Raw genomic sequence first — 93,130 nt, forward strand, 5'->3', positions numbered from 1 at the left:
CCCCCCCCCCCCCCCCCCCCCCCCCCCCCCCCCCCCCCCCCCCCCCCCCCCCCCCCCCCCCCGCCCCCCCCCCCCCCCCCCCCCCCCCCCCCCCCCCCCCCCCGTTCCGGCCCCCGTGCCAGGGTCCCGCCGCGAGCCCGCGAGCGGTGGGGGCACGGGGTCCTCAGTCCTTGAGCAGGCCCTCGCGGAGCTTGGCCAGCGTCTGGGACAGCAGCCGGGAGACGTGCATCTGCGAGATGCCGATGTCCGCGGCGATCTGCGACTGGGTCATGTTCCCGAAGAAGCGCAGGATCAGGATCCGGCGTTCGCGGGCCGGGATGGTGGCCAGCAGCGGCTGCAGCGACTCCCGGTACTCCACGCCCTCCAGCGCGGCGTCCTCCTCGCCCAGCGTCGCCGCCAGGGTGGGGGAGTCCTCCTCGCCGGAGAGCCGCTCGTCCAGCGAGCTGCTGCGGTAGGCGTTGGCCACCGCCAGGCCCTCGAGCACCTCGGCCCGCGGGATGCCCAGGTGCTCGGCCAGCTCCGACGGCGTCGGGGCGTGCCCGTTCTTCTGGGACAGCTCGCTGACCGCCGCGTTCAGCGACAGGTGGAGCTCCTGCAGCCGCCGCGGCACCCGCACCGACCAGCCCTGGTCGCGGAAGTGGCGCTTGATCTCGCCGGTGATGGTGGGCACCGCGAAGGAGAGGAACTCCACGCCCCGGCTGGGGTCGAAGCGGTCGATCGCGGCGATCAGCCCGAGGGTGCCCACCTGCAGCAGGTCGTCGAACGGCTCGCCGCGGTTGCTGAACCGGCGGGCGAAGTGCCGGACGAGGGGCAGGTGCTCCTCGACCAGGATCTCCCGCAGCCGCTCCCGGCGGGGGTCGTCCTTCTCCAGGCCGGCCAGCTCGGCGAACAGCGGTGCCGTTCGCTCGGCCCGCTTGCGGTTGTCCGAGATCGGCACCGGGTCCGCGGCGAGGTCGGCGGCGGCCGGGTCGGCCGCCGTGGGGTCGACCGCAGCGGCCTCGGGCGCGGGGGCGGCTGCGGCGAGGCCGGCCGGGGCGGTGGCGTCGGTGGTCATGTCGCTGCCGCTCGCCCCGGCGACGTCGGCCGGGGTGCGGGGGCGGGCCGGGGCACCGGCGTCGAGGACGTCATCGGTGGCCGGCTGGTCCGTGGCAGCCGACCGGGTCACCGTGCGACCGAGACGTCGTGGTCGGTGGGGCCGCCGTCCGCCAGGACCTCGTCGTCGAGGGGGTCGCCGAGCGCGTCGGCGAGCCCGGCCGCGACGCTGTACCGGCGGAGCCGCTTGACCATCGCGATGCACGCGACCGGGTCGGTCGAACCGTTCCCGGCCGGGACCGTGGCCTGGTCGTTCGGCCCGGCCTCGACCGTGTCGACCAGCGTGTGCAGGACCGCCCAGCCGAAGCCGTCCCGCGGCACGTCGACCCCGTCCGCCGTCGGCACCCAGGCGTCGATGCGCAGGTGCTCGCGGGTGGCCTCGAAGACCACCGTCAGCGGGGAGCCGCCCAGGGCGATCGCGGCGAGGGTGGCGCACGCCTCGTCGACGGCCAGCCGCAGGTCCTCCACGGCGTCCAGGTCGAAGTCCATCCGCATCGCCAGGTCCCCGGTCATCGCGCGGACCGCAGGCAGCTGCGTCGGGGAGGTCGGAACCCGCAGTTCCAACCGTTCGGCCCGCCGCTCACCCGTGGGGGCGGCGCCCGTCGTGTCGACCATGCGTCGTCTGCTCCTTCGTCGTCCCCACGCTCCCGGCCGGGGGCGTGGCGGTCCATCCGGTGCACCCGGGTGCGGCACCGTTGCCGGCACGCGAGCGACGAGCGGTCGCCCCGCGGGTGCGTGTGCGGGCAGGACCCGCTGACCCGACGGTAGTCGGACCACCTGGCGGCGGTGCCCAACGGGGCCCTCCGCCAAACACCGTCGTCACCGCGGTGAGTGGTCCGGCGACGGGCTGTGTTTGGAACGGCGGCGAGCCGACCATCTCCCAGCCGTGAGACTCCGCCGCAGCGACGTGCACGCCCCGGGCTGGACCCGGCGCCGCGCCGGCCGGGGCTTCTCCTACCGGGACGAGAGCGGTGCCCTGATCAAGGACGACGCACGGCTGGACCGGGTGCGCGGCCTGGCGATCCCCCCGGCGTGGAAGGACGTCTGGATCTGCCCCTGGCCCAACGGCCACATCCAGGCGGTGGGCACCGACGCAGCCGGACGCCGGCAGTACCGCTACCACGACGAGTGGCGGGCCCGGCGGGACGCCGCCAAGCACGAGCGGGTGCTGGAGATCTCCCACCAGCTGCCCGACGTCCGCGACGAGGTGGTCGCCGCGTTGCGCAAGCGTGGGCTGACCCGGGACCGGGTGCTCGCCACCGCGGTGCGGTTGCTGGACCTGGGTGCGTTCCGGGTGGGCAGCGAGCAGTACGCGGAGGACAACGGCACCTACGGCCTGGCCACGCTGCGCCGGGAGCACGTCCGGGTGCGGGGTGAGCGGACCTTCTTCTCCTACACCGCCAAGGGCGGGATCGAGCGCGAGATCGAGCTGACCGACCAGCCCACCGCGACGGTGGTCCGGCAGCTGCTGGAGCGCCCGCCCGAGACCGGTGAGGAACTGCTCGGCTACTGGCTGGCCGACGGCAGCTGGCACGACGTGACCAGCGACGAGGTGAACGCCTACCTCAAGGAGATCAGCGGCGCGGAGATCACCGCCAAGGACTTCCGCACCTGGACGGCAACGGTGATGATGGCCGCCGCGCTCGCCGAGCAGCCGGCACCGGCCAGCCGGACGGCGCGGAAGAAGGCGGTGCGGGAGGCCTACGTGCGCGTCTCGGAGCAGTTGGGCAACACCCCGACGGTCGCGAAGGCCAGCTACGTGGACCCGCGGGTGGTCGACCGCTACGAGCACGGCGAGACGATCGCCGAGGCGTTGGCGGAGGCGGCGGAGGCCCCGGACGACCGGACGGCGCAGCGGACGCTGGAGACCGCGGTCTGCAGCCTGCTGACCGCCTGACGCCGGGCCGGCCACCTCCGCTCCCACAATCAGCTCAGCTGATCCCGGGCGACGCCGACCCGGAACGCAGCGACGGCGCCCCGCCGGAGCGGGGCGCCGTCGCGTGCGAAGCGGTGCGGAAGGCCTCGGATCAGGCCTTCTCGGCGATGGTGAACAGGTCGATCAGCCCGGTCACCTCGAGCGGCCGGGTGACCGCGCGGGTGTTGGCCACCAGGCGCAGGCCGACGTCGCGCGAGCGGGCCGACTTCTGCGTCTCCACGAGCACGGCCAGGCCGGCCGAGCCGAGGAACTGGACGCCGCAGAGGTCGATGACCAGCGCGGTGGGCTGCTGCTCCAGCTGGGTGTCGAGCGAGGCCCGCAGCACCGGGGCGGTGAAGGTGTCCACCTCGCCGATGACCGTCACGGTGACGGTGCCGTCGTCGTCGGTGGACGTCGACAGCGTGATCACGTCGTCGAAGGGGGCTTCGTTCGTGTCAGCCGCGGCCGACGTGCCTTCGGCGGGTGAGTCGGATGAGGTCACGGACTGCAGCTCCTCTCAGGGGCGGTGCGCGCTGGGCGCGCGGACGCCTGGACAGCGTACTGGCGTACGCGTCCGGCCTCTCACACCCCGTGCACCGGGTCTTCCGGACACCTGGTCCGGAGGGCCCGGGCAGGCGGCGGCTGGCTGCTCAACCGCGGCGCCCAACCTAGTCGCGCCATGATCGGCGCACCAATCCAAACGGTTGCGCGCACCCGAAAGGGGGCCCGGTGTGCCCAGCACCGCGGCCCCCGGCGCCCTCGATCAGGTGTTCTCGACGACGTGGACGGCGCTCTCCTCCGGACCCTCGCCGCCGACCGGGGCGTCGGCGAAGGCCTCGACGTCGTCGCCGGTGCGGTTGGTCCCGGAGTCGCTGAGCCGGTCGGTGTCCTCGTCCTGGTCCAGCTGGGCGGAGGCACGGTCGGGGTCCTCGGCGGGGCGCACGTCGGAGGCGTCCTCGGGGATCTCGCGGTCCAGCCGGCCGGACAGCGACTCGCCCTCGGACTGCTCGTAGGCGGTGGTGCCGAAGGCGACGGTCTGGTGGTCGTCGCGGCCGCCGGGCTCGGGGGCGAACTCCGGGTCCTCGGCGCGCGCCATCGTGGGGCTGTCGTCCTGGGAGACCTCCGGCACCCCGTTGTCCTCGGGGAAGACGTCGCGCGCGGTCTGCCCCTCGGGGCCGACGTCGCCGCGGGGGCCGTCCTCGGTGCTGGTGAGGCCGCGCTCGTCGTCGGGGAACTCGGCGTCGTTGAGGGCGGAGTCGCGGGCGGCGCGGTCCGGGTCGGTCATGGTGTGCCTCCGTTCTGCGCGCCTCAGGGGCGGGCGCGCTCGTCCGTCCGGCTGGACGGGGGGACCGGTCGGGTGACCGGCGTCGTGGGCAGCCCCTACCCGCGCTCCCCGACGGCATGCGTGACCCGGCTCCCGCCCGCGCCGGGCATGCCCGCGGCCGGCGGCGGGTAGCGGGGCGGGCATGGCGATCACCGACGACGTCCAGCGCGCGAGCGCACCGCTCCGGCGCTGGGCGCGCACCCAGAAGCAGGAGTACGCCCACGGGGAGGCGCGACCGCTCGGCGCGGACCTGGGTGCCATGGGCGTCTACGTGGGCCTGGTGGGCACGGCGGCCGCCGCGATCCGCGCCTCGGGGCGGGAACTGCCCTCCCGGATCCCGCTCGGTGACGCCGCCCTGCTGACCATCGGCACGTTCCGGCTGGCCCGGCGGATCGCCAAGGACCCGGTGACCGCACCCGTCCGCGCCCCCTTCGTCAGCTACCAGGGCACCTCGGGCGAGGCGGAGGTCGCCGAGGAGGTGCGCGAGCACGGCGGGGTCAAGCACGCCGTCGGCGAGCTGCTCACCTGCCCGTTCTGCATGGCGCAGTGGGTCGGCACCGGCTTCGTGCTCGGGTACGTGGCCGCGCCCCGGGCCACCCGGCTGGCCGCCCTGACGATGACGATGGTCGCCGGCTCCGACGTGCTCCAGTTCGTCTACGACGCGATCCAGAACGGTGCGCTGCGGCCCGGCGGGGACCCGCCCCCGGAGGACGTGACCGGTCAAGCCGTCTGACCCGACCGGTCACCCAGCGTGCTCGGCCGCGGCACGCGGTGCCAGGGCCGGCGGGTCACCCTCCCGGGTGGTCGACTGCGCTGGGTGACCGTCTCGCGCTGCCGCGGGGGCGCCGACCTGCCTATCCTTCGATCTTGTCGAGATGCCGGCGTCGCCGGCCCGGGGCGGGAGGTCAGTCGTGCGGTCGATCTGGCGGGGCGCCATCTCCTTCGGGCTGGTCAGCATCGGGGTCAAGCTCTACTCGGCCACCGAGGACCACGACATCCGCTTCCACCAGGTGCACAAGGCCGACGGCGGCCGGGTCAAGTACCGCCGGGTCTGCGCGGTGGACGGCGAGGAGGTCGAGTACGGCGACATCGCCAAGGGCTACGAGCTGCCCGACGGCCAGCTGGTCGTGCTGACCGACGCCGACTTCGACGAGCTGCCCCTGGTGACCACCCGGGAGATCGAGGTGCTCCAGTTCGTCGACCAGGAGCAGATCGACCCGATCCACTTCGAGAAGACCTACTACCTGGAGCCCGACGGCGTCGCGACCCGGCCGTACGTGCTGCTGCGCACCGCGCTGGAGAACGCCGGCCAGGTGGCGATCACCAAGATCGCGATCCGCCAGCGGGAGTCGCTGGCCGCGCTGCGGGTGCGGGAGGGCGTGCTGGTGCTGCACACCATGCGCTGGCCCGACGAGATCCGGCGGCCGGACTTCGGCTTCCTCGACGAGGACGTCGCCGTGCGCCCGCAGGAGCTGGCGATGGCCGAGTCGCTCATCTCCACGATGGCGGGCGACTTCGACCCCACGCAGTTCACCGACGACTACCGCGAGGCGATGCAGGCCCTGCTGGAGGCCAAGCAGTCCGGCGGTCAGGTGCAGCCCGCCCCCGACGTCGCCGACGACGGCGGCGGGGCCGTGGTCGACCTGATGAGCGCGCTGCGGCGCAGCGTCGAGCGGGCGGGTGGCGCCGCACCCGCCGGGCAGGACGACGCCGACCAGGCACCGCCTGCGAAGAAGACGACCGCGCGCAAGGCCCCGGCCAAGAAGGCCACCTCCGCCGACCAGGCCCCGAAGAAGGCAGCCGCCAAGAAGGCCGCCCCGGCGAAGAAGGCGGCGCAGTCCGCGGACGCCGACGAGAAGCCGGCCAAGCGCACGCCCCGGGCGCGCAAGACCGCCTGACCCGAGCTCCGTGTCCGCCTCCGACCCGCTGGCGCCCTACCGCGCCAGGCGCGATCCGGCTCGCACCACCGAGCCGGTCCCGCCGGCCGGTCAGCCGCTGCCCCGGGGTGACGACGACGTCTTCGTCGTCCACGAGCACCACACGCCCCGCGGTCGTACCGGTGAGCGGGTGCACTGGGACCTGCGGCTGGAGCGCGGTGGGGTGCTGAAGAGCTGGGCGGTGCCCAAGGGCCCGCCGACCGAACCGGGGGTCAACCGGCTCGCCGTCCCCACCGAGGACCACCCGCTGGAGTACGCCTCGTTCTCCGGCGTGATCCCGGCCGGGGAGTACGGCGGCGGGGTGTCGACCATCTGGGACGCCGGCCGGTACGCGACCGAGAAGTGGACCGACGACAACGTCACCGTCGCCTTCGACGGCGGACGGCTGACCGGTCGCCACGTGCTGTTCCGGCTGCCCGACGGCAGCTGGAACCTGCGCAGGCTCGACCCCGACCCGGTGCCGGCGGCGCCGGTCGCCGCCGGCGTGCCCGAGGACCTCCCGCCGATGCTCGCCGCGCTCGGGGAGCTGCCCCCCGCGTCGGACGACCGGTGGGGCTACGAGTTCAAGTGGGACGGTGTCCGGGTGCTGGCGCACGTGCGCGGCGGCGTGCTGCGGCTGCGGGCGCGCAGCGGCAACGACGTGACCGCGACCTACCCCGAGCTCGCCCCGCTGCCGACGGCGCTGTCCGGGCACGACGCCGTCCTCGACGGTGAGGTCGTCGCGCTGGACCCCCGCGGCCGCCCGGACTTCGGCCGGCTGCAGGGGCGCATGCACCGCACCGGACCCGAGGTGGCCCGGCTGGCCACCGCGGCACCGGTGAGCTACCTGGTGTTCGACCTGCTCGCCTGGGACGGGGAGAGCCTGCTCGACCGGCCGTGGACCGAACGCCGCGAACGGCTGGACGCCCTGGGCCTGGGCAACGACCGGTGGGTGACCACGCCGTGGTTCCGCGGGAACGGCCCGGCCATCCAGGCGGCCAGCCGGGACAACGGGCTCGAGGGCGTCGTCGCCAAGCGGCTGGGCTCCCCGTACCGGCCCGGCGGGCGCGGACCGGACTGGCGCAAGGTGAAGAACCTGCGCACCCAGGCGGTCGTCGTCGGCGGCTGGCGGCCGGGGGAGGGGCGGCGGGCCGGGGGGATCGGGTCGCTGCTGGTGGGGGTGCACGACCACGCCGGCCGGCTGGTGTTCGCCGGGCACGTGGGCACCGGGTTCACCGCGAGGGCGCTGGCCGACCTGGCGCCGCTGCTCACCCCGCGCACCACCTCACCGTTCGCCGGCACGCTGCCGCGCGAGGTCACCCGGGACGCCCACTGGGTCGAGCCGGAGCTGGTGGGGGAGGTCCGGTTCGGGGAGTGGACCCGTGAGGGCCGGCTGCGGCACCCCGCCTGGCGCGGCCTGCGCGAGGACGTCCGGCCGCAGGACGTGGTGGTGGAGCCGTCGTGAGGCAACGGGTGCAGATCGAGGGCCGCCAGCTGGAGGTCAGCAACCTGGACAAGGTGCTGTTCCCGGAGGTCGGCTTCACCAAGGCGCAGGTCATCGACTACTACGTGCGGATCGCGCCGGTGCTGCTGCCGCACGTGGCCCGCCGCCCGGTCACCTTCACCCGCTGGCCCGCCGGGGTCGACGGCCAGGCCTTCTTCGAGAAGAACAGCGCGCGGCACGCCCCGGAGTGGGTGGCGTCGGTGACGGTGCCCTCGCCCGGCTCGTCGCGCGGCCGGGAGACGCTGGACATGGTGCTGCTCTCCGCCGTCCCCGACCTGGCCTGGTCGGCCAACCTGGCGGCGCTGGAGGTGCACGTGCCGCAGTGGCGGGTCGACGACGGCGGCGTCGCGCAGCTGCCCGACCTGCTGGTGCTCGACCTGGACCCTGGGCCGGGCACCGGCGTCACCGAGTGCGCGCAGGTGGCGCACCGGCTGCGGGAGGTGCTGGTCGCCGACGGGCTGGACCCGGTGGTGAAGACGTCGGGCTCCAAGGGGTTGCAGGTGTACGCACCGGTCACCGCAGAGGACCGGGAGCACCCCAGTCGCTACGCCAAGCGGCTGGCCCAGCAGCTCACCCGCGAGACACCGGAGCAGGTGGTGTGGCGGATGGAGAAGGCGTTGCGGCCGGGCAAGGTGCTGGTCGACTGGAGCCAGAACAACACCGCCAAGACCACGGTCGCGCCGTACTCGCTGCGCGCACGCCCCCGGGCGACGGTCTCCACGCCGCTGGCGTGGGAGGAGGTGGACGCCGTCCGGGACGGCGCCGACCCGGGCACCCTGGTGTTCCGCACCGCCGACGTGCTGGCCCGGGTCGAGGAGCTCGGCGACCTCTTCGACGTCGCCGACCGCCGACGCGCCGCGCTGCCGCCGGTCTGACCCTCGTCCTCGGGGATGAGGCGGGATCACCCCGCGGGCCGATGTGCCGCCGGGCAGGGTCCGCCAGGCTGGCGGCCGTGACCACCACCCTGCCGTCGCCCGCGCCTTCTTCCCCGTCGCCGCCCGCGCCGTCGCGGGGACAGTCGGCCCGCTGGTGGCTGCCTGTCCTCGTGCTGGTGGTCGGCGCCGGCGGCGGGGTGCTCACCGAGTGGGCGCAGGGGGAGCTGGCCGATCCGTGGGCGGCCTGGGCGAACTCGGTGGCCGCCTGGTGCCTGCCCGCCTTCGCCGTCGGTGCGCTGGCCCGCCGGTGGCGTGGCGCGGTGACCGCGGCCGTCGCCACCGAGCTGCTGCTGGTCGGCGGCTACTACGCGGCGCAGGCGGTGCAGCTGCTGCCGGTCCGGCCGGGCACCGTCGTCGTCTGGCTGGTGGCCGGGGTGGTGGCCGGGCTGGTCTTCGGGACGGCGGGCTGGTGGTGGCGCGCCGGCGGGCCGCGCCGAGCGGTGCTCGGGCTGGCGCTGCTGGCCGGGGTGCTGGTGCAGGAGGGCGCGTACCGGCAGGTGCACTTCCCGTGGCAGGGGGCCGCGGGATGGGTCATGGTCGCCGCGGGGCTGGCCGTCGCGCTGCTGGCCCGCACCTGGCGCCAGCGCCTGGCGGTGCTGGGTGTGCTGGCGGTCGTGGTCCCGGCCGGCTGGGTGGGCACCGAACTGGTGAACGCGGTGCTCGGCGCCGGGTGACCCGCCGGGCACGGAGACACGCCGCCCCGGGTCGCCACCACCGCACACCCGGCGGACGATCCGACTGTGTGTTCGTGTCGCTCTTCCGGGGGTGACACGCCGAGTTCACCCGGTCTTGTCTTGACTGACTCAAGAAAACAGGGTTGAGTCGACGGCGATGGAGACGGCCTGGGAAGACGAGCTGCGCGGAGCAGGGCTGCGGGTCACCCGCCCCCGGCTCACCGTGCTCGACGTCCTCGCCGACCACCCGCACGTCGACGCCGACACGATCGTCACCGCCGCTCGCGCCGCGCACCCCTCGATCTCGCCGCAGGCGGTCTACGGGGTGCTCAAGGCGCTGGTCGGGGGAGGCCTCGCCCGCCGCATCGAGCCCGCCGGCAGTGCGGCGCGCTACGAGCTGCGGGTCGGGGACAACCACCACCACCTGGTCTGCCGGGAGTGCGGTGCGGTCGCCGACGTCGACTGCGTGGTGGGACAGGCGCCGTGCCTGACCCCGTCGCAGACGGCGGGGTTCGCCGTCGACGAGGCCGAGGTCGTCTTCTGGGGCATCTGCGCCGGCTGTCAGGCCGCGCGCAGGGAGCACGCATCAGCAACAGGCACAGAGAACCGAAGGGGAGTGGGAGCATGACCGACGTCGCATCGCAGGGCAGCAAGGCCGGCGACGACCGTCCGATCCTGACCAACCGTCAGGGCCACCCGGTCTACGACAACCAGAACCAGCGGACGGTGGGCGCACGTGGCCCGGCCACCCTGGAGAACTACCAGTTCCTCGAGAAGATCAGCCACTTCGACCGGGAGCGCATCCCGGAGCGCGTGGTGCACGCCCGTGGCGTGACCGCCTACGGCTACTTCGAGGCCGACGGCACCGTCGGTGACGAGCCGATCGCGAAGTACACCCGGGCGAAGCTCTTCTCCGAGAAGGGCAAGAAGACCGACCTGGCGATCCGCTTCTCCACCGTCGCCGGTGGGCGGGACTCCTCGGAGATGGCCCGCGACCCCCGCGGCTTCGCGGTGAAGTTCTACACCGAGGACGGCAACTGGGACCTCGTCGGCAACAACCTGGGTGTCTTCTTCATCCGGGACGCCATCAAGTTCCCCGACTTCATCCACTCCCAGAAGCCGGACCCGGTCACCTTCGAGGCCAGCGTCGCCGAGCGGGCGTTCGACTTCTTCAGCCAGACCCCCGAGGCCATGCACATGGTCTCCCTGGTCTTCAGCCCCCGCGGCCTGCCGGCCACCTACCGGCACATGCAGGGCTTCGGCGTGAACACCTACAAGTGGGTGAACGCCGAGGGTGAGACCAAGCTGGTCAAGTACCACTGGCTGCCCAAGCAGGGCGTGAAGTCCTACACCGCCGCCGACGGCGCGGCCGTGCAGGCCCAGACCCTGGGCGCGCACACCAAGGACCTGTACGACTCCATCGCGGCCGGCGACTTCCCCTCGTGGGAGCTGCACGTGCAGCTGATGGACGACCACGACCACCCGGAGCTGGACTTCGACCCGCTCGACGACACCAAGGTGTGGCCGGAGGAGGTCTTCCCGCTCCGCAAGGTCGGGACGATGACCCTCAACCGGATGCCCGAGGACTTCTTCTCCGAGAACGAGCAGATCTCCTTCGGCACCGGCGTGCTGGTCGACGGGCTGGACTTCTCCGACGACAAGATGCTGGTCGGCCGGACGTTCTCCTACTCCGACACCCAGCGCTACCGGGTCGGGCCGAACTACCTGCAGCTGCCGGTGAACCGCCCCAAGGTCGGCGTGCACACCAACCAGCAGGGCGGCCCGATGTCCTACGGCCGCGACGTCGTGGGCGACAACCCGCACGTCAACTACGAGCCGTCGATCACCGGTGGCCTGCGCGAGGCGCAGTACCCGACCCACGACGAGCAGGGCCCGGAGATCACCGGCCGGCTCACCCGCAAGCGGATCCCGCGCACCAACGACTACAAGCAGGCCGGCGAGCGCTACCTGCTGTCGGAGCAGTGGGAGAAGGACGACCTGGTGAACAACCTCGTCGGCGCCCTGCAGCAGTGCCGCCGCGAGATCCAGGAGCGGATGGTCTGGCACTTCTTCATGTGCGAGGACGAGTGGGGCCAGCGGGTCGGCGACGCGCTCGGCATCACCGCCGACGACGTCCGGGGCCTGCCGCCGCTGCAGACCCAGACGCTGTCGGAGGAGGAGAAGCAGCGCGCTGCCAACCTCGGCAAGAACGGCCCGCGCGACGTCACCGGCCTGGTCATGACGCACTGCGTGCCCAACGAGCACGTCGTCGTCGCCAAGTGACGACCGCGGGCTGAGGCCCGCTGCATCACCGCACCACCACTGCGGGCCGCGACCGGACTCCCGGGCGCGGCCCGCAGTGCTCTCCGCGTCAGGTCTGGGCGGCCGGCTCCTTGGTCCCTCGTGCCCGGGCCGGCGGCGCGTCAGCCCGGCAGGGACTGCCCGCAGCGGGCGCAGCGGACGGCGGCCGGGTCCTCGGCCAGCCGTCCGCAGTCGGGGCACACCCGGTCCAGCCAGCAGACCGGGTCACCACCCTCCGGCTCGGCCGGGCGCGGTCGGGTGGGACGTGCGTCCTCGGTCACGCTCGCTCCTCGGGTCGGTGCGACCAGACTGGACCCGTGGACGACGCCGCGCAGCAGCTGAGGGCCGCCGCCGACCGGCTGGACCAGCTGGCCGCCCGGACGACGCCGGGGGAGTGGCGGGTGCAGGGACTGCTCGCCTCCCGGCCCGAGGTGGTCGCGCACCTGCCGGGCGGCGGCACGGAGCACGTCGCCGACGCCCGTGCCCGGACGGCGGGGTGGATCGCCACCGTCACCCCGGCGCTGGCCGGCCCGCTGGCCGCCTGGCTGCGCGCCGCCGACCCCGCCGACCCGCAGGCGGTGGCGGTCGCCAGGGTGCTGCTGGGGTGAGCCCGGTCAGTCGCGGGGGCGCTTGCGGTCCTGTTCGGCGAGGAAGCGCTCCAGCTCGGCGCCGAGCTCGTCGCCGCTGGGCACCTGGCCCGCGGTGCCCAGCAGGCCGGTGTCCTCGCGCGCTGCGGTGAAGGAGTCGAACTGTTCCTCCAGGGCGGCCACCACCGAGGTGTTCTCCGCCGACCGGCCGATCTGCTCGTCGACCTCGGTGCGGTTGGACTCGGCCGCCTCGCGCAGCGTCTCCGTGGGCACGTGCAGCCCGGTGAGCTGCTCCAGGTGCTCCAGCAGCGTGAGGGAGGCCGCCGGGTAGGTGGCCTGGGCGAGGTAGTGCGGGACGTGCGCGGCCACGCCGAGCGCGTCGACGCCGGCCTCGCCCAGGCGCAGCTCCAGCAGTGCGCCGACGCTGCCGGGGATGCGCATCTCGCCCCAGTACACCGGGTAGGACTCGATGAGCTGGCGCCGGGTGGCGTGCGCGGTCACGGTGACCGGCCGGGTGTGCGGCACCGGCATCGGGATCGCGTGCAGCGCGACGACGGTGGTCACCCCCAGCTGCTCGACCAGCCCGGCGACCGCGGCGACGAACCGCTCCCAGGCGAAGTCCGGTTCGGTGCCGTGCAGCAGCAGGAACGGGCGGCCGCCGTCGTCCTCCACCGCGTACAGGTTGATCTCCGGGGAGGTGATCGACTCGTAGCGGTCGCCGGAGAAGGTCATCCGCGGCCGGTGACCGCGGTAGTCGACCAGGCTGTCGACGTCGAAACGGGCGATCAGCTCGTGCGGGAGCGTGGCCAGCAGGTGCGAGCCGGCGAGGGCGGCGGCGTGTGCGGCGTCGAACTCCCCGGCCAGGTCGTGCACCAGCACCAGGCCGGGCCGCTCCTCCGGTGAACCGACCTGCTCCTCACGGGCGAGGAACGGGTCTGCCTCGGGGAGCACCTCGACGAGGTCCTCCGGTCGCTGCGGCACGGTGCGGCCTCCTGGGAACGATCCGACGGGTCGACTGGGAAAGCCTCGGGAGGGACGGCGGCATTCCCGCCGTCCCTCCTCCGGGTCACCGGACCGGGTTCGGGTCCTCCGCGTTCTCGCTGACCAGCTCGGCCCCCGACGTGTCCCCGGTCAGCACCCGGCGGGTGCCGTCGGGCTCCACCTCCGGGTGCAGGTCGTCGAGGACGTCGCGCCCGTACCGGTAGGCCACCGCGATCAGCGCGGCCACCGGCACGGCGAGGAACGCGCCGATGATGCCGGCCAGGCTGGCACCGGCGGTGACCGCGAGGATGACCACGGCCGCGTGCAGGTTGAGCCCCCGGCCCTGCAGGATCGGCTGGAGCACGTTGCCCTCCAGCTGCTGCACCAGGACGACGATCCCCAGCACGATCAGCGCGGTGGTGAACCCGTTGCTGACCAGGGCGATCAGCACCGCGAACGCGCCGGCCGTGAAGGCGCCGATGATCGGGATGAAGGCGCCGAAGAAGGTGAGCACCGCCAGCGGCAGCACCAGCGGCACGCCCAGGACGAGCAGCCCGAGGCCGATGAAGAACGCGTCGACGAAGCCGACCAGCGCCTGCTGGCGGATGAACTCCGAGAGGGTCTTCCAGGTCTTGAACGACAGCGCGGCCACGTGCGGTGCGGCCCGGGGGCCGGTCTGCGCGGCCAGCCACGGGACCCAGCGGGGCCCGTCCTTGAGGAAGAAGAAGGTCAGCACCAGCGCCAGCACCAGGTTGATGATGATGCTCCCGATGGTGGTGGCGGTCGTGTAGGCGTAGCCGGCGATGTTCTGGGCGTTGGACTGCACCTGGTTGATCAGGCTGTCGATGGCGTCGTCGATCTGGCCGTCGGCCAGGTTGAACGGGGGCCCGGCCAGCCACTCCTGCACCTCCTGCAGGCCGGCGCTGAACTGGTCGGCGAGGTCCTCGACCTGGCCGACCACCTGGGGGGCGATCCAGGCGATGATGCCGCCGAAGGCGGCCAGGAACAGCACCAGCGTGACCAGGGCGGCCAGCGCCGCAGGCCAGGAGTGCTTGCGCAGGAAGCGGGCGAAGGGCCAGAGCACGGTGGTGAACAGCAGCCCCAGGACGACCGGCAGCAGCACCACCCAGAGCTTGCCGAGGACGTAGCCGATGATGATCAGGGCCAGCACCACGAGCACCAGCTCGCCGGAGCCGATCGCGAGCACCCGGGCGGCGGCCTGGAAGCGGCGGGCGCGTTCCGGGCCGGGGACCGGTGACCGCGTGGGCACCATGGTGTCGTCGTGGGTGGGCACGCCCGGGCTGGAACCGGCGTCGGGAGTCGTGGCCCCGGACTCGTGCGGGGAGATCCCCTGGTCGGACGGCGCCTCGGGGCGGGACTCGGGGCTCTGGTCGGGCATGCGCTGATCCCAGCACACCCGGGTGACCGGCACTCGTCGGCGCGGTGCGATCTCCGTCGCCCGCCGGGCGGACCGTCGGTGGCGCGTCGTAGGTTCCGGGCATGCCGAAGACCGCCACCGCCGACCGGGTCGACCGCGACGGGCTCCTCGCCTTCCTCCGTCCCCGGCACCACGCCCTGCTGATGACCCGCCGGGCCGACGGGAACCCGCAGCTCTCACCCGTGACGTGCGGGGTCGACCCGGAGGGGCGGGTGGTCGTCTCGACGTACCCCCAGCGCGCCAAGGTGGCCAACGCCCGCCGTGACCCGCGGGTGTCGCTCTGCGTCCTCTCCGAGGACTTCGACGGGCCGTGGGTCCAGGTGGACGGCCGGGCCGAGGTGCTCGACCTGCCCGAGGCGCTCGAGCCCCTGGTCGAGTACTTCCGCTCGATCAGCGGCGAGCACCCCGACTGGGACGAGTACCGGGCCGCCATGCAGCGGCAGGGCAAGGTGCTGCTCCGGGTCACCGTCGAGCGGTGGGGGCCGGTGGCCACCGGCGGCTTCCCACCGGAGCTGGACACGCCCGCCAAGCCCTGAGCCTTGCTCTTTGTGAAGCAAGGTGCTGAACTTGCCTGGTGCCGTTCGTGATGACCGTCGACCAGCGGGCCAGTCGTCGCACCCCTGACCGGGTGCCCGCTGCGCTGCGGGCGCTGGCCGGCGTGCCCGTGGTGCTGCGCTTCGAGCGGACTGCGGGCGATGAGTTCCAGGGCCTGCTCGACGACCCGGCCGCGGTGGTCGAGGTGGTCCGGCGCCTGGTGCGGGAGGGCGACTGGAGCATCGGCATCGGCGCCGGGCCGGTGCAGCGGCCGCTGCCGGCCAGCACGCGCGCGGGGACGGGGCCGGCCTTCGTCGCCGCACGGGCCGCGGTCGAGGCGGCCAAGCGACGTCCGGTCCGCATCGCGGTGCGCGGGCCGGTGCCGGAGACGGCGGCCGACGCGCAGGCGGTGCTCGCCGCGCTCGCGGCGCTGCTGGAGCGGCGCAGCGACCAGGCCGAGGAGGCGGTCCGGCTGGTCGAGGGCGGGCGCACCCAGGCCGAGGCTGCCGCGGCCCTGGGGGTCAGCCGTCAGGCGGTCGGGCAGCGCCTGGCCGCCGGGCTGTGGGAGGTCGAACGGGACCTGCGGCCCACCGCGGCCCGGCTGCTGGCGCGGGCGGCGGCGTGAGCGTCGCCGGCCTGCTGGTCCTGGCTGCCGTCGCGGCCGTCGGCGCGGGCCTCACGCTCCGCGGGGAGCGGGTGCGCACCCCCGTCGGCGCGCTCGGCCTGGTCGTGCTGCTCGCCGGAGCGGCGGTGCTCGCCTGGCTCGCCGGGCGGACCGGCGCCGTCGTCGAGGCGGCCGCGGTCGTGCTCGCCGTCGCGGCGGCCGCGCTGGGCGGTGGCCCGGTGGCGATGGCCGTGCTGCGCGCCGCCGACCCGCAGCGCGCCGAGCCCACGGCGGTCCCCCCGTCGGCGGTGTCCGGCGCCGAGGTCGTCGCCGGCAAGCCCGCTCCCCGCAGCGTCGCCGATCCGGAGGTGCTGCGCGGTGGCGCCTGGATCGGCGTGCTGGAGCGCACGGTGATCGCCGGCACGGTGCTGGCCGGCTGGCAGGAGGGGCTGGCCGTGCTGGTCGCGGTGAAGGGCCTGGGTCGGTTCCACGAGGTGAAGGCCCCGGTGGCCGCGGAGCGGTTCATCATCGGCACCCTGGCCAGCGGCCTGTGGGCCCTTGCCTGCGTCGGCGTCGCCGTCCTGCTCCGCGGCTGACGGAACGGCCCCCGACCCCTCGGCCCCGTCCAGAGGCTCGCCCCGAGCGTGCGAGGGGCGAGGAGGACGGGGTCCTTCTAGTCGCTGAAGACCTCGATCTGGGCGCCCATCTCCACCAGCCGCTCGTAGAGCTGCTCGTAGCCGCGGGCGATGATATCGACGTTGCGCAGCACCGACTGCCCCTTCGCCGCGAGCATCGCCAGCAGGATGCAGACCGCCGGGCGGAGCGCCGGCGGGCAGACGATCTCCGCTCCCGACCACCGGGTCGGCCCGGAGACCAGCACGCGGTGCGGGTCGAGCAGCCGGACGTCGGCGCCGAGCCGGGTCAGGTCCGACAGGTGGATGGCCCGGTTGTCGTAGACCCAGTCGTGGATCACCGTCTCGCCGGTCGCGGTCGCCGCGATGACCGCGAAGAACGGCAGGTTGTCGATGTTCAGCCCGGGGAACGGCATCGGGTGCACCTTGTCGATCGGTGCGCGCAGCTGCGAGGGGTGGATGGTGATGTCGACCAGCCGGGTGCGCCCGTTGTCGGCCGGGTACTCCGGGGAGAGCTCGTAGCGCAGCCCCATCTCGGTGAGGGTGGCCAGCTCGATCTCCAGGAACTCGATCGGCGCCCGCCGCACGGTGAGCTCCGAGCTGGTGACGATGCCGGCGGTGAGCAGGCTCATCGCCTCGACCGGGTCCTCGGAGATGGTGTAGTCGACGTCGGCGTCGAGCACCGGCCGACCGGTGACCACCAGCGTCGTCGTCCCGAAGCCGGCGATCCGCACGCCGAGCTTCTCCAGGTACAGGCACAGGTCCTGGACCATGTAGTTCGGGCTGGCGTTGCGGATCGTCGTCGTCCCGTCGTGCCGGGCGGCGGCCAGCAACGCGTTCTCGGTCACCGTGTCGCCGCGCTCGGTCAGCACGATCGTGCGGTCCCGGCCCTGCGTCGGGCGGACCGTCGCGTGGTACTCGCCGGCCCGCGCCTCCACCTCCAGGCCGAAGGGCCGCAGCGCGATCATGTGCGGCTGGACGGTCCGGGTGCCCAGGTTGCAGCCGCCGGCGTAGGGCAGCTCGAAGACGTCGGCCCGGTGCAGCAGGGGACCCAGGAACATGATGATGCTGCGGGTCCGCCGGGCGGCGTCGGCGTCGATCGCGGCCAGGTCCAGCTGCTCGGGGACGACGAGGGTGAGGTCCCGGCCGGCCTCGTCCCAGGTGGCCGAGACGCCGATCGAGGTCAGCACGTCCAGGATGCGGTCGACCTCGACGATCCGGGAGACGTTGCGCAACGTCGTCCGGCCGCGGTTGAGCAGGGAGGCGCACAGCAGGGCGACGGCGGCGTTCTTCGACGACTTCACCGTGACGCTGCCCGACAGCGGCGTGCCGCCGTGCACCCGCAGGTGGGTGGGGCCGGGGCGGCCGACGGTGATCAGCTCGCTCTCCAACGCCGCCGACAGCCGGCCGAGCAGCTCCAGCGTGAGGTTCTGGTTGCCCTGCTCGATCCGCGCGATCGCGCTCTGGCTGGTGTTCAGCCGTTCGGCGAGCTGCGCCTGGGTGAGCCCGTGGTGCCGGCGCGCGTCGCGGACCAGGGCGCCGATCTGGCGGAGCGACTGACCGGTGGCTTCCTCGGTGAGCGTCATCGCCGAGCAGGTTATCTCACACATGAGATCGGCATGGCGGGCGTGGCGGCGCCGCCGGCGAGGGGCCCGCGCCTCGCCCGGGTGCCGGTGCCGGGGGCAACGGACATGATGGACCCGCCGAACCCGGCACCGTCTGCGAGGAGATCAACGTGTCCGAGAACCCGGCGTCGACCGGCGGCGTCGCCCACCCCGAGCTGCTGGCCGTCTACGTCAACGACCACATCGCCGCGGCCGCCGGCGGCATCGAGCTGGTCTCGCGGATGATCGGCGTGCACCGGGGGACGGAACTCGAGCAGCCCCTCCGGCAGCTGCTCGACGAGCTCCGCGAGGAGAAGACCGCGATCACCGGGGTCGCCCGGGCGCTGGGCTTCCCGGTGCGGCAGTACAAGCAGTGGGCCACCTGGGTCGCCGAGAAGGCCAGCCGGGCGAAGCTGAACGGTCACCTGCTCAGCCGGTCCCCGTCCAGCGAGCTGGTCGAGTTCGAGTTCCTCGCCTCCGCCGTGCGGGGCAAGCGCAGCGGCTTCGAGACGCTGCGGATCGCCGCCACCGTCGACAGTCGGATCGACGCCGACCTGCTCGACGGGCTGATCCGGCAGGCCAACCGCCAGCACGACTGGGTCACCGAGGTGCGCCGGGACGTGGCGGCCAAGGTGTTCGGCGGTGACCCGAGCGCGCCGGACTCCGCGGCCGACAACGGCAACGGCGACGGCGGGGGCGGCGACAACGGCGGCGGGGGCGACCAGAGCTGAGCTCCCGCTGCGCCCGGCGGGGGGCGACGGTAGAACCGCAGTCATGTGCCACGACCACGACAGCCGTCCACCCGCCCCGCCGCGCAGCGGGGACGTCGCCGAACGCGGCTCGCTGACCCTCACCGCCGCCGACGGCACCGACTTCACCGCCGCCTTCGCCGCCCCCGCGGGGCCGGCGACGGCGGGCGTCGTGATCCTCCCCGACATCCGTGGCCTGCACCCCTACTACGTGGCCCTGGCCGAGCGCTTCGCCGAGGCGGGTCTCCCCGCCGTCGCGATCGACTACTTCGGCCGCACGGCCGGGGTGGCCGGCACCGGCAGCCGCGAGGAGGACTTCGACTGGCAGAGCCACATCCCGCAGACCACCGCCGAGGGCGTCGACGCCGACACCGCGGCTGCGGTCGAGTACCTGCGCAGCCGCACCGACCCGACGCTGCCGGTGGTCACGGTGGGCTTCTGCTTCGGCGGCAGCCACGCCTGGCGGCAGTCCGCCGGCGACCTGGACATCGCCGGCTCGGCCGGGTTCTACGGCCGGCCGTCCATGGTCGGGGACGCCGCGCAGCGCGCTGCGAAGCCGGTCGTGATGATCATCGCCGGGGCCGACTCGGCAACGCCGGTGGAGGACCAGCTGGAGCTGGCCGCCACGATGCGCGCCGCTGGGGCCGAGGTCGACGACGTCGTCTACGAGGGCGCTCCGCACTCCTTCTTCGACCGGGCCTTCGGGGAGTGGGCCGGTGCCTGCGACGACGCCTGGCGGCACGTGCTCGCGCTCACCGACCGGGTCGCCGGGCGCTGACCACCTGCCCGCTCGTCCCGCCGCGGGCGCATACCCTGGGCGGGATGAGCGAGCAGCAGCCGATCGAGCAGGGCGTCCTGGACCTGGCCCAGCGGGTCTTCGGCCTGGCCCGGGCCGGGCACACCGAGGAGCTGGCCGCCTACGTGGACGCCGGGGTCCCGGTGAACCTGACCAACGAGAAGGGCGACACCCTGCTCGTCCTGGCCGCCTACCACGGTCACCCGGAGACGGTCGCCGCGCTGCTGGAGCGCGGCGCCGAGCCCGACCGGGCCAACGACCGCGGTCAGACGGCGCTGGCGGCCGCGGTGTTCAAGCAGTCCGCCGACACCGTGCGCGCGCTGCTCGCCGCTGGCGCCGACCCGGACGCCGGTGGCCCGAGTGCCCGCGCCACGGCCCAGTTCTTCGAGCTGCCGGAGATGACCGCCCTGCTGGAGCGTCCCGCCGGCTGACCGCCGGTCAGCCGCCCGGCCGCTCGGCGCGCGTCAGCAGCAGGGCAGCCCCCGCTGCCAGCAGCGCGACCAGTGCCGCGACGGTGGTGGGCACCGGCGCGGGCACCGGCAGCAGGCCGGCCGCGGCGACCACGAGCGCCCCGCCGGCGGTGGCTCCCGCCGCCCAGCCTGCCCAGCGCAGCAGCAGCCGGGCGGGCACCCGCGCCGTCCGCGGGGTGACCGCGGCCAGCGCGGACGCGGCGTGCACGAGGGACAGCGCGAAGGCCAGCGCGGTCAGCCGGCTCCAGGCCCCCGGGTCCCCGGTGGCCAGCCAGGACAGGGCGGCGACGGCGATGAGCACGCCGGAGGCCGCCGATCCGGGCGCCACCAGGGCCGCGCCCAGCGCAACCAGGCCCGCGAGGGTCAGGCCGACGCCGAGAACGGTCAGCTCCGGGGCCGGGAGCAGCAACGCGGCGATCCCGGCCAGCGCCAGGGCGACCCGGGGGCTCACCGTCGCACCCCGCGGCCACCGGACCGCGCGGCGGCGCGGGTGAGCTCGACCAGCACGGCGTCCAGCGTGCCGCGGCCGGTCCACGACACCACCGGGACGCCCAGTGACTGCAGCTGCCGGACCCGGGTGTCCCGCTCGAGCAGCCACAAGCGGGTGACCGGCCCGGTCCAGGGGCCGTCGTCGGCCGGCCCCGGCAGGGCGTCGGCCGGCAGGGTGTCGACCACCACGACCGGGTGCCCGGCCCGGCTCAGCGCCGCCGCGGTCTCCCCGACGTGGCGGCCGACCAGCGGGCTGACCACCAGCACCAGGGCCCGGGGGTCGAGGCCGGCCGGCACCGGCATCCGCGGCTCGACGCCACCGGTCCGCGGCGCCGAGGTGTCCAGCAGCGCCGACTGCAGCCGGTCGAGCTGGCCGCGGCCGGCGCGGGCGGGCAGCACCCGGCCGCTGGCGGCGTAGGTCACCAGCCCGACCCGGTCACCCAGCTGCAGGTAGAAGGCGGCCAGGGCGGCGGTGGCCCGGACGGTGACGTCGACGCCGCTGGCCCGGCCGCCGATGCCCTCGCTGGTGCCGGCGTCGAAGCGGGCATCGGCCAGCAGCACGACGTCGGCGTCCCGTTCGGTGGTGGTGGCGGTGACCTGCAGCTCGCCGGCGCGCAGCGAGGTGCGCCAGTTGATCCGGCGGATCCGGTCACCCGGCACGAACGGGCGCACCCCGGCCAGCTCGGTGCCCTCGCCGCGGTGTGGAGAACGGTGCAGGCCGATCCCGCCCCGTGCCCGGGGAACCAGCGCGGCGCCGGTGTAGGGCGCGGACAGTGGCAGCACCCGCACCCGCCGGGCGGGCAGCTCGGCCGGGCCGGCCCGCAGCAACCCGCCGCACGCCGAGAGGGTGACCAGCACCGGACCCACGGCGGCGTGGCCCCAGCGCTGGGCCAGCAGGTCGACGGTGACCGACAGGCCCCCGGCGGCGTCCGGGCGCTCGACCCGGTCGACCGTGCCGCCGCCGGCCGGCTGCACCCAGCCCGGGGTGGCGACGGCGACGGCGCCGGTCTGCGCGCCCGGCCCGCCCGCCACCCGGACGGTCAGCGCCAGCGGCGCGCCCTCGGGCACCGCTGCGTCGGTGAGGTCGACCTGCGCCCGGGCCTCACCGGAGGGACGGCGGGTCAGCGCCAGCGCGGCCAGCGCGAGGGGGGCGGCGAGCACCAGCAGGTCGACCCGGCGGACCAGGACGGCGAGCAGGGCCAGCGCCGCCGGGAGCACGGTGACCCGGGCCAGCGCCGCGGTGGGCTGCCAGTGCACCGCTCAGCCGACGCTGCCGGCGAGCCGGCTGGCCGGCACGGGCACCTCGCCGAGCACGGCCCGGGCGACGTCGTCGGCGCCGATCCGGTTCATCCAGGTCTCCGGCCGCAGGGTGAGCCGGTGGCCCAGTGCGGCGACGCCGACGGCCTTCACGTCCTCGGGGACGACGTGGTCACGGCCGCGCAGCACGGCCAGCGCGCGGGCGGTGAGCACCAGCGCCAGCGCGCCGCGGGGCGAGGCGCCGACCTGCACCTCGGGGCGCGCGCGGGTGGCGGCGGCCAGCGTGACGCAGTACCGGCTCACCGACTCCTCGACCTCGACCCGTTCGACGGCCCGGCGCATCGCCAGCAGCGTGCCGGCGTCGGTCACCGGCGCCAGCTCGAGCTCCTCGCGCCGGCGGGCCAGCCGCCGGGACAGCACCTGCCACTCCTCCTCGGGGGTCGGGTAGCCGAAGGAGACCCGGAGCAGGAACCGGTCCAGCTGGGCCTCCGGGAGCGGGTAGGTGCCCTCGTACTCGACCGGGTTCGCCGTCGCGAGCACGCAGAACGGGTCGGGCAGCTCGAAGGTCCGCCCCTCGACGGTCACCTGCCGTTCCTGCATCGCCTCCAGCAAGGCGCTCTGCGTCTTCGGTGGCGTGCGGTTCACCTCGTCGGCGAGCACCAGCCCGGCGAACAGCGGGCCCGGGCGGAACTCGAAGTCGCCGCGCTGCTGGGCGTAGACGAAGGACCCGGTGACGTCGGCCGGGACCAGATCGGGGGTGAACTGCACCCGCTGGAACTCCAGCCCCAGTGCCTGGGCGAAGGAGCGGGCGGCCAGCGTCTTGCCCAGCCCCGGCAGGTCCTCCAGCAGCACGTGCCCGCCGGCCAGCACCGCGGCGAGCACCAGCTCCAAGCGGTCGCGCTTGCCCACCACCGCCTCGCCGACCCGGTCCAGCACGGCGGCCGCGAGCTCGGCGGTGCGGGCGGCGTCGAGCTCGGGGACGGGCCGGTCGGGGGTCGGTGCGCTCACAGGGCCTCCAGGTCGCGGGTCCAGTCGGAGATGGCCTGCGGGGTCGACCGCAGGGAGTGCGGGGGCGCCACGAGCAGGGCGAGCAGCGCCGGCCCGAGCAGCGGGGTGGCGGCGGCCCGGCCCTCCGGGGTGCGCCAGTCCAGGCCGTGCCGCAGCCAGAGCCGGTCGGTGGCCAGCGCGACGAGCCGCGGCCGGAGCCGGGTCTCGAACCGGCGCGGGTCACGGCTGTCCTGCTCCACGGCGAAGCGCAGCGAGGCGAGGTCGCCGAACGAGGCCGCGGTGGCCGCCTCCGGCGGGTCGACGGCGAGCTCGGGCGCCGGGTCGGCGGTGCTCAGCCGGGAGCCGGCCAGCAGCAGGAGCCCACCGGCGACCCCGGCGGCCAGCGCCACCGGGAGCGACAGGGCCCAGCCCGACAGCCGCCCGACCAGGACGGCGAGCAGCCCGATCGCCGCGCCGCCGGACCCGGCGAGCGCCGCGGCTCCCCGCGGGCTCACCGCCGGTCCCCGGCGGTGCCCGCTCCGGTGGCCAGCGCGGCGCGCAGCTCCTCCAGGCCGGCGCGGGCGGCGGCGCGCTCGGCCGGCCCGATCGGGTGCGAGCTGAACCGGGCGGTGCGGTACAGCTCGGCCAGCCGGTCGACCGAGGGCGCGGGCAGGCCGTGCACCGCGGCCAGCCGGGCGCCGTACTCGGCGGAGGTCTCCGCCGGGTGCGCCGGGGTACGGGCGTCGGCAGCTGCCCGGCCGAGCAGCAGCCACGCCGCCACCACGGCGTCGCGGGCGTCGGGCTGCTCGACCGCCGCGAGGGCGCGGTCGACCGCGGCAGGCAGCGCGCCGGGCTCCCCGCCGCCGGTGGTGGCCGCCGCGGCGGGGGGCCGGCGACCGGGCAGCCGGGGCCGCCAGCGGGTGCCCATCGCGATCAGCAGGCCCAGGCCGGCGAGCGCCAGGAGCAGCACCAGCCAGACGGTCACCTCGCCGATGACGTTGCGGCCCGGCTCGAGCGGCAGGGTGGTGGGTCCGGCCGCGTCCTCGCTCGGGGTGGGCAGCGCGCGCGACGGCGCTGCCGGGCCGATGGACGCGGCGGTGGCGGACGGCGGCAGCGGGGTCGCGTAGGAGCCGGCCCGTGCGGCGAGGGTAGCCAGGGCCAGCACCGCCAGCAGGGCGCCGACCGCGATCGCGGTGCGCAGGACGGGGCGCCCCGGACCGGCGGGCGGGGGAGAGACCACGCTGCACTCGACCATCCCGGCCGGCGCGGGGCAAGCGCGTCGGAGCCGGTGTCGGGCGCGCGGTGCAGTCACGGCATCGAGGAGTGCCCGAGCTCAGAGTGCAGTGGCTGCAACGACGTGTCGGCGGACGCTCAGCCGGCCGGCACGGTGCGCCGCCGGGTGAGCGCCGGGGCGAGGACGGCCAGCAGCAGGCAGGCGCCGCAGCCGATCACGGCGATCCCGGCGTAGCCACCAGTGGTGGGGAAGGCGCTGCCCGCCGGGGTGGCCACCTCCAGCACGGTCGCGCTCAGCGCACTGCCGACCGCGAAGCCGATGTACCGGAACACCTGGTTCAGGCCCATCGCGCTGCCGGTCTCCCCGGCGGGGACGGCGGTGACGATCAGCCCGGGCAGCGCCGCGAACGTGGTCCCGACGCCCAGGCCGGCCACGGCCATGGCCGCGAAGAGCTGCCACAGGTCGGTGCGGGCGAAGCCGACGAGCAGCTCCCCGACGGCGAGCACCAGCGCGCCGATCGGCAGCATCCAGCGGGCACCGACCAGCCGCTCCAGGGGCTTGGCCACCCGGCCGGCGGCGAAGCTGGCGAGGGAGAAGGGGAGCAGCACCAGCCCGGCGACGACGATCGAGGAACCGAAGCCGTAGCCGGTGGACTCCGGGGTCTGCGCCAGTCGCGGCACCGAGGACAGCAGCAGGTAGTTGGCCAGCCCGATCAGCAGCGCGCCGACGTGGGCCGTCGCCGCGGTGGCCCCGCGGGCCAGCCGCAGGTCCACCAGCGGGGCGTCGGTCCGCAGCTGCCACACCACCCAGCCGGCGAGGGTGGCCAGGCACAGCCCGGTGAGCCCGAGGACGGCGGGGGAGGCCCAGCCCCAGTCCTCGCCCTCACCGAGCGCCAGCAGCCCACTGGCCAGCCCGGTGCCCAGGAGCACGGCCCCCAGGACGTCGAGCCGGCGGGCGGCGGTCGCGGGCGGGTGCGGGTAGACGGCGGCGGCCGCGGCGAGGGCGAGCGCGCTGGCCGCGGCGCCGAACCAGAACGCGGCGTGCACCCCGCCCAGCTCGGCGATCAGCCCGGTGAGCGGGTACCCGAGGCCGACGCCGGCGGCCACCGTCACCGACAGCGCGGCCGCCGTCGAGCGGGCCCGTTCCCCCTGCAGCGCCGTGCGCGCGGTGGCGATCGCCAGCGGGGTGATGCCCAGCCCGAGCCCCTGTAGTCCCCGTCCGGCGATCAGCCAGCCCAGCCCCAGCGGCAGCGCGGCGAGCACGCTGCCCAGCAGCACCACGGTCAGCACGACCAGCACCACGGTGCGGCGGTGCCGTCCGTCGCCCAGCCGGCCGATCACCGGGGTGGCGACCGCGCCGACCACCAGGGTCACCGTCAGCGCCCACTGCGCGGTGGTCACCGAGACGTCGTTGGCCTCGGCGATCGCGGGGATCAGCGGCGCACCGAGGCTGCTGATCACCGCGACCAGCATCGCCAGGTAGATCAGCACCGGGACCAGGGCGGGCGGCGGTGGCGGGGTGCTCGCCGATGCGGCAGTGCTGGCCGGGGCACCTGGTTGCGTCACGGAACCGCACGTTAACCGCGGGAGGCCGGGGTGGGCCGGGGGGCTTCCGGCCAGCGGACGTACCGGTCAGTAGCGTGGGCGGCGACGAGGAGGTGGGCGCATGGCCGGCTGGGTGCAGGACGCGGTGTGGTGGCACGTCTACCCGCTGGGCTTCGTGGGGGCGGAGCGGGAACGGCGCGACGACGTCGTCCGGCACCGGCTGCCGCAGCTGGTCGACTGGCTGGACTACGCCGTCGAGCTGGGCGTCAACGGCCTGGCGCTCGGGCCGGTGTTCGCCAGCGGCACGCACGGCTACGACACCGAGGACCACCGGCGGATCGACCCGCGGCTGGGTGACGACGCCGACTTCGACGCGCTGGTCGCCGCCTGCTCCGACCGCGGGATCCGGGTGCTGTTGGACGGGGTGTTCAACCACGTCGGCCGCGGGCACCCGGCGTTCCGCGCGGTGCTGGAGCAGGGGCCGGACGCGCCGACCGCCGGGATGTTCCGGCTGCGCTGGCCGGACGGCCCGGGCGCCGAGCCGGAGTACGACACCTTCGAGGGCCACGGCCAGCTGGTCGCCCTGGACCACGCTGCCCCGGCCGTGGCCGACCTGGTCACCGACGCGATGACGCACTGGCTGGACCGCGGCGCCGACGGCTGGCGGCTGGACGCCGCCTACGCCGTGCCACCGTCGTTCTGGGCCGGGGTGCTGCCCCGCGTCCGGGAGCGCCACCCGGGAGCCTGGTTCGTCGGCGAGGTCATCCACGGCGACTACGCCGGGATCGTGCGGGAGTCCGGCCTGGACTCGGTGACCCAGTACGAGCTGTGGAAGGCGATCTGGAGCTCGCTCAACGACGGCAACCTGCACGAGCTGGCGCACGCGCTGGGCCGGCACGACGAGTTCCTGCGGTCGTTCGTGCCGCTGACCTTCGTCGGCAACCACGACGTCACCCGGATCGCCAGCCGGCTCACCGACCCCCGGCACCTGGCCCACGCGCTGGTGGTGCTGTTCACGGTCGGCGGGACCCCGTCGGTCTACGCCGGCGACGAGCAGGCGTTCACCGGGGTCAAGGAGGACCGCGCCGGCGGGGACGACGCGGTCCGCCCGGCCTTCCCGGCCGGCCCCGACGAGCTGGCCCCCTTCGGGGAGCCGACGTTCCACCTGCACCAGGAGCTGATCGGGCTGCGCCGCCGGCACCGCTGGCTGCACGCCGCGCGGACCGAGGTGCTGCACCGGGACAACACCCAGCTGAGCTACGTCAGCAGCGGCGACGGCGAACGGCTGGTGGTGGTCCTCAACCTGGCCGACACCCCCGCCCTGGTGCCCGCACCGGGCGCCGGCGCGCTGCTGGCCGGCGCCGGGCAGGTCCAGCGGGACGGCGTCCGGCTCGAGCCGCACGGCTGGGCGGTGGTCGCCGGCTGCTGAAGGGCCCCGCTGCCCCCCCGCCACTCGCACGCTGGCGGCGGGCCGCTGCAGCGGGGCCGTTGCAGCCCGCCCGGGATGCGACGTCCCCGTGGGGCATCTCACCGTGCCCGGTGGGAACGCCCGGGGGCCGGTGTGGTGTCGTTCTCGGACGTGACCACTGCTCCCGCCCCGGCCGCCCGCACCCCGAGGCGGGCCTACCTGGTGTGGGGCGTGGGGCTGCTGGCCTACGCCGTGGCGATCTTCCACCGCGGGTCGCTCGGCGTGGCCGGCGTGCAGGCGCAGGAGCGGTTCGACGCCGGCGCCTCGGCGATCTCGCTGTTCCTGGTGCTGCAGCTGGCCGTCTACGCCGGCCTCCAGGTGCCGGTGGGCGTGGCGCTGGACCGGTTCGGTTCCCGGGTCATGATCGTCGCCGGCGCGCTGACCATGTCCGCCGGGCAGGCGGTGCTGGCGCTGGCCACCGACGTGCCGACCGCCGTCGCCGCCCGGGTGCTGGTCGGCGCCGGGGACGCGATGACCTTCATCAGCGTGCTGCGGGTCGTGCAGCTGTGGTTCACCGGCCGCACCGTGCCCGTGGTCACCCAGCTCACCGGCATCCTCGGGCAGATCGGCCAGATCGTCGCCGCCTACCCGCTGGTCGCGCTGCTGCGCGACACCTCCTGGCCGGCCACGTTCCTCGGCGCCTCGGCGGTCGGTGTGCTCGCCGCGGTGCTGGTGCTGGTCGCGCTCTCCGACGCCCCGCCCGGCACGCCGGTGGCCAGCCCGGCCGGGCTCGGTCAGGTGCGGGCCAACCTGGTGGCCACCTGGCGGGAGCCGGGCACCCGGATCGGGTTGTACACCCACCTGGTCACCCAGTTCTCCGGCACGGTGTTCGCCCTGCTGTGGGGCTTCCCGTTCCTCACCGTCGGGGAGGGGCTGAGCCCGGGGACGGCGGCCACCCTGCTCACCCTGCTGGTGCTGATCGGCATGGGCTTCGGCCCGTTCCTGGGCCGGCTGGTGGGCCGCTGGCCGATGCGCCGCTCGGTGCTGGTGTTCGGCATCCTCGGCGCCACGGTGACCACCTGGACCGTCGTCCTGCTCTGGCCGGGGCAGGCGCCGTTGTGGCTCCTCGTCGTGCTGGTGCTCGTGCTGGGCACCAACGGCCCCGGCTCGATGATCGGCTTCGACTACGCCCGGACGGAGAACCCGGTCGAGCGGGCCGGCAGCGCCAGCGGCGTGGTCAACGTCGGCGGCTTCGTCGCCTCGCTGCTGACGATCCTGGCCATCGGGGCGGTGCTGGATCTGCTCACCCCCGCTGGTACCACCGACTACAGCCGGGACGCCTTCCGGGCGGCGTTCAGCGTGCAGTACGTGTTCTGGGCGGTCGGCCTGGTCGGCGTGCTGCGCCACCGGAAGGCGCTGCGCGCCCGGCTGGCCCGGGACGGTGTGGTGATCGCCCCGCTGCACATCGCGGTCGGCGCCCGGCTGCGGGGCCGGTCGGCGTACCCGCCGCCCGCGGAGGACTGAGCGCTCCGGCCGAACGCCGACCCTGGGTCAGATCGAGCGGGTCTCCCCGGCCCGGTCGGCGAACGCGCCGTAGAGGTCGCCGTCGAGGGCTGCCTGCACCCGCCGGCGCATGTCCCGCACCGCCTCGGCGTCGTCCCCGGCGGCCTGCTCCGGCAGCTGGGCCGCGGTGTTGTCCGCGGCCCGGGCGATCTCGGCCCGCTGGTGGTCGTCCCGGCAGGAGACGCCGACGTCGCGGAGCATCCGCAGGACCGAGGTGAGCACGGTCGGCTCGTCGCCGCCGTAGCGGCTCACCTGGCCGCAGCACAGCTCCAGGTAGTAGCGCAGATCCCGGTCGGGGACGATCGCCCGGCCGGTGCCGTCCTCGTCCCGGTGCAACGTCGGCCCCAGGTGGGAGCCGACGATCCGGGACAGCAGGTCGCCCATGTGCCCCACGGCGATCGCGGCGGTGACCGGGTCGTTGATGCCGGGCGAGACGGCCTTCACCGCGATGTCCTCCAGCTGGCGGAAACCGAAGCCGGCGTCCTGGTCGAGGGTGCGCTCGTAGCCCAGGTCCACCGCGCCGGTGACCTCCTCGGTGAACTCCTCGGGCAGCTCGCCGCCGCGCCGGGCCCAGACGGTCGCCAGCGGCGTACCGCGCACCAGGTGGTCCCCCGGGCGGGTCTCGATCCGCACCACCGCGTCGTGCTCCCGGGCGCACCGGACCAGCCGCTCGACGTCGACGCTGCGCACGTACCCGCTCTCCGGGGACGGCAGCAGCCGGCCGGCGGACTGGTCCAGGTCCAGCTGGTCGGGGTCGTCGATCGGCTCGTCGTAGTCGGGGTAGAAGGACGCGATGGCGGTCGTGGTCTCGGCGTGGACCATGAGCATGAGGGTGTCGACCCGCAGGACCCGGGTCATGTGGGAGATGAAGGTCAGCCCGGCGGCGAACGCGGCGACGCCCAGCAGCAGGGAGACCACCGCGCTGACCACCGGCACCGGTGACGCGCCGTTCAGCTGGCGGATCGCGACGATGTTGTAGACGAAGGCCGCCGTGAGCACGGCCAGCACGCCCTTCCAGACCCGGTCCCGGGTGATCTGCCGAAGCAGCCGCGGGGAGAACTGCTGGGAGGCGAGCTGCAGCGCCACCACGGTGAGGCTGAAGGTCAGGGTGGTGATGGTGACCACCGCGGTGGTGACCACCTGGAACAGGGTGGACGCCGCGGCCTGGTCGCCGGGCCACAGGTGGGTGAGCCAGCCGCTGGTGGGGCGGATCGTGGTCAGCCCGAGCGACGCCCCGGCGGCCACGACGCCCGCGACCAGCGGCCAGAGCCACAGCGGGGCCCGCGAGTCCTCCGCGCTGCCCTGCCGGCGACCGCCGCTCACGACCGGACCCCGGTGCGCCGGGCGAGCGCGATCGCGTAGTCGAAGCGCCGGCCCGCGCGCTCGACCGGGAGCACCAGGTGCTCGACGTCGGTGGCGCCGGGGAGCCCCGCCAGCTGCGCGGCCAGCTCCGGCACCGGGTCGCTGGCCCAGATGGCCAGCACGCCACCGGGACGCAGCGCAGCGAGGGCACGGGACAGCCCCGGGCGCTCGTACAGACCGGCGTTGGTCTGGTGGACGAGGAAGTCCGGGCCGTTGTCGACGTCGAGCACCACCGCGTCGTACGTGGCCGGGGAGCCCGCCAGGTGCGCGGCGACGTCGGCGGTGTGCAGTCGCAGCCGGGGGTCCGCGGGCAGCGCGGGGAGCAGCCCGTCCCGGGCCCAGCCGACCAGCGCGGGCTGCAGCTCGGCCACCTCGACCAGCGCCACCCGGGGGTCGGCCAGCGCGGTGGCCGCGGTCCAGCCCAGCCCGAGGCCGCCGACCAGCACCCGCAGCTCCTCGCCGGGGCAGCGGGCCAGCGTCTCGGTGGCCAGGGCGCGCTCGGTGGAGGTGTCGACGTCGTCCATGGCGAAGACGCCGTCCACGATCAGCTCCAGGTGCGCGCCGCCGTCGTGGGTGGTGCGCCGGCGCAGCGCCACCTCGCCGTGCGGGCCGCCGGCCCGGCCGAGCAGCTGCAGTTTCTCGTCGATCACGGGGAGGAGTGTGCGGCAGGGCGCAACCGCAGCTGCTGACCGGGGCGGAGCTGAGCGCACCGGTCGACGTCGTCGTCGGGGACGTAGCCGATCACCGGGTAGCCGCCGGTCACGGGGGCATCGGCGAGGAAGAGCACCGGGGTGCCCGACGGCGGCACCTGGAGCGCCCCGCGGAGCATCCCCTCGCTGGGGAGCTCCCCGGCCCGCAGCCGGTCCAGGGGCGCGCCGTCCAGCCGGAGCCCGATGCGGTTGCTCTCGCTGGTCACCACCCAGGACTGCCCGGTGAGCGAGGCCCAGCCGGCGTCGCCGAACCAGTCCTGCCGCGGTCCGGGCAGCACGGCCACCGTCACCTCGCCGTCCGGCGGGTCGGGCACCGGGGCGAGGTCGACACCGGGGGGTGGCACGGGGGTGCGGCCGATGCGGAGCACGTCGCCGGCGGCCACCGGAGCGGGGCCGAGGCCGGACAGCAGGTCGGTCGACCGCGAGCCGAGCACCGGGGCGACGTCGATCCCGCCCCGGACGGCGAGGTACGTGCGCAGGCCGCTGACGGGCGGGCCCAGCCGCAGCTCGCTGCCGGCGCGCAGCAGGGTGGGCGCGTCGTGCGGCGCCCCGGGACAGCGGGCACCGGTGGTCACCACCAGCAGATCGGCGTCGGCGCGCACGGCCAGCCCGCCGGCGGTCACCTCGAGGGCGGCCGCGCCGGCCGGGTTGCCCACCAGCCGGGTGGCCAGCCGGTAGGCGCCCCGGTCGCAGGCGCCGGACCGGCCGACGCCGAGCGCGCCCTGCCCGGTCCGCCCCTCGTCCTGCACGGTGGTCAGCGGACCGGGCGACAGCACGGTGAGGCTCACCGGCCCACCTCGACGAAGCGCACCCGGGTGCCCGGCCGCAGCAGGGCGGGCGGGTCGCGGTCCGGGTCGAAGACCGCGACGTCGGTCCGGCCGATCAGCTGCCAGCCCCCGGGTGACTCGCGCGGGTAGACGCCGCTGAACTCCCCGGCCAGCGCGACCGAGCCGGGCGGCACCCGGGTGCGCGGGGTGGCCCGGCGGGGCACGTCCCAGCTCACGCCCGGCTGGACGAGGTAGCCGAAGCCGGGGGCGAAGCCGCAGAACGCGACGGTCCACTCGGCGCCGGTGTGCCGCTCGACCAGCCCGTCCGGCGTGACGCCGAGCAGCTCGGCGGCCTCGGCGAGGTCGGCGCCGTCGTAGCGCACCGGCAGCTCCACCACCTCCCCGGCGGTCTGCGCGTCGGGCCGCGGCGTCGTCGTCCGGACCGCCTCGGCGACCGCGGCCAGGCTGGTGACGGCCGGGTCGGTGACCAGCAGCACCGTGCGCGCCGCGGGCACGACGTCGACCACGCCGGGCGGGGGATCGGCGCGGAGCGCCGCGTAGAGGGCCAGGACGTCGTCCAGGGTGTCGACCTCGGCGAGCAGCCCGGTGCTGCCGCTGGGGAGCAGGCGCATCAGACCGCGAACGGCGCCAGCTGGACGCCGGCGCCGGTGAGCGCGGCCCGGACCCGGCCGGCGATCTCCACCGCGCCCGGGGTGTCGCCGTGCACGCAGATCGACCCGGGCCGCAGGACGAGCTCGCCGCCCTCGACGTCCCGGATCGGCTCGCCGGCGGCCATCGCCACGCACCGGTCGGCGATCTCGGCGGGGTCGTGCAGCACGGCGCCGGGCAGCCGGCGGGGGACCAGCGTGCCCTCGGGGGTGTACGCCCGGTCGGCGAACGCCTCGTGCACGACGGTCAGCCCGGCGTCGGCCGCCAGCCGCAGCCAGGCCGAGCCGGGCAGCCCGAGCACCGGCAACGTCCGGTCGTGCGCGACGACGGCGGCGACCACCGCGGCCGCCTGCTCCTCGTGGTGCACGATCGCGTTGTACAGCGCCCCGTGCGGCTTGACGTAGCGCACTCGGTCGCCGGCGATCCGCGCGAAGGCCTCCAGCGCGCCGATCTGGTAGACGACGTCGGCGGTCAGCGCCGGGGGCTCGACGTCGATGAACCGCCGGCCGAAGCCGGCCAGGTCCCGGTAGCCGACCTGGGCGCCGATGGCCACCCCGCGGTCGACGGCCGACGCGCACACCCGCTGCATGATCAGCGGGTCGCTCGCGTGGAACCCGCAGGCCACGTTGGCGCTGGTGACGATCCCCAGCAGGGCATCGTCGTCACCGAGGGTCCACTGGCCGAAGCCCTCACCGAGATCGGAGTTCAGGTCCATGCCGGTCATCCTCCTCAGGAGAACAGGTCGATGACCGGCTGCACCGACCGGACGGCGAGGTACAGGGTCAGCAGCCAGGCGAGCCAGCCGATGGCCAGCAGCCAGCGCGGGTAGCGGTAGCCGTGCAGCAGGTCGGTGCGCCGGGTGGCCACCCACAGCAGGACCGCGATGCCGACCGGCAGCAGGAGGCCGTTGAAGGCCCCGGCGAAGACCAGCAGCGTGGTCGGGGCGGCGCCGATCAGCAGGTAGGCCAGCGATGTGACGACGATGAAGCCGACGACCAGCAGCGTCCGGGTGCGGTCGCTGGTGCGGGTCCGGGAGGTGACGAAGGAGACCGAGGTGTACGAGGCGCCGATGACGCTGGTGATCGCCGCGGCCCAGAGGACGACGCCGAAGACCCGCATGCCGACCTCGCCGGCCGCCTGCCCGAACGCCGACGCCGCCTGGTTCGCCGGGTCCAGCGCCGCGCCACCGGTGACCACGCCGAGGATGGCGAGGAAGAGCACCACCCGCATGACCGCGGTGATCAGGATCCCGGTGATCGAGCCGCGGGTGATCTGCCGGACGTGGCCGGGGCCGCTGATCCCCGAGTCGAGCAGCCGGTGCGCGCCGGCGTAGACGATGTAGCCGCCGATGGTGCCGCCGACCAGGGTGGTGATGGCCAGGACGTCGATCTCCTCGGGCAGGACGACGTTGCGCAGCGCCGCGCCCACCGGGGGGCCGGAGGTGACCGCAACATAGGTGGTGAGCGCGATCATCACCAGCCCGAGGACGACGACGATCCGGTCGACCGCCACCCCGGCCCGCCTGCTGAGGAAGACGCCGATGGCGATCAGCGCCGACAGCGCGCCGCCGATCTTCGGGTCGAGCCCCAGCATGGCGTCGGTGCCCAGACCCGCGCCGCTGACGTTGCCGATGTTGAACACCAGCCCGCCGATCAGCAGGAAGGCGGCCATCACCCAGCCCAGGCCCGGGGCGACCAGGTTGCCCAGCTCCTGGGCGCGCCGGCCGGAGACGCCGATGACCCGCCAGACGTTCAGCTGCAGGGCGATGTCGACCAGGATCGAGACGACGATCGCGAAGGCGAACGCGGCGCCCAGCTGCACGGTGAAGGTGGTCGTCTGGGTGATGAAGCCGGGCCCGATCGCCGAGGTGGCCATCAGGAACATCGCGCCCAGCAGGGTCGAGCGGGTGCTGGCCGCCAGCCGTCCGGTGGGCTGCTCTGCGTTCACCGCTCTCCTCCCGGTGGTGGGCGGGCCAGCGTCACCCCGCCGGGCGGGGGCGAACCGGCCGGCTCAGCGTTCCCCGGCGGCGGCGCGGAAGCAAGCAGCGATCTGGTCCTCCCGGGCTGCCTGCTCCGCGCTGCTCAGCTGGTCGGGGGGCGAGTCGCCCCAGCCCTCCAGGTGGCCGTCGGGGGACAGCTGGACGTCGACACCCAGCTGCTCCAGGCACGGTGGCAGATCGGTGCCGTCGATCGGGCCGGTCGGGAAGTCGACGAACGCCGGCTCCTCGCCCGTGGTCATCGGGAAGACGGGCAGCACGCGGCCGGACAGCCGCACCTCGCCGGCGCCCCAGGTGATCGGCGTGCGCACCTCACCGAGGGGCACGCCGTCGACCATCGGCAGCGGATCGAAGTCGCGGACCAGCTCGCCGCCCGGCGCCCGGTCCAGGCTGGGGGAGTACTCGGCCCCGACGCCGGGCTCGGTGAGCACCACCAGGGGACCGGTGTCCGTGGAGGCGTCCATCAGCGCCAGCGGCTCCCAACCCTCGACCGGCATGGCGATGGCGGCTGCGGTCAGCTCCTGCGGCGAGGCCCCCCGGGGGCCGGTGAACCACGTCCACGCCCACTGCCGGCCGACCAGGCCCAGGACGACGGCCCATCGGTGTCCACCGGGCACGTCGGCGGCGTAGACCACCCGCTGGGTGCCGGGGACCGCCGGTGGGTCGCCGCCGATGACCACTCCCGCCGGGTCGGCCGTGAGGGACCAGTCGAGCTCGGCGACAGCCGCGAGGAAGGCCTCGTCGTCGGCGAGCGAGCCGCGGGCCGGTGCCTCGTACAGCTCCGGCGGTGGCGGCGGAGGGGCGGTGCTGCGGGTGGGCCGGGCGGCCGCGGGCTCGGTCGTCGTCGTGCCGGCCGTCGAGGCGCCGGCGGCCAGCAGCAGGACGACGGCCAGCCCGCCGGCGACCCAGGCGGCGGACCGGCGGCGCCGGGACCGGGCCAGCGCGAGGGCCCGCGACACGGTGCTCTCGCCGTCCGGCGGCTCGGCCAGGGCGGCGAGCTCCGCCAGCCGGGCGGCCACGGCCTGCTCGACCGGGGCGGTCACGCCGGCCGCCGGTAGATCGCGTCCGGGTCGTCGTCGGAGCTGGGCGGGAGCACCGGGGCCGGGGACGGTGGCGGGACGGGCACCGGGCGGGGCTGCGGCGGACCGGACGCGGTGGGCCGGCGGTAGACGGCGTCCGGGTCCCCGTCCCGGTGCGCGTGCTGGTCGACGGGCTGCGCGTCCTCCCGGGGGTGCTCGCCGGGGTGCTCCGCGGGGTGCTCAGCGGATGTGTGCCGGGCCGCGGGCTCCGGTTCGACGGCGAGCAGCGGCCCGAGGGCAGCCACCGCCTCGGTGAGCGCGTCGGCGACGTCGGCGGGGGAGCAGCCGAGGACCTCGGCGACGGCGGAGTCGTCCAGCCGCTCCAGCAGGCGGAGCGCCACCACCGCGCGGGGCCGCGGCGCCAGGTCGGCGAGCGCCCGCAGCCACACCCGGTCGGCCTCGCTGAGGTCGTCGTCCGCGCCGACCGGGACGATCACCGCGTCGCCCGGACCGGTGTGCGCCGGCGCCTGGGCGACCAGCGCCCGCCGGGCCTCCGTCAGCGCCTCGGCGGAGGTGGCGACGTGCCGCCACCGGCGCCGGGTGGCGGCCAGCGCGTGGACGAGCAGGTCCTCGGCCGCTCGTCGGTCACCGGTGAGCAGCAGGGCGGTGCCGAGGAGCCGGGGCTCGGCGTCGGTGGCGAAGGCCGTGAAGTCCACGTCCCGCTGGCCTCTGCGCACCGTTCCTCCTCGTCGTTGGCGGCACGCTATCGGTGCGTTCCGGTTCCGTGGGCGAAGGGCACACTGACTCCCTGATGTCCGCTCCCGATCCGGCCCCGCCCGCGACGCTGGTCGCGAGGTTGCGCGCGGCCGGCTGCGTGTTCGCCGAGGACGAGGCGGAGCTGCTGGTCGAGGCGGCGCGCGGGAGCCGGCACCTGGAGGAGCTCGTCTCCCGCCGGGTGGCCGGCGAGCCGCTGGAGCAGGTGCTGGGCTGGGCGGGCTTCTGCGGGCTGCGGGTGGCCGTGGCGCCGGGGGTCTTCGTGCCCCGGCGGCGGACCGAGTTCCTGGCGGCCGAGGCGGTGGCCCGGGCCGGGCCGGGCAGCGTCGTCGTCGACCTGTGCTGCGGCACGGGGGCGGTCGGGCTGGCGGTGGCGGTCGCCGTCGGTGGGGTCCGGTTGCTCGCCGCCGACCTCGACCCCGCGGCGGTCGCGTGCGCCCGCCGGAACCTGGCGCCGCTGGGCGCGTGGGTGGGGGAGGGCGACCTGTTCGACGCCCTGCCGTGGTCACTGCGCGGGCAGGTCGACGTGCTGGTGGTCAACGCCCCCTACGTGCCGACCGACGCGGTCGCGCTGATGCCCCGGGAGGCGCGGGACCACGAGGCGCGGCTCGCCCTGGACGGCGGGCCGGACGGGGGCGCGGTGCACCGGCGGGTCGCGGCCGGCGCCGCCGGCTGGCTGGCGCTCGGCGGGTCGCTGCTCATCGAGACCAGCGAGGAGCAGGCGGCGGCCACCGAGGCCGCGGTGGCCGCTGGTGGTCTGTGGACCGCCGTGCGGCACGACGAGGACCTGGACGCGACCGTCGTCGTCGGCACCCGGCCCTGAACGCCCGGCGGCCCCCACCCGGTGGGTGGGGGCCGCCGTGTGCGCCGGCTGGTCCTCAGATGGGCTGGACGCCGAAGGCGGTGGCGAGCTTCTCGATCTTGCGGGCCCGGCCGAGGCGGGGCAGGTCGCTGCCGTCGCGGATGACCTGGCCGCGGGCGTCGAAGTCGGCCAGGAAGTCCCGCGCCCAGGCGACGTCGGACGGCGTCGGGCTGATGACCTCGTTGATCACCGGCAGCTGGTCCATCTGCAGGCAGAGCTTGCCGGTGAGGCCCAGCGAGACGGTGGTCGCAGACTGCTCGCGCAGGATCGGGTGGCTGGTGCTCACCGTGGGGCCGTCGATGGGGCCGGGCAGGCCGCCCACCCGGCTGGCCACGACCAGGCGGGAGCGCGGGTAGGCCATCGCCAGGTCGTCGGCGCTGGTGCCGGTGTCGCGGCGGTAGTCGCCGCTGCCGAAGGCCAGGCGGAAGGCGCCGCGGGCGCGGGCGATGTTCACCGCCTCCTCGATGCCCAGCGCGGACTCCACCAGCGCGAGCACCGGGGTCTTGCCGCCGAGCCGGTCGTAGGTCTCGGTGACGTGCTCGGCGGCCTCGGTCTTGGCCAGCATGACGCCGTTCAGGCCGGGCAGGCCGGCGAGCTCGGCGACGTCGTCGGCCCAGAAGGGGGTCGAGTGGTCGTTGATCCGCACCCACGCGCGCTTCTCGCCGGTGGACAGCCACGCCACGACGTCCGCACGGGCCTCCGGCTTGCGGGCCGGGTCGACCGCGTCCTCGATGTCGAGCACGATCTGGTCGGCGCGGGAGTCGTGTGCCTCGTCGAACAGCTCCTTGCGGGCGCCGTTCACGAGCAGCCACGACCGGGCGATCTCTGGGTCGACGTTCCTGCCTCTGTGCACGCCGCCATTCTGCGGGGCAGGTCGGCCGACGGCCCGCCGGGGGTCCTGTCGTGTCGCGGCCGGCCGCTGCCCGGCGGGGTCAGGCGGCGCGGGCGGCGAGCCGGTCGAGCAGGCCGACGTGCCAGTCGACGTCGACCCGCCGGCCGATCGTGCCGCGGGGGCGGACCAGGTCGAACCGGACCAGCCCCGGGTTGCCGCTGGGCAGCCGGCCGTCGGCCCACAGCAGGGCCAGGTGCGACCGCGGCGCGGCGGCCTCGGCCGGGTCGTCGAGGGCCAGCTGGGTCTGCAGCGCGGGGCGCTGGCGGTAGAAGGCGCGCAGCCCCTGGGTGTCGGCGGCCGGCAGCTCGCCGTCGTCGGAGTGCCACACCCGCAGCACGTCGGTCGGGGTGTGCAGGATCAGGCCGCTCATCGGCAGGCCGAGGTTGTCGGTGCCCAGGTCGAGCAGGTCCAGCTGGCCGCTCAGCGGGCCGTCCTCCAGGTGCACCCCGAAGGGCCGCAGCCGCTCCATCGCCTCCCGGCGGACCAGCTGGTGGTCCAGGTGCCGGTCGGCCGAGGGCTGCCACCCGTGCTCGGCGTGGATGCGGCGGCTGACCGCGATGCCGGCGGAGAGCGCCTCCTGCACGGCGACGAGCAGCGGGCGCAGCCGGGTGACGACCGCCTGCGGCCGGCTCTCCTCGAGCATCGTGCTGTCGGTGCGGGTGCCGGCGGGGGAGTGCTCCACGACCCCGAGTCTGCCGTCGAGGGGTGACAGGACCGAGGATCAGCGCCGTGACCCACCCCGCCGCGTCGTCCTCCCGTCCGGTCACCGTCGTCACCGGAGGGGGACGCGGCATCGGCGCCGCCGTCGTCGCCCAGCTGGTGCGCGGCGGTCACGACGTCGCCGTGGGATACCGGGCCGATCCGGCCAGTGCTGAGGAGGTGGTCGCCGCCGCCCGGTCGGCCGGTGCGCGGGCGGTTGCCGTGCGGGCCGAGGTCAGCGACCCGGGCGACGTCGACGCGCTCTTCGCCGCCGCCGCCGAACTCGGCCCGGTGACCGGGCTGGTCGCCAACGCCGGGGTGACCGCGCACCTCGGCGACCTGGCCGACACCCCGGTGGACGTCATCCGTCAGGTGCTCGACGTCAACCTCCTCGGCGTCGTGCTGTGCGCCCGGCGGGCGGCCCAGGTGATGTCCCGGCGGCGGGGCGGTCCGGGTGGCGCCGTCGTCGCCGTCTCGTCCAGTGCCGCCACCCTCGGCTCGCCGCACGAGTACGTGCACTACGCGGCGGCGAAGGCCGGGGTCGACGCGTTGGTCGTCGGCCTGGCCAAGGAGCTGGCGGACGACGGCGTACGGGTCAACGCGGTCGCGCCCGGGTTGGTGGACACCGGCATCCACGCCGGCGCGGGCGATCCCGGTCGTCCGGCCCGGGTGGTCGGCCGGGTGCCGATGCGACGGGCGGGTCGGCCCGACGAGATCGCGCCGGCGGTCGCGTGGCTGCTGTCCCCGGAGGCGTCCTACTGCACCGGTGCGGTGCTGCGGGTGGCTGGCGGGCTGTAGACCGGGACCCGGCGCTGCCAGTGATCGACGTGTGCTGCTGCCGGCCGGACCGGCCGGGGTCGAACGCTGAGGGCCCAGAACGCGCCGGGTGGTGGGCCACGTGAGCACCGACTTCGTGAGTTCGGGGCCAGCGGGATGAACTGTCAGTGGTCGAACGTATGTTCGGATCATGTCGCGGAGGTCGGGGTCGAGCGTGATCGAGGGGCTGGTCGTGGACTGGGTCATCGATCACCGCGTCGAGCCCACCCGGTTGCCCGCTCCCTGGCTGCGGGACGACGAGCTCGCCGCTGAGCTGCAGCGGGTGCAGCAGCGCCGCGCGCGGGACGCCGCCTACGAGGCCGAGCTGATCCTGGCCTTGGCCGCCGACCGGCCCACGACGGACGACCCATCGCCGGACCATCCCGGTGCCCGCCGGGTGGGCTGGACCGCGCAGCCGGCCGAGGGTGCGGTGAGTGAGTTCTTCACCGCCGAGCTGGCCACGGTGCTCAACGTCGGCCGCGGGACGGCGGCGATCCGGTTGACCCGGGCGCTGGTGTGGCGGGACGAGCTGCCGGCCACCTTCGCCGCTCTCAGAGCCGGGGAGATCGACGATCGGCGGGCGTCGGAGTTGGCCGACAAGCTGCAGCACACCAGCGCCGACGTCGCCGGCCGCGTCGAGGATGCCCTGCTCGGTGAGGCGTGCGACCTGTCGGTGACGAGGCTGGGCAAGCGGGCCACCGAGCTGATGCTGCGTGTGGACGCGGCGGCGGCCGAGGAACGCCGGGCGGAGGCGGAGAAGGCCGCCGACGTGCGCGTGTACCCCTCACCGTCGGACGGTCGGTCGGTGCTGGCCGCGGACCTGCCCGCCGACGAGGCCGCCGAGTGCTCCGACCTGATCGACCAGCTCGCGCGGATGCTCGAGGCCGACGGTGATGAGCGGCCGATCGGGCAGCTGCGGACCCAGGTGCTGTCGGCGTTGATCCGCCGCCCCGCCGACAACGGCCTGCCCGCCGTCGCAGCGCGCCTGACGGTCACCGCCGCACTGGATGCCCTGGAGGGTGCGAGCAGCGCGCCGGGTGAGGTGAACGGGCTGCCGATCACCGCCACCCACCTCCGCGATCTCCTCGCCCGGGTCGGGGCTCTCGGCCTCACCGCCCCTGACGGCGGCAGCCTCACGTTCGCCATCACCGGCCCCGACGGGCAGCTGCTGGCCACCGCCACCCCCGCCGAGCTGGCCCGGCTTGTGAAGCGCGGGTGCCCACAGCACCCCGGCAACGGCAACGGTCGCGGCGGCGATCGATGTAGCTGCGCGGTGCTCGGCCCGCCACCACCGACGGACAGGTACGAGCCCACCGACCGGCAACGCGCGTTCGTCACCACCCGCGACCGGCGCTGCCGGTTCCCCACCTGCGGCCAACGCATCGGCGCCAACGACCTCGATCACGTCGTCCCGCACGCCTGCGGCGGCGAGACCGACTGCGCCAACCTCTGCTGCCTGTGCCGCAGCCACCACCGGCTCAAGACCTTCGCCCCCGGCTGGCACTTCGCCATGACCCCCGACGGGGTCCTCACCGTGACCACCGCCAGCGGCGTCACCCGCACCACCCGACCACCCGGCCTGCGACCACCCGAACTCGAACCGGCCGGACCCGCAGCAACCGGACCCCGACCACCGGTCGGACCCGAGCCGCCAGTCACCGAACCGGCCGACGACCCGCCGCCCTTCTGAGGCGTGGAGCGTGCTGGTCGGAGAGCGGCCGCCTCGTCCAGTCGGTGTGACTGGCGTGGCGGGAGTGGCCGGCGAACGGTCCGCGGACCACTCGAGTCCCGGGTCGGTCCGCGCGTGCCGATAAACCCAGCGTGATCCGTCAGGACGTCGCGCAGGGCTCGCCGCGGAGCCCACAGTGGTTCGACCCCGAGCACCAGGCCGACATCCTCGCGGCCTTCGACAGCCACCTGGCCTCGGGGCTGCACGAGCGCACTCCCTTCTGCCCACGCCCTGAGCGTGTGCTGGAGCTGGGTCAGCTCGCTGCCGCCAGCGCACTTCCCGCCCGTGCCGCGCTGCTCCGCTGGGGCGCCCTGCCCGCCGCGGTGCGCAGCCACCTGCTCACCAACTGGTACGGCGTCCGAGAACACCGTCGCGCCGCCTGAGCCCGAGTCGCCCGGACCCCCACCTCCCGAACCCACGCCCTCCCGCCGACACCCCGGTGGTGGCGGGAGCCGGAACTCATCCCGCGGTGCGCTCACCGGCCGCCGGCGGATTGGGCAGCGCGCAGGCGGCCGTGCCGCCCGGCAGTCGCATCCGGTTCGCCGCCACCAGCTGGTAGACGCCCGCGGCGACCCAGCGGACCGGCGGCAGCACGAGCAGGAACCCGAGCAGCGGCAGCGGCCACCGCGCGACCAGCAGCGCGTGCGCCACCGCCTGCGCGCCCCCGTCCACCCGGCCGGACCGCCGCACCCACAGCACCTCGCGTGCGGCCCGCTCGGCCGTGGTGCCCAGCGCAGTGAGGTCTGCGCTCTGCCAGGACACCACCCGCGCGTCGGCGGGCAGCACCCGCGGCGCCCAGCCGGCCACGCGCTGGCAGAAGCCGCAGTCGCCGTCGAACAGCAGCACGGGTCGGGCCACGCTCACCTCCACGGGTGGGTCCGGGTCACGGGCGCGGGACGTTCCGCAGGTTGCTGCGGGCCAGGTCGATCATCCTGCCCACCCCGCCGCCGAGCACCATCTTCGACGCGGTCGCCGCGAACCCACGGATCTGCTCGCCGGTGATCGCCGGCGGGATGGACAGCGCGTTCGGGTCGGTCACGAACTCCATCAGCACCGGCCCGGGGTCGGCCAGCCCCGCGGCGAGGGTGTCCCGCACCTCGCGGGGGTCCTCCACCCGCATCGACCGGATGCCGACCGCGGCGGCGATCGCCGCGAAGTCCGTGGGCTCGTGGTCGGTCTCGAAGTCCGGGATGCCGTCGACCATCATCTCCAGCTTCACCATGCCGAGCGACGCGTTGTTGAACAGCACGATCTTGATCGGCAGCCGGTGCAGCCGCGCGGTGATCAGCTCGCCGAGCAGCATCGCCAGCCCGCCGTCCCCGCTCATCGACACGACCTGCCGGCCCGGCGCGGCGAACTGCGCGCCGATCGCGTGCGGCAGCGCGTTGGCCATCGAGCCGTGCCGGAACGACCCGAGCACCCGCCGCCGGCCGTTCGGCGTCAGGTAGCGCGCCGCCCACACGTTGCACATCCCGGTGTCGACGGTGAAGACGGCGTCGTCGGCCGCGAGCTCGTCCAGCTGCGCGGCCACGTACTCCGGGTGGATCGGGCGCATCTTCTCCACCCGGTGCGTGTAGGCGTCGACCACCTTCTCCAGCGACTCCGCGTGGTCGCGCAGCATGCCGTCCAGGAAGCGCTGGTCGGTCTTCCGCTCCAGCAGCGGCAGCAGCGCCCGGATCGTCTCCCCGACGTCGCCGTGCACGGCCACCTCGACCGGGCTGCGGCGGCCCAGGTGCGCGGCGTCGGCGTCGACCTGCACCGTGCGCGCCTGCGGCAGGAAGTTCACGTAGGGGAAGTCGGTGCCCAGCAGCACGAGCAGGTCTGCCTCGTGCGTGGCCTTGTGCGCCGCCCCGTACCCGAGCAGGCCGTTCATGCCGACGTCGTAGGGGTTGTCGTACTGGATGAACTCCTTGCCGCCCAGCGCGTGCCCGACCGGCGCCAGCACGTGCCCGGCCAGCTGCATCACCTCGTCGTGCGCGTCCCGGCAGCCCGCGCCGCAGAACAGCGTGACCGTGCCCGCTGCGTTGATCGCGTCGGCGAGCGCCTGCACCTGCTCGGCCGGCGGCCGCACGGGCGAGGGGCGCGAGACCATCGCCGACTCCACGGACGGGCCGCCGGACTCCTCGGCGGCCAGGTCGCCGGGCAGCACCACGACCGACACGCCCTGCTTCCCGACGGCGGTCTGGATGGCCACTCGCAGCGCCTGTGGCATCTGCTTGGGCGTGACCACCTCGCACCAGTACGAGCAGTCCTGGAACGTCCGCTCGGGGTGCGTCTCCTGGAAGAACGCCATCCCGATCTCCTGGGACTGGACGTGCGAGGCGATCGCCAGCACCGGTGCACCGCTGCGGTGCGCGTCGTACAGCCCCTGCAGCAGGTGCGTGTTGCCCGGCCCGCACGAGCCGGCGCAGACCGCCAGCCTCCCGGTCACCTGGGCCTCGGCGGCGGCGGCGAACGCCCCGCCCTCCTCGTTGCTGACGTGCACCCACTCGATGCCGTCGGTGTGCCGGACGGCGTCGACGACGGGGTTGAGGCTGTCGCCCACGACCCCGTAGATCCGTTCCACCCCCGCGGCGCGGAGCATCTGCACGAGCTGGACGGCGACGGTCGGGTGGGCCATGTGGAGCTCCTCCGGACGGTGGGTCGGGCGGCCGCCGCTCTCCTACCCGTGGTCGGCGACCTGAACATGGTGCGCCTCAGGTCTCCTCGGGCGGCGCGAAGCGGGCGAGCGCGTCGATCGCCGGGCAGGTGTAGTACGCCCCGGTCAGCGGGGTGAGGAAGCCGGTCAGGCCGTCGCGGACACCGTCGGCCGCCCCGGCCATCCGGCGCAGCATCTCGTGCAGCCGCCACCGGTCGCGGGCGAACCCGACGAACGCCGTCCCGTGGTCGGTGACCCCGCCGTAGGCGACGTTACGCCGGAAGACCGGCCGCTCCTCGCCGTCGACCTCCACGGTGGTCCGGGCCACGTGGGCGCTGGGCAGCATGACGTCCTCGGGCAGCTCGACGCTGTCGGCCTTCGTGCGGCCCATCGACATCTCCTGGCCGTGGGTGCCCAGCGACTCCCAGGCCGCGGTGTCGTGCCGCCAGAGCTGGTAGAGCACGACGCTCGACCCGGCACCCGGTTCGCCCGCCGGCACTGCGGCGACCTCTGCGGCGTGCAGCAGAGAGGGGTTCTCGGTGCCGTCGATGAAGCCGGTCAGGTCCCGGTCGTGCCGGTAGAGCCAGCCGGTCACCTCGCCGGCCACCCGGGCGGTCCCGGCCAGGGCGGCCAGCACGGCGCGGGCGTTGTCGAAGACCGCGGTCCGGTCGCCGCCGGCGACCCACACCCACGCGTCGTGCTGCGTCGCCGGCATCCGGTAGCGCCCGGCGCCGACGATCGGCTCGTCGAACCCCGCGGCGTCGGCCGGGGCGTCGGCTGGGGCGACGGCGGCCCACAGCTCCGGGCGGAAGCCGGCCACGACGTTCACCCCGCCGGTCGAGGAGAGCGGACCGGTCAGCCCGGCCACCCCGCGGACCAGGTCCTCCGCGGAGCGGCCGGGCTCGAGATCGAGCTCCAGGTAGCAGTGCTCGGGTGTGCCGAGCGCGAAGATGCCGGGCTGCGGGGTCACGGCGTCACTGTGCCCGACGCCCGCAGCCGGCGGGCATCAGTCGTTCGACGGCGGCTCGTCCTTGCCGGCCTCCTCGAGCTCGTCGGCCTCCTCCTTCGTCTTGTGCACGGCCTTGTCGGCGTGCTCGGGCGGCCCGTAGACGGTGTAGAGCACCAGCGGGTTGACGCCGTCGTTGACGAAGTTGTGCTTCTTGCCGGCCGGCACGACCACCAGGTCCCCCTGGGCGACCTTCTTCTCCTGCCCGCCGACCTTCGCCTTGGCGGTGCCGCTGACGAAGGTCAGGATCTGGTCGACGTCGTGCACCTCCTCGCCGATCTCCCCACCCGGCGGGATCGTCATGATCACCAGCTGGGTGTGCTCGCCGGTCCAGAGCACGCGGCGGAAGTCGGCACTCTGCTCGGCGACGGTGGCGATGGTGAAGTGCTCCATGGGCGCCGTTCCTCCGTTTCCCTCGATCTGCTGACCGGCGCTCGCCGGCCGTCGATGATCAGTCAAGAGCAGGTCGGCCGACGGCGCGATCCGAGCCCGCGCGGGCGGGCCTGGTGGAGGGCGCGGCGCCGCGGGACACTGCCGCCGTCAGCGCCGCCCAGCCCCCGGAGACAGCCATGCGGACGCACCACGACGGCACCGACCCCGAGACCGTGGCCGCGGTCTCGGACACCCTCGAACCGGACGCCGACGACGACACCGCCGGCTGGTCGCCGCCCGACCGGCCCTGGGTCTCCACCGGCTGGGGCACCACCGAGCGCGAGGAGGAGGCGGGGGAGGGGCTGTCCGGCCGGCTCGCCCGCGAGCTGCGCGAGGACGGCGGCGAGGAGGACGGGGACGGGCTCGGGGACGCCGCGGACACCGACGGCGAGCTGCGTGACGACGAGGTCGGCGACGACCGGGCGGGCCGGCTCGCCGACGCCGACGACGACGGTGTGGTCGACCGGGAGGACGAGCTCTACGCCGAGGACGAGGGGGTCGACGGGGGAGCCGCCTCGGCGGAGGAGTCCGCCGTGCACCTCGTCCGGGAGGACGGCTGAGGTCGGGACCGGCGGTGGTCCCAGGGACCTCCGGCTCTGTGCGACCGGCGGCCGGGGGGCCACGCTGGAGGGGAGCAGCCCGGTGGCCGGTGTGACGGGCACCGGACGAGCGGGCACGGACAGGAGGACACGGGGACGGAGCAGGACGGCACGCGGGACACGCTCGCGGCGGAGGTCGACGAGGCCATGGCGGACGGCACGGCGGAGGCGTCGACCGGGGCGGTCGGCGGTGGGGTCGTCGTCGGGCACGACGGGTCGGGGTGCGCCCAGGAAGCGCTCGTGTGGGCGGCGGGGCTGGCCGAGCGGGCCGGGTGGCCGCTGCACGTGGTCCGCGCCTGGCGGATCGCCACCGCACCCCAGCCGGCGAGCTGGTCGCCGGGCTACGTGCCGCCGATGAGCGACTACGAGAAGGCGGTCCAGGCCGACCTCGAGGCCGACGTCGTGGCGGCGCTGGGCGAGCAGCGCGCCGCCGGGGTCGTCTGCCACGTCGCGCACACCGCCCCGGTGAAGGCGCTGATCACCGCCGCCGGGCAGGCCGACCTGCTGGTCGTCGGTGCCCGCGGCCGCGGCGGCTTCGCCGGCCTGCTGCTGGGCTCCACCAGCGACCAGGTCACCCGGCACGGGCCCTGCCCGGTCACCGTGGTGCGCAGCGACCGCACGGACTAGCCACCGCACGGACCAGCGACCGCACGGCCCACTGCACCCCGGCGGGCCGCGGTCGGGCGCGTGGGTGTCCACTGACGTGGTGCCCGCCTCCGATCGTGTCCCGCCGTCCTTCCTGCAGGCCCACACCCGGGTGGAGCGGCCCACCCTGGTGCCCGAGGTGCAGCTGCACGTCGCCGACGACGTCGTCGCCCTCTGGGAGGCGATGGAGACCGAGGCAGGCGGCGCCGGCCAGGACCCGCCGTTCTGGGCGGCGGCCTGGCCCGGCGGTCAGGCGCTGGCCCGGTACGTCCTCGACTCGCCGGAGCTGGTCGCCGGCAAGCGGGTCCTGGACCTCGGCGCCGGCAGTGGGCTGGTCGCCGTGGCCGCCCTGCGGGCCGGCGCCGCGCACGTCGTCGCCAGCGACGTCGATCCCTACTCGCACACCGCGATCGCGCTCAACGCCGAGCTCAACGGCGTCCGCGGGATCGAGGTGGTGGGCGACGTGCTCGGCGACGACGGGCCCGACGTGGACGTCGTCCTGGCCGGCGACGTCTGCTACGACCGGGAGATGACCGCGCGGGTGCTGCCCTACCTCGGCACCCACTGGCTCCGGGGAGCCACCGTGCTGCTGGGTGACCCGGGCCGTGCCTACCTGCCGCGCGAGGGGCTGCTGCCGGCCGCCACCCACGACGTCCCCGACGCCGACGGCGGGCAGGTGCGCCGGACGACGGTCTGGCGGCTGCCCTGAGGCAGGTGTGACACGCGGTACGTCCGGGACGGGTCCCACGCCGCTGACCAGCGGTGTCATGGCAGAACCCGACGAACTGGCCGCCGAGCATTGTCACGAGGTCGTAACGAGCCTTACCGTGGTCGGGTCCGGCCGGACGTCACGTCCCCACCCGGGGAGCCCGCGCCGGATGCCGCCGAGTCGCTGTCCACAGCGATCCGGGGACCCACCGCAGCACTGGGGTGAATCCCGCCCGGGCACGCGCCCGGCCGGGTAGGGCGTCTTCCCGCCCGAATCCGTCAGCTAACTCGGTAGGCGGCCGCGGAAGAGCCCGGGAGCCCCCTCCTTCATGTCCCCCCGCACCACCCAGCACGACCACGATGGGCACGACCTCCCCGCCGACGGCGAGCTGCCCACCACGGTCCTCCCCGTCGCCGGGGACGAGTCCCCCCGCCGTCTGGCGCCCCCCGCCCGCCTGCGCCGCCCGGCGCTGTACCTGGCCGCCGCCGCGGTCGGTGCCGTCCTGGTCAACGTGGCCGTCTCCGGGCAGACCGACGCCCAGGCCACCGCGGCGCCCGAACCGGTGAGCATCGCCACCCAGCTCGGCCTCACCGCCCAGCACGCCGGCACCGTCGTCTCCGAGGGCCGGGTCGGTGACCGGCTCGGTGAGCTGGTGGCCGACCGGAGCCAGCGCCAGGAGGCGGAGGCCGCCGCCGCGCAGGCGCAGGCCGACGCCGTCGCGGCGGAGGAGGCACGGCTCGCCGAGGAGGCGCGCAAGGCGGAGGAGGCCCGGCTCGCCGAGGAGGCCCGCAAGGCGGAGGAGGCCCGGCTCGCCGAGGAGGCTCGCAAGGCCGAGGAGGCGCGCAAGGCGGAGGAGGCGCGCAAGGCCGAGCAGGCGCGCAAGGCCGAGCAGGCCGCCGCCGCTCCGCGGTCGCAGTCCAGCTCCCGCTCCTCGGGCGGCGGGGCCCCGGCCCCGGCCGCCGCCGCGCCGGCCGGCTCGTACCAGAGCTACGCGCTCTCCAAGCTCGGCGGCGACGCCGGCCAGTTCTCCTGCCTGGAGAAGCTGTGGGGCAAGGAGAGCGGCTGGAACCCCAACGCGCAGAACCCGCGCAGCACCGCCTACGGCATCCCGCAGTTCCTGGACTCCACCTGGAAGAGCACCGGGATCGCCAAGACCTCCGACGGCAACCGGCAGATCGACGCCGGCCTGATCTACATCAACAACCGGTACGGCTCGCCGTGCGGCGCGTGGTCGCACTCGCAGAGCGCCGGCTGGTACTGATCCACCCGGTCCCGACCGACCCGGCACCGACGAGGAGGGGCCGCCCGCAGCGGGCGGCCCCTCCTCGCCTGCGCAGCGCGCGACCACCCTGCCCGCACCGCACACCCGTGGGCCAGGATCAGCGGGTGGACCACCCAGACCAGGAGGGCTGAACCGTGGGCAAGCACCGGGCACCCGAGCCCGCGGCCTCGGACTTCGACGCCGCGACGGCCGCATTGACCGACGTCACCGGCGACTACCTCGTCGATGCCGCGCACACCCGCATCGGCGTCCGTGCCCGGCACGCGATGGTGACGACGGTGCGCGGCGCGTTCACCGACTTCGCCGGCACCGCGCACCTGGACACCGCCGACCCGGGAGCCAGCACCGTCTCGCTGCGCATCCGCACCGCGAGCATCGACACCGGCGCCCCCGACCGCGACGCGCACCTGCGGTCGGCGGACTTCCTGGACGTCGAGCAGTACCCGGAGATGCGCTTCGACTCCACCGCGGTGCGACAGGTCGACGACGAGGTGTACCGGGTCACCGGCGACCTGACCATCAAGTCCGTCACCCGCTCGGTCGACGTCGACTTCACCCTCACCGGCTCGGCGCTCGACCCGTTCGGCAACACCCGGGTGGGCTTCGAGGGTGCGCTCGCGATCAAGCGCAGCGACTGGGAGCTGACCTGGAACGCCGTCCTGGAGACCGGTGGCGTGCTGGTGAGCGACCGCATCCAGGTGGAGTTCGACGTCTCGGTGATCAAGACCGCCTGACCCGCCGCGGGCCACCCCCTCCGGGAGACGGAAGAGGTGTGTTCCACACCACTGCACCCCGCTACCGTGGCACTGAGTGCCAGCGGCCGTGGTCGCAGGCACCGGGGGACGACGGCGTCCCCCGGTCCGAGGAGCAGGGGAGTGCGCAGATGGCGAACGCGTGGTTCGAGACGGTGGCCGAGGCGCAGCGGCGGGCGAAGCGACGGCTGCCCAAGGGCGTCTACGGGGCGCTGGTCGCCGGCTCCGAGCGCGGGCTGACGGTCGACGACAACCTGGCCGCCTTCGCCGAGCTGGGCTTCGCCCCGCACACCGCCGGGCTGGCCAACGCCCGGCGGATGGACACCCACGTCATGGGCCAGGACCTCGCGCTGCCGGTGCTGATCAGCCCGACCGGGGTGCAGGCCGTGCACCCCGACGGCGAGGTCGCGGTCGCGCGGGCCGCGGCGGCCCGCGGCACCGCGATCGGGCTGTCCTCGATGGCCAGCAAGCCGATGGAGGAGGTCATCGCCGCCAACCCGCAGACGTTCTTCCAGCTGTACTGGGTGGGTGACCGCGACCTGATGGCCGCCAAGGTCGAGCGGGCGCGCCGGGCGGGGGCGGCCGGGCTGATCGCCACGCTCGACTGGTCGTTCTCCTACGGCCGCGACTGGGGCAGCCCGTTCATCCCGGAGCGGATCGACCTCGAGGCCGTGCGGCGGTACGCCCCGCAGGTGGCGCTCAAGCCCAGCTGGCTGTGGGACTTCGCCAGGACGAGGAAGCTGCCCGACCTCACCGTGCCCAACATGGTCGCGAAGCCCGGCGACCCGGCCCCCACCTTCTTCCAGGCCTACGGCATGTGGATGCAGTCGCCCATGCCGACCTGGGAGGACGTCGCCTGGCTCCGGGAGCTGTGGGGCGAGGACCGGCCGTTCATGCTCAAGGGCGTGATGCGCGTCGACGACGCCAAGCGGGCCGTCGACGCCGGGGTCAGCGCCATCTCCGTCTCCAACCACGGCGGCAACAACCTCGACGGCACGCCGGCCTCCATCCGTGCCCTGCCGGCGATCGCCGAGGCCGTCGGTGACCAGGTCGAGGTGCTGCTGGACGGGGGCATCCGGCGCGGCGGTGACGTCGCGAAGGCCCTCGCGCTGGGCGCCCGCGCCGTGATGATCGGCCGCGCGTACCTCTGGGGCCTGGCGGCCAACGGGCAGGCCGGGGTGGAGAACGTGCTCGACGTCCTCCGCGACGGCCTCGGCGCGGCGATGGTCGGCCTGGGGCGGGAGTCGGTGGCCGACCTCTGCCGGGACGACGTCGTCGTCCCGCCCGGCTTCGAGCGGTACCTGGGCGTCGACCAGGTCGCCGACGCGCCGGTGGAGAGCGTCCCCGCGCAGCACGGGGCCGCCCGGGGGTGAGCGGCCCCGCGCCCGGCGACGACCGCCGGCGGCGATGGCCTCCGGGCAGCGATGACTCTCCGGGAGCGATGACTTCCGGGGAGCAGGGCGGTCTGGGTGGGCACAGGACCCGTCCGGTCGCCGAGGAGGCCGCCCATGTGCTCACTGTCCCGCTTCGTGTCGCTGTGGTCGGTGCTCGAGCAGCGGGTGGCCGACGGCCGGGTCCCGGGGTACGCCGCCGCCGTCCGGTACCGCGGCGTCACCGAGGTGCGCACCGGTGGCTGCCTGGTCCGCGGCGGGGGCGACCCGGTCACCCCTGACTCGCTGTTCCGGCTCGCGTCGCTGTCCAAGCCCTACGCCGGTGCGCTGACCCTGGCCCTGGCCGAGGACGGCGTCCTGGCGCTGGACGATCCGGTGGCCCGGTGGCTGCCCGAGCTCGCCGACCCCCGGGTGCTCGCGACGCCGGGCGGGCCGCTGGCGGAGACCGTGCCGGCGGCGCGGGACATCACCGTGCGCGACCTGCTCACCAGCACTGCCGGGTTCGGCGCGCTCTTCGACGGCAGCCCGCTGGACGTCGCGATGGTCGCCCGCGGGCTGGGCGCCGGGCCGCTCCCGCCGCAGCTCGACCCCCAGGAGTACCTCCGCCGGCTGGCCGAGCTGCCGCTGGCCGCCCAGCCGGGGGAGCGGTGGCTCTACCACTCCTGCACCGACGTCCTCTCGGTGCTGCTCGCCCGGGCCGCCGGCAGTCCGCTGGGGGCGGTGCTCGCCGAGCGCATCACCGAACCGCTGCGGCTGGGCTCGACTGCCTTCTGGGCCCGCGACGCCCGACGGCTGACCGCGGCGTACCTCCCCGACGGCGGGCAGCTGACCGTGCTGGACCCGCCCGGCGGGTTCGCCGCCCGGCCACCGGTGTTCGAGGGGCTGGCCGCCGGGCTGGTCGCGACCGCCGGGGACGTGTTGGGCTTCCTCGCGGCGCTCGCCGACGGCGGGGGTCCGGTCCTGGCACCCGGCTCGGTCGCGGAGCTGACCACGCCGTCGCTGACCGAGCGGCAGCGGGACACGGCCGGGGCGTTCCTGCCCGAAGGGCTGTCCTGGGGGCTGCAGACCGGCGTGCGGGTCGACGACGGCATCCCCGGTGGCTTCGGGTGGGACGGCGGGACCGGGACCACCGGCTGGGCGGACCCGGCCCGCGACCTGGTGGCCGTGCTGCTGACCACCCGCGGGTTCGGCGGGGTGGCGGACGGCACGGACTGGTTCTGGCCGGAGCTGCACCGCTGCCTGTGACGGTCAGCCGCGGCGCATGCGCCCGAGCAGGCCCCCCGCGCCGCCGAGGGTGCGGGCGGCCAGCTGCAGGAGGGGACCTCCCGGGATGCCGGGCGCGGACTCGACGATCGGCGCCAGCCGCATGAGCCCGGGCAGCTGGTGCACCCGCAGCCGCCGGCGGGCGAGCGCGGTCACCGGGTTGGCCCGGCCCGAGGCGGCGTCCAGCAGCAGATCGGCGGGTGCCTCGACCGCGGTCCCGGACACCCGCCCCGGAGGCACGCGCGTGACCGTCCAGCCGTCGTCGGCCGCCGCGAACCGCCACCCACCGTCGGGGGTGGCCAGCGTGGCGTCCGCGGTGATGCCGGCAGCCGCGGCGAGCGCGCCGGTGACGTCGGCGAGGGCGGCCAGCCCGGCCTGCAGGGTCTGCGGCGGCGGGCCCGGTGCACCGGCGGAGACCAGGTCGAGCCCGTGCACGGCCAGCTCGTAGGCCTGTCCGAGGACGACGCTGAGCATCGGCAGCCGCCCCACCGTGGAGACCGTCGGGGTGGTGTCGAGCTCGGCCGGGGCCTCGGTCAGGTAGCGGACGGTCGCGGCCCGCGCCGCCTGCAGGGCGGCGAGCACCTCGCCCCGGCTCGCCGCCCGGTGCGCGGCGGTCACCCGGGCGTTGACCACGTCCGGGTCCGCCGGGGTGCCCGTGGCGCCGGACCGGGCGGCGGCGACCAGGTCGTCCAGCGCCGTTGCGTCGGGCCAGACGCCCAGGTGCGTGCAGACCTCCTGGGCGCGCCAGCCCGCCAGCCGGGTGCGGCGGCCCAGGTCGACCGTGTCGGCCTGGGCCAGGAACCCGTCCCAGGCGCCCAGCACCAGCGCGCCGACCTCCGCGCGTCCGGCGTCGGCCATCCCGTGCGCAGCGCTCATGCCCGACCCCTACCCGCACCCACTGCCGCTCAGGCGGGCCGGAACCGCGCCGACAGCGGGTCGGCGAACCGGGCCAGCAGCGGACCGGCCACCGCGAGCACCAGCACGTACCCGGTCGCCAGCGGTCCGACGGCGGTCAGCCCGGCGGTGACCGCCAGCCCGGCGATCACCACCGAGAACTCCCCGCGCGCGACCAGCGCCGCCCCGGCGCGCAGCCGGCCGGGCACCGCCACGCCGTCGCGGCGGGCGGCGAACCAGCCGGTGCCCAGCTTGGTGGCCGTGGTGACCAGCGCGAGCAGCAGCACCGCCGGGAGCACCGGCAGCAGGGCGCCCGGGTCGGTGGACAGCCCGAAGGCCACGAAGAACGTGGCGGCGAACAGGTCGCGCAGCGGGGAGAGCACCGCGCGGGCCCGCTCGGCCAGCGACGCCGGGACGGCGATGCCCACCAGGAAGGCACCTACCGCGGCGGAGGCGCCGAGGGCCTGCGCCGCGCCGGCGACCAGCAGGGTCAGCCCGAACAGCCGCAGCAGCACCTGCTCGTCGTCGGGGTGGTCCAGCACCCGGCCCAGCCGGTGTCCGTGCCGGCTGGCGGCGAGCAGGACCAGCAGCACGGCGCCGCCGGCCAGCGCGATCCCGGCGACGGCCTGCAGCGGCCCGCCCCCGGCCAGGGCCACCACCAGCAGGGGGAGGAACAGCGCCATCGCGACGTCCTCGAGCACCAGCACCGACAGCACCGCGGGGGTCTCCCGGTTCCCGAGCCGGCCGAGGTCGCCCAGCAGCCGGGCGACGATGCCCGAGGAGGAGATCCAGGTGACGCCGGCCATCGCCAGCGCGCCCTGCCACGGCAGCCCCAGCAGCAGCCCGGCGAGGAAGCCCGGTGGTGCGTTGAGCAGCAGGTCGACCAGGCCGGAGGGCCCGTGCCGGCGGAGCGAGCCGAACAGCTCGGGAGCGGAGAACTCCAGCCCGAGCGCCAGCAGCAGGAGGACGACGCCGATCTCGGCGGCCGCCTCGAGGAACGGTTCGGCGGTGCTCAGCGGGGCGACCCCACCCTCCCCGAGGGCGAGGGAGGCCAGCAGCACGAACGGGATGGGGGAGAGGCCGAGCCGGCGGGCGAGCAGCCCCAGCGCGGACAGCCCGAGGAACAGCAGCCCGAGTTCGACGAGGAGCGCCGCGACGTGCTCCACCGCCGGGGCCTCAGGACTGGCCGGTGAGCAGCGCGGCGAGCGCGGCCAGTCCGGCCCCCGAGCCGATCGCCACCAGCACGTCGCCCACCTGCAGCACCTGCTCCGGCCCGGGTGCGGTGACGACGTCACTGCCGCGGACCAGCGCCACGATCGAGCAGCCGGTCAGCGTGCGGGCGCGGGTGTCGCCCATCGGCCGGCCGGCGTACGGCGACCCGGCGGGCACGGTGACCCGGGTCGACTCCAGACCGGGCACCTCGCGGGAGAGGTCCGCGAAGCGCTGGGTCACCCGGGGCGCACCGAGCACCTCGGCGACCGCGGCCACCTCGTCGGCCTCCAGCTGCAGCACCTCTCGGGCCTGGTCGGGGTCGCGCCGGTCGTAGAAGACCAGCTCGACCGCGCCCTCCCGGCGGACCACGATGCCGATCGGCTGCCCGGCCCGGGTGGTCAGCTCGTAGCGGACACCGACGCCGGGCAGCAGGGTCTCGACGAACTCCACGGGGCTCACCGTCACCGCCCCATCGTGGCAGCCGGGGCTCCGCTCCCGGGGGAGGGCCGCAACGCCAGCTGGGTGCGCAGCGCGGCGACCAGCGCCAGCGGCTGGTCCAGCATCGGGTGGTGCCCGGCGTCGGGCAGCTCGACCACGGGCAGCGGTTCCGGGGTGAGCCCGGCCATCTCCGCGCCCATCTCCGCGGTGACCAGCCCGTGCGCGCAGCGGAGCAGGGTGGCCGGCCGGCGCAGCCGGGGGAGCAGGTCGCGCAGCCGCAGCCGGGTGCCGAAGAACTCCGGGTCGAACGCCCAGGTCCACCCGCCGTCGACGGCGCGCAGCGAGCCGCGGGCGACGTGGTCGCGGATCCACGGCAGGTACACCTCCTGCGGCGGGAGGGTGCGGAACCGGGCCATCGCGGCGTCCAGGGTGGGGTGCACCGTGTGCGGCCGGCGCCGCTCGCGCAGCCGGCTCTCGTCCGGGGGTGCGTCGTTGAGCGGGGAGTCGATGACCACGACCCCGCCGACCGCGGCCGGGTGCTCGACCGCGGTGGTGACGGCGACCCACCCGCCCATGCTGTGCCCGACCACCAGCGGCCGGTCCAGCCCGGCGGCGGCGGCGACCGCCACCACCTCCTGCGCCCACACCAGCGGGTCGTACCCGTCGCGGTGGTCGCTGTCGCCGTGCCCGGTCAGGTCCAGGGCCACCACCCGGTGCCCGGTGAGCTGCGGCGCGACGTGGTCCCACCAGCCCGAGTGGGCGGCGCCGCCGTGCACCAGCACCACCCCGGGCGCGCCGGCCGGCCCCCAGGCGCGCAGGTGCACGCGGGCGCCGGCCACGACGACGTCGAGGTGTTCCGGCTGGGCGGCGAGGGCCTGGGTGAACCACGTCGGTGGGGTCATCCCCGGATCCTGCCCGACGGCCTCACTGCTCCTTCGCGACGAGAACGGGCTGGGAGCTCCCTCCGGTGCGCGGAGGCAGCTCCCAGCCCGGGGTCGGCGGGAGGGGCGAGGTCACTGCCCGTTCAGCAGCTCCTCGAAGGAGGTCACCGGGTCCGCGAACGGGTCGGCGGGGCGGGTGCTGACCGGCTGCCCGGCGACCAGCCCGGCCAGCTCACCGGCAGCACGCTCGACCCGGTCGGCCAGCGACCGGCCGATGCCGCCGCCGGCCCAGTCCTCCGAGGCGGCGAACACACCGGTGGGCGTAGGCACCGCGCGCAGGTAGGCGAAGAGCGGCCGCAACGCGTACTCCACGACCAGCGAGTGCCGCGCCGTCCCGGCGGTCGCTCCCAGCAGCACCGGCTTCCCGATGAGCGCCTCCTTGTCCAGGACGTCGAAGAACGTCTTGAACAGGCCGCTGTAGGAGGCGGAGAACACCGGCGTCACGGCGATCACCGCGTCGGCCCCGACGACGGTGTCGATCGCCGCCTGCAGCTCGGCGTTGGCGAAGCCGGTGACCAGGTCGTCGGCCAGGTCGCGGGCGTGCCCCCGGAGCTCGACGACCTCCACGGTGGCGTCGTCGCCGCGGGCGCGCAGCGCCTCGACCGTGGCGGCCGCCAGCCGGTCGGCCAGCAGCCGGGTCGAGCTGGGGGTGCTCAGCCCGGCGCTGACCACCGCGAGGGTGCGGGTGCTCACGCCTGCGCCCCGGCGTCGACGGTCCGGCCGGTCACGTCGTCCGCGGCGTGCACGGTGCTGTCGTGCCCGCCACCGGCGGCGGCGACGAGCGAGGCGTGCGTGGGCGCCTCGGGGACGTGCGCCGGCTTGAGGGCGGCGAACTCCTTCCGCAGCACCGGCACGACCTCCTCGCCCAGGATGTCCAGCTGCTCCAGCACCGTCTTCAGCGGCAGGCCGGCGTGGTCGATGAGGAACAGCTGGCGCTGGTAGTCACCGACGTAGTCACGGAAGCCGAGGGTCCGCTCGATCACCTGCTGCGGCGAGCCGACGGTCAGCGGGGTCTGGGTGCTGAACTCCTCCAGCGACGGGCCGCCGCCGTAGACGGGGGCGTGGTCGAAGTAGGGGCGGAACTCCCGGACGGCGTCCTGGCTGTTCTTCCGCATGAACACCTGCCCGCCCAGCCCGACGATCGCCTGGTCGGCGCTGCCGTGCCCGTAGTGCTCGAACCGGCGACGGTAGAACTCGACCATCCGCTGGGTGTGCTCGGCCGGCCAGAAGATGTGGTTGTGGAAGAACCCGTCGCCGTAGTAGGCCGCCTGCTCGGCGATCTGCGGGCTGCGGATCGACCCGTGCCAGACGAACGGCGGGACGCCGTCCAGCGGGCGGGGCGTGGAGGTGAAGCCCTGCAGCGGGGTGCGGAACTGCCCCTCCCAGTTGACGACGTCCTCCCGCCAGAGCCGGCGCAGCAGCTGGTAGTTCTCCACCGCCAGCGGGATGCCGTCGCGGATGTCCTTGCCGAACCACGGGTAGACCGGGCCGGTGTTGCCGCGGCCCATCATCAGGTCGACGCGGCCGTCGGAGACGTGCTGCAGCGTGGCGAAGTCCTCGGCGATCTTCACCGGGTCGGTGGTGGTGATCAGCGTCGTGGAGGTGGACAGGATGAGCTTCTCGGTCCTCGCCGCGATGTAGCCCAGGGTGGTGGTGGGCGAGGAGACCACGAACGGCGGGTTGTGGTGCTGGCCCTGGGCGAAGACGTCCAGCCCCACCTCCTCGGCCTTCAGTGCGATCGTGATGAGCGACTTGACCCGCTCGGCCTCGGTGGGCGTGCGACCCGTCGTCGGGTCGGGCGTCACATCGCCGACCGTGAAGACCCCGAACTGCATGGCGTGCTCCCTCTCGTCCGAGCCGCACTGGTTGAGAGTGCAACTACTGGCCGGTGGAACCGTACCCGAGGGCGGTCCATTCCCGTGGCCTGGAGACGACGAACGCCCCTCCGGTCGGGTGACCGGAGGGGCGTTCGTGGGGGCGTTCGGGACCTACCCCAGCGGGTCGACCGTCTCGTGCTGGTCCACCGAGGCGGCGAGCCGGGACAGCGCCCAGTCGCCGTCGCCGAGCAGGTGGTCCAGCGCGGTGAGCCGGCTGGTGTAGTGCCCCACCGAGTACTCGGCGGTCACCCCGATCCCGCCGTGCAGCTGGATCGCCTCCTTGCCGATGTGCCGGCTCGCCCGGCTGACCTGCAACCGTGCGCGGTCCGCGGCGGTGACCACGTCACCGTCGGCATCGACCACGAGCGTGGCCCACAGGACCGTGCTGCGGGCCAGCTCCAGCGAGACGTACATGTCCGCCGCCCGGAAGGTCAGCGCCTGGAACGTGCTCAGCGGGACGCCGAACTGCTTGCGCGTCTTCAGGTACTCCGCCGTGGTGGTCAGCGCGGTCTCCATCGCGCCCAGCGCCTCGGAGCCGTAGGCCACCCGGGCCCGGGCCTGCGCCTTCTCGATGGCCGACGACTGGTCGCCGGTGGCCTCGCCCAGCGGCTGGGCGGGGGTGCCGGCGAAGGAGACCCGGGCCGAGCGGGTGCCGTCGTGGTTGCGGTGCCCGGTGCGGGTCAGCCCCGCGGCGTCGCCCCGGACGAGGAACAGCCGGGTGGCGCCGGGGGCGCCTCCGGACGAGACCAGGGCGCTGACCACCAGCAGGTCGGCACGGGCGCCGTTGGGCACCGGCTCCTTGACCCCGGTCAGCGTCCAGGAGCCGCCGTCCTCGGTCGCGGTGACCGCCCGGGCCACCGGCTCCCAGCGGGTGCCGACCTCGGCGTGCGCGAAGGCCGGCAGCAGCGACCCCTCGGCGAGGGCCCCGAGCACCTCGGCGCGCTGCGCCTGGCTGCCCAGGTCCGCGACCAGGCCGCCGGCCAGCACCACGGCCTCCACGAACGGTTCGGGCGCGAGCACCCGGCCGATCTCCTCGGCCGCGATGGACACCTCCACCGGGCCGGCGCCCATGCCCCCGTCGGCCTCGGCGAAGGGCAGGCCCAGCACGCCCATCTCCGCCAGCTGGCTCCAGGTCTTCTCGTCGAAGCCGGGATCGGTGCCGACCACCTGTCGGCGCTGTTCGCTGTCCCCGTAGGCGCGGGCCAGCAGGCTCCTCAGTGCGTCGCGGAGGCCGTTCTGCTCGTCGTCGTAGCTGAACTCCACGGTGACCTCACAACCCCAGGATCGAGCCGGCGATGATGGTGCGCTGCACTTCGTTCGAGCCCCCGTAGATGGAGACCTTGCGGTGGTTCAGGTACGAGGGGGTCGCCACCTGCGCCCACGCCGGGACGTCGGACCCCCGGCCGGGGAACGAGGGCACCGAGAGCGGCCCGGCGACGTCGACCAGCAGCTCGGTGGCCGCCTGCTGCAGCTCCGAGCCGCGCAGCTTGAGCACCGACGACGCCGGGTGCGGCTTGCCGCCGGCGGAGGTGGCGACCACGCGCAGCGCGGTGAGCTCCAGGGCGAGCAGCTCGTTCTCCAGCTCGGCGATCCGGGCCCGGAACAACGGGTCCTCCGCCAGCGCGACGCCGCCGGAGGTGATCCGCCGGGCGTGGGACTTGGCGTCGGCCAGCATCCGCTTGGTCGAGCCGATCCGGGCGATGCCCACCCGTTCGTTGCCGAGCAGGAACTTCGCGTAGTCCCAGCCGCGGTTCTCCTCGCCGACCAGGTTCTCGGCGGGCACCCGGACGTCTTCGAAGAACACCTCGTTGACCTCGAAGCCGCCGTCCAGCAGCTCGATCGGCCGCAGCGTCACCCCCGGGGTGTCCATCGGGAAGAGCAGCAGCGAGATGCCCCGCTGGCGCTTCTCCGCGGTCGGGTCGGTGCGCACCAGGCAGAAGATCCAGTCGGCGTGCTGGCCCAGCGTCGTCCAGGTCTTCTGGCCGTTGACCACCCATTCCTCGCCGTCGCGCACCGCGGTGGTGCGCAGCGAGGCCAGGTCGGAGCCGGCATCGGGCTCGGAGAAGCCCTGGCACCACCAGATGTCGAGGTTGGCGGTGGCCGGCAGGAAGCGCTCCTTCTGCTCCTGCGAGCCGAAGGTGGCGATCACCGGGCCGATCATGCTGGTGTTGAACGCCAGCGGCTCGGGCACCGACGCCAGCTGCATCTCCTCGCGCCAGATGTGGCGCTGCAGCGGGGTCCAGTCCCGGCCACCCCACTCGACCGGCCAGTGCGGCACGGCCAGCCCGGCGGCGTTCAGGATCCGCTGCGCCTCGACGAACTGCTCCCGGGTCAGCTCCCGGTGGGCGGCCACGGCCGCCCGGATCGCCGGCGGCACGGAGGTGGTGAAGAAGGTGCGCATCTGGTCCCGGAAGGCCTCGTCGTCCGGCGACAGGTGCAAGCGCATGGGGGCCCCACTTCCCGACGGCGGCTCTGCCGTCTGTGACGTGGCTCCCAACATCCCACACGGGCTACCGGTCGGTAACCGGGGGCTTCGGCACGGGCACCGGGAGGCGTGACCGGCGCCGGGCGATGGCGGTGACCGCTCGTGCGCGGGCAGCCGGGCACCCCGCCCGAAGGGGGGAACCGGTCCGGGATCGGCTGGAGCCGGGGCCGGGCGTGGACGAGGGTGGGAGCAGGGCGCGGGACCGTGTCCGGGAGCGGAGCGGGGGACGACGTGGCAGCCAGAGCACCGGTGGCGGCGGACCAGCCCTCCTCGGAGGTGGTCGCCGCCGTCTTCCACGGGGTCTCGGTGAGCTCCTCCAGCGCCATCCTGGTCGTGGAGCGGATCAGTGGCACGGCCCGCGTGAGCTGGAGCAACGAGAAGGCCGTCGGGGTCCTCGGCTACGCCCAGGAGGACCTGCGGGCGCTCCCGGTCGAGCAGCTGCTGCCCTCCCTCCGCGCCGGCGAGCTGCGCCTGCTGCTGCGCCGCGAGCGCGCCGTCACCATGACCCTGCCGGTGCGCTGCGCCAGCGGGGTGTCGCTGGAGTGCTCGGTCTCCGCGGTGCCGGCGCCCGGCGGCCGGCGCTGGACCGTCCGCCTGGCGGCCACCTCCAACGAGCAGGAACGGGCACTCCGGGCCACCGCCGACGCGCACGAACGGCGATTCGCCACGCTCACCGAGCGGTCCCCGATCCCCACGCTGCTGTCCGAGCAGGGGATGCGGTTGGCCCACGTCAACGACGCGTTCTGCGCGCTGGCCGGTCAGCAGGCCGAGGAGCTGCTGGGCACCGGCTGGATGGACGTCGTCCACCCCGACGACCTCGACGAGGTGATCGAGCAGGCCACCGCCGTCCTCCTCGGCGGCGAGGACGGCGTCGAGGGCGAGGCGCAGGCCCGGCTGGTGCGACCCGACGGCACCGAGCTGACCACCGTCATCCGCTTCGCGCACCTGTTCACCCCCGGCGTCGGCGCGGGGTTCGTCGGCACCATCGAGGACATCACCGAGCGGCTGGCCTTCGAGGCCCGGCTGGCCCACCAGGCCAACCACGACCCGCTGACCGGGCTGCCCAACCGCACCCTGCTCGCCGACCACGTCAGCACCTGGTTCGTGCCCGGCGCCGGCGGCCTGGCCTGCATCTTCCTCGACCTGGACAACTTCAAGGTCGTCAACGACTCCCTCGGCCACGCCGCCGGCGACGAGCTGCTGGTCGAGGTCGCCACCCGGCTGCGGGCCACCGTGCGCCCCGGGGACCTGGTCGCCCGCTTCGGGGGCGACGAGTTCGTCGTGGTCTGCCAGCAGGTCAGCGAGGCCGACGCGGTCGCCCTGGCCGAGCGCATCGGGGCGCAGCTGCGCCGGCCGGTCCGCCTGGGCGGGGTCGACCTGCGACCGCAGGCCAGCGTCGGGGTGACCGTGCAGACCGCCGAGCACCAGGCGGCCGAGGAGCTGATCCGCGACTGCGACATCGCCATGTACCAGGCGAAGTCCGGCGGCAAGGGCCGGATCACCGTGCTGGACTCCGACGCCCGCGCCCAGGCCCGGGACAAGCTGCGGCTGGTCGCCGAGCTGCGGTCGGCGATCGAGCGGCGGGAGGTCACGCTGATGTACCAGCCGATCTTCGACGCCGTCGTCGGCACGGCGACCTCGGTGGAGTCCCTGGCCCGGTGGCAGCACGCCGAGCGCGGGGCGATCAGCCCGAGCGTCTTCGTGCCGCTGGCCGAGGAGAGCGGCCTGGTGGCCGGGCTCGGGCTGCTCGTGCTCGACGAGACCTGCCGGCAACTGGCCGAGTGGGACCGTGAGCTGGGCGCCGCGGCCCCGCGCCGGGCGCACGTGAACGTCTCGGCGCTCCAGCTGGACGACAACCTGCACGGCCACGTGGCGTCCGCGCTGCGCCGGCACCGGCTGTCGGCGGACCGGCTCTCGATCGAGATCACCGAGTCCGCGCTGATGAAGGACCCCACCTCGGCCCGGGCGGTCCTGCAGGACCTCCGTGACCTGGGCTGCCAGATCTCCATCGACGACTTCGGTACCGGCTACTCCTCGCTGGCCTACCTCCGGCACCTGCCGGTGGACTGCCTCAAGGTCGACCGGTCCTTCGTCGCCGAGCTCGCCGACGGGCACGCCGAGATCACCTCCGCGGTGATCGCGCTGGCGCACAACCTGGGGCTGTGCACCGTCGCCGAAGGGGTGGAGACCCCGGCCCAGGCCCGGCTGCTGGCCGAGCTCGGCGCCACGTACCTGCAGGGCTTCAGCCTGGCCGCCCCGCTGTCCGGCGCCGACGCGACCGCCTGGTTCGCCGCGGCCGCCCAGCGGTGACCGCGCCGCGGGGGCGCGGTCCGCGCCCCGCCCTCCCTCCCCGCCCTGCCCGATCCGCCAGACCTGGAGTCGTCGTGACCACCCCCCTCGCCGCCGCGCCGACGTTCGACCTGGAGCGCGTGCTGGCCAGCATCGACACGATGGCCGCGCAGCGCCCCGTGGCCGCCCAGATCGTCTCGGTGGCCAACTCCGACCAGGCCAGTGCCAAGGAGCTCTCCCGCATCCTCAGCGCCGACGTCGCGCTCGCCGGCCGGGTGATGAAGCTGGCCAACTCCGCCTTCTACGGGATGCGCGGGCGGGTCACCTCGCTGCAGTTCGCGGTCACCGTCATCGGCTTCGCCACGGTGCGCACCATGGCCACCGTCGCGCTCACCGACCTGGACGACGAGTCGCGCCTGCCGGACGACTTCTGGGAGCTGAGCACCACCGTCGCGCTGGCCGCCTCGACGCTGGCCCCGCGCTTCGCCGAACGGCCGCAGGACGCGCTGTGCCAGGGCCTGCTCGCCCAGATGGGCGTCGCCCTGCTGCACCACAACGACCCGGAGGGGTACGCGGAGCTGTGGGCCGAGCACCGCTCGTTCACCGGCCGGCGCGCGGCGGAGGTGCGGCGCTACGGCATCTCCGGGCTGCGGCTGACCGCGGTGGCCCTGGAGCAGTGGGGCTTCCCGGCGGAGATGGTCTCCCCGCTCAAGCAGGTCGACGACCTCGGCTCGTTCGCCGGGGCACTGCTGCGGGCGGCCTTCGAGGTCGGCGCGCGGCTCACCGACGACGACCACCAGGAGCAGAGCATCACCGGGCTGACCTGCGGGCAGCTGCGGGACCGTGACGTGCTGCCGATCCTGTCCCAGGTGCGCGTCGACGCCGAGGAGCTGCGCAGCGCCCTGCTGGGCTGACCCCGGTCCCGGGCGCGGTCCGGCGTCCGGGGGGACAGTGGGAGGTGTGTACGACTCGGACTCCTTCACTCCGGACTTCATGGCCCTGCTCGCCCGCGAGGTGCTGCGCGAGCGCGCCGGTGCGCTGATCGCCGAGGCGTGCGCCTGGGCGGTGGGCCTGTCCGACCAGCCGCACCACCTCCGGGTGCGGGGCCGGGTCGTGGCCACCGGGCTGACCGTCGGCGCCCGGGCCCTCACCGGGCAGCCGCTCTCCGGTGAGGAGGACGGCCGGCTGGAGCTCGGTGACGCCCGGCCGGGCAGCTTCCAGGACGCGCTCAACGCGGTCACCGCCGACGGCACGCTGGTCGCCGAGCGGTTCGACCGGGAGGTGATCGAGCCGTTCGCCCTGGAGACCTGCGTGCTGGCCGCCGAGCGCGCCCGGGACACCCGGGCCGCCGCGTGGGCCGAGCTGCTCGACGAGCTCGGTGAGGACGGCCGGGACCTGGCGGAGGTGGTGCGCCTGGGGGAGTGGGAGGCGCCGCTGCGGATCGACGCCGAGCACCTGGTGCTCGCCGCCATCGGGAGCGCACCGCTGGTGCAGGTGGAGGCCGAGGGCCTGCCGCTGTCGCTGGTCCGGGCCGCGGAGGCGGTCACCCGGGCGGCGGCCCCGGCTCCGCCCGCGCCCGACCCGGCGCGGGACGACCTGGCGGGCGCCCTGTTCCTCGCCGAGGCCGCCGTCCGGCAGTCCGGCCTGCCCCTGCCGGTGCCGCCCGCCCAGGCCGACCGGCTGCTGGAGCTGCTGCTGGCCGAGGGGCTGCTGCCCGAGGAGGTGCCGACGCTGCTCGCCTCGCTGCCGGTCGAGCCGGCCACCGCGGCGGAGGTGCGGGCGACGATCGCCACGCTCCGCCCCGGCCGCTGAGCCGCCCGGTCAGCGGGCGGGCAGTCGCACCACGTCGGCGGTGACGCCCCCGTCGTCGTCGAGCCGGGAGGCTGCCGGGCTGTCGTAGACCACCAGCAGCCGGGAGTCGTCGCCGGGCAGCAGCCCGATCCCCTCGGCGTGGTCGTCCCCGACGCCGAAGGGCAGGTCGACCTCGCGGGTGAGCTGCTCGCCGCGCACCACCTGGGGGGTCTCGGCCGTCAGCGCCCCGTGCCAGCGGAAGACGTGCACCGGGCCGTCGAGGTCCATCGTCGGCCCGGCCAGCACCAGCAGGTCCTCGCCGTGCGGGCTCAGGTCGCGGACGCCGAGGCCGCGCAGGTCGAGCACGTGCTTGCGGTAGGGGCGGCCGTCGGGGAACGGGGTCAGCACCAGCCGGGTCGAGTCCGCGGGGTCGGTCTCCGGCCGCAGCTCCAGCACCATCGCCCAGCCGCGCAGCACCGGGCCGCGCAGGCCGAGGAGCACCCGGTCCCCGGCGACGGCGATGCCCTCCACGTCCAGGCCGTTGTCCTTCCCCGGGATCGGGAGGAACGGGGCGAGGTGCTCGTCGTCGGCGAGCAGCTCGCGCAGGTCCGGCCCGGCCGCGCCGAACACCGCCGCGGTGCGGGTGCCGTCGTCGTCGGTCACCTCCCGCACCGGCGTCGGCAGCCCGTCGGCCTCGGCGATCGGCAGCCGCACGAGCACCTGCCGGTTGACCTGGCCGGAGACCTTCGCCAGCCGGCGGAACGCCTTCTCCCCGTCGTGCTTGTCCTTGATTCGCTTGCGCCGCAGGCTGTGCGACCCCACCGCCCAGAGGTACCCGCCGGAGCGGGCCAGCCCTTCGATGTCGGCCTCCTCGTCCTCTGCACCGGGGAGGTCCACGAGGTCGGCCAGCGGGAAGGTGGTCTCATCGCCGTAGCCGGTGGGTCGCCCGGGGTCGTCGGCGACGAGCCGTTCGATGGTCGCCGTCTCGTCGCCGGCGACCCACAGCACCGGGCCGTCGCTGCGGACGGCGGAGAGGTTGGTGTGGGTCTGCGCCGCGCGGGAGGCAGAACCGAAGGACAGCCGGACGGTGCGCTCGACGCTCACGCCGGTCAGCCTGGCACGCCGCCCGGGAAACCGCCGGTCCCGGGGCGCCGTGGGCCGGGGCATGGAGCTGACCTGCCCGACGTGCCGAGGGACGATGCACACCTACGAGCGCAACGGCGTCCCGCCGGCCCCGGCAGCGGGGCATCCCCGGCAGGCCGCCGGCCACCGGCCGGCCCAGGGCGGTCAGCCGTCGCTGGGCTCGGTGGTCAGCGAGGTGCTCGGCCAGGTGCGCAGCAGCGGCCACTCCGGGTACGGCCACAAGCGGAGGAAGCAGTCGTTCCGGGGGGAGCTGTTCGGCTGATCACCCGCCGGTTCAGGCACGCGCGACGCGGGCACTGGGGCTGCCGTGAACGAGACATCTCCCACCAGCACTGCCGGCAGCGTCCTGGTCACCGGGGCCGGCGGCGTGATCGGCGCGCACGCCGCGGCCGAGTACGCCCGCCGTCCCGGCTGGCGGGTGCGCGGGGTCAGCCGGCGCCGGCCCGCGGACCTGACCGGCGAGCACCTCCCGGTCGACCTCCGTGACCCGGCGGCCGCCCGCGACGGGCTGGCCGCGGCCGCCGACACCACGCACCTGGTGTTCGGCGCCTACGCCGAGCGGCCCACCGCGCGCGAGCTGTCCGAGGTGAACGTCGGGATGCTGCGGCACACGCTCGACGGGCTCGCGGCCGCCGGGGCACCGCTGGAGCACGTCACCCTCTACCAGGGCGGCAAGGCGTACGGCGCGCACATGGGGTTCTTCAACACCCCGGCCAAGGAGAGCGACCCGCGGATCGTCCAGCCGAACTTCTACTACGACCAGGAGGACCTGCTCCGCGAGGTCGCCGCCGAGCGCGGCTTCCGGCTGACCGTCCTGCGCCCCGAGGGCGTCATCGGCTACGCCGTCGGCAACCCGATGAACCTGCTCATGGTCATCGCCGTGTACGCCGCGATCAGCAAGGAGCTCGGCCAGCCGCTGCGCTTCCCCGGCAGCCTCGCCGCCTACGACGCCCTCTACCAGGTGACCGATGCCGAGCTGCTGGCCCGCGCGACGGTCTGGGCCGGGAGCGAGCCGGCCGCCGACGGCGAGGTCTACAACGTGACCAACGGCGACCAGCTGCGCTGGCGGCACCTCTTCCCGGCGTTCGCCCGCGCCTTCGGGATGGAGCCCGCGGAGCCCCAGCCGGTGCCGCTCGCCGAGGCGATGGCCGACCGCCGCGACGTCTGGGAGCGGCTGGTGGCCCGGCACGACCTGGTGCCCACCCCGTACGAGGACCTGGTGGGCTGGGAGTTCGGGGAGTTCATCTTCACCTCCGGCTTCGACAACGTGAGCTCCACGATCAAGCTGCGCCAGGCCGGCTTCGCCGACTGCCTGGACACCGAGGACCGGTTCGTCGAGCTGTTCGAGCAGCTCGCCGCGCGGAAGGTCATCCCCCCGCTGCGCTGAGCGGGCCGACGTCGAGGCCTCGGGTTGAGCAGGACCGGTTCCCGGTGCTATGAGAGATCACGGAGAGATGCCGCCCGGGCACCCGCCCGGTGCGCTGCTCCTCCCGGACAGCGTCGTCCGTCCACTGGTCCAGATGTCCTTCCCCGGAGGATCCCTGTGCTGGTCGACACCCAGAACGCCGGCTCGTCGCCGTCGCCCGTCCTGCGGGCGGTGCCCGGTGGCGGACCCACCGCGGAGCGGCCCGGCGCACCGCTCCGCGTAGCCCTCGTCGCGCCGCCCTACTTCGACGTCCCACCCGGTGCCTACGGCGGTGTGGAGGCCGTCGTGGCCGACCTGGCCGACGCCCTCGTCGACCGTGGGCACGACGTCACCCTGCTCGGGGCCGGCCGCGACGGCACACGGGCCCGGTTCCGCCCGCTGTGGCCGCGGGCCGTTCCCGAGCGCCTCGGCGAGGCCGCCCCGGAGGTCGTGCACGCCGCTGCGGCGCGGCGGGCCCTGCTGGAGCTCGCCGACACCGGCGGCCTGGACGTGGTGCACGACCACACGCTCGCCGGTCCGCTCAACGCCGCGGTGCTGCGTGCCCGCGGCGTCCCCACCGTGCTCACGGTGCACGGGCCCGTCGACCCCGACGCCGAGCGGGTCTACCGCGACCTGGCGGAGGACGTCGGGCTGGTCGGCATCAGCCACCGCCAGCGGGAACTGGTGCCGGACCTGAACTGGCTCGGCGTCGTGCACAACGCCCTGCGACTGGACGCCTGGCCGTTCGCCGCGGACAAGGGGGACCACGCGCTGTTCCTCGGCCGCTTCCACCCGCAGAAGGCGCCGCACCTGGCCCTGGACGCCGCCCACGCCGCAGGGCTGCCGCTGGTGCTGGCCGGCAAGTGCCAGGAGCCGATCGAGAAGGAGTACTTCGAGCGGGAGGTGCGACCGCGGCTGCGCGACACCGACCGGGTGGTCGGCGTGGCCGACGCAGTGCGGAAGCGCGAGCTGCTGCTCAGCGCACGCTGCCTGCTGTTCCCGATCCAGTGGGAGGAGCCCTTCGGGATGGTGATGATCGAGGCGATGGCCTGCGGCACGCCGGTCGTCGCGCTCCGCGGCGGCGCCGTCCCCGAGGTGGTCGACCACGGGGTGACCGGGCTGGTCTGCGAGACCCCGGCCGACCTGCCCGCCGCGCTGGACGCGGTCCGGGACCTGGACCCGGCGGCGTGCCGGGCCCGGGTGGCCGCCCACTTCTCCGCCGAGGCGATGGCCCGCGGCTACGAGGCCGCCTACCGGCGGGCGCTGGCCGCGGCCACCGGCCCGGTGACCACCGGCCGGCACCTGGAGGAGGTGGGCTGAGGTGACCGACGGGCCGCTCAACGCCACCGAGCCGGTGCGGATCGGCGCCGACGGCGGGCTGGTCACGCTCGTGGACGGCTCGACGTTCTGCCTGTCCACCGCCACCGGTGACGTCGTCCCGGGCGACGTGCAGGGTCTCTACTTCCGCGATGCCCGGGTGCTCTCCCGGCTCGAGCTGCGGTTGGACGGCGGCGTGCCCCAGCCGCTGTCGGTGCAGCCCGAGGAGACCTACGGCGCCCGCTTCGTGCTGCGCCGTCCCCCGGCGGGCGGCCGGGCGGACAGCACCCTGCTGCTGGTCCGTGAGCGACTGGTCGCGGACGGGCTGCGCGAGGTCCTCACGCTGCAGAACCTCGCGGCCGAGGCGACGACGGCGACCCTCACCCTGTGGCTGGGCGCGGACTTCGCCGACCTGTTCGCGGTCAAGGCCGGCCGCGCCGACGCCGGCGAGGTGATCCCGCAGGTCGAGGGCTCCGCCCTGGTGCTGGCCGGTCGCGACGGGGAGCGTGGGCTCCGGGTCAGCGCGACCGGTGACGTGGTCGTCACGCCGTCCGCCCTCACCTGGCGGGTCGTCGTGCCCCCGCGCGGGCGCTGGTCGACCGAGGTGACCGTGCAGCCGGTGCTGGAGGGACGCCTCGTGCCACCCCGGGTCGACCGGGGGCAGGGCATGGAGACCAGCCGCCCGGCGCACCAGCTGCGCGAGTGGCGCCGGGCCAGCACCGCCGTCACCGCCGACCACCCGGTCCTCGCGGAGGTGCTGCGGCGGACCGAGGACGACCTCGGTGTGCTGCAGATCCGCGACCAGCTCGGTGACCGGCCGGTCGTCGCGGCCGGTGCGCCCTGGTTCATGACCCTGTTCGGCCGGGACAGCCTGCTGACCGCCCACATGGCCCTGCCGCTGGAGACCTCGCTGGCGGTCGGCACGCTGGAGACGCTCGCGCGGCTGCAGGGGCGCACGGTCGACCCGCTGAACGAGGAGGAGCCCGGGCGCATCCTGCACGAGCTGCGTCTGGGCCCGGACCGGGACAGCGCGCTGGGCAGCAGCCGCTACTACGGCACCGTCGACGCCGGGCCGCTGTTCGTCTCGCTGCTGACGGAGGCGTGGCGCTGGGGAGCTCCCGAGGACGAGGTGCGCGCCCTGGTGCCGGCCGCCGACGCCGCCCTGGAGTGGATGGACCGGTACGGCGACCGGGACGGCGACGGCTTCCTGGAGTACCAGCGGGCCACCGACCGGGGCCTGCTCAACCAGGGGTGGAAGGACAGCTTCGACGGCATCAACGACGCCGCCGGCCGGCTCGGTGAGCCACCGCTCGCCCTGGCCGAGGTGCAGGGCTACGCGTACGCCGCCCGGCTGGCGCGGGCGGACCTCGCCGAGGCGTTCGGTGACCCGCTGACCGCCTCCCGGCTGCGGCGGCGGGCCGCCGAACTGCGGGACGCGTTCGCCGAGCGGTTCTGGCTGCCCGACCGCGGCTGGTTCGCCGTGGCGCTGGACCGGGACAAACGGCCGCTGGACGCGCTGACCAGCAACGCCGCGCAGTGCCTGTGGAGCGGGATCGTCACCGACGAGCACGCCGCGGAGCTGGTGCAGCGGCTGGCCGACCCGGTCATGGACAGCGGCTTCGGTCTGCGCACGCTGGCCGAGGGGATGGGCGCCTACAACCCGATGAGCTACCACAACGGGTCGGTGTGGCCGCACGACACCGCACTCGCGGTCGCCGGGCTGGTCCGGTACGCCCACGTGCCCGGGGCGGTGGAGCTCGCCCAGCACCTCGCCGACGGGCTGCTGGACGCCGCAGCCGCGTTCGGCGGGCGGCTGCCGGAGCTCTTCTGCGGCTTCGGCCGGGCCGAGTTCGACCCCCCGGTGCCGTACCCGACCTCCTGCTCGCCGCAGGCGTGGGCCAGCGCCGCCCCGCTGTTGCTGGTGCGGGCGCTGCTCGGCCTGGAGCTGGACGTGCCGGGTCGGCGCATCACGCTGCGGCCCCGGCTGCCGGAGTCGTGGGGCCGGGTCGTGCTCGACGGGCTGGACCTCGGGGGCGAGCGGCAGGTGCGCATCGAGGCGGTGGGGGAGCGCGCGGACGTCTCCGGGCTGCCCGACGGCTGGACGATCGACGGGCTCCGGCCCCCGGCCCCGGCCCGCTCCGCCTGACCCGCACACGCGAAGGGGCCAGGAGCATCGGCTCCTGGCCCCTTCGCGTGGGTGTCGATCAGCTGCTGATGGCGATCCGGCGCGGCTTCGTCGCCGGTGACTTGGGCACCCGGACGGTCAGCACGCCGTCGTGCAGGTGGGCCTGCACTCCGTCGGCGTCGACGTCGCCGGGCAGCGTCACCGCGTACCGGAAGGCGCCCACGCGTCGGGTGCGCCGGTGCAGCACCCCGGTGCGCTCCTTCTCCTGGACCTCACCGGAGACGGTGAGCACCCGGTCCTGCAGCTGGACGTCGACGTCGTCGCGGGCGACGCCGGGGAGCTCCAGCTCCAGCGACCAGGCGTCGTCGGTCTCCTCCAGGTCGGCGGAGGGGACCCAGCGGTCGGCCACCCCGCCGAGCTCGGACTGCCAGAGCGAGGTGAACCGGTCGTAGAGCTCGTCGAGCTCACGGAAGGGGTCGCGGGTCGCCAGGTTCCGCGACCGGGAGAGAACGGGCAGTGCCATCGTGGTCCTCCTCTCGGGGTCTTCGTCGGACACCCGACCAAACGTGCAGTCGCCGCTGTAGATTCCCGGCGGGCCGGGTGTTCCGGCGCGGCGTCCGGGTAGGGCGGGCACATGCCCAGCTACCGAGTGAACGAGGCCGGCGTCCGGCACGCACAGCAGCTCATCGACGCCGGGGAGTACGACGCCACCACCGAGTGGTCCGAGGCAGCCCCCTCCACCCAGGAGCGCAACTCCGAGATCGAGGACGAGGGGCGGGAGGAGTGGAGCCGCTGGTACCTCGCCGAGGACACCGACGCGGGGGAGGGGACCAAGGGCCGCTTCCGGTTCCCCTACGGCGACTTCTCGAAGGTGAACCGGGCGGCGCTGATCCACGCCGAGCAGCGGGCGTCGCAGAACGACCACGAGGACGTCCGCCGCGCCGCGAAGGACCTGCTCGACCGGCTGGACGCGAAGCGCGCCTGAGTCGACGGCCTGGGCCCGGCGGCGCCCGGGACGGATGACGCACCCGGGCCGGCCGGTCCGGTCCGCCCACTGCGGCCACCTCCGGCGGCGCGCAGACTGCGGGGACGCCGGGGCGCGGACGCTCCGGCGCGACGGTCCGCGGGCGCACCGGCGCGGCCGCCGTCGGCCGGCCCGGTGCGGGGAGCGCAGATGAAGGTCACCGCAGCGATCGTCGAGCAGCCGGACGCGCCGTTCGTCGTCCGGGACGTCGAACTGGACGAGCCCGGGCCCGGTGAGGTGCTGGTCCGCGTCACCGCGACCGGCTTCTGCCACACCGACGGACTCGCCCGGGAGGGCCAGATGCCGTTCCCGCTGCCCGGCGTGCTCGGCCACGAGGGCGCGGGGACCGTCGTCGCCGTGGGCGACGGGGTGACCAACGTCCGCGAGGGCCAGGCCGTCGTCATGGGCTGGCCCTGGTGCGGGCACTGCCGCAACTGCCTCGACGGTGAGCCGCGGTACTGCCTGAACCTCGGCGAGCTGGCCTTCAGCGGCCACCGGCCGGCCGGCACCTCCGGGCTGCGCACCGCCGGCGGGGACGCGCTGGCCGGGGCGTTCTTCGGCCAGTCCTCGTTCGCCACCCACTCGCTGGCCACCGCCACCTCGCTGGTGCCGATCCCCGACGGCCTGCCGGTCGACCTCATGGGGCCGCTGGCCTGCGGCCTGGCCACCGGCGCCGGCGCGGTCTTCCACACCGCCCGCCCGATGCCGGGGTCCTCGTTGGTGGTCTACGGAGTCGGCACGGTGGGCCTGGCGGCGGTGATGGCCGCGCGCAACTCGGCCGCCAGCACGATCATCGCCGTCGACCGGCACGCCTCCCGGCTGCAGCTGGCCCGGGAGCTGGGCGCGACCGAGGTGGTCGACGCCGGCGAGACCGACCCGGTGCAGGCGGTTGCCGACATCTGCGGGGGACCGGCGGACTTCGCCCTCGAGTGCACCGGCATCGTGCCGGTGGTCCGGCAGGCGATCGACTCGGTCGGGATGCGCGGGCAGGCGATCCTGATCGGCGGGGCGCCGGCCGGGGCGGAGTTCAGCGCGGACCACATGAGCACGCTGTGGGGCAAGTCGATCGTCGGCACCCTGGGCGGCAGCGGCCGCAGCGAGCGGCTGATCGGCGCGCTGATGGACCTCTACGCCGCCGGCCGCTTCCCGATCGACTGCCTGGTGGAGCGCTTCCCGCTGGAGCGGATCGGCGAGGCGATGGAGGCCTCCTACAGCGGCGCGGTGGTCAAGCCGGTCATCGCCATGCCCGAGGCCTGAGCCGCAGCCCGACCCGAGAGTTCGGCGGACGTCGCACGGTGGTCGACCGTGCGACGTCCGCCGGCCTACCGCGGACCGGCCGGTGGGGCCTACCGTCGCCCTCGACGGAACCCACCAGCGCCGGAAGGGAACGCACCATGCCGAAGACCCTGGTCCTCGCCAACCAGACCCTGGGCGGGGAGGCGCTCCTCGACGCGGTGCGGGAACGCGTCGCCGCCGGCCCGCACCGGTTCCACGTCGTCGTCCCCGCCACCCCCCTGCACGACGAGGCCGACGTCCCCGCCGGCGGGCCGTCGTCGGAGGAGCGGGCCTACGCGCTGGCCAGCCAGCGCCTGGACCGCGCGCTCACCGAGATCCGGGAGCTCGGCGGCGAGGTCGACGGCGAGGTCGGCGACCCCGACGCCCTGACCGCGGTCCGGCTGGCGCTGGGCCGGTTCGCCGCCGACGAGGTGGTGGTCTCGACCCTGCCGCTCGGCATCTCGCGCTGGCTGCGCGGCAACCTGCCGGCCAAGATCGAGAAGGCGTCGGGCCTGCCGGTCGTCCACCTCGTCGACGACCGGGCGCACGCTGGCTGACCGCCCCGGCTCACGCGCCGGGGCGGTCAGCCGGCGGGTCAGCGGGGAACGGTCACCCGTGCGTCACGCGGGGAGTCGCTGCGCGCGCCGAGTTGGGACACCGGCCCGCTCACCTGCCGCGAGCCCTTGACCGTGGCGAACGAGGTCTCGTAGCCGACGGTCGCCCGGGGGTCCAGGCGGGGGTCGACGGACAGGCCCTTGTCGCCGTTGCTGCGGATGAACCAGTAGTCGGCCTGCACGCGCTCCGGGGTCACGTCCAGCACCACGAAGCCGTGGCCGATGCCCTCCAGGTAGCGGACCCAGGGGTTGGCGGCCTGGAACGCGGCGGTCGTGGCGGTCGCGGCGGCGGCCGAGCCGACGGCCTCCTTGAAGCCGTTGCTGGTCACCGACGGGCAGACGAACTCCACGCCCACCGAGTTGCCGTCGCCGGGGTAGGCGGCGACGTCGGTGGGGAGGTCGTTGGCCCACGAGGAGTGGATGTCCCCGGTCAGCACGACCGGGTCGGTGCCGGCGGCGGCCATGGCGTCCAGCACCGCGCGCTGGTCGGCCTGGTAGCCGTCCCACTGGTCGGTGTTGAACACCGAGCCGGGGACGGTGCCCGGCCGCGGGACGGCGAACACCCGGGCGAACACCGTCTGGTTGCCGACCAGGTGCCAGTCGGTCCGCCCGGTGCGGAGCCCCTTCGTCAGCCAGTCCAGCTGCGGCGGCTCGGGCAGGTGGCGGCGCGGGTCGGCCAGCGCTGGGTTGACCGCGCCGTCGACCGTGGCCGGCACCTGCTCGCTGCGGTTCTGCCGGGTCTCGATGACCGACAGCTCCGCCAGGTCGCCGAAGCTGAAGCGGCGGAAGAACTGCCGGCCCTTGCTGGGCAGTGGCTGCCACATCGCGGGCTCCCGGATCGGCATCCACTCCAGGTAGGCCTGGAACGCCTTGGCCCGGCGGAACAGGAAGTCGCCCTCGGGCTTGATGCCGTCGGGCTTGCCCGGCTCGGTGTAGGGCGTGTCCGGGTCGTCGTCCCGCTCGTGGTTCTCCGCGCCGAAGTCGTAGGCGTCGTTGGTGATCTCGTGGTCGTCGAAGATCACGATCCACGGGTGCTGCTGGTGCGCGCGCTGCAGGTCCGGGTCGGTCTTGTACAGCGCGTGCCGGATCCGGTAGTCCTCCAGCGACACCATCTCGTGGACCGGCTCGTGGTCCCGGATGCCGATGAGCGCGTTCGGCCCGTACCGGTCACCGGAGCCCGCGGCGCCGGCCACCCGCGGGGAGTTGCCGTACTCGTACAGGTAGTCGCCCAGGTGCAGCACGAAGTCCAGGTCGTCCCGGGCGGCGATGCCGCGGTAGGCGGTGAAGTACCCGCCGGTGTAGTTGCTGCAGGACACGAACGCCATGCGCAGCGCGTGCGTCTGCCCCGGCTCGTCCGGCGCGGTCTGGGTGCGGCCCACCGGGGAGGTCTGGCCGGCGCAGGTGAACCGGTAGAAGTAGCGGGTGTAGGGGGTCAGCCGGTTCACCACGACCTTCACGGTGTGGTCGCGGCTGACGTCGGCGACGACGTTCCCGCTGCGCACGATCTCGGTGAACGCCTCGTCGGCGGCGACCTCCCAGCGGACCGGGACGGCCGGCCCGCGACGGCTGCCGGGCAGCGACTCGGGGGTGGGCGTCACCCGGGTCCAGAGCAGCAGCTCGGTGGCCGTGGGGTCGCCGCTGGCGACACCGAAGCCGAAGACGCCGGAGCGGGCGGTCTCGGCCACCGCGGCGCGGGCGGCCTCCGGGGTGAGACCGGCGAGGGTCAGGGCCGCCGCCGCGGCGGCGCCGCCCTTGAACACGGTGCGGCGGGACAGGGGTGCATCGAAGGACATGCGGGCACTCTCGGTGACCGCAGCAACCAGTCGACGGTCGCCAGGTGAACACCGGACGTCGTCCCGCTGGCTGCCGGTCCGGCCGCCCGGCGTGTCCCCGCCGGGGTCAGCGCGCCGGCATCATCGACCCGGTCTCGGCGTACCGCGCGTGCCAGCTCAGCGCCTCGGTCATCAGGTGCGGGGTGTGCCTGCCGAAGCCGCCGCGCTCGGCCCGCTCCAGGTAGTCGGCGAGCATCGGCCGGTAGTCCGGGTGCGCGCACCGGTCGATGACCAGCTGGGCGCGGCGCCGGGGGGACAGCCCCCGCAGGTCGGCCAGGCCCTGCTCGGTGACGACGACCGCGACGTCGTGCTCGGTGTGGTCGACGTGGGAGACCATCGGCACGATCGAGGAGATCGCCCCGCCCTTCGCCGTCGACGGGCTGACGAAGAAGGAGACGTAGGAGTTGCGGGCGAAGTCGCCCGACCCGCCGATCCCGTTCTGGATGCGGCTGCCCATCAGGTGGGTGGAGTTCACGTTGCCGTAGAGGTCGGCCTCGATCATCCCGTTCATCGCCAGCACGCCCAGCCGCCGGATGATCTCCGGGTGGTTGCTGATCTCCTGCGGCCGCAGCAGGATCCGGTCGCGGAACTCGTCGACGTGCGCGCTGAACTCGGCGAGCGCGGTGGGGCTGAGCGAGAACGCCGTCGCCGAGGCGAACGACAGCGTGCCCGAGCGGAGCAGGTCGAGCATGCCGTCCTGGATCACCTCGGTGTAGGCGGTCAGCTGCTCGAACCGCGACTCCTGCAGCCCCGCCAGCACGGCGTTGGCCACGTTCCCGACCCCGGACTGCAGCGGCAGCAGGTCCGCCGGCAGCCGGCCGCGGGACACCTCGTGCTCGAGGTACTCGATGAGGTGGCCGGCGATCGCGCGCGCGGTGTCGTCGGGCTCGGCGAAGGGGGTGTTCCGGTCGGGGGCGTCGGTCGCCACGACCGCGACCACCTTCTCCGGGTCGACCCGCAGGTGCGGCACCCCGATCCGGTCGCCGGGGCGGGTGAGCTGCACCGGCCGGCGGTTCGGGGGCAGGGCGGTGCCGTAGTAGACGTCGTGCATCCCCGCCAGCCCGGCCGGCTGCCAGGTGTTGACCTCCAGCACCACCCGCTCGGCCAGGTCCAGCCAGGTCTTGTTGTTCCCCACCGACGACGAGGGGACGAGCAGGCCGTCCTCGGTGATGGCGCTGACCTCGACCACGGCGACGTCCAGCGGGCCGAGGAACCCCTCCCAGGCCAGCTGCGCCACGTGCGACAGGTGCACGTCGACGTACTCGGTCTCGCCGCGGTTGATCTTCTCCCGCAGCACCGGGTCGGACTGGTAGGGCAGCCGCAGGCCGATGCCGTCGGCCGCCGCCAGCGCGCCGTCCACGTCCGGGGCGGTGGAGGCCCCGGTCCACAGGTCGACCTGGAAGGGGTCGCCGGCGGCGTGCGCCTCGGTGATCCGGCGGGCGAGCACCCCGGGCACCGCCTTCGGGTGGCCGGCGCCGGTGAACCCGCTCATCCCGACGGTGTCCCCGGGCCGGATGACGGCGGCGGCCTCCTCGGCCGGCACCACCTTCCGGGCCAGTGCGGCGTTCCGGATCCGTCCGGCGTCCATCCGACCTCCGCGCGCCTGCGGCCGCCCGGTCCGCGGCCGTCGCTGCCCGACGCTACGGGCGGGACGTCGGTCCCGCGCGGTACGGGCCGGACGGCCCGGGGTGGGCGACCGCACACCGCCCGGCGGTGCCCGCGCGGGCCCGGGCTGGGAGGGTGTGCGGAGCGGTGGAACGTCCCCGGTCGGCACCGGGGCAGCAGGGAGCAGGTGGTCATCGGTGGTCGCGGGGCGCCGACGCGGGGGACGGCGGGCGGATCAGCCGCTGACGCAGGAGCCGGTGCACCTGCCGGAGCCGGACGAGCGGGAGGCCTACCGGGTCCTGGACTTCGCGCTGCGCGCGGGCGAGGTGCTCCTCTCGGGCGGGGCCGGGGCCGCGGACGTGATGGCGACGATCGTGGCGCTGGCCCGCGCCTGCGGGCTGGAGCGGCTGGTCTGCGAGGTCACCTTCACCACGATCACGCTCACCTGGCTGCGGGCGGCCGACGTCGCACCGGTCACCAGCGTGCGGCTGGTGCAGGTCCGCACCCCCGACCACACCCGGGTGACCGAGGTGCAGAACCTCGTCGCGGACCTGGTCGGCCGGCGCTGCACGCCGGATCAGGCGATGGACCGGCTGGAGGGGATCCGGCAGGCCCGCCACCCCTACCCGCGCTGGGCGGTCACCGCCTCCCGGGCGGCGCTGGCGTCGGCGATCGCCGTGCTGCTGGGCGGCGGCGTGCTCGTCTCGCTGGTGGCGTTCGCGACCACCGTGGTCGTGGACCGGCTGGCCGGTGCGCTCGCGACGCGGGGCATCCCGGACTTCTACGCCAACCTGCTCGGCGCGGCCGTCGCGACGGCCGTGGCCATGGCGCTGGTCGTCGCCGACCTGGGGGTGCGGCCGGCCCTGGTGGTGGCCAGCGGCATCGTGCTGCTGCTGCCCGGCATGACCCTGGTCGGGTCCGTGCAGGACGCGATCACCGGCTACCTGCTCACCGCGAGCGCCCGGGCCTTCGAGGTGTTCGTGCTGACCGCCGGGATCGTCGCCGGGGTGGCCGGCGTGCTCTCCGTCGCCGACCGGCTGGGGGTGGGCCTGGCGGTCAACCAGCCACCCGCGACCGGGCTGGGGGAGCTCCCCGCGCAGTTCCTCGCCGCCGTCGTCGCCGCGGCTGCCGCGGCGGCGGCGAACTACGCGCCGCGGCGGACGATCCCCGCCGCCGGGGCGGCGGGCGCGCTGGGCTGGGGGGCGTTCCGGGCGCTGGACCACCTCGACTTCAACGCCGCGCTGGCGACCGGGGCGGCCGCCGTGGTCATCGGTGTGGCGGCGCACGTCATCGCGCACCGGCAGCGGGTCCCGCCGCTGGTGCTGGTCGCCGCGGGGATCATCCCGCTGCTGCCTGGGCTCACCATCTACCGCGGCATGCTGTTCCTCGCCTCCGGTGACACCGGCACCGGGTTCCTGCTGCTGAGCCAGGCCACCTCGATCGGGCTGGCACTGGCCGCGGGGGTCATCCTGGGCAGCTTCCTCGCCCAGCCGGCGCGCCGGGAGGTCCAGCGGTTCGAGCGACGGGTCGACGGTTCGCGGCTGGTCGGCGCGTTCCGGCGGCGGAAGGCCTGACCGGGGCGGTTTCACCGCCGCGGCGACGGGCAGGTGCAGGGCGCACCGGTGCCCGCCGGGACCGCCTGAGCGCCCACTGCCGAGCGCCGCCGTCCGGGCCCGCACCTCCAGCAGACGACGGGAGACTCCCATGGCCATCGCCACGATCAACCCCACCACCGGCGAGACGCTCAAGACCTACGAGCCGCTCAGCGACGAGGCGCTCGAGGAGAAGATCGGTCGCGCGGCCGCTGCCTTCCGCAGCTACCGCCTGAGCTCGGTCGAGGACCGGGTCCGCTGGCTGCGCGCCGCGGCCGACGTCCTGGACGCCGACACCGACGCCGTCGCCGAGCTGATGACCACCGAGATGGGCAAGACCCTCGCCTCGGCCAAGGCCGAGGTCGGCAAGTGCGCGAAGGCGCTGCGGTACTACGCCGAGCACGGCCCGGCGATGCTCGAGCCGCAGCAGCTGGACTCCGACGCCGTCGGTGCCGAGCAGGCGTACGTGACGTACCAGCCCCTGGGCGTCGTGCTGGCGGTCATGCCGTGGAACTTCCCGCTCTGGCAGGCGATGCGCTTCGCCGCCCCGGCGCTGATGGCCGGCAACGTCGGCCTGCTCAAGCACGCCAGCAACGTGCCGCAGACCGCGCTGTACATGGAGGAGCTCTTCCGCAAGGCCGGCTTCCCCGACGACGTCTTCCAGACGCTGCTGATCGGCTCCGGGACCATCGAGCGCGTGCTGCGCGACGACCGGGTGGCCGCCGCGACGCTCACCGGCAGCGCCCCGGCGGGTCAGTCGGTCGCCTCGATCGCCGGCGACGCGCTCAAGCCCACCGTCCTGGAGCTCGGCGGCTCCGACCCGTTCATCGTGATGCCCTCGGCGCACCTCGAGACCGCGGCCGGGGTGGCGGTCACCTCACGCAACCAGAACAACGGGCAGAGCTGCATCGCGGCCAAGCGGTTCTTCGTGCACCGCGACGTCGCCGAGGAGTTCACCCGGCTGTTCGCCGAGAAGATCGGCGCGCTGACCGTCGGCGACCCGATGGACGAGGGCACGGAGGTCGGTCCGCTGGCCACCGAGTCCGGCCTCGCCGACGTCGAGGCCTACGTGGAGGACGCCCGTTCCAAGGGCGCCACCGTCGTGGTCGGCGGGCAGCGGGTGGACCGGCCGGGCTGGTTCTACGAGCCGACCCTGCTGACCGGCGTCACCCCGGAGATGGACCTCTACGCCGAGGAGGTCTTCGGCCCGGTCGCGGCGCTGTGGACCGTCGACTCCCTCGACGAGGCGATCGAGATCGCCAACAGCCACCCCTACGGTCTGGGCTCCAACCTGTGGAGCGAGGACGAGGGGGAGCGGGCGCAGTTCATCCGGGACATCGAGTCGGGCATGGCGTTCGTCAACGGCATGACCACCAGCTACCCGGAGCTGCCGTTCGGCGGGGTGAAGCAGAGCGGCTACGGCCGCGAGCTCACCGAGCAGGGCATGCGCGAGTTCATGAACGCCAAGACCGTCTGGGTGGGCGCGCCCAGCAGCGAGCAGGGGACCGGGGACACGGCGGGCTCGGCGAACGAGTGACCGCCCCCCGGTGACCGGGCGGCAGGCGGGGTCGCGAGCCGCGCGCACCCCGCCGGCGCGCCGGGATCAGCCGGGAACGCCCCGCCCCGCCGCCACCGCCGCCGGGTGCTCGGGGGTGAGCAGCACGTCGGCGGCGGGGTGACGGCGGCGCCCGGGCCGGCGGGCGGTCCGGGCGACGCCGAGGACGGCGTAGGCCGCCACGGCCATCAGCACGATGGTCCCGCCGGAGGGGGTGTCGGCGTAGAACGAGGCCACCGTGCCGCCCACCGACACGGCCACCCCGATCAGCACCGCGACGGCGAGGCTGGATCGGAAGCTGCGGGCGACCAGCTGGGCGCAGCCGGCGGGCAGCACCATCAGCCCGCTGATCAGCAGCAGGCCCAGCACCCGCATGGACAGGGTGACGGTGGTCGCGGTGACCACGGCCAGCAGCACGTTCAGCGACAGCACCGGCAGGCCGCCGGCGCGGGCGTGCTCCTCGTCCAGCGCCACGGTGAACAGCCACCGGCCCAGCCCGACGGTGACCGCCAGCACCACGGCGGCCAGCACCGCGAAGAGGACCAGGTCGCCCCGCGTGGTGGTGGTGAGCGCGCCGAACAGGTAGCCGTCCAGCGTGATCGGCGTCCCCGCCGGCGCTCGGGTGACCACGACGACGCCCCCGGCCAGCCCGCCGTAGAACATGACCGCCAGCGCGACGTCGGCGCTCGCCGAGCGGCGCGCCCGCAGCACCTCCACCACCACCGCGCCGGCCACGGTGACCAGCAGCGCGGTGAGCACCGGCGCGGACCGGGTGACCAGACCGACCGCCACCCCGAGCAGGGCGACGTGCCCGAGGCCGTCACCGATCAGCGACAGCCGGCGCTGCACCAGGTAGACCCCCACCGTGGGCGCGGTGACCCCGACGAGGACGGCGGCCACGAGGGCCAGCCGCATGAACTCGTAGCTCAGCACGGCGCCGGCGTGCCCGGCAGGGTGACCACCCGGGTCACCACGTCGGCGAGCGGGCCCAGCTCGTGCAGCACCACGACGGCGGCGGCGCCGGTCTCGGCGAGCCCGGCGAGCGTGCCGGCGAGCACCCGCTGGCTGGCCGCGTCGACGCCGGCGGTCGGCTCGTCGAGCAGCAGCAGCTCCGGGTCGCCGGCCAGCGCGCGGGCGACCAGCGCGCGGCGCTGCTGACCGCCGGAGAGCTCGGCGAGGGGACGGCGGTCGAAGCCGGCGAGGCCTGCGCCCTCCAGCGCGCAGTCGACTGCGCACCGGTCGGCCTCGCCGAAGCGCTGCCAGGGGCGCAGCCGGGTGAGCCGGCCGGTGGAGACCAGCTCCCGCACGGTCACCGGCACCCCGCCGGTCACGGTGTGCCGCTGGGGCACGTAGCCCACCCGGTGCCAGTCACGGAACCGGTCGCGGGGCCGGTCGAACACGCGCACCTCGCCGGCCAGCACGTCGCACAGCCCGAGCAGCCCGCGCACCAGAGTCGACTTGCCCGACCCGTTGGGCCCGCGGACGGCGACCACCTCCCCGGGGCGGACCGTCAGGTCGACCCCGCTGAGCACCGGTTGCCGCCCGTGCCCGAAGGCAGCCCCCTGCACCGACAGCACGGCCTCCGGCGCAGGTGGGAGGAGCGCGGCGGCCGGTCCGGGGCGGGCGCTCAGGAGCACTGCTGCCCCTCGCGCAGGTTGGCCAGGTTGGCCCGCATGAGCGCGAGGTAGTCCTCGCCCTGCGACTGGTCGGTCAGCCCCTCGATGGGGTCCAACTGCCGGGTCTGCGCGCCGGTCTCCCGGGCCACGGTCTCCGCGACGGCCGGGCTGACCAGCGTCTCGACGTAGATCGTGTGCACGTCGTGCGCGCGGACGAACTCCGTCGCCTCGGTCAGCGCACCGGTCGAGGGCTCCGCGTCGGGGGCCAGCCCGCTGATGCCGAACTGCCGCAGGTCGTAGGCGTCGGCCAGGTAGCCGAAGGCGGAGTGGCTGGTGACCAGGTCCCGGGTGGCGCAGTCGGCCAGCCCGGCCCGGAACTCGCCGTCCAGCGCCTCGAGCTCTGCCCGCAGGTCCTCGGCGTTGACCGCGTACCGCTCGGCGTTCGCCTCGTCGACCGTGCCGAGGAAGTCCGCGAGGGCGTCGCCGACGTCGGCCATCCGCATCGGGTCGTGCCAGAAGTGCGGGTCGGTCACGCCCTCCCCGTGCTCGTCGTCGGTGTGCTCGTCCTCCGGGTCTGCCTCCTCGTCGTGCCCGTGGTCGTGCGGCTCGTAGGTGAGCGACAGGTCGGCCGCCGCGCCGGCGTCGAACGCCCGGTCACCGGCCTGCCGGTGCACCGCCGCGTCCACGGCGGGCTGCAGCGCCGGGAGGTACACCACGGCGTCGGCCTCGGCCGTGGCCGCGACGTCCCGGGGGGTGAGCTCGTACTCGTGCGGCTCCGCGCCGTCCGGGGTGAGGGCGGTGACGGTGCCGAGGTCGCCGACCACCTGCTCGCTGAGCCAGGCCAGCGGGTAGAACGCGGCCACCACCGTCACGTCGTCGCCCCCCGGCGAGCCGGCTGCCGCGGACGACCCGCAACCGGTGAGCAGCAGCACGGCGGCGAGCGGTGCGGCGAGAGCGGGGGAGCGGCGGAGAGGCGGGGACATGCCGCCATGCTGTCGCTAACGACAATCATTGTCAAAAAGCGTGCGGCGGCCACCACCGGAACGGCATGAGAGGGTGCCCGCAGCCGGCAACGGGAACCGTTCTCCGGGCGGGCTGTGACGAGGGAGGCGGACATCGGCGAGCTGCTGGCCGACCGGCCCATCCGGCGGCGCGGGCCCCGCAGCGGCGACCTGCTCGGGGCGGGTGTCGCGGTCCTGGTCGTCGCGCACTTCACCGCCCCCGGGCTGCTGGCGTCCCCGGCGCTGCTCGCGTGGAGCACCGTGTTCGTCGCGGTCTGCCTGCAGGCGCTGCCGTTCCTGGCACTGGGTGTGCTGCTGTCTGCGGCGATCAGCACGCTGGTGCCCGCCTCGTTCTTCACCCGCGTGCTGCCGCGGCGCCCGGCGCTGGCGGTGCCGGTGGCCGGGGCGGCCGGCATGGTGCTGCCCGGCTGCGAGTGCGCATCGGTGCCCGTCGCCGGCAGCCTGGTCGGCCGGGGCGTGCCGCAGGCGGCGGCGCTGGCGTTCCTGCTGGCCGCGCCGGCGATCAACCCGGTGGTGCTGGTGGCCACCGCGGTCGCCTTCCCCGGCCAGCCGGAGATGGTCGCCGCCCGGTTCGCCGCCTCCCTGCTGGTGGCGGTGCTGATGGGCTGGCTCTGGACGGCGTTCGCCCGCCCCGGCTGGCTGCGGGTGCCTCGCGCCCCGGCGCCGGACCCCGCGGCCGGCCGCGGCGACGCGTTCCGCCGGGCGGTGCAGCACGACCTCGTGCACGCCGGTGGCTTCCTCGTCGTCGGCGGGCTGACCGCGGCCACCCTGAACACCCTGGTGCCCCGGGCCTGGCTGGAGACGGTGGCCGGATCGGCCGTCCTGTCGGTGCTGGTGCTGGCGGCGCTGGCCGTGGTGCTGGCCATCTGCTCGGAGGCCGACGCCTTCGTGGCGGCCAGCCTCACCTCGTTCTCGCTGACCTCGCGGCTGGTGTTCCTCGTCGTCGGCCCGGCCGTCGACGTGAAGCTGGTGGCGCTGCAGGCGGGCACCTTCGGCCGCGGGTTCGCGCTGCGCTTCGCGCCGGCCACCCTGCTGGTCGCGGTCGCCGTCGCGCTCGGCGTGGGGGAGGTCCTGCTGTGAGGGCGCGCCCCGACCGGCCCACCCAGCAGGCGCTCCTGCTGCTGCTGGGCCTGGTCGTGCTGGTCGTCGCGCTGACCGACCAGCACCTGGCCTACGTCCGCGCCGGGTTCCAGCCCTTCCTGGTCGCGGCCGGGGTGCTGCTCGTCGCCGTCGGTGGGCTCGGGCTGCTGCGCGACCGGGGACGCCGGCCCGAGCACCCGGGGCCCGGGGTGGGCTGGCTGCTGGCCGCGCCGGTCGCCGTCCTGGTGGTGGTCGCACCGCCCGCCCTGGGTGCCTTCTCCGTCGACCGCCTGGCGCCCGCCCCGGTGGCGGTCACGACCGCGCCCGGGGCGGGGATCGGCCCGGACGACCCCGGCGCCGACCACCGCACCATGACGCTGCTGGAGTACACGATCTGGTCCCAGGCCGACCCGGCGGCGCTGGCGGAGCGTCGGGTGCGCCTCGTCGGCTTCGCCGTCCCGCGCGACCACGGTGACTGGGACCTGGCGCGGTTATCGATCAACTGCTGCGCCGCCGATGCCACCGCGCTGCGGGTGCAGGTGGCCGGCGGCCCGCCCGCGCCGGCCGCCGACCAGTGGGTGGAGGTCGTCGGCACCGCGGGCCGCCGGGACCCCGGTGGACCGCCGGTGCTGCGCGCCGTCCACGTCGAACGGATCGCCGCACCGGCCGAGCCCTACGAGTGATGCAGCAGGGCAGAGATGGCCGCTCCTGCCCTCACAGGGCGCCTTCGCGGGCGCCGCGCCAGATGTCGATGCCGGCGTCGACGGCGTGCTGGTCGATGGCGGCGAGCTCCTCGGCCGAGAACTCCCGGTGGTCCAGGGCGGCGACGTTCTGCTCCAGCTGCCCGACGCTGCTGGCGCCGATCACGAGCGAGGTCACCCGCTCGTCGCGCAGAGCCCAGGCCAGCGCCAGCTGCGCCAGCGACTGCCCCCGCTCCCGGGCGATCCCGTCCAGCGCCCGGACGTGGGTCAGGTACTCCTCGGTGATCATCCCCTGGTCCAGCGACTTGCCCTGGGTGGCGCGGGAGCCCTCGGGAACCCCGCCCAGGTACTTGTCGGTGAGCATCCCCTGGGCCAGTGGGGAGAAGCCGATGCACCCGGCGCCGACCTCGGCCAGCGTGTCGAGCAGCCCCTCGGTCTCGATCCAGCGGTTGAGCATCGAGTAGGACGGCTGGTGGATCAGCAGCGGCGTCCCGAGGTCGGCGAGGATCCGCGCCGCCTCCCGGGTCATCTCCGGGGAGTAGGAGGAGATGCCGACGTAGAGCGCCTTGCCCGACCGGACGGCGGTGTGCAGCGCGCCCATCGTCTCCTCCAGCGGCGTGCTGGGGTCGGGCCGGTGGCTGTAGAAGACGTCGACGTACTGCAGCCCCATCCGCTGCAGCGACTGGTCCAGGCTCGCCAGCACGTACTTGCGTGAGCCGCCGCCCTGGCCGTACGGGCCGGGCCACATGTCATAGCCGGCCTTCGTGGAGATGACCAGCTCGTCGCGGTACGGGCGGAGGTCGTCGCGCAGGTGGCGGCCGAAGTTGACCTCGGCGCTGCCGTAGGGCGGTCCGTAGTTGTTGGCCAGGTCGAAGTGGGTGATCCCCAGGTCGAAGGCGCGGCGGAGGATCGCGCGCTGCCGGTCCAGCGGCACGTCGTCGCCGAAGTTGTGCCACAGGCCCAGGCTGAGCAGGGGCAGGTCCAGCCCGCTGGTGCCGGTCCGCCGGTAGGTCATCGCGTCGTAGCGGGTGGGGTCCGCTGAGTAGGCCATGGGCAGATCGTGCCCGGCGGGCAGCGGGTCAGCGACGCCGGGCCGGACGGCGGCGCGGGCGGTCGGCGGCTGCCGTGCCGGTGGACCAGTGCGCAGGGCGGGTCAGCGACGCGGGCAGCGAGGTGCCGGCGTCGCCGGTGGCGGCGGTCAGCTGCGGCTGGGTCAGGAAGAGCGCGCCGGTGAGGTCGGCGCCGCGCAGGTCGGCGGCGCGCAGGTCCGCCCCGAGCAGGTCGGCGTGACGCAGGTCGGCCCCGCGCAGGTCCGCCCCGATCAGGTAGGCGCCGCGCAGACTCGCCCCGTGCAGGTCCGCGCCGCGCAGGGCCGCGCCCATCAGGTCGGCGCCGCGGCGGTCCCGGGCCCGGTCGGGCACGGCGGCGCGGAGCACCTCGCTGACCCGCCCCAGCAGTTCGCCGACCTCTCGCCGCAGTGCGGCGGCGTCCAGCCGGGTCAGCTCGCCGGCGGTGGTGCGGGTGAGGTCGTCGGTGCGGGCGTGGGCCGCGCCGACCTCGGCGGCCAGCGGTCCGGGCGGCAGCAGGGCGCGTGCCTCGGTCAGGTGCCAGAGCAGCTCGGTCAGCTGCCGCATGACCGGGAACACGGCGAAGACCGCTGCCGCCGTCGCGGGGTCGGTGCGCCAGTCCTGGCCGGGGAAGGTGTCCTGGGTGACCCGCTGGCCGGCGCCGAAGCAGTCGAAGACGACGCAGCCGGGGAACCCGCGGTCGCGCAGCTGGTCGTGCACGCCGCACCGGGAGTCCGCCTGCAGGTTCGGGCACGGCGTGCCGGCGGGCTTGTCGATCGCGAAGTCCGCGGAGGCGGCGAAGGCCGGCGCGACGCAGCACAACCCGGTGCAGCGGCTGCAGTCGGCGGTCAGGTCGCGGCGCGCGTCCGCCAGCTGGCGGAGGGGGGTGCGCGGGTCGGGCACGGGAACCTCTCTGCAGCGGGGGGCGGCGCCCGGGGTCAGCCGATGCGGCAGGCGCAGCCGCGGTCCAGTGTCCCAGCGGCGGTGGCCCGGCAGAACCGGGCCCCGATCGGGTCGTGGGCAGCCATCGGGTGGGGGCAGGCCGGGCAGCCGGGCTCGTCCCCGGACCGGAGGTCGGGAGCCGGCAGGGCGGCAGCGGGGTGCGGGAGGTACGCGGGTGCGGTCATGGCAGCGACCTGACTCCGCCGACGGCGCGGCGGTGGTGCCCCGGGAGGGGATCGCCGTCCCGGACGGCTGTCCTGGACCGGCGAGGTGACCGTGCTCGCGACGTTACGCCCGCCCACCGGCGGCGCGGCGGGGCAGCGCGGCTGAGCTCGGGCGGGCGGGCACCGGCGTAGCGTCCGTCACCTGGAGCCGACCGGTTCCCGGTGAGGGAGTGGTCATGGTCGACAAGAACGCCTCGAAGAAGTCCGGCAGCAGCATCAAGGAGAAGCGGGCCGCCAAGAAGGCGGCCGCGGACACCACCTCCGGCATGGAGAAGCTCACGCACGGCAAGCACTGATCGTCGCGGCCGGGGCGCCCCGCGCCCCGGCTCGCGGATCAACCCGGCTGCGCCGCCAGGTGCTCGCGCAGCACGGCGACCACCAGCTCGTGGTCGGCGACCTGCGGCAACCCGGACACGACGACGACGCCGACCGGGCCCACGTCGCGCACCAGCACCGGGAAGGCCCCGCCGTGGGCGCGGTACCGGTCGGGGTCCAGCCCGAACTGCTCCTCGAACGTCGTCCCCGCCTCACGGGCCCGCTGGCCGACGTAGAGGGAGCTGTGCCCGAACCGGTCGACGACGGCGGCCTTGCGGCGGATCCAGGTGTCGTTGTCCGGCGCGGTCCCCGGCAGCGCGGCGTGGAAGAGCTGGTGGCCGTTCCGGCTGATGTCCACGGCCACCGGCAGCCCCTCGGCGCGGGCCCGGGTGACCAGGGCGAGGCCGAGGTCCCAGGCGTCGTCGTTGTCGAACCGGGTGAACTGCAGCTCCTGCTCCTCGGCGAGCAGCTGGGTGCAGGAGGGGAAGTCGTCGGCCATGCGCCGTTCCTACCCGATGCCCCGGGCGCCGGCCGCGTCGGTCGTCAGCCGGCCAGGGTGGTCGCCAGCAGCAGCAGGCCCGAGGCGGCACACAGCCCCAGCGCCAGCCGGCGGACCACGGCGAGCCCCAGCCGGCGCCGGACCGGCCGGGCGAGCAGGTGCCCCACGGCCACGAACGGCAGCAGCGTCAGGCCGCTCACGGCCGCCCGTCCGGTCAGCTCCCCGCCGGTGGACAGCAGCGCCAGCGAGATCACGGACGTGACCACGAAGAACAGCGCGAGGTTCGCCCGCTGGGTCGCCGCACGGTCCGGCCGGTAGGTCACCACCATCGGCGGCCCGGGCGCCGCAGCGACCGTGGAGAACACGCCCGCGGTCAGGCCGGCCCACCGGAGGGCCCGCGGGCCTGAGGGCAGCTGCAGGCCGGCCGCGGAGACCACGCAGGTGACCAGGACCAGGCACCCGATGGTCAGGGCGAGCGCGGTGTCGTCCACCGCGCGCAGCAGGAGCACGCCGGCCAGCGCGCCGGGGACGCTGGCCAGGGCGGCTCCCCGGAGCACCCGCGGCTGCCACGCGCTCCGTTCCGACCACGCGACGGTCACGGTGACGAGGAGCCCGACCAGCAGGAGCGGCCCCGGCACCAGGTCGGGGTGGAACAGCAGCAGCAGCGGCCCGGCCACGATGCCGAACCCGACGCCGGCGGTCGCCTGGGCGACCGTGGCCACCACCACGACCAGGCCGCTGAGCAGCCAGGCGGTCACGATGCGGCGCTCAGCTCACACCTCGGTCACGTCGAAGGTCTGGGTGGGGGAGACGTACTCGTCCTGTGCGGCCACCAGCAGGATCTCGCGTGCCCCTGCCTCCGCGGTGCGGCGCAGCAGCCCGAACACCGACGCGGCCGCCCGCCCGAGGGACTCGGCGGCCGAGCGGGTCTCCAGCCAGTGGGCGAGGAAGAGCGCGGCGATCGCGTCACCGGCACCGTTCACCGAGACGCCCAGCCGTGGGGTGCGCACCCGGAAGTGCCGCCCGCCCTCGGAGGCCAGCAGGTCGACGGCGTCGGCGGGGGTGTCGTCGGCGACCAGTGAGGTGGTGAGCACCACGCGCGGGCCGAGCGCCTGCACCCCGGCGACGGCGTCCTTCACCGAGGACAGCGACGTCGTGCGGGTGCCCGACAGCAGGTCGAGCTCGAAGTGGTTCGGCGTGACCAGGTCGGCGGCCGGGACGGCGACCTCGCGCATGAACTCCGGGATGCCCGGCCGCACGAAGATCCCGCGCCCGACGTCGCCGATCACCGGGTCGCAGCACCAGACCGCCCGGGGGTTGGCGGCCCGGACCTTGGCCACGGCGCCGAGCACCGCGTGGCCGATGTCGGCCGAGCCCATGTACCCCGACAGCACCGCGTCGCAGCTGCCGAGCACGCCGCGGTCGGCGATCCCCTGCACGACCTCGTCGACGGCCTGGCCGTCGAAGACCCGGCCGGTCCAGTCGCCGTAGCCGGTGTGGTTGGAGAACTGGACGGTGTGCACCGGCCACACCTCGACGCCCAGGCGCTGCAGCGGGAAGACCGCCGAGGCGTTGCCGGCGTGGCCGTAGGCCACGTGCGACTGGATGGACAGCACGTTCACCATGACGGGAACGGTCGCACACCGGCCGGGCGGCGTCGCCCGGCCGGTGTGCCGAGGGCGGTCAGCCGCGCGGCTGGACCTCGGCCATCGGGCCCCAGCCGGCGAGGTCCGCGGAGTCGACGTACATGATCGACGGGGTCGCGGCGACCCAGTCGGGCATCTCGCCGATCGCCTTCTGGAAGTGTGCGGACGAGGTGTGCGTGGCGCCGGCCGCCGCGTCGGCGAAGCCCTCCACCAGCACGTAGCTGTTCGGCTCGTCCACGCTGCGGGACCACTCGAACATGATGTTGCCGGGCTCGGCGCGCACCGCGCTGGTGAACTCGGCGACCAGCTCCGGCCAGCGGTCGGCGAGCTCGGGACGGACGGGGAACTTCACGACGATCAGGATCACCGGTCCAGGCTAGCCAGCGGGCCGGTCGCGCGCGGCGTCGTCCCGGGCGGCCGAGAGCCGCTCGAAGACCGCGGCCAGCGTGGTCTGCTCCTCGGCGCTGAGCAGGTCGACGAAGTGTGCGCGGACGGTGCGCACGTGGCCCGGTGCGGTCCGGGCGATCGCCGCCCGCCCCGCGTCGGTCAGGTGCACCATCGTCCCGCGCGCGTCGTCGGGGCACTGCCCGCGGGTGAGCAGCCCGCGCTTCTCCATCCGGCGCAGCTGGTGGGCCAGCCGGCTGGACTCCCAGCCGACGGCGCGGCCGAGCTCCCGGGCCCGGACGGCGCCCTGGGGCGCCTCGGACAGCGGGGCGAGCAGCGCGTACTCCGCGGCGGAGAGCCCCTCGGCGGTCAGCTGCTGGTCGACGGCGACCTCGATCCCGCGGCTCAGCGACAGGAAGGCGCGCCACACCCGTTCCTCGCGCTCGTCCAGCCAGGCGATGTCGTCCATGCCGAGGAGCGTAGCCGCGGGTTCCCTGACACGTCAGCAAAACGGCGTACGGTGGAGGGCCGACCACCCGCACGAGAGAGAGGGAGCCCCGTGGCCTTCGAGTTGGGCATCATCACCTTCGGCGAGGTGACCCCGGACCTGTCGACCGGGACCACACCGACACCGCAGACCCGGGTCCGGGAGACGATCGAGCAGGCGGTCCTGGCCGACCAGGTCGGGCTCGACGTTTTCGGGGTGGGCGAGCACCACCGGTCGGACTTCATCGCCTCCTCGCCGGTGCCGCTGCTGTCCGCCGCGGCCGCCCGCACCGAGCGCATCCGGCTGACCAGCGCGGTCACCGTGCTCAGCTCCGACGACCCGGTCCGGGTGTTCCAGGACTTCGCCACCCTCGACCTCATCTCCGGCGGGCGGGCCGAGCTCATCGCCGGGCGCGGTTCCTACACCGAGTCCTTCCCGCTGTTCGGCTACTCCCTGGCGGACTACGCCGAGCTCTTCGCCGAGAAGCTCGACCTGCTGCTGGCGATCCGCGGCACCAACCCGGTCACCTGGTCCGGCCGGCACCGGGCTCCGCTGGTGGCCGCCGACGTCGCCCCGCGCCCCCTGCAGCAGGAGCTGCCGATCTGGGTGGGTGTCGGGGGCACGCCGTCGTCGGCGGTGCGCGCCGGCGCGCTCGGGCTGCCGATGGCGCTGGCCATCCTGCTCGGCCCGGTGAACTCCCACGTGCCGACCGTCGGGTACTACCGGCAGGCGGCGGCCGAGGCCGGCCACGACCCGGCGACCCTGCCGATCAGCATCAACACCCACGGCTACGTCGGCCGGACCAGTCAGGCCGCGCGGGACACGATGTTCCCGTACTTCTCCGTCGGCATGCGGGAGAACAACCACCAGCGCGGCCGCGGGTTCGACCTCCCGCGCCGGGCCTTCGACGCGCAGGCCACCCCTGGCGGCGGCCTCGTCGTCGGCAGCCCGCAGGAGGTCATCGACAAGATCGCCACCTTCGCCGAGCTGTACGGCGTCACCCGGGCCAACGTCCAGCTGGGCTTCGGCGGCGTGCCGCAGCGGGAGCACCTCGCCGCCATCGAGCTGTTCGGCACCGAGGTCGCCCCGGTGCTGCGCCGGGAGGTCCGGGTGCCCGCGGAGGCCCGGGCATGAGCCGGCCGCTGCGGGTGGTCGTCGTCAACGGCAGCCCGCGCGTCGAGGGCTCGCGGACGATGGGCCTGGCCGGCCTGGTCACCGACACCCTCGCCGACCTGATGCCGATCGAGGTGGCGCGGGTGGACGTGTACGGCCTGGGCCCCGGCTTCACCGGCGCGGTCACCCGGGACGACGTCCCCGCCGACGTCGAGGCGGCCCTGCGGACGGTGGAGACCGCCGACCTGCTGATCCCCGCCGTGCCGGTCTACCGCGGCTCCTACCCGGGGATGTTCAAGCACCTGTTCGACCTGGTCGACCAGTACGCGCTGGCCAACAAGCCGGTCCTGCTGGTGGCCACCGGCGGCAGCGACCGGCACGCCCTGGTCCTGGAGCACCAGCTCCGGCCGCTGTTCGCCTTCTTCCAGGCGCTCACCGTGCCGGTCGCCTTCTACGCCGGCGCCGCCTCCTTCGACGGCGCGCTGGTGCTCGACCCGGAGGTCTACAGCCGGGTGGAGATCGGCCTGGCCGACGTCGCCGACCTGCTGCGGGCCAGGGCGGCTGCCGCGTGAGCGCCGGGCAGCACCGGGTGGCGGTGGTGGGCGCCGGGCCGGCCGGCTTCTTCACCGCCGAGGCGCTGAGTCGGCACCGGGAGGTGGCGGTCGAGGTCGACCTGTTCGAACGGCTGCCGGCGCCGTTCGGGCTGGTCCGCTACGGCGTCGCCCCCGACCACCCCCGGATCACTCGGATGATCACCAGGTCGCTGCACCGGATGGTCGCCCGCGGCGGCATCCGCTACCTCGGCAACGTGGAGTTCGGCACCGACCTCACCCTGGACGACCTGCGGCAGGCCTACGACGCGGTGGTGTTCACCACCGGCGCGAACCGGGACGCCGAGCTGCGGGTCCCCGGCGCCGAGCTCCCCGGGTCGCACGGGGCAGCGGAGTTCGTCTCCTGGTACGCCGGGCACCCCGAGGCCCCGCGGGACTGGCCGCTGGACACCCCCTCGGTCGCGGTGGTCGGCGCCGGCAACGTGGCGCTGGACGTCGCCCGGATGCTCGTGCGCGACGACGCGGGGCTCGCCGACACCGACGTGCCCGACACCGTCCGCGCCCAGCTGGCCGCCAGCGCGGTCACCGACGTGCACCTGCTGGCCCGGCGCGGCCCGGCGCAGGCCCGGTTCACGCCGCTGGAGCTGCGCGAGCTCGGCGAGGTGCCCGGGGTCGACGTCGTCGTCGACCCCGCCGACCTGCAGTTCGACGACGCATCGCGGGCCGCCGTGGCGGCCTCGCACCAGCTGGGCCAGGTGGTGGAGGCGCTCACCGGCTTCGCCGCCCGGGACCCGGCGAGCCGCACCGCGCCGCGCCGGCTGCACCTGCACTTCCTCACCCGCCCGGCGCGGCTGCTGGGCACCGACCGGGTGACCGGCGTCGAGCTGGCCCGGACGTCGCTCACCGGCGACGGCACCGTCGCCGACACCGGTGCGACGACGGTGCTGGACGTGCAGGCGGTCTACCGCGCGGTCGGCTACCGCAGCTCCCCGCTGCCCGGCGTCCCCTTCGACGCCGTCGCCGGGCTCGTCCCCAACGCCGAGGGGCGGGTGCTCGGCCCGGACGGCTCCGCGCTGCCGGGCCTGTACGCCAGTGGCTGGGTGAAGCGTGGGCCGGTGGGCCTGATCGGGCACACGAAGTCCGACGCGGGGGAGACCGTCGAGCACCTGGTCAGCGACCTGCCCGGGCTGCCCCGGGCCGGGCAGCGCGACCCTGACGCGGTGCCGGCGCTGCTGCGGCAGCGGGGCGTCCACCTCGTCGAGTGGTCCGGCTGGGAGCTGGTCGACGCCTTCGAGCGCTCGCTCGGCGAACGGGCCGGCCGGGAACGGGTCAAGGTGGTCGACCGCGCGGAGCTGCTCCGCGCCGCACGGGGTCCGGCGGCCGGGTGACCGGGCCCGACGGCCTGCTGAGCATCAGCGAGGTGTCGCGGCGCAGTGGCCTCACCCTGCCCACGCTGCGCTTCTACGAGTCGCGCGGGCTGGTGACCTCGGTGCGGGGGCCGGGCAACAAACGGTTCTTCGCCCGGCACGTCCTCCGGCGCCTCGCGGTGGTCGCCGCGGCTCAGCGGGTGGGGCTGTCGCTGGCCGAGATCCAGCAGCTGCTCGCCCAGGTGCCCGCCGACCGGGCCCCGACCGCCGAGGAGTGGTCCCGGCTGACCGGCACCTGGCTGGCGCGGGTGGACGAGGCGGTCGCCGGCCTGCAGCGGCTGCGGGTCGACCTCGGCTCCTGCATCGGCTGCGGGTGCCTGTCGCTGGCCACCTGCGGGCTGGTCAACCCCGGCGACGCGGCCGGGTCGCTGGGCGCCGGAGCCCGGTGGCAGGCGGCCCGGCGGGCCGCTCGCCCCGACCGACCGGCGCCCGGCTCAGCCCAGGGCGGCGAACGCGCTGCCGTGCCAGATCAGCGGCGCCCGCCCCGGCACGACGTCGAGGTCGAGCACCCGTAGCAGCACGATCAGGTGGTCCCCGGCCGGCAGCTCGGACTCCACCGCGCAGTCGAACCACGCGGTCGCCGGCTCGATGCGCAGCGCGCCGTCGGCGGTGGCGGTCCAGTCCACCGCGTCGAACCGCTCCGGACGGCGCGAGGCGAGCCTGCGCGCCAGCTCGCCCTGCCCCTCGGCGAGCACGCTGATCCCCAGTCGGGGCAGCCCGCGCAGCGCCGGCCAGCTGCGGATGCCGTGCTGCACGCACAGCGAGACCAGGGGCGGGTCCAGCGAGACGCCGGTGAACGTGGAGGCCACCATCGCCAGCGGCGCGGTGCCGTCGAGGGGGCCGTCGAGGGCGCCGTGGACCAGGCCACCGACCGCGACGACCCCGGTGGGCACCGCCCCGAACGCCCCCCGGAGGGCGTCGGCGGAGACCTCCGCCGACCGGGGGGCCGGGAGGTGCTCGCTCACGCGGCCTTGGTCTCCCAGAAGATCTTGTCGATCTCGGCGATGTAGTCGAGCAGCTTCTGGCCCTCGGCGGGGTCCATGCTGCCCTTGCCGCCGGCGGCGCCGGCCTGCTTGGTGGCCTTGTTGAACA

Annotated in this window: 99 protein-coding genes and 1 riboswitch; of the genes, 46 read left to right on the forward strand and 53 right to left on the reverse strand. The window is 75.1% G+C overall.

What is annotated here, in order from left to right; genetic code table 11:
• Window positions 1–163 precede the first annotated feature (163 nt).
• Window positions 164–1,165, reverse strand: a complete 1,002-nt coding sequence (locus tag ACI795_RS14680; RefSeq protein ID WP_457076287.1) for an RNA polymerase sigma factor SigF — start codon at window positions 1,163–1,165, stop codon at window positions 164–166.
• The gene (locus ACI795_RS14685) at window positions 1,162–1,707 is read right to left on the reverse strand and encodes an ATP-binding protein (protein ID WP_457076288.1); all 546 of its coding nucleotides are present in this window, start codon (window positions 1,705–1,707) and stop codon (window positions 1,162–1,164) included. Before ACI795_RS14685 ends, ACI795_RS14680 begins: the two co-directional genes overlap by 4 nt.
• A 271-nt stretch (window positions 1,708–1,978) precedes the next feature.
• Here ACI795_RS14685 and ACI795_RS14690 point away from each other — a divergent pair, with 271 nt between their 5' ends.
• Entirely contained in the window at window positions 1,979–2,989 is a 1,011-nt protein-coding gene (locus ACI795_RS14690; RefSeq protein ID WP_457076289.1) for a DNA topoisomerase IB, read from the forward strand.
• A gap of 130 nt (window positions 2,990–3,119) precedes the next feature.
• On the opposite strand, the gene ACI795_RS14695 is transcribed toward ACI795_RS14690, so the two are convergent.
• Together ACI795_RS14695 and ACI795_RS14700 are read right to left on the reverse strand one after the other, a co-directional pair.
• Window positions 3,120–3,509 carry an STAS domain-containing protein gene (locus ACI795_RS14695; protein WP_457076290.1) on the reverse strand — a complete coding sequence of 130 codons (390 nt, stop codon included), beginning with the start codon at window positions 3,507–3,509 and terminating at the stop codon, window positions 3,120–3,122.
• 261 nt (window positions 3,510–3,770) lie between these two features.
• Window positions 3,771–4,292 carry a hypothetical protein gene (locus ACI795_RS14700; protein WP_457076291.1) on the reverse strand — a complete coding sequence of 174 codons (522 nt, stop codon included), beginning with the start codon at window positions 4,290–4,292 and terminating at the stop codon, window positions 3,771–3,773.
• A 181-nt stretch (window positions 4,293–4,473) separates the two neighbouring features.
• Between ACI795_RS14700 and ACI795_RS14705 the strand changes: the two genes are divergently transcribed.
• The 7 genes from ACI795_RS14705 to ACI795_RS14735 all read left to right on the forward strand — a co-directional run bounded on the left by ACI795_RS14705 (window position 4,474) and on the right by ACI795_RS14735 (window position 11,643).
• Window positions 4,474–5,064, forward strand: coding sequence for a DUF1360 domain-containing protein (locus ACI795_RS14705; protein WP_457076292.1), 591 nt, complete (start codon window positions 4,474–4,476; stop codon window positions 5,062–5,064).
• Window positions 5,065–5,242: 178 nt separating this feature from the next.
• Window positions 5,243–6,229 carry a non-homologous end joining protein Ku gene (gene ku / locus ACI795_RS14710; RefSeq protein WP_457076293.1) on the forward strand — a complete coding sequence of 329 codons (987 nt, stop codon included), beginning with the start codon at window positions 5,243–5,245 and terminating at the stop codon, window positions 6,227–6,229.
• Window positions 6,230–6,239: 10 nt separating this feature from the next.
• Window positions 6,240–7,712 carry a non-homologous end-joining DNA ligase gene (ligD, locus tag ACI795_RS14715; protein ID WP_457076294.1) on the forward strand — a complete coding sequence of 491 codons (1,473 nt, stop codon included), beginning with the start codon at window positions 6,240–6,242 and terminating at the stop codon, window positions 7,710–7,712.
• The gene (ligD, locus tag ACI795_RS14720; protein WP_457076295.1) at window positions 7,709–8,626 is read left to right on the forward strand and encodes a non-homologous end-joining DNA ligase; all 918 of its coding nucleotides are present in this window, start codon (window positions 7,709–7,711) and stop codon (window positions 8,624–8,626) included. The genes ligD (ACI795_RS14715) and ligD (ACI795_RS14720) overlap by 4 nt, the downstream gene beginning before the upstream one ends.
• Before the next feature lie 77 nt (window positions 8,627–8,703).
• Entirely contained in the window at window positions 8,704–9,360 is a 657-nt protein-coding gene (locus tag ACI795_RS14725) for a DUF6518 family protein (RefSeq protein WP_457076296.1), read from the forward strand.
• A 157-nt stretch (window positions 9,361–9,517) separates the two neighbouring features.
• Window positions 9,518–9,988: a Fur family transcriptional regulator gene (locus tag ACI795_RS14730; RefSeq protein WP_457076297.1), complete on the forward strand. Its 471-nt coding sequence runs from the start codon at window positions 9,518–9,520 to the stop codon at window positions 9,986–9,988.
• Window positions 9,985–11,643 carry a catalase gene (locus tag ACI795_RS14735; RefSeq protein ID WP_457076298.1) on the forward strand — a complete coding sequence of 553 codons (1,659 nt, stop codon included), beginning with the start codon at window positions 9,985–9,987 and terminating at the stop codon, window positions 11,641–11,643. The genes ACI795_RS14730 and ACI795_RS14735 overlap by 4 nt, the downstream gene beginning before the upstream one ends.
• Window positions 11,644–11,783: 140 nt before the next feature.
• Here the strand turns inward: ACI795_RS14735 and ACI795_RS14740 are convergent, their stop codons facing one another.
• Complete coding sequence (locus tag ACI795_RS14740; RefSeq protein WP_457076299.1) at window positions 11,784–11,942, reverse strand: hypothetical protein; 159 nt, start codon at window positions 11,940–11,942, stop codon at window positions 11,784–11,786.
• A gap of 36 nt (window positions 11,943–11,978) precedes the next feature.
• On the opposite strand from ACI795_RS14740, the gene ACI795_RS14745 reads away from it, so the two are divergent.
• Window positions 11,979–12,269 (forward strand): hypothetical protein, encoded by a 291-nt coding sequence (locus ACI795_RS14745; protein WP_457076300.1) that lies wholly within the window; start codon window positions 11,979–11,981, stop codon window positions 12,267–12,269.
• A gap of 6 nt (window positions 12,270–12,275) precedes the next feature.
• Here ACI795_RS14745 and ACI795_RS14750 read toward each other — a convergent pair whose 3' ends face one another.
• Window positions 12,276–13,229, reverse strand: a complete 954-nt coding sequence (locus tag ACI795_RS14750) for a proteasome assembly chaperone family protein (protein ID WP_457076301.1) — start codon at window positions 13,227–13,229, stop codon at window positions 12,276–12,278.
• A gap of 85 nt (window positions 13,230–13,314) precedes the next feature.
• On the reverse strand, window positions 13,315–14,628 hold the full coding sequence (locus tag ACI795_RS14755; RefSeq protein ID WP_457076302.1) for an AI-2E family transporter: 1,314 nt from the start codon (window positions 14,626–14,628) through the stop codon (window positions 13,315–13,317).
• 101 nt (window positions 14,629–14,729) lie between these two features.
• Here ACI795_RS14755 and ACI795_RS14760 point away from each other — a divergent pair, with 101 nt between their 5' ends.
• From ACI795_RS14760 to ACI795_RS14770, 3 genes are read left to right on the forward strand one after another with little or no spacing between them, the layout of a single operon-like run.
• Window positions 14,730–15,203: a PPOX class F420-dependent oxidoreductase gene (locus tag ACI795_RS14760; RefSeq protein WP_457076303.1), complete on the forward strand. Its 474-nt coding sequence runs from the start codon at window positions 14,730–14,732 to the stop codon at window positions 15,201–15,203.
• A 38-nt stretch (window positions 15,204–15,241) separates the two neighbouring features.
• The gene (locus ACI795_RS14765) at window positions 15,242–15,826 is read left to right on the forward strand and encodes a hypothetical protein (RefSeq protein ID WP_457076304.1); all 585 of its coding nucleotides are present in this window, start codon (window positions 15,242–15,244) and stop codon (window positions 15,824–15,826) included.
• Window positions 15,823–16,401 (forward strand): hypothetical protein, encoded by a 579-nt coding sequence (locus ACI795_RS14770; protein WP_457076305.1) that lies wholly within the window; start codon window positions 15,823–15,825, stop codon window positions 16,399–16,401. Before ACI795_RS14765 ends, ACI795_RS14770 begins: the two co-directional genes overlap by 4 nt.
• Before the next feature lie 77 nt (window positions 16,402–16,478).
• Here the strand turns inward: ACI795_RS14770 and ACI795_RS14775 are convergent, their stop codons facing one another.
• Window positions 16,479–18,047 (reverse strand): UDP-N-acetylglucosamine 1-carboxyvinyltransferase, encoded by a 1,569-nt coding sequence (locus ACI795_RS14775; protein WP_457076306.1) that lies wholly within the window; start codon window positions 18,045–18,047, stop codon window positions 16,479–16,481.
• Between the two features lie 125 nt (window positions 18,048–18,172).
• On the opposite strand from ACI795_RS14775, the gene ACI795_RS14780 reads away from it, so the two are divergent.
• The 3 genes from ACI795_RS14780 to ACI795_RS14790 are packed head-to-tail and all read left to right on the forward strand — an operon-like array spanning window position 18,173 to window position 20,017.
• Window positions 18,173–18,772 carry a hypothetical protein gene (locus ACI795_RS14780; protein WP_457076307.1) on the forward strand — a complete coding sequence of 200 codons (600 nt, stop codon included), beginning with the start codon at window positions 18,173–18,175 and terminating at the stop codon, window positions 18,770–18,772.
• Between the two features lie 43 nt (window positions 18,773–18,815).
• Complete coding sequence (locus ACI795_RS14785; protein ID WP_457076308.1) at window positions 18,816–19,568, forward strand: dienelactone hydrolase family protein; 753 nt, start codon at window positions 18,816–18,818, stop codon at window positions 19,566–19,568.
• Between the two features lie 44 nt (window positions 19,569–19,612).
• Entirely contained in the window at window positions 19,613–20,017 is a 405-nt protein-coding gene (locus tag ACI795_RS14790) for an ankyrin repeat domain-containing protein (RefSeq protein WP_457076309.1), read from the forward strand.
• A gap of 7 nt (window positions 20,018–20,024) precedes the next feature.
• Here ACI795_RS14790 and ACI795_RS14795 read toward each other — a convergent pair whose 3' ends face one another.
• The 6 genes from ACI795_RS14795 to ACI795_RS14820 form a co-directional block, all read right to left on the reverse strand.
• Entirely contained in the window at window positions 20,025–20,507 is a 483-nt protein-coding gene (locus ACI795_RS14795; RefSeq protein ID WP_457076310.1) for a hypothetical protein, read from the reverse strand.
• Window positions 20,504–21,802, reverse strand: a complete 1,299-nt coding sequence (locus ACI795_RS14800) for a DUF58 domain-containing protein (protein ID WP_457076311.1) — start codon at window positions 21,800–21,802, stop codon at window positions 20,504–20,506. The genes ACI795_RS14795 and ACI795_RS14800 overlap by 4 nt, the downstream gene beginning before the upstream one ends.
• Window positions 21,803–21,805: 3 nt before the next feature.
• On the reverse strand, window positions 21,806–22,810 hold the full coding sequence (locus ACI795_RS14805; protein ID WP_457076312.1) for an AAA family ATPase: 1,005 nt from the start codon (window positions 22,808–22,810) through the stop codon (window positions 21,806–21,808).
• The gene (locus tag ACI795_RS14810) at window positions 22,807–23,304 is read right to left on the reverse strand and encodes a hypothetical protein (protein ID WP_457076313.1); all 498 of its coding nucleotides are present in this window, start codon (window positions 23,302–23,304) and stop codon (window positions 22,807–22,809) included. The genes ACI795_RS14805 and ACI795_RS14810 overlap by 4 nt, the downstream gene beginning before the upstream one ends.
• Window positions 23,301–24,029 carry a DUF4129 domain-containing protein gene (locus ACI795_RS14815; RefSeq protein ID WP_457076314.1) on the reverse strand — a complete coding sequence of 243 codons (729 nt, stop codon included), beginning with the start codon at window positions 24,027–24,029 and terminating at the stop codon, window positions 23,301–23,303. The genes ACI795_RS14810 and ACI795_RS14815 overlap by 4 nt, the downstream gene beginning before the upstream one ends.
• A gap of 131 nt (window positions 24,030–24,160) precedes the next feature.
• Window positions 24,161–25,588, reverse strand: a complete 1,428-nt coding sequence (locus ACI795_RS14820; protein ID WP_457076315.1) for an MFS transporter — start codon at window positions 25,586–25,588, stop codon at window positions 24,161–24,163.
• A 100-nt stretch (window positions 25,589–25,688) separates the two neighbouring features.
• Here ACI795_RS14820 and ACI795_RS14825 point away from each other — a divergent pair, with 100 nt between their 5' ends.
• Window positions 25,689–26,996 carry an alpha-amylase family protein gene (locus ACI795_RS14825; protein WP_457076316.1) on the forward strand — a complete coding sequence of 436 codons (1,308 nt, stop codon included), beginning with the start codon at window positions 25,689–25,691 and terminating at the stop codon, window positions 26,994–26,996.
• Between the two features lie 150 nt (window positions 26,997–27,146).
• Window positions 27,147–28,499 (forward strand): MFS transporter, encoded by a 1,353-nt coding sequence (locus ACI795_RS14830; protein WP_457076317.1) that lies wholly within the window; start codon window positions 27,147–27,149, stop codon window positions 28,497–28,499.
• A gap of 27 nt (window positions 28,500–28,526) precedes the next feature.
• Here ACI795_RS14830 and ACI795_RS14835 read toward each other — a convergent pair whose 3' ends face one another.
• The 8 genes from ACI795_RS14835 to ACI795_RS14870 all read right to left on the reverse strand — a co-directional run bounded on the left by ACI795_RS14835 (window position 28,527) and on the right by ACI795_RS14870 (window position 35,798).
• Window positions 28,527–29,861: a DUF2254 domain-containing protein gene (locus tag ACI795_RS14835; protein WP_457076318.1), complete on the reverse strand. Its 1,335-nt coding sequence runs from the start codon at window positions 29,859–29,861 to the stop codon at window positions 28,527–28,529.
• Complete coding sequence (locus ACI795_RS14840) at window positions 29,858–30,550, reverse strand: spermidine synthase (RefSeq protein WP_457076319.1); 693 nt, start codon at window positions 30,548–30,550, stop codon at window positions 29,858–29,860. Before ACI795_RS14840 ends, ACI795_RS14835 begins: the two co-directional genes overlap by 4 nt.
• Window positions 30,547–31,398 (reverse strand): 5-oxoprolinase subunit C family protein, encoded by an 852-nt coding sequence (locus ACI795_RS14845; RefSeq protein ID WP_457076320.1) that lies wholly within the window; start codon window positions 31,396–31,398, stop codon window positions 30,547–30,549. Before ACI795_RS14845 ends, ACI795_RS14840 begins: the two co-directional genes overlap by 4 nt.
• The gene (locus tag ACI795_RS14850) at window positions 31,395–32,009 is read right to left on the reverse strand and encodes a 5-oxoprolinase subunit B family protein (protein WP_457076321.1); all 615 of its coding nucleotides are present in this window, start codon (window positions 32,007–32,009) and stop codon (window positions 31,395–31,397) included. Before ACI795_RS14850 ends, ACI795_RS14845 begins: the two co-directional genes overlap by 4 nt.
• Complete coding sequence (locus ACI795_RS14855) at window positions 32,009–32,761, reverse strand: LamB/YcsF family protein (RefSeq protein ID WP_457076322.1); 753 nt, start codon at window positions 32,759–32,761, stop codon at window positions 32,009–32,011. The genes ACI795_RS14850 and ACI795_RS14855 overlap by 1 nt, the downstream gene beginning before the upstream one ends.
• 14 nt (window positions 32,762–32,775) lie before the next feature.
• Window positions 32,776–33,993, reverse strand: coding sequence for an NRAMP family divalent metal transporter (locus ACI795_RS14860; protein ID WP_457076323.1), 1,218 nt, complete (start codon window positions 33,991–33,993; stop codon window positions 32,776–32,778).
• A 63-nt stretch (window positions 33,994–34,056) separates the two neighbouring features.
• On the reverse strand, window positions 34,057–35,085 hold the full coding sequence (locus ACI795_RS14865) for a hypothetical protein (protein ID WP_457076324.1): 1,029 nt from the start codon (window positions 35,083–35,085) through the stop codon (window positions 34,057–34,059).
• Window positions 35,082–35,798 carry a hypothetical protein gene (locus ACI795_RS14870; protein WP_457076325.1) on the reverse strand — a complete coding sequence of 239 codons (717 nt, stop codon included), beginning with the start codon at window positions 35,796–35,798 and terminating at the stop codon, window positions 35,082–35,084. The genes ACI795_RS14865 and ACI795_RS14870 overlap by 4 nt, the downstream gene beginning before the upstream one ends.
• A 74-nt stretch (window positions 35,799–35,872) precedes the next feature.
• Here ACI795_RS14870 and ACI795_RS14875 point away from each other — a divergent pair, with 74 nt between their 5' ends.
• A complete protein-coding gene (locus ACI795_RS14875) occupies window positions 35,873–36,658 on the forward strand; it encodes a putative protein N(5)-glutamine methyltransferase (RefSeq protein ID WP_457076326.1) in 786 nt (261 codons plus the stop codon).
• Window positions 36,659–36,713: 55 nt separating this feature from the next.
• Here the strand turns inward: ACI795_RS14875 and ACI795_RS14880 are convergent, their stop codons facing one another.
• A complete protein-coding gene (locus tag ACI795_RS14880; RefSeq protein WP_457076327.1) occupies window positions 36,714–37,550 on the reverse strand; it encodes an HpcH/HpaI aldolase/citrate lyase family protein in 837 nt (278 codons plus the stop codon).
• Window positions 37,551–37,629: 79 nt separating this feature from the next.
• Complete coding sequence (locus ACI795_RS14885) at window positions 37,630–38,271, reverse strand: hypothetical protein (RefSeq protein ID WP_457076328.1); 642 nt, start codon at window positions 38,269–38,271, stop codon at window positions 37,630–37,632.
• Window positions 38,272–38,318: 47 nt separating this feature from the next.
• On the opposite strand from ACI795_RS14885, the gene ACI795_RS14890 reads away from it, so the two are divergent.
• From ACI795_RS14890 to ACI795_RS14900, 3 genes are all read left to right on the forward strand, one after another.
• Window positions 38,319–39,086 carry an SDR family oxidoreductase gene (locus ACI795_RS14890; protein WP_457076329.1) on the forward strand — a complete coding sequence of 256 codons (768 nt, stop codon included), beginning with the start codon at window positions 38,319–38,321 and terminating at the stop codon, window positions 39,084–39,086.
• Between the two features lie 169 nt (window positions 39,087–39,255).
• Window positions 39,256–40,794 carry a DUF222 domain-containing protein gene (locus ACI795_RS14895; protein WP_457076330.1) on the forward strand — a complete coding sequence of 513 codons (1,539 nt, stop codon included), beginning with the start codon at window positions 39,256–39,258 and terminating at the stop codon, window positions 40,792–40,794.
• Window positions 40,795–40,925: 131 nt separating this feature from the next.
• Entirely contained in the window at window positions 40,926–41,216 is a 291-nt protein-coding gene (locus ACI795_RS14900; protein ID WP_457076331.1) for a hypothetical protein, read from the forward strand.
• 76 nt (window positions 41,217–41,292) lie between these two features.
• Here the strand turns inward: ACI795_RS14900 and ACI795_RS14905 are convergent, their stop codons facing one another.
• From ACI795_RS14905 to ACI795_RS14920, 4 genes are all read right to left on the reverse strand, one after another.
• Window positions 41,293–41,691: a thiol-disulfide oxidoreductase DCC family protein gene (locus ACI795_RS14905; protein WP_457076332.1), complete on the reverse strand. Its 399-nt coding sequence runs from the start codon at window positions 41,689–41,691 to the stop codon at window positions 41,293–41,295.
• A 25-nt stretch (window positions 41,692–41,716) separates the two neighbouring features.
• Window positions 41,717–43,453: a pyruvate dehydrogenase gene (locus ACI795_RS14910; RefSeq protein ID WP_457076333.1), complete on the reverse strand. Its 1,737-nt coding sequence runs from the start codon at window positions 43,451–43,453 to the stop codon at window positions 41,717–41,719.
• Between the two features lie 76 nt (window positions 43,454–43,529).
• A complete protein-coding gene (locus ACI795_RS14915; RefSeq protein ID WP_457076334.1) occupies window positions 43,530–44,441 on the reverse strand; it encodes a Dyp-type peroxidase in 912 nt (303 codons plus the stop codon).
• 36 nt (window positions 44,442–44,477) lie between these two features.
• The gene (locus tag ACI795_RS14920) at window positions 44,478–44,870 is read right to left on the reverse strand and encodes a cupin domain-containing protein (RefSeq protein WP_457076335.1); all 393 of its coding nucleotides are present in this window, start codon (window positions 44,868–44,870) and stop codon (window positions 44,478–44,480) included.
• Window positions 44,871–45,046: 176 nt separating this feature from the next.
• On the opposite strand from ACI795_RS14920, the gene ACI795_RS14925 reads away from it, so the two are divergent.
• The 7 genes from ACI795_RS14925 to ACI795_RS14955 all read left to right on the forward strand — a co-directional run bounded on the left by ACI795_RS14925 (window position 45,047) and on the right by ACI795_RS14955 (window position 51,532).
• Window positions 45,047–45,469, forward strand: coding sequence for a DUF5709 domain-containing protein (locus ACI795_RS14925; protein ID WP_457076336.1), 423 nt, complete (start codon window positions 45,047–45,049; stop codon window positions 45,467–45,469).
• A gap of 186 nt (window positions 45,470–45,655) precedes the next feature.
• On the forward strand, window positions 45,656–46,135 hold the full coding sequence (locus ACI795_RS14930; RefSeq protein WP_457076337.1) for a universal stress protein: 480 nt from the start codon (window positions 45,656–45,658) through the stop codon (window positions 46,133–46,135).
• Between the two features lie 79 nt (window positions 46,136–46,214).
• Window positions 46,215–46,862, forward strand: coding sequence for a class I SAM-dependent methyltransferase (locus ACI795_RS14935; protein WP_457076338.1), 648 nt, complete (start codon window positions 46,215–46,217; stop codon window positions 46,860–46,862).
• A gap of 173 nt (window positions 46,863–47,035) precedes the next feature.
• A riboswitch (cyclic di-AMP (ydaO/yuaA leader) is annotated at window positions 47,036–47,159 on the forward strand.
• 31 nt (window positions 47,160–47,190) lie between these two features.
• Complete coding sequence (locus ACI795_RS14940; RefSeq protein WP_457076339.1) at window positions 47,191–48,123, forward strand: aggregation-promoting factor C-terminal-like domain-containing protein; 933 nt, start codon at window positions 47,191–47,193, stop codon at window positions 48,121–48,123.
• Window positions 48,124–48,278: 155 nt separating this feature from the next.
• Window positions 48,279–48,878, forward strand: a complete 600-nt coding sequence (locus tag ACI795_RS14945) for a YceI family protein (protein WP_457076340.1) — start codon at window positions 48,279–48,281, stop codon at window positions 48,876–48,878.
• 149 nt (window positions 48,879–49,027) lie between these two features.
• Window positions 49,028–50,269 (forward strand): pre-mycofactocin synthase MftD, encoded by a 1,242-nt coding sequence (gene mftD / locus ACI795_RS14950; RefSeq protein WP_457076341.1) that lies wholly within the window; start codon window positions 49,028–49,030, stop codon window positions 50,267–50,269.
• Between the two features lie 135 nt (window positions 50,270–50,404).
• Window positions 50,405–51,532, forward strand: a complete 1,128-nt coding sequence (locus ACI795_RS14955) for a serine hydrolase domain-containing protein (RefSeq protein WP_457076342.1) — start codon at window positions 50,405–50,407, stop codon at window positions 51,530–51,532.
• A 3-nt stretch (window positions 51,533–51,535) separates the two neighbouring features.
• On the opposite strand, the gene ACI795_RS14960 is transcribed toward ACI795_RS14955, so the two are convergent.
• From ACI795_RS14960 to ACI795_RS14995, 8 genes are all read right to left on the reverse strand, one after another.
• Window positions 51,536–52,426, reverse strand: coding sequence for a maleylpyruvate isomerase N-terminal domain-containing protein (locus ACI795_RS14960; protein ID WP_457076343.1), 891 nt, complete (start codon window positions 52,424–52,426; stop codon window positions 51,536–51,538).
• A gap of 29 nt (window positions 52,427–52,455) precedes the next feature.
• A complete protein-coding gene (locus ACI795_RS14965) occupies window positions 52,456–53,610 on the reverse strand; it encodes a cation:proton antiporter (protein ID WP_457076344.1) in 1,155 nt (384 codons plus the stop codon).
• Window positions 53,611–53,620: 10 nt separating this feature from the next.
• Entirely contained in the window at window positions 53,621–54,121 is a 501-nt protein-coding gene (locus ACI795_RS14970) for a cation:proton antiporter regulatory subunit (RefSeq protein WP_457076345.1), read from the reverse strand.
• Complete coding sequence (locus tag ACI795_RS14975) at window positions 54,118–54,996, reverse strand: alpha/beta fold hydrolase (RefSeq protein ID WP_457076346.1); 879 nt, start codon at window positions 54,994–54,996, stop codon at window positions 54,118–54,120. Before ACI795_RS14975 ends, ACI795_RS14970 begins: the two co-directional genes overlap by 4 nt.
• A gap of 111 nt (window positions 54,997–55,107) precedes the next feature.
• The gene (locus ACI795_RS14980) at window positions 55,108–55,728 is read right to left on the reverse strand and encodes an FMN reductase (RefSeq protein WP_457076347.1); all 621 of its coding nucleotides are present in this window, start codon (window positions 55,726–55,728) and stop codon (window positions 55,108–55,110) included.
• Complete coding sequence (locus ACI795_RS14985) at window positions 55,725–56,870, reverse strand: LLM class flavin-dependent oxidoreductase (protein ID WP_457076348.1); 1,146 nt, start codon at window positions 56,868–56,870, stop codon at window positions 55,725–55,727. The genes ACI795_RS14980 and ACI795_RS14985 overlap by 4 nt, the downstream gene beginning before the upstream one ends.
• Before the next feature lie 153 nt (window positions 56,871–57,023).
• Window positions 57,024–58,175 carry an acyl-CoA dehydrogenase family protein gene (locus ACI795_RS14990; protein WP_457076349.1) on the reverse strand — a complete coding sequence of 384 codons (1,152 nt, stop codon included), beginning with the start codon at window positions 58,173–58,175 and terminating at the stop codon, window positions 57,024–57,026.
• Between the two features lie 7 nt (window positions 58,176–58,182).
• Window positions 58,183–59,358, reverse strand: coding sequence for an acyl-CoA dehydrogenase family protein (locus ACI795_RS14995; RefSeq protein ID WP_457076350.1), 1,176 nt, complete (start codon window positions 59,356–59,358; stop codon window positions 58,183–58,185).
• 270 nt (window positions 59,359–59,628) lie between these two features.
• Here ACI795_RS14995 and ACI795_RS15000 point away from each other — a divergent pair, with 270 nt between their 5' ends.
• The 3 genes from ACI795_RS15000 (at window position 59,629) to ACI795_RS15010 (ending at window position 63,498) form a co-directional block, all read left to right on the forward strand.
• Window positions 59,629–61,707 (forward strand): putative bifunctional diguanylate cyclase/phosphodiesterase, encoded by a 2,079-nt coding sequence (locus ACI795_RS15000; RefSeq protein ID WP_457076351.1) that lies wholly within the window; start codon window positions 59,629–59,631, stop codon window positions 61,705–61,707.
• 74 nt (window positions 61,708–61,781) lie between these two features.
• Window positions 61,782–62,600 (forward strand): HDOD domain-containing protein, encoded by an 819-nt coding sequence (locus tag ACI795_RS15005; protein WP_457076352.1) that lies wholly within the window; start codon window positions 61,782–61,784, stop codon window positions 62,598–62,600.
• 46 nt (window positions 62,601–62,646) lie between these two features.
• Window positions 62,647–63,498 carry a hypothetical protein gene (locus ACI795_RS15010; RefSeq protein ID WP_457076353.1) on the forward strand — a complete coding sequence of 284 codons (852 nt, stop codon included), beginning with the start codon at window positions 62,647–62,649 and terminating at the stop codon, window positions 63,496–63,498.
• A 9-nt stretch (window positions 63,499–63,507) separates the two neighbouring features.
• On the opposite strand, the gene ACI795_RS15015 is transcribed toward ACI795_RS15010, so the two are convergent.
• Complete coding sequence (locus ACI795_RS15015) at window positions 63,508–64,581, reverse strand: DUF3616 domain-containing protein (protein WP_457076354.1); 1,074 nt, start codon at window positions 64,579–64,581, stop codon at window positions 63,508–63,510.
• Between the two features lie 94 nt (window positions 64,582–64,675).
• Between ACI795_RS15015 and ACI795_RS15020 the strand changes: the two genes are divergently transcribed.
• From ACI795_RS15020 to ACI795_RS15035, 4 genes are all read left to right on the forward strand, one after another.
• On the forward strand, window positions 64,676–64,882 hold the full coding sequence (locus ACI795_RS15020; protein ID WP_457076355.1) for a hypothetical protein: 207 nt from the start codon (window positions 64,676–64,678) through the stop codon (window positions 64,880–64,882).
• Window positions 64,883–64,927: 45 nt separating this feature from the next.
• The gene (locus ACI795_RS15025) at window positions 64,928–66,007 is read left to right on the forward strand and encodes an SDR family oxidoreductase (protein WP_457076356.1); all 1,080 of its coding nucleotides are present in this window, start codon (window positions 64,928–64,930) and stop codon (window positions 66,005–66,007) included.
• A gap of 156 nt (window positions 66,008–66,163) precedes the next feature.
• The gene (locus ACI795_RS15030) at window positions 66,164–67,345 is read left to right on the forward strand and encodes a glycosyltransferase family 4 protein (protein ID WP_457076357.1); all 1,182 of its coding nucleotides are present in this window, start codon (window positions 66,164–66,166) and stop codon (window positions 67,343–67,345) included.
• 1 nt (window position 67,346) lies between these two features.
• Window positions 67,347–69,488, forward strand: coding sequence for an amylo-alpha-1,6-glucosidase (locus ACI795_RS15035; RefSeq protein ID WP_457076358.1), 2,142 nt, complete (start codon window positions 67,347–67,349; stop codon window positions 69,486–69,488).
• A 58-nt stretch (window positions 69,489–69,546) separates the two neighbouring features.
• Here the strand turns inward: ACI795_RS15035 and ACI795_RS15040 are convergent, their stop codons facing one another.
• Complete coding sequence (locus tag ACI795_RS15040; RefSeq protein WP_457076359.1) at window positions 69,547–69,990, reverse strand: Hsp20/alpha crystallin family protein; 444 nt, start codon at window positions 69,988–69,990, stop codon at window positions 69,547–69,549.
• 111 nt (window positions 69,991–70,101) lie between these two features.
• Here ACI795_RS15040 and ACI795_RS15045 point away from each other — a divergent pair, with 111 nt between their 5' ends.
• The 3 genes from ACI795_RS15045 to ACI795_RS15055 all read left to right on the forward strand — a co-directional run bounded on the left by ACI795_RS15045 (window position 70,102) and on the right by ACI795_RS15055 (window position 72,323).
• A complete protein-coding gene (locus ACI795_RS15045) occupies window positions 70,102–70,452 on the forward strand; it encodes a hypothetical protein (RefSeq protein WP_457076360.1) in 351 nt (116 codons plus the stop codon).
• Window positions 70,453–70,641: 189 nt separating this feature from the next.
• Window positions 70,642–71,748, forward strand: a complete 1,107-nt coding sequence (locus tag ACI795_RS15050; protein ID WP_457076361.1) for an NAD(P)-dependent alcohol dehydrogenase — start codon at window positions 70,642–70,644, stop codon at window positions 71,746–71,748.
• 137 nt (window positions 71,749–71,885) lie between these two features.
• Window positions 71,886–72,323, forward strand: a complete 438-nt coding sequence (locus tag ACI795_RS15055) for a hypothetical protein (protein ID WP_457076362.1) — start codon at window positions 71,886–71,888, stop codon at window positions 72,321–72,323.
• Between the two features lie 38 nt (window positions 72,324–72,361).
• Here ACI795_RS15055 and ACI795_RS15060 read toward each other — a convergent pair whose 3' ends face one another.
• Both ACI795_RS15060 and ACI795_RS15065 read right to left on the reverse strand, forming a co-directional pair.
• On the reverse strand, window positions 72,362–74,173 hold the full coding sequence (locus tag ACI795_RS15060; protein ID WP_457076363.1) for an alkaline phosphatase D family protein: 1,812 nt from the start codon (window positions 74,171–74,173) through the stop codon (window positions 72,362–72,364).
• A gap of 106 nt (window positions 74,174–74,279) precedes the next feature.
• Window positions 74,280–75,800 (reverse strand): acetyl-CoA hydrolase/transferase family protein, encoded by a 1,521-nt coding sequence (locus ACI795_RS15065; protein WP_457076364.1) that lies wholly within the window; start codon window positions 75,798–75,800, stop codon window positions 74,280–74,282.
• A gap of 274 nt (window positions 75,801–76,074) precedes the next feature.
• On the opposite strand from ACI795_RS15065, the gene ACI795_RS15070 reads away from it, so the two are divergent.
• Both ACI795_RS15070 and ACI795_RS15075 read left to right on the forward strand, forming a co-directional pair.
• The gene (locus tag ACI795_RS15070) at window positions 76,075–77,391 is read left to right on the forward strand and encodes a threonine/serine ThrE exporter family protein (protein WP_457076365.1); all 1,317 of its coding nucleotides are present in this window, start codon (window positions 76,075–76,077) and stop codon (window positions 77,389–77,391) included.
• 130 nt (window positions 77,392–77,521) lie between these two features.
• Window positions 77,522–78,946 (forward strand): NADP-dependent succinic semialdehyde dehydrogenase, encoded by a 1,425-nt coding sequence (locus tag ACI795_RS15075; RefSeq protein WP_457076366.1) that lies wholly within the window; start codon window positions 77,522–77,524, stop codon window positions 78,944–78,946.
• A gap of 66 nt (window positions 78,947–79,012) precedes the next feature.
• Here the strand turns inward: ACI795_RS15075 and ACI795_RS15080 are convergent, their stop codons facing one another.
• Genes ACI795_RS15080 through ACI795_RS15090 form a run of 3 tightly spaced genes read right to left on the reverse strand, consistent with a single transcriptional unit; the run spans window position 79,013 to window position 81,563 of the window.
• Window positions 79,013–79,897, reverse strand: coding sequence for a metal ABC transporter permease (locus ACI795_RS15080; RefSeq protein WP_457076367.1), 885 nt, complete (start codon window positions 79,895–79,897; stop codon window positions 79,013–79,015).
• On the reverse strand, window positions 79,891–80,601 hold the full coding sequence (locus ACI795_RS15085) for a metal ABC transporter ATP-binding protein (RefSeq protein WP_457076368.1): 711 nt from the start codon (window positions 80,599–80,601) through the stop codon (window positions 79,891–79,893). Before ACI795_RS15085 ends, ACI795_RS15080 begins: the two co-directional genes overlap by 7 nt.
• Complete coding sequence (locus ACI795_RS15090; RefSeq protein WP_457076369.1) at window positions 80,592–81,563, reverse strand: metal ABC transporter substrate-binding protein; 972 nt, start codon at window positions 81,561–81,563, stop codon at window positions 80,592–80,594. Before ACI795_RS15090 ends, ACI795_RS15085 begins: the two co-directional genes overlap by 10 nt.
• Window positions 81,564–81,677: 114 nt before the next feature.
• Between ACI795_RS15090 and ACI795_RS15095 the strand changes: the two genes are divergently transcribed.
• Together ACI795_RS15095 and ACI795_RS15100 are read left to right on the forward strand one after the other, a co-directional pair.
• Window positions 81,678–82,682 carry a permease gene (locus tag ACI795_RS15095; protein WP_457076370.1) on the forward strand — a complete coding sequence of 335 codons (1,005 nt, stop codon included), beginning with the start codon at window positions 81,678–81,680 and terminating at the stop codon, window positions 82,680–82,682.
• Entirely contained in the window at window positions 82,679–83,365 is a 687-nt protein-coding gene (locus tag ACI795_RS15100; protein WP_457076371.1) for a TIGR03943 family putative permease subunit, read from the forward strand. The genes ACI795_RS15095 and ACI795_RS15100 overlap by 4 nt, the downstream gene beginning before the upstream one ends.
• A 31-nt stretch (window positions 83,366–83,396) precedes the next feature.
• Here the strand turns inward: ACI795_RS15100 and mgrA are convergent, their stop codons facing one another.
• From mgrA to ACI795_RS15140, 8 genes are all read right to left on the reverse strand, one after another.
• Window positions 83,397–84,434: an L-glyceraldehyde 3-phosphate reductase gene (gene mgrA / locus ACI795_RS15105; RefSeq protein WP_457076372.1), complete on the reverse strand. Its 1,038-nt coding sequence runs from the start codon at window positions 84,432–84,434 to the stop codon at window positions 83,397–83,399.
• A gap of 28 nt (window positions 84,435–84,462) precedes the next feature.
• Window positions 84,463–85,353, reverse strand: coding sequence for a pentapeptide repeat-containing protein (locus ACI795_RS15110; RefSeq protein ID WP_457076373.1), 891 nt, complete (start codon window positions 85,351–85,353; stop codon window positions 84,463–84,465).
• 35 nt (window positions 85,354–85,388) lie between these two features.
• The gene (locus tag ACI795_RS15115) at window positions 85,389–85,577 is read right to left on the reverse strand and encodes an RGCVC family protein (RefSeq protein WP_457076374.1); all 189 of its coding nucleotides are present in this window, start codon (window positions 85,575–85,577) and stop codon (window positions 85,389–85,391) included.
• 373 nt (window positions 85,578–85,950) lie between these two features.
• Complete coding sequence (locus ACI795_RS15120; protein WP_457076375.1) at window positions 85,951–86,430, reverse strand: heme-degrading domain-containing protein; 480 nt, start codon at window positions 86,428–86,430, stop codon at window positions 85,951–85,953.
• Between the two features lie 44 nt (window positions 86,431–86,474).
• Window positions 86,475–87,188, reverse strand: a complete 714-nt coding sequence (locus tag ACI795_RS15125) for a sulfite exporter TauE/SafE family protein (protein ID WP_457076376.1) — start codon at window positions 87,186–87,188, stop codon at window positions 86,475–86,477.
• Between the two features lie 15 nt (window positions 87,189–87,203).
• Window positions 87,204–88,055, reverse strand: coding sequence for a pyridoxal kinase PdxY (pdxY, locus tag ACI795_RS15130; RefSeq protein WP_457076377.1), 852 nt, complete (start codon window positions 88,053–88,055; stop codon window positions 87,204–87,206).
• 58 nt (window positions 88,056–88,113) lie between these two features.
• Complete coding sequence (locus ACI795_RS15135; RefSeq protein WP_457076378.1) at window positions 88,114–88,443, reverse strand: putative quinol monooxygenase; 330 nt, start codon at window positions 88,441–88,443, stop codon at window positions 88,114–88,116.
• Between the two features lie 9 nt (window positions 88,444–88,452).
• Window positions 88,453–88,929 (reverse strand): MarR family winged helix-turn-helix transcriptional regulator, encoded by a 477-nt coding sequence (locus ACI795_RS15140; protein WP_457076379.1) that lies wholly within the window; start codon window positions 88,927–88,929, stop codon window positions 88,453–88,455.
• 90 nt (window positions 88,930–89,019) lie between these two features.
• Here ACI795_RS15140 and ACI795_RS15145 point away from each other — a divergent pair, with 90 nt between their 5' ends.
• The 4 genes from ACI795_RS15145 to soxR are packed head-to-tail and all read left to right on the forward strand — an operon-like array spanning window position 89,020 to window position 92,553.
• Window positions 89,020–90,081, forward strand: a complete 1,062-nt coding sequence (locus ACI795_RS15145; RefSeq protein ID WP_457076380.1) for an LLM class flavin-dependent oxidoreductase — start codon at window positions 89,020–89,022, stop codon at window positions 90,079–90,081.
• Entirely contained in the window at window positions 90,078–90,632 is a 555-nt protein-coding gene (locus tag ACI795_RS15150; protein WP_457076381.1) for an NAD(P)H-dependent oxidoreductase, read from the forward strand. Before ACI795_RS15145 ends, ACI795_RS15150 begins: the two co-directional genes overlap by 4 nt.
• Window positions 90,629–91,999 carry an FAD-dependent oxidoreductase gene (locus tag ACI795_RS15155; RefSeq protein ID WP_457076382.1) on the forward strand — a complete coding sequence of 457 codons (1,371 nt, stop codon included), beginning with the start codon at window positions 90,629–90,631 and terminating at the stop codon, window positions 91,997–91,999. The genes ACI795_RS15150 and ACI795_RS15155 overlap by 4 nt, the downstream gene beginning before the upstream one ends.
• Entirely contained in the window at window positions 91,996–92,553 is a 558-nt protein-coding gene (gene soxR / locus ACI795_RS15160) for a redox-sensitive transcriptional activator SoxR (protein ID WP_457076383.1), read from the forward strand. Before ACI795_RS15155 ends, soxR begins: the two co-directional genes overlap by 4 nt.
• On the opposite strand, the gene ACI795_RS15165 is transcribed toward soxR, so the two are convergent.
• Both ACI795_RS15165 and ACI795_RS15170 read right to left on the reverse strand, forming a co-directional pair.
• Complete coding sequence (locus tag ACI795_RS15165; protein WP_457076384.1) at window positions 92,473–93,003, reverse strand: flavin reductase family protein; 531 nt, start codon at window positions 93,001–93,003, stop codon at window positions 92,473–92,475. The two genes, soxR and ACI795_RS15165, sit on opposite strands and share 81 nt — an antisense overlap.
• Window positions 93,000–93,130, reverse strand: a 131-nt coding sequence (locus ACI795_RS15170; RefSeq protein ID WP_457076385.1) for a superoxide dismutase [Ni], incomplete at its 5' end; no start/stop codon positions are given. The genes ACI795_RS15165 and ACI795_RS15170, both read right to left, overlap by 4 nt.

The organism is Modestobacter sp. SYSU DS0290, assembly GCF_054050955.1.

What these genes read in the sequence shown, in the direction of transcription:
- ACI795_RS14685 (WP_457076288.1), bottom strand. Translation starts at nt 1,707, where the DNA reads ATGGTCGACACGACGGGCGCCGCCCCCACGGGTGAGCGGCGGGCCGAA.
- ACI795_RS14700 (WP_457076291.1), bottom strand. Translation starts at nt 4,292, where the DNA reads ATGACCGACCCGGACCGCGCCGCCCGCGACTCCGCCCTCAACGACGCC.
- ACI795_RS14705 (WP_457076292.1), top strand. Translation starts at nt 4,474, where the DNA reads ATGGCGATCACCGACGACGTCCAGCGCGCGAGCGCACCGCTCCGGCGC.
- ACI795_RS14730 (WP_457076297.1), top strand. Translation starts at nt 9,518, where the DNA reads ATGGAGACGGCCTGGGAAGACGAGCTGCGCGGAGCAGGGCTGCGGGTC.
- ACI795_RS14735 (WP_457076298.1), top strand. Translation starts at nt 9,985, where the DNA reads ATGACCGACGTCGCATCGCAGGGCAGCAAGGCCGGCGACGACCGTCCG.
- ACI795_RS14755 (WP_457076302.1), bottom strand. Translation starts at nt 14,628, where the DNA reads ATGCCCGACCAGAGCCCCGAGTCCCGCCCCGAGGCGCCGTCCGACCAG.
- ACI795_RS14760 (WP_457076303.1), top strand. Translation starts at nt 14,730, where the DNA reads ATGCCGAAGACCGCCACCGCCGACCGGGTCGACCGCGACGGGCTCCTC.
- ACI795_RS14775 (WP_457076306.1), bottom strand. Translation starts at nt 18,047, where the DNA reads ATGTGTGAGATAACCTGCTCGGCGATGACGCTCACCGAGGAAGCCACC.
- ACI795_RS14785 (WP_457076308.1), top strand. Translation starts at nt 18,816, where the DNA reads ATGTGCCACGACCACGACAGCCGTCCACCCGCCCCGCCGCGCAGCGGG.
- ACI795_RS14790 (WP_457076309.1), top strand. Translation starts at nt 19,613, where the DNA reads ATGAGCGAGCAGCAGCCGATCGAGCAGGGCGTCCTGGACCTGGCCCAG.
- ACI795_RS14825 (WP_457076316.1), top strand. Translation starts at nt 25,689, where the DNA reads ATGGCCGGCTGGGTGCAGGACGCGGTGTGGTGGCACGTCTACCCGCTG.
- ACI795_RS14850 (WP_457076321.1), bottom strand. Translation starts at nt 32,009, where the DNA reads ATGCGCCTGCTCCCCAGCGGCAGCACCGGGCTGCTCGCCGAGGTCGAC.
- ACI795_RS14855 (WP_457076322.1), bottom strand. Translation starts at nt 32,761, where the DNA reads ATGGACCTGAACTCCGATCTCGGTGAGGGCTTCGGCCAGTGGACCCTC.
- ACI795_RS14875 (WP_457076326.1), top strand. Translation starts at nt 35,873, where the DNA reads ATGTCCGCTCCCGATCCGGCCCCGCCCGCGACGCTGGTCGCGAGGTTG.
- ACI795_RS14895 (WP_457076330.1), top strand. Translation starts at nt 39,256, where the DNA reads ATGTCGCGGAGGTCGGGGTCGAGCGTGATCGAGGGGCTGGTCGTGGAC.
- ACI795_RS14910 (WP_457076333.1), bottom strand. Translation starts at nt 43,453, where the DNA reads ATGGCCCACCCGACCGTCGCCGTCCAGCTCGTGCAGATGCTCCGCGCC.
- ACI795_RS14920 (WP_457076335.1), bottom strand. Translation starts at nt 44,870, where the DNA reads ATGGAGCACTTCACCATCGCCACCGTCGCCGAGCAGAGTGCCGACTTC.
- ACI795_RS14925 (WP_457076336.1), top strand. Translation starts at nt 45,047, where the DNA reads ATGCGGACGCACCACGACGGCACCGACCCCGAGACCGTGGCCGCGGTC.
- ACI795_RS14930 (WP_457076337.1), top strand. Translation starts at nt 45,656, where the DNA reads ATGGCGGACGGCACGGCGGAGGCGTCGACCGGGGCGGTCGGCGGTGGG.
- ACI795_RS14940 (WP_457076339.1), top strand. Translation starts at nt 47,191, where the DNA reads ATGTCCCCCCGCACCACCCAGCACGACCACGATGGGCACGACCTCCCC.
- mftD (WP_457076341.1), top strand. Translation starts at nt 49,028, where the DNA reads ATGGCGAACGCGTGGTTCGAGACGGTGGCCGAGGCGCAGCGGCGGGCG.
- ACI795_RS14955 (WP_457076342.1), top strand. Translation starts at nt 50,405, where the DNA reads ATGTGCTCACTGTCCCGCTTCGTGTCGCTGTGGTCGGTGCTCGAGCAG.
- ACI795_RS14960 (WP_457076343.1), bottom strand. Translation starts at nt 52,426, where the DNA reads ATGAGCGCTGCGCACGGGATGGCCGACGCCGGACGCGCGGAGGTCGGC.
- ACI795_RS14975 (WP_457076346.1), bottom strand. Translation starts at nt 54,996, where the DNA reads ATGACCCCACCGACGTGGTTCACCCAGGCCCTCGCCGCCCAGCCGGAA.
- ACI795_RS14985 (WP_457076348.1), bottom strand. Translation starts at nt 56,870, where the DNA reads ATGCAGTTCGGGGTCTTCACGGTCGGCGATGTGACGCCCGACCCGACG.
- ACI795_RS14995 (WP_457076350.1), bottom strand. Translation starts at nt 59,358, where the DNA reads ATGCGCTTGCACCTGTCGCCGGACGACGAGGCCTTCCGGGACCAGATG.
- ACI795_RS15020 (WP_457076355.1), top strand. Translation starts at nt 64,676, where the DNA reads ATGCACACCTACGAGCGCAACGGCGTCCCGCCGGCCCCGGCAGCGGGG.
- ACI795_RS15040 (WP_457076359.1), bottom strand. Translation starts at nt 69,990, where the DNA reads ATGGCACTGCCCGTTCTCTCCCGGTCGCGGAACCTGGCGACCCGCGAC.
- ACI795_RS15045 (WP_457076360.1), top strand. Translation starts at nt 70,102, where the DNA reads ATGCCCAGCTACCGAGTGAACGAGGCCGGCGTCCGGCACGCACAGCAG.
- ACI795_RS15050 (WP_457076361.1), top strand. Translation starts at nt 70,642, where the DNA reads ATGAAGGTCACCGCAGCGATCGTCGAGCAGCCGGACGCGCCGTTCGTC.
- ACI795_RS15055 (WP_457076362.1), top strand. Translation starts at nt 71,886, where the DNA reads ATGCCGAAGACCCTGGTCCTCGCCAACCAGACCCTGGGCGGGGAGGCG.
- ACI795_RS15060 (WP_457076363.1), bottom strand. Translation starts at nt 74,173, where the DNA reads ATGTCCTTCGATGCACCCCTGTCCCGCCGCACCGTGTTCAAGGGCGGC.
- ACI795_RS15065 (WP_457076364.1), bottom strand. Translation starts at nt 75,800, where the DNA reads ATGGACGCCGGACGGATCCGGAACGCCGCACTGGCCCGGAAGGTGGTG.
- ACI795_RS15075 (WP_457076366.1), top strand. Translation starts at nt 77,522, where the DNA reads ATGGCCATCGCCACGATCAACCCCACCACCGGCGAGACGCTCAAGACC.
- ACI795_RS15090 (WP_457076369.1), bottom strand. Translation starts at nt 81,563, where the DNA reads ATGTCCCCGCCTCTCCGCCGCTCCCCCGCTCTCGCCGCACCGCTCGCC.
- mgrA (WP_457076372.1), bottom strand. Translation starts at nt 84,434, where the DNA reads ATGGCCTACTCAGCGGACCCCACCCGCTACGACGCGATGACCTACCGG.
- ACI795_RS15115 (WP_457076374.1), bottom strand. Translation starts at nt 85,577, where the DNA reads ATGACCGCACCCGCGTACCTCCCGCACCCCGCTGCCGCCCTGCCGGCT.
- ACI795_RS15120 (WP_457076375.1), bottom strand. Translation starts at nt 86,430, where the DNA reads ATGGCCGACGACTTCCCCTCCTGCACCCAGCTGCTCGCCGAGGAGCAG.
- pdxY (WP_457076377.1), bottom strand. Translation starts at nt 88,055, where the DNA reads ATGGTGAACGTGCTGTCCATCCAGTCGCACGTGGCCTACGGCCACGCC.
- ACI795_RS15140 (WP_457076379.1), bottom strand. Translation starts at nt 88,929, where the DNA reads ATGGACGACATCGCCTGGCTGGACGAGCGCGAGGAACGGGTGTGGCGC.
- ACI795_RS15150 (WP_457076381.1), top strand. Translation starts at nt 90,078, where the DNA reads ATGAGCCGGCCGCTGCGGGTGGTCGTCGTCAACGGCAGCCCGCGCGTC.